Annotated in this window: 104 protein-coding genes and 4 tRNA genes (1 of these 108 running past the window's edge); 57 read left to right on the top strand and 51 right to left on the bottom strand. The window is 59.7% G+C overall.

Annotated features, from left to right (window positions below; genetic code table 11):
- Together xthA and AACY02_RS11220 are read left to right on the top strand one after the other, a co-directional pair.
- Positions 1–325, top strand: the 3' end of a protein-coding gene (xthA, locus tag AACY02_RS11225; protein WP_339431994.1) for an exodeoxyribonuclease III. 488 nt of this gene lie to the left of the window's left edge; only the last 325 of its 813 coding nucleotides appear in the window; the start codon falls outside the window, past its left edge; its stop codon occupies positions 323–325.
- A 187-nt stretch (positions 326–512) separates the two neighbouring features.
- Positions 513–1,847 carry a phosphate ABC transporter substrate-binding/OmpA family protein gene (locus AACY02_RS11220; protein WP_339431993.1) on the top strand — a complete coding sequence of 445 codons (1,335 nt, stop codon included), beginning with the start codon at positions 513–515 and terminating at the stop codon, positions 1,845–1,847.
- A 68-nt stretch (positions 1,848–1,915) separates the two neighbouring features.
- On the opposite strand, the gene AACY02_RS11215 is transcribed toward AACY02_RS11220, so the two are convergent.
- On the bottom strand, positions 1,916–3,145 hold the full coding sequence (locus AACY02_RS11215; RefSeq protein WP_221730422.1) for an acyl-CoA dehydrogenase: 1,230 nt from the start codon (positions 3,143–3,145) through the stop codon (positions 1,916–1,918).
- A 171-nt stretch (positions 3,146–3,316) separates the two neighbouring features.
- Here AACY02_RS11215 and AACY02_RS11210 point away from each other — a divergent pair, with 171 nt between their 5' ends.
- The 3 genes from AACY02_RS11210 (at position 3,317) to AACY02_RS11200 (ending at position 5,687) form a co-directional block, all read left to right on the top strand.
- On the top strand, positions 3,317–4,246 hold the full coding sequence (locus tag AACY02_RS11210) for a LysR family transcriptional regulator (protein ID WP_339431992.1): 930 nt from the start codon (positions 3,317–3,319) through the stop codon (positions 4,244–4,246).
- A 73-nt stretch (positions 4,247–4,319) separates the two neighbouring features.
- The gene (locus AACY02_RS11205; protein WP_339431991.1) at positions 4,320–4,721 is read left to right on the top strand and encodes a MerR family transcriptional regulator; all 402 of its coding nucleotides are present in this window, start codon (positions 4,320–4,322) and stop codon (positions 4,719–4,721) included.
- A 66-nt stretch (positions 4,722–4,787) separates the two neighbouring features.
- A complete protein-coding gene (locus AACY02_RS11200) occupies positions 4,788–5,687 on the top strand; it encodes a hydroxymethylglutaryl-CoA lyase (RefSeq protein ID WP_339431990.1) in 900 nt (299 codons plus the stop codon).
- Between the two features lie 665 nt (positions 5,688–6,352).
- Here the strand turns inward: AACY02_RS11200 and AACY02_RS11195 are convergent.
- Positions 6,353–8,050, bottom strand: a complete 1,698-nt coding sequence (locus tag AACY02_RS11195; RefSeq protein ID WP_339431989.1) for an AMP-binding protein — start codon at positions 8,048–8,050, stop codon at positions 6,353–6,355.
- Between the two features lie 294 nt (positions 8,051–8,344).
- Between AACY02_RS11195 and AACY02_RS11190 the strand changes: the two genes are divergently transcribed.
- The 4 genes from AACY02_RS11190 (at position 8,345) to AACY02_RS11175 (ending at position 14,009) form a co-directional block, all read left to right on the top strand.
- Positions 8,345–9,508 carry an isovaleryl-CoA dehydrogenase gene (locus AACY02_RS11190; RefSeq protein WP_339431988.1) on the top strand — a complete coding sequence of 388 codons (1,164 nt, stop codon included), beginning with the start codon at positions 8,345–8,347 and terminating at the stop codon, positions 9,506–9,508.
- Positions 9,509–9,520: 12 nt separating this feature from the next.
- Entirely contained in the window at positions 9,521–11,128 is a 1,608-nt protein-coding gene (locus AACY02_RS11185; protein ID WP_221730427.1) for a carboxyl transferase domain-containing protein, read from the top strand.
- A 116-nt stretch (positions 11,129–11,244) separates the two neighbouring features.
- The gene (locus AACY02_RS11180) at positions 11,245–12,060 is read left to right on the top strand and encodes a gamma-carboxygeranoyl-CoA hydratase (RefSeq protein WP_339431987.1); all 816 of its coding nucleotides are present in this window, start codon (positions 11,245–11,247) and stop codon (positions 12,058–12,060) included.
- Positions 12,060–14,009 carry an acetyl/propionyl/methylcrotonyl-CoA carboxylase subunit alpha gene (locus AACY02_RS11175; RefSeq protein WP_339431986.1) on the top strand — a complete coding sequence of 650 codons (1,950 nt, stop codon included), beginning with the start codon at positions 12,060–12,062 and terminating at the stop codon, positions 14,007–14,009. The genes AACY02_RS11180 and AACY02_RS11175 overlap by 1 nt, the downstream gene beginning before the upstream one ends.
- 39 nt (positions 14,010–14,048) lie before the next feature.
- On the opposite strand, the gene AACY02_RS11170 is transcribed toward AACY02_RS11175, so the two are convergent.
- Positions 14,049–14,705, bottom strand: coding sequence for a LexA family protein (locus tag AACY02_RS11170; protein WP_339431985.1), 657 nt, complete (start codon positions 14,703–14,705; stop codon positions 14,049–14,051).
- 130 nt (positions 14,706–14,835) lie between these two features.
- Between AACY02_RS11170 and AACY02_RS11165 the strand changes: the two genes are divergently transcribed.
- Positions 14,836–15,174, top strand: coding sequence for a DUF6124 family protein (locus tag AACY02_RS11165; protein WP_339431984.1), 339 nt, complete (start codon positions 14,836–14,838; stop codon positions 15,172–15,174).
- Positions 15,175–15,391: 217 nt separating this feature from the next.
- Here AACY02_RS11165 and AACY02_RS11160 read toward each other — a convergent pair whose 3' ends face one another.
- Positions 15,392–15,556, bottom strand: a complete 165-nt coding sequence (locus AACY02_RS11160) for a hypothetical protein (protein ID WP_339431983.1) — start codon at positions 15,554–15,556, stop codon at positions 15,392–15,394.
- A 97-nt stretch (positions 15,557–15,653) separates the two neighbouring features.
- Here AACY02_RS11160 and AACY02_RS11155 point away from each other — a divergent pair, with 97 nt between their 5' ends.
- The gene (locus tag AACY02_RS11155; protein ID WP_339431982.1) at positions 15,654–16,805 is read left to right on the top strand and encodes a M14 family metallopeptidase; all 1,152 of its coding nucleotides are present in this window, start codon (positions 15,654–15,656) and stop codon (positions 16,803–16,805) included.
- 78 nt (positions 16,806–16,883) lie between these two features.
- Here the strand turns inward: AACY02_RS11155 and AACY02_RS11150 are convergent, their stop codons facing one another.
- Together AACY02_RS11150 and AACY02_RS11145 are read right to left on the bottom strand one after the other, a co-directional pair.
- Entirely contained in the window at positions 16,884–17,429 is a 546-nt protein-coding gene (locus tag AACY02_RS11150; protein ID WP_339431981.1) for a cytochrome b, read from the bottom strand.
- Positions 17,426–18,520 carry a catalase family peroxidase gene (locus AACY02_RS11145; protein WP_339431980.1) on the bottom strand — a complete coding sequence of 365 codons (1,095 nt, stop codon included), beginning with the start codon at positions 18,518–18,520 and terminating at the stop codon, positions 17,426–17,428. Before AACY02_RS11145 ends, AACY02_RS11150 begins: the two co-directional genes overlap by 4 nt.
- 157 nt (positions 18,521–18,677) lie before the next feature.
- On the opposite strand from AACY02_RS11145, the gene AACY02_RS11140 reads away from it, so the two are divergent.
- The 4 genes from AACY02_RS11140 (at position 18,678) to AACY02_RS11125 (ending at position 22,670) form a co-directional block, all read left to right on the top strand.
- Positions 18,678–19,184 (top strand): sigma-70 family RNA polymerase sigma factor, encoded by a 507-nt coding sequence (locus AACY02_RS11140; RefSeq protein ID WP_339431979.1) that lies wholly within the window; start codon positions 18,678–18,680, stop codon positions 19,182–19,184.
- On the top strand, positions 19,181–19,936 hold the full coding sequence (locus AACY02_RS11135; RefSeq protein ID WP_339431978.1) for an anti-sigma factor family protein: 756 nt from the start codon (positions 19,181–19,183) through the stop codon (positions 19,934–19,936). The genes AACY02_RS11140 and AACY02_RS11135 overlap by 4 nt, the downstream gene beginning before the upstream one ends.
- Positions 19,937–20,110: 174 nt before the next feature.
- Positions 20,111–21,241 carry a cell division protein ZapE gene (gene zapE, locus AACY02_RS11130; RefSeq protein ID WP_339431977.1) on the top strand — a complete coding sequence of 377 codons (1,131 nt, stop codon included), beginning with the start codon at positions 20,111–20,113 and terminating at the stop codon, positions 21,239–21,241.
- A 115-nt stretch (positions 21,242–21,356) separates the two neighbouring features.
- Entirely contained in the window at positions 21,357–22,670 is a 1,314-nt protein-coding gene (locus tag AACY02_RS11125) for a protein kinase (RefSeq protein WP_339431976.1), read from the top strand.
- Between the two features lie 58 nt (positions 22,671–22,728).
- Here the strand turns inward: AACY02_RS11125 and AACY02_RS11120 are convergent, their stop codons facing one another.
- Positions 22,729–23,433, bottom strand: coding sequence for a YebC/PmpR family DNA-binding transcriptional regulator (locus tag AACY02_RS11120; RefSeq protein WP_123529345.1), 705 nt, complete (start codon positions 23,431–23,433; stop codon positions 22,729–22,731).
- Between the two features lie 221 nt (positions 23,434–23,654).
- On the opposite strand from AACY02_RS11120, the gene AACY02_RS11115 reads away from it, so the two are divergent.
- Positions 23,655–25,055 carry a type VI secretion system Vgr family protein gene (locus tag AACY02_RS11115; protein WP_339431975.1) on the top strand — a complete coding sequence of 467 codons (1,401 nt, stop codon included), beginning with the start codon at positions 23,655–23,657 and terminating at the stop codon, positions 25,053–25,055.
- Positions 25,056–25,120: 65 nt separating this feature from the next.
- Here AACY02_RS11115 and AACY02_RS11110 read toward each other — a convergent pair whose 3' ends face one another.
- Positions 25,121–25,981, bottom strand: a complete 861-nt coding sequence (locus AACY02_RS11110) for a LysR substrate-binding domain-containing protein (protein ID WP_339431974.1) — start codon at positions 25,979–25,981, stop codon at positions 25,121–25,123.
- 112 nt (positions 25,982–26,093) lie between these two features.
- Between AACY02_RS11110 and AACY02_RS11105 the strand changes: the two genes are divergently transcribed.
- The 3 genes from AACY02_RS11105 to AACY02_RS11095 all read left to right on the top strand — a co-directional run bounded on the left by AACY02_RS11105 (position 26,094) and on the right by AACY02_RS11095 (position 28,848).
- On the top strand, positions 26,094–27,203 hold the full coding sequence (locus AACY02_RS11105; RefSeq protein ID WP_339431973.1) for a 2-aminoethylphosphonate--pyruvate transaminase: 1,110 nt from the start codon (positions 26,094–26,096) through the stop codon (positions 27,201–27,203).
- A 79-nt stretch (positions 27,204–27,282) separates the two neighbouring features.
- The gene (gene phnX, locus AACY02_RS11100; RefSeq protein WP_339431972.1) at positions 27,283–28,110 is read left to right on the top strand and encodes a phosphonoacetaldehyde hydrolase; all 828 of its coding nucleotides are present in this window, start codon (positions 27,283–27,285) and stop codon (positions 28,108–28,110) included.
- Positions 28,111–28,299: 189 nt separating this feature from the next.
- On the top strand, positions 28,300–28,848 hold the full coding sequence (locus AACY02_RS11095) for a cytochrome b (RefSeq protein ID WP_339431971.1): 549 nt from the start codon (positions 28,300–28,302) through the stop codon (positions 28,846–28,848).
- Positions 28,849–28,851: 3 nt separating this feature from the next.
- On the opposite strand, the gene AACY02_RS11090 is transcribed toward AACY02_RS11095, so the two are convergent.
- Both AACY02_RS11090 and AACY02_RS11085 read right to left on the bottom strand, forming a co-directional pair.
- Positions 28,852–29,778, bottom strand: coding sequence for a 1-aminocyclopropane-1-carboxylate deaminase/D-cysteine desulfhydrase (locus AACY02_RS11090; RefSeq protein ID WP_339431970.1), 927 nt, complete (start codon positions 29,776–29,778; stop codon positions 28,852–28,854).
- A gap of 80 nt (positions 29,779–29,858) precedes the next feature.
- Positions 29,859–31,898 carry an NADPH-dependent 2,4-dienoyl-CoA reductase gene (locus tag AACY02_RS11085; RefSeq protein ID WP_339431969.1) on the bottom strand — a complete coding sequence of 680 codons (2,040 nt, stop codon included), beginning with the start codon at positions 31,896–31,898 and terminating at the stop codon, positions 29,859–29,861.
- A 208-nt stretch (positions 31,899–32,106) separates the two neighbouring features.
- On the opposite strand from AACY02_RS11085, the gene AACY02_RS11080 reads away from it, so the two are divergent.
- Entirely contained in the window at positions 32,107–33,234 is a 1,128-nt protein-coding gene (locus AACY02_RS11080; protein WP_339431968.1) for a carbon-nitrogen hydrolase family protein, read from the top strand.
- 3 nt (positions 33,235–33,237) lie between these two features.
- Entirely contained in the window at positions 33,238–34,278 is a 1,041-nt protein-coding gene (locus AACY02_RS11075; RefSeq protein WP_339431967.1) for an AraC family transcriptional regulator, read from the top strand.
- A 337-nt stretch (positions 34,279–34,615) separates the two neighbouring features.
- On the opposite strand, the gene AACY02_RS11070 is transcribed toward AACY02_RS11075, so the two are convergent.
- From AACY02_RS11070 to AACY02_RS11020, 11 genes are all read right to left on the bottom strand, one after another.
- Positions 34,616–35,476 (bottom strand): DUF2242 domain-containing protein, encoded by an 861-nt coding sequence (locus tag AACY02_RS11070; RefSeq protein WP_339431966.1) that lies wholly within the window; start codon positions 35,474–35,476, stop codon positions 34,616–34,618.
- Positions 35,477–35,777: 301 nt separating this feature from the next.
- The gene (locus AACY02_RS11065) at positions 35,778–37,634 is read right to left on the bottom strand and encodes a SurA N-terminal domain-containing protein (protein WP_339431965.1); all 1,857 of its coding nucleotides are present in this window, start codon (positions 37,632–37,634) and stop codon (positions 35,778–35,780) included.
- Positions 37,635–37,862: 228 nt separating this feature from the next.
- Positions 37,863–38,135, bottom strand: coding sequence for an HU family DNA-binding protein (locus tag AACY02_RS11060; protein ID WP_008077714.1), 273 nt, complete (start codon positions 38,133–38,135; stop codon positions 37,863–37,865).
- A 148-nt stretch (positions 38,136–38,283) separates the two neighbouring features.
- On the bottom strand, positions 38,284–40,680 hold the full coding sequence (gene lon, locus AACY02_RS11055) for an endopeptidase La (protein WP_339431964.1): 2,397 nt from the start codon (positions 40,678–40,680) through the stop codon (positions 38,284–38,286).
- Positions 40,681–40,842: 162 nt separating this feature from the next.
- On the bottom strand, positions 40,843–42,126 hold the full coding sequence (gene clpX, locus AACY02_RS11050; RefSeq protein WP_016775335.1) for an ATP-dependent Clp protease ATP-binding subunit ClpX: 1,284 nt from the start codon (positions 42,124–42,126) through the stop codon (positions 40,843–40,845).
- Between the two features lie 112 nt (positions 42,127–42,238).
- On the bottom strand, positions 42,239–42,874 hold the full coding sequence (gene clpP / locus AACY02_RS11045) for an ATP-dependent Clp endopeptidase proteolytic subunit ClpP (RefSeq protein WP_007951559.1): 636 nt from the start codon (positions 42,872–42,874) through the stop codon (positions 42,239–42,241).
- Between the two features lie 93 nt (positions 42,875–42,967).
- Positions 42,968–44,278 (bottom strand): trigger factor, encoded by a 1,311-nt coding sequence (gene tig / locus AACY02_RS11040; RefSeq protein WP_221730452.1) that lies wholly within the window; start codon positions 44,276–44,278, stop codon positions 42,968–42,970.
- Between the two features lie 402 nt (positions 44,279–44,680).
- Positions 44,681–44,756: transfer RNA gene (locus AACY02_RS11035), tRNA-His, on the bottom strand.
- 76 nt (positions 44,757–44,832) lie between these two features.
- A tRNA-Leu gene (locus tag AACY02_RS11030) sits at positions 44,833–44,917 on the bottom strand.
- Between the two features lie 56 nt (positions 44,918–44,973).
- Positions 44,974–45,049, bottom strand: a tRNA-His gene (locus AACY02_RS11025).
- Between the two features lie 32 nt (positions 45,050–45,081).
- Positions 45,082–45,158: transfer RNA gene (locus tag AACY02_RS11020), tRNA-Arg, on the bottom strand.
- Positions 45,159–45,433: 275 nt separating this feature from the next.
- Here AACY02_RS11020 and folD point away from each other — a divergent pair.
- Positions 45,434–46,288 (top strand): bifunctional methylenetetrahydrofolate dehydrogenase/methenyltetrahydrofolate cyclohydrolase FolD, encoded by an 855-nt coding sequence (gene folD, locus AACY02_RS11015; protein ID WP_339431963.1) that lies wholly within the window; start codon positions 45,434–45,436, stop codon positions 46,286–46,288.
- A 242-nt stretch (positions 46,289–46,530) separates the two neighbouring features.
- Entirely contained in the window at positions 46,531–47,469 is a 939-nt protein-coding gene (gene pbpG / locus AACY02_RS11010; protein ID WP_339431962.1) for a D-alanyl-D-alanine endopeptidase, read from the top strand.
- Positions 47,470–47,522: 53 nt separating this feature from the next.
- Here pbpG and AACY02_RS11005 read toward each other — a convergent pair whose 3' ends face one another.
- The 3 genes from AACY02_RS11005 to AACY02_RS10995 form a co-directional block, all read right to left on the bottom strand.
- On the bottom strand, positions 47,523–47,729 hold the full coding sequence (locus AACY02_RS11005) for a hypothetical protein (RefSeq protein ID WP_339431961.1): 207 nt from the start codon (positions 47,727–47,729) through the stop codon (positions 47,523–47,525).
- A gap of 12 nt (positions 47,730–47,741) precedes the next feature.
- Positions 47,742–47,948 (bottom strand): DUF6021 family protein, encoded by a 207-nt coding sequence (locus tag AACY02_RS11000; protein WP_339431960.1) that lies wholly within the window; start codon positions 47,946–47,948, stop codon positions 47,742–47,744.
- Positions 47,949–48,035: 87 nt separating this feature from the next.
- Complete coding sequence (locus AACY02_RS10995; protein ID WP_221730496.1) at positions 48,036–48,707, bottom strand: peptidase C39 family protein; 672 nt, start codon at positions 48,705–48,707, stop codon at positions 48,036–48,038.
- Between the two features lie 248 nt (positions 48,708–48,955).
- On the opposite strand from AACY02_RS10995, the gene AACY02_RS10990 reads away from it, so the two are divergent.
- The gene (locus AACY02_RS10990) at positions 48,956–49,114 is read left to right on the top strand and encodes a hypothetical protein (protein WP_339432017.1); all 159 of its coding nucleotides are present in this window, start codon (positions 48,956–48,958) and stop codon (positions 49,112–49,114) included.
- A 74-nt stretch (positions 49,115–49,188) separates the two neighbouring features.
- Here AACY02_RS10990 and AACY02_RS10985 read toward each other — a convergent pair whose 3' ends face one another.
- On the bottom strand, positions 49,189–49,938 hold the full coding sequence (locus tag AACY02_RS10985) for a TerC family protein (protein WP_339431959.1): 750 nt from the start codon (positions 49,936–49,938) through the stop codon (positions 49,189–49,191).
- 29 nt (positions 49,939–49,967) lie between these two features.
- Positions 49,968–50,210, bottom strand: a complete 243-nt coding sequence (locus AACY02_RS10980) for a hypothetical protein (RefSeq protein ID WP_221730458.1) — start codon at positions 50,208–50,210, stop codon at positions 49,968–49,970.
- A 133-nt stretch (positions 50,211–50,343) separates the two neighbouring features.
- Between AACY02_RS10980 and nhaR the strand changes: the two genes are divergently transcribed.
- On the top strand, positions 50,344–51,243 hold the full coding sequence (nhaR, locus tag AACY02_RS10975; protein WP_339431958.1) for a transcriptional activator NhaR: 900 nt from the start codon (positions 50,344–50,346) through the stop codon (positions 51,241–51,243).
- Here the strand turns inward: nhaR and AACY02_RS10970 are convergent.
- The gene (locus tag AACY02_RS10970) at positions 51,238–52,401 is read right to left on the bottom strand and encodes an MFS transporter (protein ID WP_339431957.1); all 1,164 of its coding nucleotides are present in this window, start codon (positions 52,399–52,401) and stop codon (positions 51,238–51,240) included. The two genes, nhaR and AACY02_RS10970, sit on opposite strands and share 6 nt — an antisense overlap.
- A 336-nt stretch (positions 52,402–52,737) precedes the next feature.
- Here AACY02_RS10970 and sstT point away from each other — a divergent pair, with 336 nt between their 5' ends.
- Positions 52,738–53,970 (top strand): serine/threonine transporter SstT, encoded by a 1,233-nt coding sequence (sstT, locus tag AACY02_RS10965; RefSeq protein WP_339431956.1) that lies wholly within the window; start codon positions 52,738–52,740, stop codon positions 53,968–53,970.
- A gap of 70 nt (positions 53,971–54,040) precedes the next feature.
- Here sstT and AACY02_RS10960 read toward each other — a convergent pair whose 3' ends face one another.
- On the bottom strand, positions 54,041–54,550 hold the full coding sequence (locus AACY02_RS10960) for a DUF1993 domain-containing protein (protein WP_221730462.1): 510 nt from the start codon (positions 54,548–54,550) through the stop codon (positions 54,041–54,043).
- A 125-nt stretch (positions 54,551–54,675) separates the two neighbouring features.
- On the opposite strand from AACY02_RS10960, the gene AACY02_RS10955 reads away from it, so the two are divergent.
- A complete protein-coding gene (locus AACY02_RS10955; protein WP_339431955.1) occupies positions 54,676–55,320 on the top strand; it encodes a YceH family protein in 645 nt (214 codons plus the stop codon).
- Positions 55,321–55,387: 67 nt separating this feature from the next.
- Here the strand turns inward: AACY02_RS10955 and AACY02_RS10950 are convergent, their stop codons facing one another.
- Positions 55,388–56,206 carry a shikimate 5-dehydrogenase gene (locus AACY02_RS10950; protein ID WP_339431954.1) on the bottom strand — a complete coding sequence of 273 codons (819 nt, stop codon included), beginning with the start codon at positions 56,204–56,206 and terminating at the stop codon, positions 55,388–55,390.
- A gap of 245 nt (positions 56,207–56,451) precedes the next feature.
- Here AACY02_RS10950 and AACY02_RS10945 point away from each other — a divergent pair, with 245 nt between their 5' ends.
- The 3 genes from AACY02_RS10945 (at position 56,452) to AACY02_RS10935 (ending at position 57,521) form a co-directional block, all read left to right on the top strand.
- The gene (locus AACY02_RS10945; RefSeq protein WP_339431953.1) at positions 56,452–56,811 is read left to right on the top strand and encodes a hypothetical protein; all 360 of its coding nucleotides are present in this window, start codon (positions 56,452–56,454) and stop codon (positions 56,809–56,811) included.
- A 230-nt stretch (positions 56,812–57,041) separates the two neighbouring features.
- Positions 57,042–57,236 (top strand): hypothetical protein, encoded by a 195-nt coding sequence (locus tag AACY02_RS10940; protein WP_221730466.1) that lies wholly within the window; start codon positions 57,042–57,044, stop codon positions 57,234–57,236.
- 102 nt (positions 57,237–57,338) lie between these two features.
- Entirely contained in the window at positions 57,339–57,521 is a 183-nt protein-coding gene (locus tag AACY02_RS10935; protein WP_339431952.1) for a hypothetical protein, read from the top strand.
- On the opposite strand, the gene AACY02_RS10930 is transcribed toward AACY02_RS10935, so the two are convergent.
- Positions 57,518–58,579, bottom strand: coding sequence for an AI-2E family transporter (locus AACY02_RS10930; RefSeq protein ID WP_339431951.1), 1,062 nt, complete (start codon positions 58,577–58,579; stop codon positions 57,518–57,520). The genes AACY02_RS10935 and AACY02_RS10930 overlap by 4 nt on opposite strands.
- A 201-nt stretch (positions 58,580–58,780) precedes the next feature.
- On the opposite strand from AACY02_RS10930, the gene trhP reads away from it, so the two are divergent.
- On the top strand, positions 58,781–60,103 hold the full coding sequence (trhP, locus tag AACY02_RS10925) for a prephenate-dependent tRNA uridine(34) hydroxylase TrhP (protein ID WP_339432016.1): 1,323 nt from the start codon (positions 58,781–58,783) through the stop codon (positions 60,101–60,103).
- Positions 60,104–60,122: 19 nt separating this feature from the next.
- Here the strand turns inward: trhP and AACY02_RS10920 are convergent, their stop codons facing one another.
- Positions 60,123–60,836 (bottom strand): FadR/GntR family transcriptional regulator, encoded by a 714-nt coding sequence (locus tag AACY02_RS10920; protein WP_339431950.1) that lies wholly within the window; start codon positions 60,834–60,836, stop codon positions 60,123–60,125.
- A 353-nt stretch (positions 60,837–61,189) separates the two neighbouring features.
- On the opposite strand from AACY02_RS10920, the gene AACY02_RS10915 reads away from it, so the two are divergent.
- Together AACY02_RS10915 and gudD are read left to right on the top strand one after the other, a co-directional pair.
- Positions 61,190–62,536 (top strand): MFS transporter, encoded by a 1,347-nt coding sequence (locus AACY02_RS10915; protein WP_339431949.1) that lies wholly within the window; start codon positions 61,190–61,192, stop codon positions 62,534–62,536.
- A 24-nt stretch (positions 62,537–62,560) separates the two neighbouring features.
- Positions 62,561–63,904, top strand: coding sequence for a glucarate dehydratase (gene gudD, locus AACY02_RS10910; protein WP_339431948.1), 1,344 nt, complete (start codon positions 62,561–62,563; stop codon positions 63,902–63,904).
- 51 nt (positions 63,905–63,955) lie between these two features.
- On the opposite strand, the gene AACY02_RS10905 is transcribed toward gudD, so the two are convergent.
- Entirely contained in the window at positions 63,956–64,834 is an 879-nt protein-coding gene (locus tag AACY02_RS10905; protein ID WP_339431947.1) for a LysR family transcriptional regulator, read from the bottom strand.
- A 159-nt stretch (positions 64,835–64,993) separates the two neighbouring features.
- Between AACY02_RS10905 and ampC the strand changes: the two genes are divergently transcribed.
- A complete protein-coding gene (ampC, locus tag AACY02_RS10900) occupies positions 64,994–66,160 on the top strand; it encodes a class C beta-lactamase (RefSeq protein ID WP_339431946.1) in 1,167 nt (388 codons plus the stop codon).
- Between the two features lie 115 nt (positions 66,161–66,275).
- Here ampC and AACY02_RS10895 read toward each other — a convergent pair whose 3' ends face one another.
- The 5 genes from AACY02_RS10895 to AACY02_RS10875 all read right to left on the bottom strand — a co-directional run bounded on the left by AACY02_RS10895 (position 66,276) and on the right by AACY02_RS10875 (position 70,387).
- Positions 66,276–66,842 (bottom strand): DUF4174 domain-containing protein, encoded by a 567-nt coding sequence (locus tag AACY02_RS10895; protein ID WP_339431945.1) that lies wholly within the window; start codon positions 66,840–66,842, stop codon positions 66,276–66,278.
- Positions 66,843–67,086: 244 nt separating this feature from the next.
- Positions 67,087–67,413: a hypothetical protein gene (locus AACY02_RS10890; RefSeq protein WP_339431944.1), complete on the bottom strand. Its 327-nt coding sequence runs from the start codon at positions 67,411–67,413 to the stop codon at positions 67,087–67,089.
- Positions 67,414–67,421: 8 nt separating this feature from the next.
- A complete protein-coding gene (locus AACY02_RS10885) occupies positions 67,422–68,207 on the bottom strand; it encodes a sulfite exporter TauE/SafE family protein (protein WP_339431943.1) in 786 nt (261 codons plus the stop codon).
- A gap of 135 nt (positions 68,208–68,342) precedes the next feature.
- Complete coding sequence (locus tag AACY02_RS10880) at positions 68,343–69,557, bottom strand: MFS transporter (RefSeq protein WP_339431942.1); 1,215 nt, start codon at positions 69,555–69,557, stop codon at positions 68,343–68,345.
- An 80-nt stretch (positions 69,558–69,637) separates the two neighbouring features.
- Entirely contained in the window at positions 69,638–70,387 is a 750-nt protein-coding gene (locus AACY02_RS10875) for a hypothetical protein (RefSeq protein ID WP_339431941.1), read from the bottom strand.
- A gap of 244 nt (positions 70,388–70,631) precedes the next feature.
- Between AACY02_RS10875 and AACY02_RS10870 the strand changes: the two genes are divergently transcribed.
- The 3 genes from AACY02_RS10870 to AACY02_RS10860 all read left to right on the top strand — a co-directional run bounded on the left by AACY02_RS10870 (position 70,632) and on the right by AACY02_RS10860 (position 73,191).
- The gene (locus tag AACY02_RS10870) at positions 70,632–71,780 is read left to right on the top strand and encodes an aldose epimerase family protein (protein ID WP_339431940.1); all 1,149 of its coding nucleotides are present in this window, start codon (positions 70,632–70,634) and stop codon (positions 71,778–71,780) included.
- Positions 71,781–71,870: 90 nt separating this feature from the next.
- Entirely contained in the window at positions 71,871–72,692 is an 822-nt protein-coding gene (locus AACY02_RS10865; protein WP_339431939.1) for an aldo/keto reductase, read from the top strand.
- 28 nt (positions 72,693–72,720) lie between these two features.
- Entirely contained in the window at positions 72,721–73,191 is a 471-nt protein-coding gene (locus AACY02_RS10860) for a DUF1810 domain-containing protein (RefSeq protein WP_339431938.1), read from the top strand.
- Here AACY02_RS10860 and AACY02_RS10855 read toward each other — a convergent pair.
- Complete coding sequence (locus AACY02_RS10855) at positions 73,156–75,516, bottom strand: DNA polymerase II (RefSeq protein WP_339431937.1); 2,361 nt, start codon at positions 75,514–75,516, stop codon at positions 73,156–73,158. The genes AACY02_RS10860 and AACY02_RS10855 overlap by 36 nt on opposite strands.
- A 198-nt stretch (positions 75,517–75,714) precedes the next feature.
- Between AACY02_RS10855 and AACY02_RS10850 the strand changes: the two genes are divergently transcribed.
- Entirely contained in the window at positions 75,715–76,155 is a 441-nt protein-coding gene (locus tag AACY02_RS10850) for a CBS domain-containing protein (RefSeq protein WP_339431936.1), read from the top strand.
- Between the two features lie 46 nt (positions 76,156–76,201).
- Here the strand turns inward: AACY02_RS10850 and AACY02_RS10845 are convergent, their stop codons facing one another.
- Positions 76,202–76,825, bottom strand: coding sequence for a glutathione S-transferase N-terminal domain-containing protein (locus tag AACY02_RS10845; RefSeq protein WP_339431935.1), 624 nt, complete (start codon positions 76,823–76,825; stop codon positions 76,202–76,204).
- Positions 76,826–77,936: 1,111 nt separating this feature from the next.
- On the opposite strand from AACY02_RS10845, the gene AACY02_RS10840 reads away from it, so the two are divergent.
- The 12 genes from AACY02_RS10840 (at position 77,937) to AACY02_RS10785 (ending at position 91,160) form a co-directional block, all read left to right on the top strand.
- Positions 77,937–78,758 carry an energy transducer TonB gene (locus AACY02_RS10840; protein ID WP_339431934.1) on the top strand — a complete coding sequence of 274 codons (822 nt, stop codon included), beginning with the start codon at positions 77,937–77,939 and terminating at the stop codon, positions 78,756–78,758.
- A 67-nt stretch (positions 78,759–78,825) separates the two neighbouring features.
- Entirely contained in the window at positions 78,826–79,512 is a 687-nt protein-coding gene (locus AACY02_RS10835; RefSeq protein WP_401159065.1) for a MotA/TolQ/ExbB proton channel family protein, read from the top strand.
- Positions 79,512–79,913, top strand: a complete 402-nt coding sequence (locus tag AACY02_RS10830) for an ExbD/TolR family protein (RefSeq protein ID WP_339431932.1) — start codon at positions 79,512–79,514, stop codon at positions 79,911–79,913. Before AACY02_RS10835 ends, AACY02_RS10830 begins: the two co-directional genes overlap by 1 nt.
- 208 nt (positions 79,914–80,121) lie before the next feature.
- The gene (locus AACY02_RS10825; protein WP_339431931.1) at positions 80,122–82,833 is read left to right on the top strand and encodes a TonB-dependent receptor; all 2,712 of its coding nucleotides are present in this window, start codon (positions 80,122–80,124) and stop codon (positions 82,831–82,833) included.
- A 150-nt stretch (positions 82,834–82,983) separates the two neighbouring features.
- Positions 82,984–84,849: an extracellular solute-binding protein gene (locus AACY02_RS10820; RefSeq protein ID WP_339431930.1), complete on the top strand. Its 1,866-nt coding sequence runs from the start codon at positions 82,984–82,986 to the stop codon at positions 84,847–84,849.
- Between the two features lies 1 nt (position 84,850).
- Entirely contained in the window at positions 84,851–85,915 is a 1,065-nt protein-coding gene (locus AACY02_RS10815; protein ID WP_339431929.1) for a microcin C ABC transporter permease YejB, read from the top strand.
- A complete protein-coding gene (locus AACY02_RS10810) occupies positions 85,915–86,937 on the top strand; it encodes an ABC transporter permease (RefSeq protein ID WP_339431928.1) in 1,023 nt (340 codons plus the stop codon). Before AACY02_RS10815 ends, AACY02_RS10810 begins: the two co-directional genes overlap by 1 nt.
- Positions 86,938–86,951: 14 nt before the next feature.
- On the top strand, positions 86,952–88,586 hold the full coding sequence (locus AACY02_RS10805) for an ABC transporter ATP-binding protein (RefSeq protein WP_339431927.1): 1,635 nt from the start codon (positions 86,952–86,954) through the stop codon (positions 88,584–88,586).
- Between the two features lie 167 nt (positions 88,587–88,753).
- On the top strand, positions 88,754–89,275 hold the full coding sequence (locus tag AACY02_RS10800; RefSeq protein ID WP_339431926.1) for a DUF3455 domain-containing protein: 522 nt from the start codon (positions 88,754–88,756) through the stop codon (positions 89,273–89,275).
- Between the two features lie 155 nt (positions 89,276–89,430).
- A complete protein-coding gene (locus AACY02_RS10795) occupies positions 89,431–89,967 on the top strand; it encodes a sigma-70 family RNA polymerase sigma factor (RefSeq protein WP_339431925.1) in 537 nt (178 codons plus the stop codon).
- Positions 89,964–90,665, top strand: coding sequence for an anti-sigma factor (locus tag AACY02_RS10790; protein WP_339431924.1), 702 nt, complete (start codon positions 89,964–89,966; stop codon positions 90,663–90,665). Before AACY02_RS10795 ends, AACY02_RS10790 begins: the two co-directional genes overlap by 4 nt.
- Positions 90,666–90,797: 132 nt before the next feature.
- On the top strand, positions 90,798–91,160 hold the full coding sequence (locus AACY02_RS10785) for a hypothetical protein (RefSeq protein WP_339431923.1): 363 nt from the start codon (positions 90,798–90,800) through the stop codon (positions 91,158–91,160).
- A 71-nt stretch (positions 91,161–91,231) separates the two neighbouring features.
- Here AACY02_RS10785 and AACY02_RS10780 read toward each other — a convergent pair whose 3' ends face one another.
- On the bottom strand, positions 91,232–92,323 hold the full coding sequence (locus tag AACY02_RS10780; protein ID WP_339431922.1) for a DUF1615 domain-containing protein: 1,092 nt from the start codon (positions 92,321–92,323) through the stop codon (positions 91,232–91,234).
- Positions 92,324–92,513: 190 nt separating this feature from the next.
- Here AACY02_RS10780 and AACY02_RS10775 point away from each other — a divergent pair, with 190 nt between their 5' ends.
- Both AACY02_RS10775 and AACY02_RS10770 read left to right on the top strand, forming a co-directional pair.
- Entirely contained in the window at positions 92,514–94,718 is a 2,205-nt protein-coding gene (locus AACY02_RS10775; RefSeq protein WP_339431921.1) for a TonB-dependent receptor, read from the top strand.
- Between the two features lie 127 nt (positions 94,719–94,845).
- The gene (locus AACY02_RS10770) at positions 94,846–96,381 is read left to right on the top strand and encodes an FAD-dependent oxidoreductase (RefSeq protein WP_339431920.1); all 1,536 of its coding nucleotides are present in this window, start codon (positions 94,846–94,848) and stop codon (positions 96,379–96,381) included.
- A 114-nt stretch (positions 96,382–96,495) separates the two neighbouring features.
- On the opposite strand, the gene hemB is transcribed toward AACY02_RS10770, so the two are convergent.
- From hemB to AACY02_RS10755, 3 genes are all read right to left on the bottom strand, one after another.
- A complete protein-coding gene (gene hemB / locus AACY02_RS10765; protein ID WP_221734359.1) occupies positions 96,496–97,470 on the bottom strand; it encodes a porphobilinogen synthase in 975 nt (324 codons plus the stop codon).
- Between the two features lie 148 nt (positions 97,471–97,618).
- Positions 97,619–98,461, bottom strand: a complete 843-nt coding sequence (locus tag AACY02_RS10760) for a PhzF family phenazine biosynthesis protein (protein WP_339431919.1) — start codon at positions 98,459–98,461, stop codon at positions 97,619–97,621.
- Between the two features lie 9 nt (positions 98,462–98,470).
- The gene (locus tag AACY02_RS10755; RefSeq protein WP_339431918.1) at positions 98,471–99,169 is read right to left on the bottom strand and encodes a glutathione binding-like protein; all 699 of its coding nucleotides are present in this window, start codon (positions 99,167–99,169) and stop codon (positions 98,471–98,473) included.
- A 226-nt stretch (positions 99,170–99,395) separates the two neighbouring features.
- Here AACY02_RS10755 and AACY02_RS10750 point away from each other — a divergent pair, with 226 nt between their 5' ends.
- Entirely contained in the window at positions 99,396–100,070 is a 675-nt protein-coding gene (locus tag AACY02_RS10750; protein ID WP_339431917.1) for a histidine phosphatase family protein, read from the top strand.
- A gap of 54 nt (positions 100,071–100,124) precedes the next feature.
- Here AACY02_RS10750 and mnmH read toward each other — a convergent pair whose 3' ends face one another.
- Both mnmH and selD read right to left on the bottom strand, forming a co-directional pair.
- Positions 100,125–101,228 carry a tRNA 2-selenouridine(34) synthase MnmH gene (mnmH, locus tag AACY02_RS10745; RefSeq protein WP_339431916.1) on the bottom strand — a complete coding sequence of 368 codons (1,104 nt, stop codon included), beginning with the start codon at positions 101,226–101,228 and terminating at the stop codon, positions 100,125–100,127.
- Entirely contained in the window at positions 101,228–102,262 is a 1,035-nt protein-coding gene (selD, locus tag AACY02_RS10740; RefSeq protein ID WP_339431915.1) for a selenide, water dikinase SelD, read from the bottom strand. Before selD ends, mnmH begins: the two co-directional genes overlap by 1 nt.
- A 295-nt stretch (positions 102,263–102,557) precedes the next feature.
- Here selD and AACY02_RS10735 point away from each other — a divergent pair, with 295 nt between their 5' ends.
- Together AACY02_RS10735 and AACY02_RS10730 are read left to right on the top strand one after the other, a co-directional pair.
- Complete coding sequence (locus AACY02_RS10735) at positions 102,558–103,517, top strand: nucleoside-specific channel-forming protein Tsx (RefSeq protein WP_339431914.1); 960 nt, start codon at positions 102,558–102,560, stop codon at positions 103,515–103,517.
- Between the two features lie 15 nt (positions 103,518–103,532).
- Positions 103,533–104,555 carry a purine-nucleoside phosphorylase gene (locus AACY02_RS10730; RefSeq protein WP_339431913.1) on the top strand — a complete coding sequence of 341 codons (1,023 nt, stop codon included), beginning with the start codon at positions 103,533–103,535 and terminating at the stop codon, positions 104,553–104,555.
- A gap of 124 nt (positions 104,556–104,679) precedes the next feature.
- Here AACY02_RS10730 and AACY02_RS10725 read toward each other — a convergent pair whose 3' ends face one another.
- The 3 genes from AACY02_RS10725 to AACY02_RS10715 form a co-directional block, all read right to left on the bottom strand.
- Positions 104,680–105,636: a quinone oxidoreductase family protein gene (locus tag AACY02_RS10725; RefSeq protein ID WP_339431912.1), complete on the bottom strand. Its 957-nt coding sequence runs from the start codon at positions 105,634–105,636 to the stop codon at positions 104,680–104,682.
- 31 nt (positions 105,637–105,667) lie between these two features.
- Positions 105,668–105,841: a DUF1427 family protein gene (locus tag AACY02_RS10720; RefSeq protein WP_095138741.1), complete on the bottom strand. Its 174-nt coding sequence runs from the start codon at positions 105,839–105,841 to the stop codon at positions 105,668–105,670.
- Between the two features lie 149 nt (positions 105,842–105,990).
- Positions 105,991–106,767 carry an AraC family transcriptional regulator gene (locus AACY02_RS10715; RefSeq protein ID WP_339431911.1) on the bottom strand — a complete coding sequence of 259 codons (777 nt, stop codon included), beginning with the start codon at positions 106,765–106,767 and terminating at the stop codon, positions 105,991–105,993.
- A 136-nt stretch (positions 106,768–106,903) separates the two neighbouring features.
- Here AACY02_RS10715 and AACY02_RS10710 point away from each other — a divergent pair, with 136 nt between their 5' ends.
- Both AACY02_RS10710 and AACY02_RS10705 read left to right on the top strand, forming a co-directional pair.
- Positions 106,904–107,131 carry a DUF6555 family protein gene (locus AACY02_RS10710; RefSeq protein ID WP_221734424.1) on the top strand — a complete coding sequence of 76 codons (228 nt, stop codon included), beginning with the start codon at positions 106,904–106,906 and terminating at the stop codon, positions 107,129–107,131.
- Between the two features lie 41 nt (positions 107,132–107,172).
- Entirely contained in the window at positions 107,173–107,445 is a 273-nt protein-coding gene (locus tag AACY02_RS10705) for a hypothetical protein (RefSeq protein WP_339431910.1), read from the top strand.
- 23 nt (positions 107,446–107,468) lie between these two features.
- Here the strand turns inward: AACY02_RS10705 and AACY02_RS10700 are convergent, their stop codons facing one another.
- From AACY02_RS10700 to AACY02_RS10690, 3 genes are all read right to left on the bottom strand, one after another.
- Entirely contained in the window at positions 107,469–107,636 is a 168-nt protein-coding gene (locus tag AACY02_RS10700) for a metallothionein (RefSeq protein ID WP_339431909.1), read from the bottom strand.
- Positions 107,637–107,830: 194 nt separating this feature from the next.
- Positions 107,831–108,790, bottom strand: a complete 960-nt coding sequence (locus AACY02_RS10695; protein ID WP_339431908.1) for an alpha/beta hydrolase — start codon at positions 108,788–108,790, stop codon at positions 107,831–107,833.
- A gap of 68 nt (positions 108,791–108,858) precedes the next feature.
- A partial coding sequence (locus AACY02_RS10690; RefSeq protein ID WP_445261999.1) for an amino acid adenylation domain-containing protein occupies positions 108,859–113,558 on the bottom strand: 4,700 nt, incomplete at its 5' end.

Genomic DNA, 113,558 nt, shown 5'->3' with positions numbered 1-113,558 from the left:
CATCGGCCCGGACAACATGAAGCGCTGGCTAAAAACCGGCAAATGCAGCTTCCTGCCGGAAGAACGCGAATGGATGGCACGCCTGAAAAACTGGGGCCTGACCGACAGCTATCGCCACCTGAACCCGGACGTGACCGACATGTTCAGCTGGTTCGACTACCGCAGCCGTGGTTTTGAAGACGAACCCAAGCGTGGCCTGCGCATTGACGTGATCCTGGCCTCCAACGGCCTGCTGCCACGGGTGAAAGCGGCGGGCGTGGACTATGAATTGCGCGGCATGGAAAAACCGTCGGATCATGCGCCGATCTGGCTTGAATTGAGCTGATCCCGGACATCACACATTCCCCTGTGTGCGGGCATGCTCGCGAATTCGGTGTATCCGTTGACGACAATCCAGCTGATACGCCGCCATCCGCGAGCACGCCCGCGCCCGGGCTGAGGCGCTGTAATCTTTTGGTCATGCGACTGACTTAATCTCCCCGGCAATCCCCTTGGCTTGATTCGGTGCCGGCATGATCCTGCGTGTTCTGTTCGTTTTTCTATTGAGTGCAGGGCTGACGGTCTCTGCCGCTGCCCTGCCGATACCCGAAAACGGCCCGGCGTTGCGCATTCAAGGCTCCAACACCATCGGCGCTGAACTCGGCCCGGCGCTGGTCGAAGGTCTCTTGCAGGAACAAGGCCTGCTGAAAATCCACCGCGAGCCCCCGGATACCGCCAACGAACAACGCATCGTCGGCCTGACCGCCCAAGGTAAACGCGTCGTGGTGGAAGTCGCCGCCCACGGTTCCAGTACCGGTTTCGCCGCGTTGAAGAACGCCAGCGCCGATCTGGCGGCCTCCTCCCGCGAGATCAAGGACAGCGAGTTGCTCAGCCTGCAATCGCTGGGCGACCTGAAAAATCCCGCTGCCGAGCAAGTCATTGCCATCGATGGTGTGGCGATCATCCTTCACCCCGACAACCCGCTGCAGCAACTGGACACCGAACAACTGGCGCGCATCTTCAGTGGCGAGGTGAAAACCTGGAAAGACCTCGGCGGTCGTGACGGCCCGATTCATTTATATGCGCGGGATGATCAGTCCGGCACGTACGACACGTTTAAGGAACTGGTCCTCAGCCCTCGTGGGAAAAATCTGAGCATTGAGGCGAAAAGGTTCGAATCCAGCGAGCAGTTATCCGACGCCGTGAGCAGTGACCCGCAAGGCATTGGCTTCATTGGCCTGCCTTATGTGCGTCAGGCAAAAGCCGTGGCAATCGCTGATGGCGCTTCGCAATCGATGCTGGCGCTTAACAATCTGATTGCCACCGAAGACTATCCGCTGTCCCGACGGCTGTTCTTCTATCTGCCGCCAGACAGCAAAAACCTGTGGGCGAGAGCGTTGGTGGCATTTGCGCAAAGCCCTCAGGGCCAGACGATTGTCGCCGCCAACGGCTTTATCAGTCAGACCGTGCGGGCGATGAGCGTCACTCCCAACTCGCTGATGCCCGAGGGCTATCAATCCCTGAGCCGCCACGCCCAACGTCTGACCGTGAACTTCCGTTTTGAAGAAGGTAGCGCCAGCCTGGATAACAAGGCGCGGCAAGATCTGGCACGGGTGCTCGACTATATAAAGGGTCACGACAAGACCGATCGCGCGGTAACACTGGTGGGGTTTGGTGATGCCAAGGATGACCCGGCGCGCGCGGATCTGCTGTCCAAATTGCGGGCGATGGCGGTGCGGCGCGAATTGGTCAAGAACGGCGTGGTATTGCGTGAGGTTCGTGGCTTTGGGGCGCTGATGCCGGTGGCGACCAACAGTGCCGATGAAGGCCGGATCAAGAATCGGCGAGTGGAGGTTTGGGTGTATTGAGTGCTCATTGGCACCTGCATTGACGTCTTCGCGAGCAAGCTCGCGAAGAACGATAACGCGGCGCGGGATCAGCGCTCGCTGCGCAGCATTTCCTTCGGCACATATTTGCCGATCTCGAACTTGCCGATCGCCGCACGGTGCACTTCGTCCGGGCCATCGGCCAGCCGCAGGGTGCGTTGCATGGCATACATGTAGGCCAGCGGGAAATCGTTCGACACCCCGGCCCCGCCGTGGATCTGAATCGCTCGGTCAATCACGCGCAATGCCACGTTCGGCGCGACGACTTTGATCTGCGCGATCTCGCTCTTGGCGACTTTGTTACCCACGGTGTCCATCATGTACGCCGCTTTCAACGTCAGCAAACGGGCCATGTCGATTTCCATTCGCGAGTCGGCGATTTTGTCGATGTTACCGCCCAGGCGTGCCAGCGGTTTGCCAAATGCCGTGCGGTTCACCGAGCGTTTGCACATCAACTCCAGCGCCCGTTCAGCCATGCCGATCGACCGCATGCAGTGGTGAATCCGGCCGGGGCCAAGTCGGCCCTGAGCAATTTCGAAGCCGCGTCCCTCACCGAGCAGGACGTTTTCGTACGGCACGCGCACGTTGTCGAACAACACTTCGGCGTGACCGTGCGGTGCATCGTCGTAGCCAAACACCGGCAGCGGACGGACGATTTTCACTCCGGGGGTATCGACCGGCACGAGGATCATCGAGTGCTGGGCGTGGCGCGGCGCATCAGGGTTGCTCAGGCCCATGAAGATCAGGATTTTGCAACGCGGGTCGCAGGCGCCGGAGGTCCACCATTTCTTGCCGTTGATCACCCACTCGTCACCATCACGCACAGCGCGGGCGGCCATGTTGGTGGCGTCGGACGAGGCAACGTCCGGCTCGGTCATGGCGAACGCCGAGCGGATCTCGCCGCGCAGCAGCGGTTCGAGCCAGCGCTGTTTCTGTTCTTCGTTGGCGTAGCGCACCAGCACTTCCATGTTGCCGGTGTCCGGCGCCGAGCAGTTGAACGGCTCTGGCCCCAGCAAGGAGCGGCCCATGATTTCCGCCAGCGGTGCGTATTCGAGGTTGGTCAGGCCGGCGCCGAGTTCCGACTCGGGCAGAAACAGGTTCCACAATCCTTCAGACTTGGCCTTGGCTTTGAGCTCTTCCATGATCGCGGTCGGCTGCCAGCGGTCGCCTTCGGCAACCTGGCGTTCAAACACGGCTTCGGCCGGGTAAACGTAAGTGTCCATGAACGCGGTCACGCGCTCACGCAGTTCTTGCACCTTGGGCGAATAAGCGAAATCCATGGGCAGTACCTTCTTTTTCGAGAGGTTGTTCAGGTCATGCAATCGATGCTAGAACAGCGTTGATAATTTACCTAGCCTATTCTCGGCGTGTATAAACATTCATCACCGATATATGATCCAGTGATCGTCAGCCCCTAAAACACCTGCCCTTAAAACAAGAGAAGCCGCGTTATGAATCTGAGCAAGGTCGACCTCAACCTTTTCATCGTCTTTGACGCGATCTACACCGAAGCCAACCTGACCCGCGCCGGGCAGATTGTCGGCATCACTCAGCCGGCGGTGTCCAACGCATTGGCGCGGTTGCGCGAGACCTTCAACGACCCGCTCTTCGTGCGTACGGCCCAGGGCATGGTGCCGACGCCGATGGCGCAGAACATCATCGGCCCGGTGCGCAACGCGCTGTCGCTGTTGCGAGTGTCGGTTCAGGAAAGCCGTATTTTCAACCCGGCGCAAGCGGCCAAGACCTATCGCATCAGCATGACCGACCTCACTGAAGCGGTGATTCTGCCGCCGCTGTTCCAGCGTTTGCGCCGACTGGCCCCGACAGTGATCATCGAAAGTTTTCTGTCCAAACGCCGGGAAACCACCAAGGAACTGGCGGCCGGGCGACTGGATTTTGCCGTCGATGCGCCACTCAACACCGACCCGCAGGTGCGCCACGTCAAGCTGATGGAAGACCGCTACGTCTGCGCGATGCGCAAGGGGCACCCGATGGCTGGCAAGGAAAAACTCAGCCTCGATGACTATCTGTCGCTGACGCATATCCACATTTCCAGCCGTCGCAGCGGCTTGGGTTATGTCGATCTGGCCCTGGGCAAAATGGGCATTCAGCGCAAGATCGCCCTGCGCTCCCAGCACTACCTGATGGCATCCCAAGTGATGCAGCAGACCGACATGGTCATGACCGTGCCGGAGCGTTTTGCCCGTCGGCATGAACTGCATGCGTTTAATTTGCCGGTCAACGATGTGCCGCCGGTGGAGACTCACCTGTATTGGCATGAAAGCACCGATCAGGACCCGGCCAACCGCTGGATGCGCGAACAGATGATCGAGTTGTGCCAGCAGGTGACGGCGCATGAGAAAAAACTGGATAAGGTGTAAGGCATTGCGTCGCTTGACGTAAACGTAAAGCAGCCATTAGCTTAGCGCCAAGCCCCTATTTCCGAGCGCTTTCATGAGCAGCCAGACCTACAGCATTTCCGACCTCGCCCGTGAACTGGACATCACCACACGGGCGATCCGCTTTTATGAAGAGCAAGGCCTGCTCAGCCCCGAGCGCCGAGGCCAGGAACGCATCTATTCGCCACGCGACAAAGTCAGCCTGAAGCTGATCCTGCGCGGCAAGCGCATCGGTTTCTCGCTGGCCGAATGTCGCGAATTGATCGAGCTCTACGACCCGTCCAGCGGTAACACCAAACAGCTCAACAGCATGTTGGCGAAAATCAGCGAACGCCGCGAACAGCTAGAGCAGCAGTTGCTCGACATCGAACAGATGAAGCTGGAACTCGATACCGCCGAAGAACGCTGCGTACAGGCACTGGAGCTGACACTCAAGAGCCAGCAGATAGCGCAGTAATTGAACACAACATCTCCCCGCTCCCACGAGGGGGTCATCTCGAATTCAAAAGAACAGGTCCGCCCAATGTCCCTCCCCTCCGAAGTACGCCTGATCGAAGTCGGCCCTCGCGATGGCCTGCAGAACGAAGCCCAGCCCATCAGCGTCGCTGACAAGGTGCAACTGGTCGATGCCCTGAGCGCCGCAGGTCTGGGCTATATAGAAGTCGGCAGTTTCGTCTCGCCCAAATGGGTCCCGCAGATGGCCGGTTCTGCCGAAGTCTTCGCGCAGATCCAGCGCAAACCCGGCGTGACCTACGGCGCACTGGCGCCGAACCAGCGCGGCTTCGAAGACGCTATCGCGGCCGGGGTCAAGGAAGTCGCGGTGTTCGCCGCCGCGTCCGAAGCGTTCTCGCAGCGCAACATCAATTGCTCGATCAGTGAAAGCCTGGCGCGGTTTGCCCCCATCATGGATGCGGCGAAACAACACGGCGTTACCGTGCGCGGTTACGTTTCCTGCGTGCTTGGCTGCCCTTATGAAGGCACGGTCGCGCCAGAGCAAGTGGCCATGGTTGCCCGGGAGTTGTACGCCATGGGCTGCTATGAAGTATCGCTGGGCGACACCATCGGCACTGGCACGGCTGGCGCGACCCGGCGTCTGTTCGACGTGGTGTCGGCACAAGTGCCACGGGACAAACTCGCCGGGCACTTCCACGACACTTACGGCCAGGCCATGGCCAACATCTACGCCAGTCTGCTCGAAGGCATTGCGGTGTTCGACAGCTCTATCGCCGGACTCGGCGGCTGCCCTTACGCCAAAGGCGCGAGCGGTAACGTGGCGACCGAAGACGTGGTGTACCTGCTCAACGGCCTGGGGATCAAAACCGGTATCGACCTGGACGCCTTGATTGACGCAGGCCAGCAGATCAGCGCGGTGCTCGGTCGCCCGAGCGGTTCGCGTGTGGCCAAGGCACGTAGCGCACAGTAATGAGGGACGGTGTTACCGCGGTGTCGCCAATGTGGGCTTAAACGAGTAACACGGAAACAAATTGTCTGGCTTTGACAGAACGAAAAAAACAAGAGAAACGCCAAGCTATTGATTTATATAGCTTTTTTAAAGTTGGCACGCGTTCTGCTATCTCTATGGCATAACAAGAATAAAAAGCAGCAAACCAATAAAAATAAGACGTACCGACTCTGACATAACAAGAACAACACGGCAGAGACGCAGCTAACAGATTTTTTTGGAGAAGGTGTGCTTTTCAGGGTGCTCTCAGGAGTGACCCGCAACCGGGCAGAGAACAATAAAACTACCTTCAGGTAGCTCCCGAATCGGTTGGATCGTTTAACGAGAAAGCAAATCAGCGCTCAAAAAAATACGTTTGCTCTTGACCCCGGATGGGGGTCGCCAAAAAAGCGGTAGAAGGCCACGGTTGCTAAAAACAACAACAGACCGAGCCTCAATAATAAAAAGAGCACGCGACGACAAAATTAAAGGGGAGCCTCGGCTCCCCTTTGTGCTTTCTGCCATTCTTGTTTCACAACCGACCTTTTGTGGAAGCGGGCTTGCTCGCGAAGGCGCAGGTTCCGTCGACACCTATGTTTCTGACACTGCACTATCGCGTGCAATCCTGCCCCCACCGTTGAATGTTTTCAGGCCTGCTTTTCTCTCAACTCCTCGATACTGATCTCGCGCATCCTGAATTTCTGGACCTTGCCGGTCACCGTCATTGGAAACTCCTCCACGAACTTGAAGTGCCGCGGCGTCTTGAAGTGCGCGATGCGCTCCTTGCACCAGGTTTGCAGTTCCAGCTGCGAAGCGCTGTGACCGGGATGGAATTTGATCCAGGCGACGATCTCTTCCCCGTAACGCGAACAGGGAATGCCGATTACCTGCACGTCCGCCACTGCTGGATGGGTGAAGAAAAATTCTTCCAGCTCGCGCGGATAAACGTTTTCGCCACCCCGGATGATCATGTCCTTGTTACGCCCGGCGATGTTCACGTAACCCTCGTCATTCATGCTCGCCAGATCGCCAGTGTGCATCCAGCCCGCGTCATCGATGGCCTCGGCCGTGGCTTGCGGGTTGCCCCAGTAACCGAGCATTACGCTGTAACCGCGAGTGCAGAGTTCGCCGATGGTGCCTCGGGGTACGAGGTTGCCAGCCTCATCGATGATCTTGCTTTCCAGTTGCGGCTGGGTGCGGCCGACGGTGGTCACGCGCAGTTCCAGTTCGTCATCTGGACCGGTTTGCAGCGATACCGGGCTGGTTTCGGTCATGCCATAAGCGATTTGCACTTCGCTCATGTGCATTTCGTTGATCACCCGACGCATGATTTCAATCGGACACGTGGCGCCAGCCATGATCCCGGTGCGCAGGCTCGACAGGTCGAACCCGGCGCGCTGCGGTTGATCGAGCATGGCAATAAACATGGTTGGCACGCCGTACAGCCCGGTGGCTTTCTCTTCGGCGACGGTTTGCAGGGTCAATAGCGGATCAAAGGCGTCACTGGGGTAAATCATCGTACTGGCGTGGGTGATGCAGCCCAGGTTGCCCATGACCATGCCGAAACAGTGGTACAGCGGCACCGGAATCACCAGCCGATCAAGGGGCGTCAGGCCAATACTTTCGCCGACCATGTAACCGTTATTGAGGATGTTGTAGTGACTGAGGGTCGCGCCCTTGGGAAAACCGGTGGTGCCGGAGGTGTACTGGATGTTGATGGGTTGATCCAAGTGCAGGCTGTTGCTGCGGTCGCGTAATTGCTCCAGGGGGACACTGGCTGCCAGATCGGCCAGTTGCGACCACGGCAGAAAACCTGAGGGCGGCTGCGCATCGAGACTGATCACTCCGCGCAAATCCGGCAGGCGCTCGCTGCGCAACTGGCCGATGGATTGCTCGGCCAGTTCCGGCGCCAGCCCCTGCACCATGGCGTGGTAGTTGGAGGACTTGAACGACCCGGCGCAGACCAGCCATTGGCAGCCGGATTGCTTCAATACGTATTCAAGTTCGGAGCTGCGGTAGGCCGGGTTTATGTTGACCAGGATCACACCGATTTTTGCCGTGGCGATTTGCGTGATGCACCACTGCGCGCCATTCGGCGCCCAGATACCGAGGCGGTCACCCGTCTGCAATCCCAATGCGAGCAAGGCCCGGGCATGCAGATCCACGGCCTCCCCCAGTTGCCGCCAGGAATAGCGCGACTGCTCATGACGCACCACCAGCGCCTCGCCGTCCGGGTATTGCGCCACAGTCTGGTCGAACTGCTGACCGATGGTCATCGCCAGCAAAGCTTGCTCCTGGGAGCCGCGAGTGTAGCTGCGCTGCGGGTTTGCACTGGGTTGATCCATGATGACCCCTATTGTCTTTATTAGTGGGTTTACCGGAGTTCTATTTTTGATGGGAGCGGGCTTGCTCGCGAAGGCAGTGTGTCATTCAACCAATATGGCGACTGAACCACCGCCTTCGCGAGCAAGCTCGCCCCACAAAAGACAATCCGTTTTCGATCTTGAACGACTCCTACTCTCGCTCAAGTTGACGTTAACGTAAAGGGTGATTGACAGTCATTCATCGCAGGCTTACGTTAACGTAAAGGTGAGAGCCGACCGCCCTCCCCACCCTACAAAAAAGCCAAAAGGTGACCCATGAGCTACCCATCCCTGAACTTCGCCCTCGGTGAAACCATCGACATGCTGCGCGATCAGGTTCAGTCCTTTGTCGCCGATCAGATCGCCCCGCGTGCTGCGCAGATTGATCACGACAACCTGTTCCCGGCCGACATGTGGCGCAAGTTCGGTGACATGGGCCTGCTCGGCATCACCGTGCCGGAAGAATACGGCGGTGCAGGCCTGGGTTATCTGGCGCATGTGGTCGCGATGGAAGAAATCAGCCGCGGCTCGGCCTCGGTGGCGCTGTCCTACGGTGCGCATTCCAACCTCTGCGTCAACCAGATCAACCGCAACGGCAACCACGAACAGAAAATCAAATACCTGCCCAAGCTGATCAGCGGCGAGCACGTCGGTGCTTTGGCGATGAGCGAGCCGAATGCCGGCTCCGACGTGGTTTCGATGAAGCTGCGCGCCGACAAACGCGGCGACCGCTTCGTCCTCAACGGCAGCAAAACCTGGATCACCAACGGCCCCGACGCCAACACCTACGTGATCTACGCCAAGACCGATCTGGAAAAAGGCCCGCACGGCATCACCGCGTTCATCGTCGAGCGTGACTGGAAAGGCTTCAGCCGCAGCAACAAGTTCGACAAGCTCGGCATGCGCGGCTCCAACACTTGCGAACTGTTTTTCGATGACGTCGAAGTGCCGGAAGACAATATCCTCGGCGCCCTCAACGGCGGCGTGAAAGTCCTGATGAGCGGCCTCGATTACGAACGTGTCGTGCTGTCCGGCGGCCCGACCGGGATCATGCAATCGTGCATGGACCTGATCGTGCCGTACATCCACGACCGCAAGCAGTTCGGCCAGAGCATCGGCGAATTCCAGCTGATCCAGGGCAAAGTCGCCGACATGTACACCCAACTGAACGCCAGCCGTGCCTACCTCTATGCAGTGGCTCAGGCTTGCGAACGCGGTGAAACCACGCGCAAGGACGCCGCTGGGGTGATCCTCTACACCGCCGAGCGCGCCACGCAAATGGCCCTCGACGCGATCCAGATTCTTGGCGGCAACGGTTACATCAACGAATTCCCGGCTGGCCGCCTGCTGCGTGACGCCAAGCTGTACGAAATCGGCGCAGGCACCAGTGAGATCCGTCGCATGCTGATCGGTCGCGAACTGTTCAACGAAACCCGCTAAACGGAGCTGACCATGGCTACCCTGCACACTCAGCTCAATCCTCGTTCAGCGGAATTCGCCGCCAACAGCGCAGCGATGCTCAAACAAGTCGACGCCCTGCACACCCTGCTCGCCCAAGTGGCCCAGGGCGGCGGCGCGAAAGCTCAGGAGCGTCACACCTCACGCGGCAAACTGCTGCCGCGTGAGCGGATCAACCGCTTGCTCGATCCGGGCTCGCCGTTTCTGGAAATCAGCCCACTCGCGGCTTACGCCGTTTATGGTGAGGACGTGCCAGCCGCCGGGGTGATTGCCGGGATCGGCCGCGTGGAAGGCGTCGAATGCATGATCGTCGCCAACGATGCGACCGTAAAAGGAGGCTCGTACTACCCGCTGACGGTGAAGAAACACCTGCGGGCCCAGACCATCGCCCAGCAGAACCGGCTGCCGTGCATTTACCTGGTGGACTCGGGCGGCGCCAACCTGCCGCGTCAGGACGAGGTGTTCCCGGACCGCGAGCACTTCGGGAGGATTTTCTTCAACCAGGCCAACATGAGCGCGATGGGCATTGCGCAGATTGCCGTGGTGATGGGGTCGTGCACGGCGGGCGGCGCGTATGTGCCGGCGATGGCCGATGAAGCGATCATGGTGCGCAATCAGGCGACGATTTTCCTCGCCGGCCCGCCGCTGGTGAAAGCCGCGACCGGTGAAGTGGTCAGCGCCGAAGAGCTGGGCGGAGCCGATGTGCACTGCAAGATTTCCGGGGTCGCCGACCATTACGCCGAGAGCGACGAACACGCCCTCGCCCTTGCCCGCCGCAGCGTCGCCAACCTCAACTGGCGCAAACTCGGCGAAGTGCAGCAGCGCACGCCGATTGCTCCGCTGTACGCCAGCGACGAGTTGTATGGCGTGGTTTCGGCGGACGCCAAGCAACCGTTCGATGTGCGCGAAGTGATTGCGCGGTTGGTCGACGGTTCGGTGTTCGATGAATTCAAGGCGCTGTTCGGCACCACGCTGGTGTGCGGTTTCGCACATCTGCACGGGTATCCGATCGCGATTCTCGCCAACAACGGCATCCTCTTCGCCGAAGCCGCGCAAAAAGGCGCGCACTTCATCGAACTGGCCTGCCAGCGCGGTATTCCACTGCTGTTTTTACAAAACATCACGGGCTTCATGGTCGGTCAGAAATACGAGGCGGGCGGCATCGCCAAGCACGGCGCAAAACTGGTCACCGCCGTGGCGTGTGCAAAGGTGCCGAAATTCACCGTGATCATCGGCGGCAGCTTCGGCGCCGGTAACTACGGCATGTGCGGCCGGGCCTACGATCCGCGCTTCCTGTGGATGTGGCCGAATGCGCGGATTGGCGTGATGGGCGCCGAACAGGCAGCAGGCGTGCTGGTGCAGGTCAAGCGTGAACAGGCCGAACGCAGCGGCCAGGCCTTCAGTGCGGAACAGGAAGCCGAGATCAAGCAGCCGATCCTCGACCAGTACGAAGAGCAGGGTCACCCGTACTACTCCAGTGCACGCCTGTGGGACGACGGCGTCATCGACCCGGCGCAGACCCGCGATGTGCTGGCCCTGGCCTTGTCCGCGTCACTGAACGCGCCTATCGAACCGAGCCGCTTTGGCGTGTTCCGGATGTGATGTTTTGTGGGCGCAGGTTTGCTCGCGAAGACGGCGGCACATCCACTATGGATGTGACTCAATAGACGCTTTCGCAAGCACGCCCGCTCCCACAAGGACCGTGGAGATGGACGAATATGAGCGATTTCAACACCCTCGAACTGCACAGTGACCCACGGGGTTTCGCGACGCTGTGGCTCAACCGTGCAGAAAAGAACAACGCCTTCAATGCCCAGATGATCCGCGAACTGATCCTGGCCCTCGACAAGGTTGCCAGCGATACCAGCCTGCGCTTCCTGCTGCTGCGCGGCCGTGGCCGGCACTTCAGCGCCGGCGCCGATCTGGCCTGGATGCAGCAATCGGCCGAACTCGACTACCACACCAACCTGGACGACGCGCGCGAGCTGGCTGAGCTGATGTACAACCTCGCCAAACTGAAAATCCCGACGCTAGCCGTGGTGCAAGGCGCAGCGTTCGGTGGCGCATTGGGCCTGATCAGTTGCTGCGACATGGCCATCGGCGCCGATGATGCGCAGTTCTGCCTGTCGGAAGTACGCATCGGTCTGGCGCCGGCGGTGATCAGTCCGTTCGTGGTGCAAGCCATCGGTCAACGCGCAGCACGTCGTTATGCCCTGACCGCCGAGCGTTTTGGCGGCCAGCGAGCGCGAGAACTCGGTTTATTGTCCGAGAGCTATGCGGCCGTTGAGCTGGAGCAACAGGTTGAGCAATGGATCGACAAGCTGCTGCTCAACAGCCCCGCTGCGCTGCGCGCCAGTAAAGATCTGCTGCGCGAAGTCGGCAACGGCTCACTGACCCCGGCCCTGCGCCGCTACACCGAAAACGCCATCGCGCGTATCCGCGTCAGCCCCGAAGGCCAGGAAGGCTTGCGTGCCTTTCTGCAAAAACGTCCGCCGAACTGGCAAGCCGCAACCACCACCAAGGAGCCGCGTTGATGAGCGCACCTGTTCTCACCACCCTGCTGGTGGCCAACCGTGGCGAAATCGCTTGCCGGGTCATGCGCACCGCCAAAGCCTTGGGCCTGACCACTGTCGCGGTGCACAGCGCTACCGACCGTGAAGCGCGGCACAGCCGAGAAGCGGATATCCGTGTTGATCTCGGTGGCAGCAAAGCGGCTGACAGTTATCTGCAAATCGACAAACTGATCGCGGCGGCCAAGGCCTGCGGCGCTCAAGCGATTCATCCGGGTTATGGTTTTCTTTCCGAAAACGCCGGGTTCGCCCGCGCTATCGAGGCGGCGGGCCTGATATTTCTTGGCCCACCCGCGTCCGCCATCGACGCCATGGGCAGCAAATCAGCCGCCAAAGCGCTGATGGAAACCGCTGGTGTACCGCTGGTGCCGGGTTATCACGGCGAAGCACAGGATATCGACACCTTCCGTGACGCCTGCGAACGCATCGGTTACCCGGTGTTGCTCAAGGCCACGGCCGGTGGTGGCGGCAAAGGCATGAAAGTGGTTGAGGACGTCAGTCAACTGGCTGAAGCCCTCGCCTCCGCTCAGCGTGAGGCGCAGTCGTCATTCGGCGACTCGCGGATGCTGGTAGAGAAATACCTGCTCAAACCCCGTCATGTGGAAATCCAGGTGTTTGCCGATCAGCACGGCCATTGCCTGTACCTCAATGAGCGTGACTGCTCGATTCAACGCCGCCATCAGAAAGTGGTCGAAGAGGCCCCGGCACCGGGCCTGTCGCCGCAACTGCGCAAGGCCATGGGTGAAGCGGCGGTGCGTTCGGCACAGGCCATCGGTTACGTCGGCGCGGGGACGGTGGAGTTTTTGCTCGACGCACGCGGCGAATTCTTCTTCATGGAGATGAACACCCGGCTGCAGGTTGAGCACCCGGTGACCGAGGCGATTACCGGTCTTGATCTGGTGGCCTGGCAGATCCGCGTGGCCCGTGGTGAAACGCTGCCGATCACGCAGGATCAAGTGCCGCTTGACGGCCATGCGATTGAGGTCAGGTTGTACGCCGAAGACCCTGCAAATGATTTTCTGCCGGCGACTGGCCGCTTGCAGCTGTATCGCGAATCGGCTGAGGGGCCGGGGCGCAGAGTCGACAGTGGCGTTGAAGAAGGTGATGAAATTTCGCCGTTCTATGACCCGATGCTCGGCAAGTTGATCGCCTGGGGAGAGGATCGTGAACAGGCGCGCCTGCGTTTGTTGTGCATGCTCGACGAATTCGCCATTGGCGGGTTGAAAACCAACATCAACTTCCTGCGACGCATCATCGCTCACCCGGCGTTTGCGGCAGCAGAACTGGATACCGGGTTTATTCCGCGTTATCAGGAGCAGCTACTGCCGCCGCCGGGCGAGTTGAGCGAGGCATTCTGGGATGCAGCGGCGCAGGCGTTCGCGCAGAGTCTGCCGGGCGTTATGCGGGCGGACGATCCTTCTTCGCCGTGGTCGCTTAACAGCGGATTGCGCACCGGCCTGCCGAAGGAATTCACCCTGCACTTGAGCTGTGAGGGCCAGGATCGAGCGCTGACGCTGAGTTCAGGTGGCAACGCCACACTAACGGGCGAGACGCTGGTGGTTGAGCAAGAGAACGTACGTCGCGCGTTGCGCGCTACTCGTCAGGGAGATTCGCTGTATCTGCGCTGGGATGGCGAGTTGCGGCGTATCGAGGCGTACGATCCGATCAGTGCGGCCGAAGCCAGCCACACTCATCAGGGCGGTCTGACTGCGCCAATGAACGGCAGCATCGTACGGGTATTGGTCGAGCCCGGGCAGAAGGTCGAGGCCGGTGCGCAACTGGTGGTGCTGGAAGCCATGAAGATGGAACACAGCATCCGCGCACCACATGCCGGGGTGATCAAAGCGCTGTATTGCCAGGAAGGCGAAATGGTCGGCGAAGGCAGCGCTTTGGTTGAACTGGAAGAAGCGTGAGTGAAGGATCGATCCTGCGCCTGGCGAGGATCGATCTGACTAGAAACGCGCCGTAGCCTGTACCACGACGCCGATGATTCGACATTCATCGGTAAACAGGGCCTTGGGCCAGGTCGGATTGAGCGGCACCAGATAACGCTGGCCGCCCTCTTCGTCGAGCTTGCGAAAAATCGCTTCATCGCTGCCCGCCCACTGGGCAATCACCAGCTTACCGGGCACGGCCTCGACCTCTGGATCCACCAGAATCAGCATGCCTTCGGCAATACTCTGACCGCTGGGAGCGGTCATCGAATTCCCTGCCACCGTCAGCCAGAACGCCGCACCACGGGCATGATAATCCGTGAGTGCGAACCGCTGCCTGGCTGACGTCGGGGCATAGGCGGATCCGTTCTCGCGCACCTCGCAGGGTGTCTGCCAGTCGCTGACCGGGTAACGAAAGTACGGGTTGTACTTCTGCGCCAGCGGCATCTCGTCATCCGGCGTCACCTGCGGCTCACGAATCACCAGCACCACTTCAAGGAAATCCATGCCGAGCGCTTGCAGCACGCGGTTCATCTGCGTGATACCGGGTTCGCGACGTTTGTTCAGCCAATGACCGATGCCCCCCTGGGACATGCCGACGCGCTCTCCGAGCTCTGTTTGAGTGATTTTGAGCTCACTCATCTTGGCCTTGACCAACTCAATCCATTTATCCATGTGCGGCACCTTACTCGGACACCTCCGGCCAACAAAACACATATTGTAGTATTAAAAATGTGGTCACAACTACGCATCGTACTATTCTGAAGGCACGGATTTTCAATCGAACAAGGAGCGGCCTTTCATCATGAATATCAGCAGCAAAGACTTGCCCGATCTGCAGATGGACACCACGTTTACTTCACCACAAGGCAACGCCGCGGCGCAGCGAGCCTTGGATTATTACTTGAAACCAGCTGTGTCAGAACCCGAGGTCGATGAGCGTTTTTTCGATGTCAAACAGCATCTCAGTGGCGAAGAAGCCTTGGTGCACGCCTCCGATCTGTTGCGCTGCGCGGCCGCCACTGCTTTCAAGGCTGCGGAAAACCTGCAAGGCGCGAATCGCGACCTGGCGTTTTCAGTGGTTCATATGGTGGATATGGCGCGGGCGATGGTTGACCACTCGCTCGATGGCGATGAAGTCTGAGGAACGGGGGACGATCGTGCGGGAAAGAGTTTTCCAATCGCACAGATAAAAACATTTGACTTGCAAATGATAATGATTATTATTGCAAGCAACTGGTCGCGAGATCAGTCGGTGGACCAGAGACCTTAGGTCGGTCTTCTGGACTATCTCCTCATCAGGCTAATCACGGTTTTTGACCCGGCTTTTTGCCGGGTCTTTTTTTACCCGTTTTTCGGGCTTATGGCTTCAAGCTAATGAAGTCTTTAAGTGCTGCAAATTCAATGACGCCGATAGTATCAAAAGAATATCGCTTGGCAAGCGAAGCCCAGCCACATTGGGGAAAACTAATAGCAATTAGCGCTTGAGAATCAATCGCATAGTCTCTAAGCTGCATGAGCGTCATGGAGGACGCCCCCGCCACGACCCCGCATTTCCCCTCGGTTTCATCTCTGTCTTGCGTGTAAAGTAGCCACCATAAAAATCATATTCAGGAACCGATTATGACCGTGGCCAAATCTTCGTTCGACATCAGTGCCAACTTCGATAGCGGCAATATTCAAGTCATCGACATCAGCAATCCGCTCAATCCGGTTCTGGCCATCCGCCCGGACACCCGAAGCGCCCACTTTCAGTGGTTCCACTTCAAGGCCAGCGGTCTTCACGTCGGTCAGGAACACTGGTTTCGCCTCAACAACGCCAGCCAATCTTCGTACAACAAAGCCTGGGATGGTTATCAGGCCGTAGCCTCCTACGATCACGTCAACTGGTTCCGCGTACCCACCATTTTCGAAGGCGACTGCCTGCGTTTCTGCCTGGAAGCCACCCAGACTCACGCCTGGTTCGCCTATTTCGAACCCTATAGCCGCGGCCGTCACGACTGGCTGATCGAACAAGCGCTGACCAAGGCCGGCGCCGAGTTGCTGGCGACAGGTAAAAGTGTCGAGGGCCGCGATATTCAGTTACTGCGCAAAGGCAGCGGCGCGCAAGGTCAGCGCAAAATCTGGATCATCGCCCAGCAACACCCGGGCGAGCACATGGCTGAGTGGTTCATGGAAGGGGTGATCGAACGCCTGGAAAGACACGACGATCCGGTGCTGAATAAACTGCTCGCCAGTGCCGATCTGTACCTGGTTCCCAACATGAACCCGGACGGCGCCTTCCATGGGCATCTGCGCACCAACGCCATGGGGCAAGACTTGAACCGTGCCTGGCAAAGCGCCAGCCAGGAAATCAGCCCTGAAGTCCTTTTCGTGCAGCAGCAGATGGAAAAATACGGCGTCGATCTGTTTCTCGACGTACACGGCGATGAGGAAATCCCTCATGTCTTCACCGCTGGCTGCGAAGGTAATCCGGGGTATACGCCGCGGCTGGAGAAACTCGAAGAACATTTTCGCAGCCATCTGAAACACACCACCAAAGACTTCCAGACCAAATACGGCTACACCCGTGACGAACCGGGCCAAGCCAACATGACCCTGGCGTGCAACAGCGTTGGCCAGAAGTACGATTGCCTGTCACTGACCCTGGAAATGCCGTTCAAGGATCACGACGACGCGCCGAACGCGCAAACCGGCTGGTCGGGCAAACGCTCCAGTCAATTAGGCAAAGACGTGCTGACGACCATTGCCGACATGGTCGACACACTGCGCTGATCCCTTCCCTTGCCTGGTCAAAGGAACGGAGGCTGTCCCGGAAAATGGCGCATCGTCACAATGCGCCATTGCGGTCAGCTAACCGCGATTGCGACCGCGCAACATGCTGTCCAGCACGTCGTCACGGCGCACCCAGCCATGGAACAGCGCCGCCGCCAAGTGCACCAGCACCGTCAGAAACAGCAGATAAGCCAGATAACCATGAGCGCTGCGCAGCAACGCAAACAACTGCGCATCGGCCGGGACAATCGACGGCAACTGCAGCGATGCACTGAGCATCACCGGCTCGCCCGAGGCGCTGATCATCGCCCAACCGAGCAGCGGCAGCACCAGCATCAACGCATAAAGCAACAGATGCGAGGCCTTCGCAGCCATCACCTGCCAGCCCGGCAGATCCACCGGCAGCGGCGGCTGGCGTGTGGAGAAACGTACCAGCAGACGCACGATCACCAGCAGCAGAATCGCAATGCCCAAGGGCTTGTGCAGGTGGATCAGCCATTCATGCCGTTCGGAGACCGAGGTGACCATGCCGGCGCCAATAAACAGCATCACGATGATCATCAGCGCCATCAGCCAATGCAGCAGTCGCGCCAACAGCGCGAAATGAGTCGGTTGAGCGCTCATGGACGAGCCTCCTGTTTGGCGGCGGGCAACTGGCTGACTTCGCGGGTGCGACGCCGATAGGAATTGGCGTAACCGGCGGAACGGGCCGCGAGCAACGGGTCGTCGGAGCCTTGAATCCCGGCCGGCAACACCAACGGGTCGTAATTGATGTCGCGGCACTCACCGCTCAGTTGCGGCTGAGTCTTTTCCAGCACCAGGGTGCCGGCGTTCACAACCTTGCGCCCTTCGGGCCAGGCCTTGCTGGCGTCGTTCACCGGGTCACCGGCGTTAGCCAACGTGATATTCAACTGAAAACGCAGCGGCGCAGCGGCAAGCCGTTGCACCAGATCCTTTTCCAGAAAGTCAGCGCCCTCAGGTGCGCTGTCACCCGCCGCGTCTTTAGCCAATGGCGTCATGCTCCAGCGCACGGCTTGCCGCTTCCCGCTGGCGTCCACCAGATAGAACGCATTGACACTGTTATAGGTTTCGGTGGCGTAACTGGCCGATGGCTTGGCGGTCTTCACCCAGGTCAGAAACGGCACAGTTTCCGGGTGCGCGGCGAAGAACGCCGGCACCTTGCCTGGGTCAGGTTTGCCTGTGGCCGGATCCGGCGACTGCGCCTGCAGCAACTGATAGAACGCCTCAGGCGTGCCCACCGGGAACACCGGCATGCTGTTCATCCCGGTGCGCCACTGCTGACCATTGGCCTGGGTGAAGCGCAGCGCCAGACTGCGAATCGGCACGCTGCTGTCCGGGGCATAGGGATTACCCGCCGGCAACGCAAAACGCCCCACCACCGGGGTGCGCGGTTCGTTGAACACTTGCGCAGCCGAGAACACCCGTGCCTCGCCACTGCTCTCGAAATGCCCGATCACGCACACACCTTTGGCATGATTGCGGCGGAATCCGGGATGCACGCCGTTGTTTTTCTCCAGCACATCGACCAGCGCCTTGGGCGTCAGACGTTGTGGGTCAAAGGTGCCGTGAACATAGGCAAACGCCCCGGCCACTGCAGCGACTACCGCGGCAATGCCGCCCAGACGCAGTACCACGCTCGCGGCACTCAGTGGCGGGCGCTGCGGCCCGCCTGAGGGTGAAGTGCGATCAACCATGAATAACTCCGGGACCATCGGCCACAAGTAGGAAGAGTCAGCAAGACGCACCCCGTCGGGATTTATTCCACAGTCCGGTATTTATTTTTCCGAACGTGGAATAACCTTCGACGGTGGACGTCTCCCTAGTCCACAGCGTAGTGACCAGCAGAATTTCATGAGCGAATTCGACGAGCAATTGAGAGAAATCATTCCCGGATTGCGGCGTTTTGCCGTGTCGTTGACGCGCAATAGCAGCAGCGCCGACGATCTGGTGCAGGCAAGCCTGGAGCGGGCCTTGTCGAGTTGGGGCGGCAAACGCGTCGACGGTGATCTGCGCGCCTGGCTGTTTGCGATCCTCTACCGACAATTTCTCGATGCTCATCGCCGTTCCCGACGCTATGCGCGGATGCTCGAATTTTTCACCGGGCGCGACGATGCCGAACCTTCGGCGGAGCGCACCGTCATCGCCCGGTCGACACTGCAAGCCTTTGATAGATTGCCCACCGAACAGCGCGCGCTACTGCTGATGGTCTCGGTTGAAGGCCTTTCCTATAAGGAGGTCGCCGAGATCCTTGGCGCCCCGATCGGCACCGTGATGTCGCGCCTTTCCCGCGCCCGCCAAGCCTTGCGCCAACTCAGCGACGGCGAAATCAGCAGCCCTTCTTTGCGGATACTCAAATGATCAGCCTGCCTCCCAGCGAGCATGACCTGCACGCCTACGTCGACCACCAACTCAGCGACGCCGACCGCCGGGTGCTTGACACCTGGCTGGCGAATCACCCAGACCAAGCCGCGCAGGTTCGCGCCTGGCAACGTGACGCCCAGCAATTACGTGCAGCACTGGGGGGCGCGTTGCAGCGGCCGGCCAATCCGGCGCTTGACCCGGCAACGATTCGCCAGCGCCGCATACGTCAGTCACGTCGACACCTGGCCAGCGCCGCCGTGTTGCTGATCGCCGTCAGTGTGGGTGGTTTCAGTGGTTGGCAAGCGCGGGAAATGACCCTCGTGCGCACCTCGGTATTACCGATGACCGACGCCTTGCAGGCCTATCGCTTGATTGCCCAGCAGGGAATGCTCCCGGCCGATTACAAGGTCGACAGTAACGGCGACATGCAGCGCTGGCTCGACCGTTATTTCACGCAGGCGAGTCGCTTGCCGGATCTCAAGGCTGCCGGGTTCGAACCGGTCAGCGGACGGTTGCTCAGCACCGACGAAGGCCCGGCGGCGATGGTGATGTATGAGGATGGGGGTGGGCACAAAGTCAGCTTTTATGTGCGACCGCCGGGACCGAAAAATACCTTTCTGCCGCGTGGCAGCCGCAGCGACGGGGATCTGCAGGCCGAATACTGGTCCGGGCACGGGTATAACTATGCGATGGTCAGCCCGGTTGATACGCCGGTCGCCCCACTGCTCAAGCAGTCCCTGCCATTGTGAAACGCGACATAACCCTGTGGGTGCGGACACGCCCCATACAGCGGGCCCAGGCACATTTGTGTTCAATGAACGCCTACTCTCGACCGGCTGCAGTAGAAGGCGTGCTCTGCGTGTGGTTACACTACGCCGCCGCGCTCCGGGGAGCCGGTTTGACGAACACGGAGTCACCACAAAGTGCCCGCCCGACCGCCAAAACGAACGCGATTGATCCAGCGCTGGCCAGCGTTACGCCGCTGGTTCGGCAAACGCCTGCCTGCCAGTGCTGGCCATGACGCCAGCGCCCAGTCGATCCGCGACTACTTCCGGCACAAGGCCCACAGCCAGGGTTACACCCTCAGCCACAGCCAGCAGCGCGTGATCGATTGTCTGGCGCAGCAGGCCAGTCTGCTGTTCGGCGCAAAAGCGCCTACCCCGCCGAGTCTGTATCTGTACGGCGCCGTTGGACGCGGCAAGAGCTGGCTGCTGGATGGCTTTTTCCAGGCGCTGCCGATCAAGCAAAAACGACGCCTGCATTTCCATGAGTTCTTTGCGCAATTGCATCAAGGCATGTTCCGTCATCGTGAACAGGACGATGCCCTCGCCCTCACGCTCGATGATCTGCTGCAAGACTGCCGGGTGCTGTGTTTCGACGAGTTTCATGTGCATGACATCGGTGACGCGATGCTGATCAACCGGTTGTTCAAGGCGTTGTTCCAGCGCGCGATCGTGCTCCTGGTGACCTCGAACTATCCGCCTGAGGGCTTGCTGCCCAACCCGCTCTATCACGCTCGCTTCAAACCCGTCATCGAACTGATCAACTCACGCATGCAGGTCATGGAAGTCGGCGGGCCGCACGATTACCGAAGCCAGGCGCGCAACCAGGCGCATCAATTGTTCACGCAAGGTCACTACGTATGGCCGGCCACGCCTGCTCAGCGCCACGTCCTGAACCTGCCACCACACGATGCTCCAGCGCTTGCCCTAGCGGTCGGCACGCGGCAAATTCAGGCACGGTTGTGTGAAGGTCGGCGGGTCGGTTTTACCTTCAAGGACCTGTGCGAACAGCCGACGGCGGTGATGGATTATCTGGAGCTTTGCCGGCGTTTCGACCACTGGGTCATTGATGATTTACCGGCACTGGCTGAATGCTCGATCGCCGCGCAACAGCGTTTCATCAATCTGATCGACGTGCTCTACGATCAGGACAAATGCTTGACCCTGCTCGGTCAACTGCCGCTGTTTGAGCGTCTGGGCGGCAATGCCATTGACCTGGCCCGCACGCGGAGCCGGTTGGGGCAGTTACAGGAAGTGCGCCTCCTTACCTGACAGACAAAGATCGCGCCCCACAGAGGATCGCAGTGCAGAGGAAGAATTCGACAGTGTTGAATCTGCCGTTATCATGTCGCCCATTCCTTGCGACTCCTCTATGGCGAAGACCTTTATGCATACCCTTGCTCAATTGCGCGCCGGCGAATTGTCAGGCATCACGCGGCTGGATCTGTCCTGCGGGCTGACCGAGTTCCCGCGGCAGATCTTTGATCTGGCCGATACCCTCGAGGTGCTCAACCTCAGCGGCAACGCCTTGAGCAGTCTGCCGGATGATTTGCATCGGCTGACTCGAATGCGCGTACTGTTCTGCTCCGACAATCAGTTCACCGAGTTGCCCGCCTGCCTCGGCCAATGCGCCGCGTTGACGATGATCGGTTTTAAAGCCAACCGCATCGTCGATGTGCCGGGTGCCGCCCTGCCAACGCGGCTGCGCTGGCTGATCCTGACCGACAACTGCATCGAAACCCTGCCGAGCGAACTGGGCGAACGTCCTGACCTGCAAAAACTCATGCTGGCGGGCAATCGCCTGCAATCGCTACCCGCTTCTCTGGGTAACTGCCATCGGCTGGAGCTGATCCGCATCGCCGCCAACCGCCTGAGCCAATTGCCACCCTTTCTGCTGGCGTTGCCGAGCCTGACGTGGCTGGCCTATGCCGGTAATCCACTGGAAACCGAAGCCGACGCCGCCGCCCTTCAAGCCACACCGCAAATTGACTGGTCAACGCTGCGCCTGGAGCAGCAACTGGGCGAAGGCGCTTCGGGGGTGATTTGCCGGGCGACTTGGCAGCACGCCGAGGGCTCGCTGAAACCGGTCGCCGTGAAGTTGTACAAAGGTGAAATGACCAGCGATGGCTCGCCGCTGCATGAAATGAACGCCTGCATCACGGCCGGGCTGCACCCGAATCTGATCCGGGTTGAAGGTCGTATCGATGGCCATCCCGAAGGCCAGCAAGGGCTGGTGATGCAATTGATTGATCCGAGCTTTCGCAATCTGGCGGCATTGCCGAGCCTGGCGTCCTGCTCACGGGACGTTTACGCCGAAGATTGCCGCTTCACGGCCGACGTTGCGCTAAGAATTGCCAAGGGCATCGCGTCGGCGGCCGAACATCTGCATCAACAGGGCATCACCCACGGCGACCTCTACGGGCACAACATTCTGTTGAACGACGAGGGCGATTGTCTGCTGGGAGATTTCGGCGCGGCGTCCTTCCATGCCACCACGGACAACGTCGAGACACGATCACTGCAACGCATCGAAGTGCGAGCGTTCGGGGTTTTGCTCGGGGAGTTGCTGGCGCGGATCGACTCGGGGTTGAGTGATGAGCGGCGTGGGGTGCTGGAGGATTTGCAGCGGCGCTGCTGTCAGGCCGATGTGCTGGGGCGGCCGGGGTTCAGTGAAGTGAGTGCGGTACTGGACAAGCAGTGACCGCAACGCGGTCAATCGCGGGCTTGCCCGCCATTGACGGCGTTACCGGTAAAACCAATCAGCCCGCCAGACCGACAAACATGTCCTGTACGTCGTCATGGTTGTCGAGGCCTTCCAGGAACGCTTCAACCTCAGCCATTTGCTCATCGCTCAAACCGCTGACGGGGTTCTTCGGCTGGTAGCCAAGCTTGGCCGACAGCACGGTAAAGCCTTGCTCCGGCAGGGCTTTCTGCACGGAGTCGAGGTCGGTCGGATCGGTCAGGAACAGGGTTGCGCCGTCTTCACCCGGTTCAAAATCCTGGGCACCGGCTTCGATGGCGGCCATTTCCGGATCGGCGTCCGGGGTGTCCGGCGAGGCTTCGATCATGCCCACATGGTTGAAATCCCAGGCAACGGAGCCGGAAGCACCCAGTTGACCCTTGCGGAACGCCACACGGATTTCCGCGACGGTGCGGTTGATGTTGTCGGTCACGCACTCGACGATCAGCGGTACCTGGTGCGGCGCGAAGCCTTCGTAGGTCACGCGATGGTATTGCACGGTTTCGCCTAGCAGGCCCGCGCCTTTCTTGATTGCGCGATCCAGGGTTTCTTTCGGCATCGAGGCTTTCTTGGCCTGTTCGACCACCAGACGCAGGTGTGCGTTGGTGGCGGTATCGGCACCGTTGCGGGCAGCGATGGTGATTTCTTTCACCAGTTTGCCGAAGATTTTGCCCTTGGCGTTGGCTGCCGCTTCTTTGTGTTTAACCTTCCACTGTGCGCCCATTACTCACTCTCTTGATCTGTGGCGCCGAGACATCTATTGGCCGACGCGTGGCGCCAAGTTTATACGGCCTAAACTCGGCAATCGACCAAAAAAATCCAATGTGGAATCGACTTATTCACCAGACCTTGTAGGGCGATTCTGAAAAACCCCTTTGACATAACCATTCAACGCTGTGGTTTCGTACCCTCTGAGGCCCGTATTGCCTGACAGAGCCTGTTCGAATGCTCAATGACAAGGAAAGTCCGTTCACCCTCACCCTGACCGACAGCGGCTTATGCCTGCCAGTGTTGCGCTTTCAAGGCGAGGAAGCGCTCAACCAGCCCTACCGTTTCGACATTGACCTGATCGGTCTGGCACCCGCCGTGCCCCCGGGTACGCTGCTGCAGCAACCGGCATTTCTGCGCCTGAACGACCATCACGGGATCCACGGCATGATCCACAGTGCCACTTGCGAACACCGTGGCACGCATCGGATTGGCTATCGACTTGTCTTGGTGCCACACCTGCAAAGACTGTCGCGAACGATTAAACGGCGTGTGTTTATACAACTGAGCGTGCCGCAGATTCTTCAGCAATTACTCGTTGAAAATGCCCTGCCGAGCAATAGTTACCGAATTGAAATGACCGTGGGCCAGTACCCGACGCGGCCGTTCTGCATCCAGTTCGAGGAAAGCGATCTGGCGCTGCTGCACAGGCTTTGCGAAGAGGAAGGCATTCACTATCACTTCGAACACCGGGTGGACGGTCACGTTGTCGTGTTCGCCGATGACAGCCTGAGCCTACCGCAAGCCCCCGTTCTGGTGCCGTTCAATGTCGACGAACAAACAGCCTCACCCTGCGTCAGTGCGCTGTACCAGCATCATCACGCCGCGCCCATTGCGACGCTCCACGCCTTGCGCAATCGTGGGCAACAGGCTGTCAGCGAGGCTGCCGCCAATCAGACTTCGCCTATCGCACCGCAGCCCACGTTGTCGCTTGAACAACGTCATGCCGAGCAACGCAGTCGCCGCCATCTGGAGCGACAACGTTGCCAGCATCGCTCGATCAATGGCCGCAGCGACTGCGTCGGTTTGCTCAGTGGGCACTTGTTGCAAGTGACCGAGCACCCGATCAGCACCTTCAACGACCAATGGCGGATCACTGCCATACGCCATCACGGGCAACATCCATCGATTCTTGACCCCACCCCGACCCAGCACCGTTATTACAACGACTTCACCGCCCAGCCCTGGTCAACCGACTATCGCCCGCCCCTCAAAGAACCGCGTCCCAGCGTCGCAGGCTTTCATCTGGCGCAGATACTTGGCGCGTCGGGGCAACCCGCGCAACTTGATGAGCAGGGGCGCGTCGCCGTTATTCTCTGGCCTGCGCAACACCCGAACACCACTGAAACCGACGCGCTGTGGCTGCCCATCGCCATGACCCGGGCCAACAGACGACTGGCAGCGAATGAACTCCCGTCTGCAGGCAGTGAAGTCTGGGTGAGCTTCCTCGACAGCGATCCGGACCGACCGATCCTGTGCCTCGACAGCAGACGCAGTCCACCGCCACGCGAGACAGTGCCGATGCCTGACAGCAGCAGCCTTCTACTGGATTGGCTGCTCAACAGCACCGCGCCATGACAGTCCTCCCTGCTGGCGTTGTCGCAGCCTGCGACAGTTCCTGCTGGGGGCCTGAAGCGAAACTGTCAGGCCGGCGCCAATGCAAAAAACGCCTGAATCAAACGCAACTCCCGTCGCCGCTCCATGCAGCCGATCATGTGCCGGTTTCCCAGCCCTTCGCCGGCAATCGGAATCGCCACCACCCGAGGGTCGTGGCTGACCTCCACCGAAGACACCACGCCAACCCCCAGTTCTGCGGCAACCGCTTCGGTCACCGCTTCGCGGCTGTCCAGTTCCAGCAAGACCCGTGGCTGAATCGATGCCTGCGCGCAAGCCTGATCAAACGTGCGCCGGGTAATCGAACTCGGCTCACGCAAGACCATGATTACCTGATCCAGTTCTTTGAGCTTCACCTCCCCGGCCCGCGTCCCCCAAGGATGGCCCACTGGCACCAAAGCGCAGATCCGCGACTCGCTCAACGCTTGCAGATGCAAGCCTTTGCGCGGTTCGACTTCGGTCAACACGGCGACATCTGCGTGTTCCGATAACAGCGCTGCCAGCGCTTCCTGCGCATTGCCCAAGCGTAAATTCACCGTAATCCCCGGATACCGCGCCCGCAGACTCGCCAACATCGGCATGACCATGTGCGGCCCATCCGCCGCCACCTCCAGGCGCCCGGTCAGCAGTTGCCGATTGGCCTCCAGCATCGCCTGCGCTTCTTCGGCGAGACCAAACATCGCCCGGGTGATCGCCGCCAGTTTGGTGCCCTCCTCGGTCAATTCCACCCGTCGCGCCGTACGTCGCAGGAGGGTGATCTGGTAATGCTCCTCCAACGCCTTGATGTGCCCGGTGACCGCTGGCTGGCTGATGAACAAACGCAAGGCGGCGCGGGTGAAGCTGCCCTCCCGGGCTACGGCGTCGAAGGCGCGTAGCTGAAACAGATTCATGAATAACCCTCGCTGATGGCTGGCATAACAACAAACAATTTGATTGATGCAACGGCGAATTGCAACGTATGCCCCCTAGCTTCACCCCACAGCGCTATCCAAGGACATACGAATGAGTATCGCCGAACCCATCCTGCTGACTCCCGGCCCGTTGACCACTTCGGCCCGCACCCGCCAGGCGATGATGATCGACTGGGGGTCATGGGATGACCGTTTCAATCAACTGACCGCCAGCCTTTGCAAACAACTGCTGGCGATCCTCAACGGCGCAGCCACCCATCACTGCGTGCCGTTGCAAGGCAGCGGGACATTCGCCGTCGAAGCGGCCATCGGTACGCTGGTACCGCGTGATGGCAAAGTGCTGGCACTGATCAACGGTGCCTATGGCCAGCGTCTGGCGAAGATCTGCGAGGTGCTCGGCCGCTCGTTCAGTACCTTCGAAACCGCTGAAGACAAACCGACCACGGCCGCCGACGTTGACCGCCTGCTGCGTGCCGACAGCGCCATCACCCACGTCGCGCTGATCCACTGCGAGACCAGCACCGGGATCCTCAATCCGCTGCCAGAGATTGCCGAGGTTATCGCCCAACACGGAAAACGCCTGATCATCGACGCCATGAGCTCTTTCGGCGCGCTGGCGGTGGATGCACAACAAGTGCCGTTCGACGCGCTGATCGCCGCGTCCGGCAAATGCCTGGAAGGCGTACCGGGGATGGGTTTTGTCTTCGCTCGCAAAGAGTCGCTGGCCGCTTGCGCCGGTCAGTCGCATTCGCTGGCGATGGACCTGTACGACCAGCACACCTATATGCAGAAGACCGGCCAGTGGCGCTTCACCCCGCCCACCCATGTGGTCGCGGCGCTGCACGAAGCCCTGCTGCAATACAACGAAGAAGGTGGCTTGCCGGCACGGCATGCGCGCTACGCGGCCAACTGCCAGGCGCTGATGGAAGAGATGGGCGAGCTGGGTTTACGCAGTTTTCTGCCGGCAGCGATTCAGGCACCGATCATCGCCACGTTCCATGCGCCGACCAATCCGCGTTATCAGTTCAAGGACTTCTACGAGCGCGTCAAGGCCAAGGGCTACATCCTCTACCCCGGCAAACTGACCCAGGTTGAAACCTTCCGCGTCGGCTGCATCGGCCACGTCAGCCCGGACGACATGCGCCAGGCCGTCGCAGCAGTCGGTGAAGTGTTGCGCGAGATGGAAGTCCTCGACATCTGATTCACCCCCAAATCCCTGTGGGAGGGGTCTTGCTCCCCTCCCACAAAGAACCGCATTGCCAACTCAGGAATTGACTGCCATGAACTATGTAAATCCAGACAAGCTGCAAGCCGCCATCCTCGACTGGGCCGGCACCGTGGTCGACTTCGGTTCTTTTGCGCCGACCCAGATCTTCGTCGAAGCCTTCGCCGAGTTCGACGTTCAGGTCTCCATCGAAGAAGCCCGTGGCCCGATGGGCATGGGCAAGTGGGATCACATCCGCGCTCTGTGCGATCAGCCGCAGGTCGCCGAGCGCTATCGCCAAGTGTTCGGTCGCACGCCGACCGACGACGATGTCACCGCGATCTATAACCGTTTCATGCCGCTGCAGATCGAGAAGATCGCCGAACACTCGGCACTGATCCCGGGCGCTCTGGATACCATTGCCAATCTGCGCGAACAAGGGATCAAGATCGGCTCCTGCTCCGGTTACCCGAAGCAGGTGATGGACAAAGTCGTCGAACTGGCCGCCACCAACGGCTACGTCGCCGACCACGTCGTCGCCACCGACGAAGTGCCGAATGGCCGCCCATGGCCGGCCCAGGCACTGGCCAACGTGATCGCGCTGGGCATCGACGACGTCGGCGCTTGTGTGAAGATCGATGACACTGTGCCGGGCATTCTCGAAGGTCGGCGTGCCGGGATGTGGACGGTGGCGCTGATCTGCTCCGGTAATGCACTGGGCCTGGACTACGAGGGGTTCCGCGCACTGGGCAGCGATGAACTGGCCAGCGAGCGAAAGCGCATCCACGCACTGTTCGAAGGTTCGCGCCCGCACTACATGATCGACACCATTACAGACCTGCCCGAGGTGATTGCCGACATCAACAAGCGTCTGGCCCAGGGTGAAATGCCGCAGTCGAGCTGATCCATCGCCTGCTGTAAACGAAAACGCCAGTGTCTGTCGCGACACTGGCGTGTTTTTTTGGACACTTCCTGACCCAGCGCATTGAAACGCCGATCAGCAACAGGCAAATCCGCCAAAGCGGATTACAGTTAAGACATGCCGTCATACAAGAACGGTGCGTTTGCCCCCTGATCTGTGAGGAAACACCGTATGCCGTGGACCAGTTCCGAATCTCGTTACAGCACCGTCTCAGTCTTGCTGCACTGGCTGATGCTGGTGTTGTTGGTACTGGTATACGCCAGCATGGAATTTCGCGGCATCTTTCCCAAAGGCAGCGGCGGTCGCACGCTGATCAAAGAGGCCCACTACATGCTCGGCCTGACGGTGTTCGTGCTGGTGTGGTTTCGCCTGCTCGCCCGCAGCGTCGGCCCGGCACCGAAAATCTTCCCGGCCTCGCCGGCATGGCAAACCGTGCTGGCGCGGCTGATGCACTGGGCGTTGTACCTGTTCATGATCAGCATGCCGATTCTCGGTTGGTTGATCACCAGCGCCGAGGGGCATCAAGTGATGTTCTATGGTTTTGATCTGCCGATGCTGGTGAATGAGGACAAGGCACTCGCCAAGCAGGTGGAATATTGGCACGTACTCATCGCCACGATTGGCTACTGGTTGATCGGGCTGCATGCGCTGGCGGGGATCTATCACCACTACGTAGTGCGCGACAACACACTGGTGCGGATGATGCCCAAACGCGATTGAACCTCACGGCGCGGCCGCAAATCCGCGCTGCCCCTGCAAACCTCCGGTATGCACGAAAATCAGTCGCGTGCCGCTGGCGAACCTGCCCGCTTCGACCTGCTGCCTGAGCGCCAGCAACGCCTTGCCGGTGTACACGGGTTCCAACGGCACACCGCTGACCTGTTCGGTCTGTTCAATGAACCCCAGCAAGGGCGGATCAACCTTGGCAAAACCACCACGGCTGGCGTCCAGCAGTTCATAGTGCGCCATGCACAACCCGGCCTCGCGAATGATCGCTTCGACGTGTGGTGCCACGCCGTGGTCGCCGGGCACGGCCAATGCGCCGTATACCGGACGTTCGCCCGCCTCTGCCAGCACCAGTCCCGCCAACGTCGTTCCTGTACCGCAAGCCAACCACCAGCCGTGGAAATCACTCCAGCCCAAATGGCTCAGTTGTGCATTGGCCTGCGCTTTGAGCGCGACGCAACCGAGGGCGCCGCTTAATCCACCGCCACCCTCCGGCACCGCATGCAGCGTGGGATATTGCGCCTGCCACGGCAGCCAGAATCCCGGTTCGTGCCGCGCCCGATAACCGCCGTAACCCAGCCAGTGCAAGTGCATGCCGAACGCTTGCAGATCTTTCACAGTGGGCGTTTCCCGGGCATGGCCACGCAACAGCCCGACCGTTTTGAAGCCCAGACGCTTGCCCGCCGCCGCCAACGCGTGCAGATGATTGGAATGTGCCCCACCGAGGCTGATGATGCCTTGCGCACCAGCACGGTCAGCAGCGTTCAGGTGTTCGACGAGTTTGAACCACTTGTTGCCGCTGATCAGCGGATCGATCTGATCGAGACGCAGGATCGCCACTTCAACGTTGGCGGCACTGAGCCAGTCCAGTTGGAGGCGTTCGAGGGGGGCTTGAGCAAGCCATTCGTTGGAAGGCAAAAGCATTAATGGCGGTTCCAGAACAAGAACCGCCATCTTAGCAGCCAGAGACACTTCCCCCAGTGGGGGCGGGGAATTTGCCCTGCTTAGAGTTCGGCGGCGAGGCGCGACCCCTGATTGATCGCGCGTTTGGCATCCAGTTCCGCCGCCACATCAGCGCCACCGATCAGGTGCACATTCTGGCCTGCTGCCACCAAGCCATCGTGCAACTCACGCAGCGGGTCCTGTCCCGCGCAGATGACAATGTTGTCCACTGCCAGCACTTGCGGCTCGCCGGTTTCGCCGATGCGGATGTGCAGACCTTCGTCATCGATGCTCAGGTAGTCGACGCTGTTGAGCATCTGCACCTGCTTGTTCTTCAAACCGGTGCGGTGAATCCAGCCAGTGGTCTTGCCCAGACCATCGCCCACCTTGGTTTTCTTGCGTTGCAGCATGAACACTTCGCGGGCCGGCGCGTGCGGAGCCGCCTTGATGCCGGCCACCCCACCTCGGGCTTCAAGGTGCGTGTCGATGCCCCATTCTTTCCAGAACGCGGCTCGATCGAGGCTGGTGGCCACGCCTTCATGCACAAGGAATTCCGAGACGTCGAACCCGATCCCGCCCGCGCCGATCACCGCCACACGCTTGCCGACCGGTTTGCGCTCAAGGATCACATCCAGATAACTCAGCACCTTGGCGTTATCCACCCCCGGAATCGCCGGCACGCGCGGCGCAATACCGGTGGCGAGGATGATTTCGTCGTAACCGCCGTCCACCAGTTTTGCCACATCGACGCGGGTGTTCAGGCACACCTCGACATGGGTGGTCTGCAACTTGCGTTTGAAGTAACGCAAGGTCTCGAAAAACTCTTCCTTGCCCGGCACGCGTTTGGCGATGTTGAACTGGCCACCGATCTCGCTGGCCGAATCGAACAGGGTCACCTGATGGCCGCGCTCAGCCGCCACGGTGGCGGCGGACAACCCGGCAGGCCCGGCGCCGACCACGGCGATTTTCTTGATCTGCTGCACCGGCAGGTAATTAAGTTCGGTTTCGTGGCAGGCACGCGGGTTGACCAGACAACTGGTGAGCTTGCCGCCAAACGTATGATCCAGACAGGCCTGGTTGCAACCGATGCAGGTGTTGATCTCATCGGCGCGACCTTCGGCCGCTTTGTTGACGAAGTCCGGATCGGCGAGGAATGGACGCGCCATCGAGACCATGTCGGCATCGCCTTCGGCGAGAATCTGCTCGGCGATTTCCGGGGTGTTGATGCGGTTGGTGGTGATCAGCGGAATGCTTACCGCCCCACGCAGCTTGGCCGTGACCTTGCTGAATGCGGCACGCGGCACTTTAGTGGCAATGGTCGGGATCCGCGCTTCGTGCCAACCGATGCCGGTGTTGATGATGGTCGCACCCGCCTGCTCGATGGCTTTGGCCAGGGTCACGATTTCATCCCAGGTACTGCCGCCCTCGACCAGGTCGAGCATCGACAGACGGAAGATGATGATGAAGTTCGGGCCGACCGCCTCACGCACGCGGCGAACGATTTCCACCGGCAGGCGCATACGGTTTTCGTAGCTGCCACCCCAGCGGTCGGTGCGGTGGTTGGTGTGTGCGGCGAGGAACTGGTTAATGAAATAACCTTCCGATCCCATGATCTCAACGCCGTCATACTCAGCCGACTGCGCCAGTACCGAACAGGTGACGAAATCGCTAATCTGCTTCTCGATACCTTCCTCGTCCAGTTCTTTGGGCTTGAACGGGTTGATCGGTGCCTGAATCGCACTCGGTGCCACCTGTTTCGGGCTGTAGGCATAACGACCGGCGTGAAGGATCTGCATGCAGATCTTGCCGCCCGCCTCGTGCACTGCGCGGGTCACGATGCGGTGCTTGAGCGCTTCTTCTTCGGTGGTCAGCTTGGCTGCGCCGGAGTAAACGCCGCCCTCGTCGTTCGGGCCGATACCGCCGGTGACCATCAGGCCGACGCCACCACGGGCACGTTCCGCGAAATACGCTGCCATGCGCTCGAAACCACCCGGTTTCTCTTCAAGGCCCGTGTGCATCGAACCCATCAGGGTGCGATTGCGCAGCGTGGTGAATCCCAGGTCCAGCGGGGCCAACAGGTGCGGGTAATGAGCGGCGGTCATCGGTAACTCCACAACGAGCAATCACGGAAAAGTTGCGGAAGTTCTTTGTCCCCCGTCAGTCATACTCGACAGACTAAGAGTCGCATCGCTGTCACTCAATGACCGTAACTGACAACTTATTGATCCAAATGCACAGCGCCCCTTGGCAAGTACGCCCATGGGCCCTACCCTAGTCGCCACACCCTGTACCCGGCTGCTGTTGGTTTTCATGCGCAAACTTTTGTACCTGTTTTTTTCCATGGCCATCGTGGCCGTTCTCACCACCTATGCCATGTGGGCGGCAGACCGGCCTGCGGGGCATTACCTGTCGGACTTGCGCATCAAACTGGCGGTCGATCAGGGCACGCCTGCCGACCGTGGCAATTTGCTGGGTATCCAGCCAGAGCTGTTTCCTACCGACTATCAGAACCCCGAGCGTCTGCACCGCAAGCTCGCGGCTTATTTGCAGCAAGCGCAGGATCAGGGCTTGTTGAATGACAAGACCGTGGTGGTGCTGCCCGAACATGTCGGCACCTGGCTGATGATCAGCGGCGAGAAAGACGAGTTGTATCAGGCACCGACTCTTGCAGAAGCGATGAACTGGCTGGCAGCGAGCAATCCGCTGCTGTTCGCCCGGGCCTGGCTCAGCGCCAAGGGTAGCGACCGTCTCGACGACGCCCACCTGCGCATGAAATCACGCGCCATGGCCAAGGATTACCAGACGCTGTTCGGGGGGCTGGCCAAAGAGTTTCATGTGACCCTGGTGGCTGGTTCCATCGTGCTGCCTGAGCCAACCATCCGCGACGGCCAACTCAAACCCGGCAGCGGCGCGCTCTACAACAGCAGCGTGGTCTTTGGCCGCGACGGTGTGCCCCTCGGCCAGCCGCAACGCCAGATGCATCCGGTCTTTGACCAGCATGACGTCATCCAGGCCAGTGAACGGACGATCAACGTCGTCGACACCCCGGCCGGACGTCTCGGCGTGCTGATCGGCCGCGACAGTTGGTATCCGGACAACTACCGCCAACTCGATGAACAAAGCGCGCAACTGGTGGCGGTGCCGGCGCAGGTGCTCGGACAGGGTGCCTGGGATCAGCCGTGGCGCGGCTATAAGGGTTCGAGTACACCGAGTTCAGTCAGCCTCAAACCCGGTGACGTCAGCGAAGGCCAAGCCTGGCATCGCCTGACCCTGACCACGCAGCCGCCCGGCAGCCGGGCGATTGCCGGGATGAGCGTATTCCTGCGCGGGCAATTCTGGGACAAAGCGAGTTCGGGTCAGAGCTTCCTCAGCAGCAACGGTCAGCAGTTTGCCGCAGGCGATGCCCGCGGTGCATGTCTGCTCAATATCTGGTTGTAAGCCATGAAGCCGCTGCCGATGCGCCTCGGGGATCTGTCGGTAGGCTTTGTCCATAGCCTCGCCGACGCCGTGCGCAGTCATGGCGCCGACCCACTGCCGATATTGGAGCAGTACGGTCTGGATGCAGCGCGATTGGCCGAGGCCGGCGCACGGCTTTCGATCCCGCGTTATATGCGTTTGGGTTACAGCGCGATTCAATTGACGCAAGATCCGGCGCTGGGCTTGCGCATGGGCCAGCTCAGTCGCCTGAGCCAGGCAGGACTGGCCGGTGTCACCGCGTCGCAGGCCCCCACGGTGCGCGAAGCAGCTCGATGTCTGATCCGTTTTGAACCGTTGTACGGCTCCAATTACCGCGGCCAATCGAGTTTCCACGAAGACGCCAACGGCGCGTGGCTGCGTTTCTATTCGATCAGCCCGTACAACGCCTATAACCGCTTTGTGGTGGATTCAATCATCGCCGGCTGGTTGCATCAGCTATCCAGTGTCGGCGGCGAAGTGCTCAAGGCCGAGCGCATCGAAATCGAATTCGACACGCCGGATTACCACGACGCCTACCGCGTGCTGGGCGATTGCCCAATCCAGTTCGGCGCCGAGCGCAATCAATTGCGCCTGAACCTGAGCAGCCTCGCCCTGCGCAACCCTCAGCACTGCCCGAGCACCTGGCGGCACCTGCTGCAACTGTGTGAACGAGAACTGGAACAACTGACCCGCACTCGCAGCCTGCGCGAACGCATCACGCAATTGCTCGGGCCTTTGCTCAGTGGAGGCCGGGAACCGGACCTGGAAGAAGTGGCGGCACGCCTGAAGCTGCCTACCTGGACATTGCGGCGCAAACTGGCCGAAGAAGGCACGCAGTTTCGCGCGATCCTCAATGACACTCGCCGTGATCTGGCGATGACCTACATCCGCGACACCGAACTGGCGTTCGGCGAAATCGCCTACTTGCTGGGCTTTGCCTCAGCCGAAGCATTCCAGCGAGCGTTCAAACGCTTGAGCGGACAAACCCCGGGCGAATTTCGCCGCAGTCATCGCAAAACAGCTTGAAACCTTACAGCTCGGTGGCGTCTTCGGCCGGCTCGGGCTGATCCAGTTCATAGGCCTGGAACTCGAGCAGTTCTTCTTGATAGTCATCCATTGTGTCATCCCCCTACTGCTCTATTCGATGGTGTCCCGAGCATAGCGCGCCCGTGTGAAGGAAAAATGAAACAGCGCCTTCATGAATAAAACGTAGCAGGTGGTCAGGAATTTATCGCAGTTTTTTTGACAGCCCATAAAACAAAAGCGGGCCTGCTCGCGAAGAGGCTGTGTCAGTCGATGCAAATGTCGACTGACACACCGCATTCGCGAGCGCCCCCGCTCCCACAGAGATTCGGTAGGCGAATTATTGGCCGGAGGCTGGCATCGCCGGAATTGGCTCGGACGGCGGCGGGATGTCCGTCGGGTTGGCAGGTGGCGTGATGGTTTGCGTGGCTGGCGCCGCCGGTTCAGCACTCGGCGCGGGGGCAATCGGGGTTGACTCGGCGGGTGGTACAACCGGCTCTGAACTCAGCGGTGTGGTTTCAAGTGGCGCCGGCGCGGCAGCCGCTGGGGCGGGTGTTGGTGCTGGAACGGGCTCAGCGGCAGGCGCAGGAGCAGGTTCTGCGGCAGGAACTGCTTTAGGCTCAGGCATGCCCAGATCCGTCTTTGGCTTTTCTTCGATATGCGCGGCTTTCTTCGTTTCTGCCGGCAGGAACTGTTCTACCAGGGTAAAGAAACGCTCGTAGAACTTTTGAGCGGTCACCGTCTCGCTGGCAACCTTGACCATCGAATCGTCCGAAGAGCCGATCGGCATGGACACCGAGCCCAGCACACCAACACCCAGACTGGCGGAGTTGTTGGTCTTCTTCAGTGCGTAGCGATCTTGCAGGGCGTTGGCGAACACCGTCGCATGATGCTTGCCACTGCCATCTTCGGCGCAGACCACGTTGAAACTGATCTCCAGGTGAGTTTCACCGGTCTGCTGGAAGCTCTTGTGGCCGCTGACCAGTTTCGGGTCACTGCTGGTAATGATGTAGCCCTGACTGAGCAACGCACGGCGAGCCGCTTCGCAACTGCCGATGTCGCTTACCGGATAGTTACGCGAAAACGTGCCGGAATCGTCGAAGCTCTCATGCTCATAAATCGGCTTGTCCTTCGAACAGCCAGCAACCGCGGTCAACAACAGCGCCAATCCGACAACACGCAGGGAAGTGGAAATCAACATTGAACATCCTGAGGGAAAACAGTCCGGGGCGTATTGTGCAACAGATCGCAGCCGGACGGCGTATGGATTAGTGTCTTAAAACAGTTACAACGCTATCGACCTTCAGCTGCGGGAAAAAGTCGCAGCGATAAATCATCGATAAACATCCGCGACCTCGCGGTGGCGGTGAGGAAAATTGCACGGAGAAGGTCAATAAATGAGCCTCTGAAACGGCTATGTCGCCTGAACTGCCAACAAAAGCGCACCCACAAAAAACCCCGGCTGTCAGGCCGGGGCTCTTGTCTTGCCGCTCAGTCAGACATCAATAACGCTTGATCTCTGCCTGGGCTTCCAACTGCTTGCGATACGCCGCGAAGTCCTGCTGACCTTCACGAGACGCGAGGAAGCGACGGTATTGAGCCTTCTCTTCATCAGTCGGTGCAGCCGCTTCGTTGACGCCGTTCAGCCGAACGATCATCAGGCTACCGTCCGGCAGGGTCACGCTGCTGTACGTAGGCTTGTCCTTGGCAACCGGCTTCGGCATGCGGAACAACGCTTGCAGCACAGCAGGATCAATACCTTCCTGAGCACGGGTGGCCGCTTCGGTGGTTTTCCAGCTCTGTCCATCAACCGCCTTGCCATCGCGCAGATCAGCAATCAGCTTCTCGGCCTTGGTTTTGGCAGCTGCACTGGCGTGCTCTTTGGTCAGTTGTGTGCGAATGGCCGCGCTCACGCTTTCCAAAGGCAGTTGCGCAGGCTTGAGGTGCTCCTTGGCGCGCAGCACGACCACGGTTTCAGGATCCAGCTCGATGGCAGTGCTGTTGGCGCCTTCATCGATCACTTCAGTGCTGAACGCGGCGGTGACCACGGCACGGTTGGCCGTAATACCTTCACCACCCTCACGGCCAAACGGCTTGGAGGTGTGCACAGTCAGCTTCAGATCCGCCGCCGGCTGAGCCAGGTCAGATGCCTCGAACGCGGTGTCTTCCAGTTGCTTGGTCGCCTCGACAAAACGCTGCTCGACTTGCGCCTCTTTCAACTGGCGGGTCAGCTTGTCCTTCAGGCTTGCAAAGGTCGGCACTTGAGGTGCTTCCACGCCCAGCAACTTGATCAGGTGGAAACCGAAGTCGGTGCGAACCGGCCCGGAAACCTGATCCTTGGACAAGGCGTACAGGGCCTTCTCGAAAGCCGGATCGTAAACGCCGGGACCGGCATAACCCAGGTCACCGCCATTGTTGGCCGAACCCGGATCCTGCGAGAACTCTTTGGCCAGCGCTTCGAACTTCTCGCCCTTGGCCAGACGCGCCTGGATGTCTTCGATCTTCGCCTTGGCCTGCGCTTCGGTGGTCTTGTCGTTCACTTCGATCAGAATGTGCGCCGCACGACGTTGTTCCGACAGGTTGGCGATGTCTTTTTGATACGCCGCTTGCAGGTCTTCGTCCTTGACGGCGACCTGATCGAAGAAGGAAGACTTCTTCAACTCAAGGTAATCGATGACCACCTGATCCGGGGTCATGAATTCCTTGGCGTGTTCGTCGTAGTAAGCCTTGACCTCATCGTCGGTCAGCTTGATCGCAGCCGGATCGGTCTTGACGTTCAGGGTGGCGAAATCGCGAGTCTGTTTCTCCAGACGGGCGAATGCCAGCACTTCAGCGTCGGTGACGAAACCGCTGCCAGCGACACCGGCCCGCAGTTGGCCGATCAGCATTTCCTGAGCCAGCATCTGGCGGAACTGCATACGGCTGTAACCCAGAGAACGGATCACCTGGTCGAAACGATCAGAGCTGAACTTGCCGTCCACCTGAAATTCAGGCGTTTGCAGGATCACTTGGTCCAGAGCAGCTTCGGAGAAAGCGAATTTCGATTGTTCGGCACCTTGCAGCAGCAGCTTGCGATCAATCAGGCCCTTGAGAGCCGACTCGCGCAGCATTTTTTCGTCGAGCAAGGAAGCATCGAAATCCTTGCCCAACTGTTGCATCAGCTGACGGCGTTGCATGTCAACGGCCTGGCTCAGCTCGTTCTGGCTGATTTCCTCACCATTGACCTTGGCCGCCTCGTTAGAGTGCGTCGTGGCCTTGAAAATGGCGTCGAAACCGGTCAGAGCCATCAGTGCAACGATGACTCCGATAATGGTCTTGGCAATCCAGCCTTGTGAATTGTCCCTGATATTCTGCAGCATGCGTCCCCCAGAAACGGTTGAACTTCAAAATTAGGCAACCGTGGAGCGTGGGTAGAATCCGGATAGAAGAAAGGCGCATCCGAGGATGCGCCTTCTCGTAACTGGCGGAGCGGACAGGGCTCGAACCCTCGATCCCGGCGTTACAGGCATCTGTTTCAGCGACCTGCTCTACCGCTCCGCTGCCAGGTCAGGCATGACCCCGACCCGGATAGGTAAAAACCTGAAAACTTAGTTAACAGCTTCTTTCAGTGCTTTACCGGCTTTGAAACCTGGTTTTTTGGCCGCTGCGATCTGCAGCGTCTTGCCGGTCTGTGGGTTACGACCAACGCGAGCCGGACGATCAGTCACGGAGAACGTACCGAAACCAACCAGAACAACGGAGTCGCCAGCCTTGAGAGCGCCAGTGACGGATTCGATTACTGCGTCCAGCGCACGGCCAGCAGCAGCTTTCGGGATATCAGCGGATGCAGCGATAGCATCAATCAGTTCCGACTTGTTCACTCTAAGTCCCCTTATATCTATTTTGAGATGATTCTAAGTTTTTTGGTGAAAGCAAAAACGTGTGCTGAATGGCCTACAGACACTTAAGAGCCGCTTTATAACAAGGGCTCTAAAAAGCTGTCAAGGAAGCCACCCAGGCAAAAACGTATTAATGCGTGCTAATTCTTTCCTTAGAGTCAGACTCACGTTTTTCGTCCTTGGCAACTATCTCCGGAGCCACATCCGGCAAGGGCTCCGGCGCGTATTGCAGCGCAATTTGCAGGACCTCGTCAATCCATTTAACCGGTTTAATCTGCAGATCCTGCTTGATATTGTCAGGAATCTCCTTCAGATCGCGCACATTCTCTTCCGGAATAATCACAATCTTGATTCCGCCACGGTGCGCCGCCAGCAGTTTTTCCTTCAGACCACCAATGGCCAGCACTTGACCACGCAAAGTGATTTCACCGGTCATGGCGACATCAGCGCGCACCGGAATGCCGGTCAAGGCCGAAACCAATGCCGTGCACATGCCTACACCCGCGCTCGGTCCATCTTTCGGGGTCGCCCCTTCCGGCATGTGGATGTGTGTGTCTCGCTTTTCGTGGAAGTCCAGAGGAATGCCCAGACTCTTCGCACGGCTGCGCACCACGGTCAGGGCAGCAGTGATCGATTCGACCATTACATCGCCCAGCGAACCAGTCTTGATCAACTGGCCTTTACCTGGCACAACTGCGGCTTCGATGGTTAGCAATTCGCCCCCCACCTGAGTCCAGGCAAGGCCGGTAACCTGACCGATCTGATCCTGCTGCTCGGCCAGACCGTAGCGGAACTTGCGCACACCGAGGAAATGTTCCAGCAAGTCTGCTGTCACTTTCACCGAGAAGCGTTTTTCCATCGCGTGCTCTTTAACGGCCTTGCGGCAGACCTTGGCGATCTGACGTTCAAGGCCACGCACACCGGCTTCACGTGTGTAGTAACGGATGATGTCGCGGATCGCCTCTTCGTCAAATTCCAGCTCGCCTTTCTTCAGACCATTGGCAGCGATCTGCTTTGGCGACAGGTATTTGACCGCAATGTTGATCTTCTCGTCTTCGGTGTAGCCCGGCAGACGGATGACTTCCATCCGGTCCAGCAGCGCCGGCGGGATGTTCATCGAGTTGGAGGTGCACAGGAACATCACATCCGAGAGATCGTAATCGACTTCCAGATAGTGGTCGTTGAAGTTGTGGTTCTGCTCGGGGTCGAGCACTTCCAGCAACGCCGACGCTGGATCGCCACGCATGTCGCTGCCCATTTTGTCGATTTCATCGAGCAGGAAAAGCGGGTTACGGACGCCCACCTTTGTCATCTTTTGAATCAATCTTCCGGGCATCGAACCGATGTAAGTCCGGCGGTGACCTCGAATTTCCGCTTCATCACGCACGCCACCCAAGGCCATGCGGACGAATTTACGGTTTGTGGCGTGGGCAATCGACTCCGCCAGCGAAGTTTTACCCACGCCTGGAGGACCGACCAGGCACAACACCGGGCCACGGATTTTCTTCACGCGTTTTTGTACGGCGAGGTATTCAAGGATGCGCTCCTTGACCTCTTCGAGACCGTAGTGATCCGCATCGAGAATGTCTTCTGCGCGAGCCAGGTCCAGGCGCACTTTGCTCTGGGCCTTCCACGGCACCTGTACCAACCAGTCGATGTACGAGCGCACCACAGTGGCCTCTGCGGACATCGGCGACATTTGCTTGAGCTTGTTCAACTCGGCAGTGGCTTTGGCCAATGCGTCTTTCGGCAGACCGGCAGCGTCGATGCGCTTTTTCAGGTCTTCGATTTCGTTGTGACCTTCGTCGCTATCGCCGAGCTCCTTCTGAATGGCCTTCATCTGCTCATTCAGGTAGTACTCACGCTGACTGCGCTCCATCTGCTTTTTAACGCGACCGCGAATGCGTTTTTCGACTTGCAGCAGGTCAATCTCGGCGTCCAGCAACGCCAGGACGTGCTCGACCCGGGCCGACAAATCGATGATTTCCAGGATTTCCTGCTTCTGCTCGATTTTCAGCGCCATGTGGGCGGCCATGGTATCGACCAGACGGCCCGGTTCTTCGATGCTGTTGAGCGACGACAGGACTTCTGCGGGGACTTTTTTGCCCAACTGCACATATTGTTCGAACTGAGACAGCAGTGTACGCACGAACACTTCGGACTCGCGCTCGGCAGCGTCGAGTTCTTCAATCAAGGAGACTTCGGCACGACAGTGGCCGTCGACTTCGCTGAAGCGCTCAACGGTACCGCGCTGCTCACCCTCGACCAGAACCTTGACGGTGCCGTCAGGCAGCTTGAGCAGTTGTAGAACGGTGGCAATGGTACCTACGCGATAGAGAGCGTCTTCACCGGGATCATCATCAGCCGGGTTTCTCTGGGCCAGCAGCAAAATCTGCTTGTCGCCCGTCATCGCTGCCTCGAGGGCTTCGATGGATTTCTCACGCCCCACGAACAGCGGGATAACCATGTGCGGATACACGACGACATCACGCAATGGCAGGAGAGGCAATTCGATGGTTGTCTTCATGATTTCGCCTCTACGGCGGCCATATGGCCGTAATCAGATGGAATTAAGCTTGAAACCAAGATGGGGGCTGCCTTGAAAAAAAACAAGCGCAAAGCGGATGTAAAAAACGACATAAAAAAAAGAGGCCCGAAGGCCCCTTCTTTGTTCCGGCAGCGTAGACGCTTAAGCGTCCGGTGCTGCCTTGGCAGTCGGCTCACTGTTCTCGTAGATATACAGTGGCTTGGACTTGCCTTCGATCACACTCTCATCGATGACGACTTTGCTCACCTCGGACTGCGAGGGGATTTCGTACATCGTATCGAGCAGCACACCTTCGAGAATCGAACGCAGGCCACGGGCACCGGTTTTACGTTCCAGGGCACGTTTGGCGACCGATTTCAGCGCGTCGGAGCGGAACTCCAGATCCACGCCTTCCATCTCGAACAGCTTCGCATACTGCTTGGTCAGAGCGTTTTTCGGCTCCGTGAGGATCTGCATCAGCGCAGCCTCGTCCAGCTCGTCCAGTGTCGCAAGGACTGGCAGACGACCGACGAATTCCGGGATCAGACCGAACTTGACCAGATCGTCAGGCTCGACTTCTCGCAGGGACTCACCGACTTTCTTGCCTTCTTCCTTGCTGCGAACTTCTGCGTTGAAACCGATGCCGCCTTTGGTGGAACGGTTCTGGATGACCTTCTCGAGGCCCGAGAACGCACCACCGCAGATGAACAGAATGTTACGGGTGTCGACCTGCAGGAATTCCTGCTGCGGATGCTTGCGGCCACCTTGCGGCGGTACGGAAGCGACCGTGCCTTCGATCAACTTGAGCAAGGCCTGCTGCACGCCTTCACCGGAAACGTCCCGGGTGATCGACGGGTTGTCGGACTTGCGGGATATCTTGTCGATTTCGTCGATGTAGACAATACCCATCTGGGCCTTCTCTACGTCGTAATCACACTTCTGCAGCAGCTTCTGAATGATGTTCTCGACATCTTCACCGACATAACCAGCCTCGGTGAGGGTGGTTGCGTCAGCGATGGTGAACGGAACGTTCAGCAAGCGGGCCAGTGTTTCGGCCAGCAGGGTTTTACCAGAGCCTGTCGGGCCGATCAGCAGGATGTTGCTCTTGCCGAGTTCGACGTCGTCAGCCTTTTTGTCACGCTGGTTCAGACGCTTGTAGTGGTTGTACACCGCTACGGCCAGAACCTTCTTCGCACGCTCTTGACCAATGACGTATTGATCAAGGATGCCGCTGATTTCTTTAGGCGAAGGCAATTTATGCGCGCTGCTTTCGGCCTGGGCTTCCTGCACCTCCTCGCGGATGATGTCATTGCACAGGTCGACGCACTCGTCGCAGATAAAGACCGAGGGGCCGGCAATCAATTTGCGTACTTCATGCTGGCTTTTGCCACAGAAGGAGCAATAGAGCAGCTTGCCGTTGTCCTCGCCGTTGCGGGTGTCAGTCATTCGTTCGATCCAAATCCGATAGGCTTGCAACACAAGATGAAGGCTATTGCGGGCTTTTTCAAGCCCGCCGCTGATCAGACGCGCCGACCAAGCCTATTTTGAGCTGCTTATTTTAAGCTGGGCGCTGGTTGATCACTTCATCGATCAAGCCGTATTCCTTCGCAGCTTCTGCACTCATGAAGTTATCGCGATTGGTATCGCGCTCGATTTCTTCAAGGGTACGACCGCTGTGCTTGGCCATCAGCGTGTTCAGGCGCTCGCGAATAAAGAGGATTTCCTTGGCATGGATTTCGATATCCGATGCCTGACCCTGGAAACCACCCAGTGGCTGGTGAATCATCACGCGCGAGTTCGGCAGGCAGAAACGCTTGCCTGGAGCACCGGCGGTCAACAAGAACGCGCCCATGCTGCACGCCTGACCGATGCAAGTGGTCGATACGTTGGGTTTGATGAACTGCATGGTGTCGTAAATCGACATGCCCGCTGTCACCGAACCGCCCGGGGAGTTGATATAGAGATGGATGTCCTTGTCCGGGTTTTCCGCTTCAAGGAACAGCAGTTGCGCACAGATCAGATTGGCCATGTAGTCCTCTACCGGACCAACCAGAAAGATCACTCGCTCCTTGAGCAGGCGCGAGTAGATGTCATAGGCGCGTTCGCCACGAGCAGATTGCTCGACAACCATCGGGACCAGGCCGCCTGCGGCCTGGATATCAGAGTTCTGCTGAATATACGAATTACGGAACATGCTCTGCAGTCACTCCCAAATAGTTATGTCTTGAATACGCATAAGCCAGCTCGAGAGCTGGCTTATGGTGTGCACTTCTTAACGCAAAAACAATCAGTCGGCTGTTGGAGCTTCTACCGGCTTGACCGCTTCTTCGTAAGAGACCGATTTGTCGGTCACGCTAGCTTTCTGCAGAACAGTATCCACAACTTGTTCTTCCAGCACAACCGAACGAACCTCGTTCAGTTGTTGGTCGTTCTTGTAGTACCACGACACGACCTGCTCAGGCTCCTGGTACGCCGAAGCCATTTCCTGAATCATTTCACGAACACGGGCATCGTCAGGCTTGAGGTCGAACTGCTTGACCACTTCAGCCACGATCAGACCCAGCACTACGCGGCGCTTGGCTTGCTCTTCGAACAGCTCGGCCGGCAGTTGGTCAGGCTTGATGTTGCCACCGAACTGCTGAACAGCCTGCACGCGCAGACGGTCAACTTCGTTGGACAGCAGAGCCTTAGGCACTTCGATCGGGTTGGTGGCCAGCAGGCCGTCCATTACCTGATTTTTCACCTTGGATTTGATCGCCTGACGCAGTTCACGCTCCATGTTCTTGCGAACTTCGGTGCGGAAGCCGTCGATGCCGCTTTCCTTGATACCGAATTGAGCGAAGAACTCTTCGTTCAACTCAGGCAGCTTTGGCTCGGAAACAGTGTTGACCGTCACGGTGAACTCAGCGGTTTTACCCGCCAGATCCAGGTTCTGATAGTCCTCAGGGAAGGTCAGGTTCAGAACGCGCTCTTCGCCCGCCTTAGCGCCCACCAGGCCTTCTTCGAAGCCCGGGATCATACGGCCGGAACCCAGAACCAGCTGAGTACCTTTGGCGGAGCCACCTGCAAACACTTCGCCATCGACCTTGCCAACGAAATCGATGTTCAGTTGGTCTTCGTTCTGGGCAGCACGATCAGCCACTTCAAAACGGGTGTTCTGCTTGCGCAGGATGTCGAGCATTTTGTCCAGGTCAGCGTCAGCCACGTCAGCGCTCAGGCGCTCAACGGTGATGCCTTCGAAACCGGCAACGGTGAACTCAGGGAACACTTCGAATACAGCAACGTATTCCAGATCCTTGCCCGCTTCGAGCGATTTAGGCTCGATCGAAGGCGAACCAGCCGGGTTCAGCTTCTGCTCAACCACAGCTTCATAGAAGGAGGACTGGATGACATCACCAACAGCTTCCTGGCGAGCGTCAGCACCGAAACGGCGCTTGATTTCGCTCATTGGCACTTTGCCTGGACGGAAGCCAGCAATCTTGGCCTTTTGGGCAGTCTGCTGCAGACGCTTGTTGACCTGGCTCTCAATGCGCTCAGCCGGCACGGTGACGCTCATGCGGCGCTCAAGAGCAGTAGTATTTTCAACAGAAACTTGCATGGATATTCCTCGTTGCACAGACGTTAGCCGGCCGTTTCCGACCCCAGAATCAAGGGCATGCATTCTAGTGGGTCAAACTCAAGAAGTCACCCTACTGAAAACGGGTAAAAAAACAGCAGGCAATTTATAGGGACCGTTGCACGAATGCGTGGCGCCCCACAGGCGAATACAACCAATCACGCCAGGGCTCTGCGCCGATCTTTTCTATATATAGAAGAGACCGCCAATCACGCCCTGACGGCCGACCCTGCAAGCAAGCCCGGCGAGCAGCACAGAATCATCGAGCAACATAAACACGACGAAACGCCCCACTCCTGCGAATCGAAGCCGGCAATCGCCAAGTCTTCAAATCGCTAAAACAAAAAAGGCGCCAGACTGTTAAATCTGGCGCCTTTCGAAATATGGGGTGGACGATGGGGATCGAACCCACGACAACGGGAGTCACAATCCCGTGCTCTACCAACTGAGCTACGCCCACCATATTGCGTAACAAAAAAGCCAAACAACTTCTTTGTTGAACCTCACCTGCCCGAAGACATGAATGAAGCTTTAATTGGTGCGGATGAAGAGACTCGAACTCTTACGCCTCGCGGCGCTGGAACCTAAATCCAGTGTGTCTACCAATTCCACCACATCCGCGGATCAAGCTTTAAAGCAAAGGCGCCAGACTGTTACATCTGGCGCCTTTCGAAATATGGGGTGGACGATGGGGATCGAACCCACGACAACGGGAGTCACAATCCCGTGCTCTACCAACTGAGCTACGCCCACCATATCGCGTTACTTGTGCCAAAGCTGCCTAATGGCGCACCCGGCAGGACTCGAACCTGCGACCATCCGCTTAGAAGGCGGATGCTCTATCCAGCTGAGCTACGGGCGCCTTATTAATCTGTACTCTTAAAGGACTACAAACTAAGTGCTTTCCAGTGTCACAGAACCTTGATTCCGCTTCACCTTCTTAACCAGTGCTAGGCTGTGCCCGACAAGTGCGACGAATAGTATAGAGCGCCCGAAAGGTCGTCAAATCCTTTTTAAAAAAAATTCATTTAATTAAAGGAGTTAGAGGAATTTGCTGACCAAGCGCCTTTGCCCTCACCGCTCGACATGCGAGAATGCGTTCTCATTTTTTCCCCTCTCGATGGTTAATCACGCGCAATGACTGCACAACTAATCGACGGCAAATCGATCGCCGCCAGCCTGCGCCAGCAGATCGCCCAACGAGTTGCCGAGCGTCGCCAGCAAGGCCTGCGCACTCCCGGCCTCGCGGTGATCCTGGTCGGCAGCGATCCTGCCTCTCAGGTTTATGTCTCGCACAAGCGTAAAGACTGTGAAGAGGTCGGCTTCCTCTCTCAAGCCTACGACCTGCCCTCTGAAACCACGCAAGAAGCGTTGACCGATCTGATTGATCGCCTCAACGACGACCCGGCAATCGACGGCATTCTGTTGCAACTGCCGCTGCCCGAGCATCTGGATGCCTCCAAACTGCTGGAGCGCATTCGCCCGGACAAAGACGTCGATGGCTTCCATCCTTATAACGTCGGGCGTCTGGCCCAACGCATCCCTCTGCTGCGTCCGTGCACCCCTAAAGGCATCATCACTTTGCTGGAAAGCACAGGCGTTGATCTTTACGGACTGGACGCAGTTGTGGTCGGCGCCTCAAACATCGTCGGTCGTCCGATGGCGATGGAGCTGTTACTGGCTGGCTGCACCGTGACCGTGACCCATCGCTTCACCAAGGATCTGGCCGAGCACGTCGGTCGTGCCGATCTGGTCGTTGTGGCTGCCGGCAAGCCGGGCCTGGTCAAAGGCGAGTGGATCAAGGAAGGCGCGATCGTGATCGATGTCGGGATCAACCGTCAGGACGACGGCAAACTGGTCGGTGACGTTGTCTACGAAACCGCCCTGCCCCGCGCCGGCTGGATCACGCCGGTACCGGGCGGCGTCGGCCCGATGACCCGTGCCTGCCTGCTGGAAAACACCCTATACGCAGCGGAAACCCTGCACGCCTGAGTGGTTTTTTTCACGCGCTGGCAATACCCCCGAGAACCCCGCCGCGTGCGGGGTTTTTCGTGCCTGAGAAAAAGCTGTAACCGTTCGCCGGAAAACCCTATTTCTACAGGCCTTTTCACAAGATTTTCAGGCCACTCAAACAACCATCGACAGTTATTCAGCCATACTCCTAAAATGCGACGCTTTTAAGAAATAACCCGTTACAAACTAACGGAATATCCAACCTTTATGAGTTCGCCCGCGTGAAAATTCGTCTTTCGATTCTGAGCCTGTTTTTTGCTTTTACAGGCACATTCATCACGCCATCGATCAATGCCGCGCAAACCATCGCTGCCCCCCGTGACGCTTCGCAATTGAAAATCGCCTCCGGTAGCGCCCTGCTCATGGATATGCAGACCAAAAAAGTCATTTATTCCAGCAACCCTGACGTGATTGTGCCGATCGCTTCCGTCAGCAAGCTGATGACTGGCCTGGTGGTGGTTGAAGCCCGACAGAACATGGACGAATGGATCAATGTCGATATCAGCAATACGCCGGAAATGAAGGGCGTGTTCTCCCGAGTCAAACTCAAGAGTGAACTGCCGCGCCGCGAGATGCTGTTGATTGCTCTGATGTCTTCGGAAAACCGTGCGGCCGCCAGCCTCGCGCATCACTACCCGGGCGGTTACGCAGCCTTTATCGCGGCGATGAACGCCAAGGCCAAGGCGCTGGGCATGACCAACACGCACTTCGTCGAGCCGACCGGCTTGTCTGAGCGCAACGTGTCGACTGCCCGTGACTTGAGCAAGTTGCTGGTAGCCGCCAGCAAGTACCCGGTCCTCAGCGAACTCACCACCACCAAGGAAAAGACCGTCTCTTTCCGTAAACCCAATTACACACTGGGCTTTCGCAATACCGATCACTTGGTCAATAAGGCCGACTGGGACATCAAGATCACCAAAACCGGCTTCACCAATCCTGCCGGTCATTGCCTGGTACTGGTAACGAAAATGGGCAACCGCCCGGTCGCGCTGGTGATTCTCGACGCGTTTGGTAAATACACCCATTTTGCCGATGCCAGCCGCATCCGCAGTTGGGTGGAAACCGGCAGGAGCGCCAGCGTTCCAGCAGCGGCTCAACAGTACAAAGCCGACAAAAACCTCAAGGCGCGCCAGAGCGGCGTGGTCGAAGCCTCCAAGTAATTCGCGCCATAAGGAAAAGCCCCGAAATTTCGGGGCTTTTTCTCATCTGCACATCAGTCGTTAGGCAGCGGCATCTCGTCGTCATCAGGAATCCCGTCACCGGCACTCGGATCCCGCGCAGGCTGCGGCGTAAGTACATTGGGTCGCGCCAACGGGTCACGCAGCGGGCTCTCAGAATCCAGCACCGGGTCCACTTCCTGCTCAGGCGTGGTCGGCACACTGTCGGGCTTTTGGTCATCGAAGCTTGAATCGGTACTCATACGCACCTCGCATCAAGGTTTGAGATCGGCTAACGGATCGTAGGGCTTGGCCGGTTTGGTGTCGTCTTCGCCAGGCTTCACATCTTTGGGCGCCTTTGCAGGGCCAATGGGGTCGACTTGCGGATCTTCGAGATCCGGCGAGTCCGGATCGAACCCCAGATCGTTACCTGAAGAATGCTCAGAAGAATGCGGGCCTTTCGGGGATGGGGAATCTGTCATGTTGCCTCCTGATTCACCCGTAAAACCGGGCTATAACCGTAAGAGGCTGGCCGGGCGCAGTCGTGCCCGGCAGATGACGAACGGAACTCAGTGCGCCGCCAATGCCTTGCGCGCCTGCGCGGCTTCCGGCTCCTGACCGGCCTGTGACAACTCATCGGCGGCCTTGAGCCAGCGCTGACGATCCACCGCCACCGGAATCTGCGAAGGCTTTTGAATCAAGATGGCCCAGCCACCGGACTTTTCGAATGCCGATTCAAAAGCGCTGAAGCTCATGATTTCGCGACGGTTCATGCCCGCGCGCAGCAGCACTTTCTGTTTATTGCGGTCGTAGCCGGAAAGAATGGCATAGCGCGGTTGCGCCCAAAACGCTGAACCTTCGCTGAAGCGCACCATCACCGGATAGCCCGCAGCAACCTGCGTCAGCAGTGCTGGCAGATTGCGGTCCAGCGGATAGACGACCAAGCCATATTCCCGTGCAAGCTTCTGCATGTTCTGCTGCAATTTATCTTCGGCGCCCGGCAGGTGCAGCGGTTTTGCCAACAGACCCGGGGTGATCACGATGCCTTGCTGTGACAACAGGCTGGCCAACACTTGCGGCCCGGACTGATTGGCGTCGCCGCGATAGAACGTACCACTGAGCTCAACCCGTTCGGGCAGACGCTTCACCTCGGGTGCCACACTACCTGCGCACCCGGCCAGTACGGCTGCGCAACCAGCCACCAGCAGCGCCGCGCGAATTCGAGAAAATACCTGCACCATCATCACTCTCTGTTCAAGACGCCGGTCATCGTGTTCCGGCAGTGCCTGCGATCATAGGGCGGCACAAAGCTGCGGTATAGCCTTAAACTGCAGACTCAACGATTGCATAGAGCAAACTGATTGGTCGCCACCGACCTTTGGTCAATAGCTTGAAACACCCCATTGACTAGACTGTCACTGACATAGAGCGATTTGAGAGAAGCGTGTGCCCGAGCCAGGGCAAAGAGGAGGCACTCATGAGCCTGACCATGACTATCGTAATGTTGATTGCCGGCTGGCTGGCCGTTGCTACCGCCATGCTGTGGGGCGTGTTGCGTGTTTCCCGACGCCACCATCATCACCCCACCCAACCCGCACCGATCGAGAAACCGGGCAAGCACCGCGCGCAACCTGCGACTGCACACTGACTGTCGGTAGAACTGCGAACAAAAAAAGCCGCCTGGACTCTGGGAGTTCAGACGGCTTTTTTACAACTTGACGATTACACCTGCTCAGCCAACTTCTTCTGCCGTGCTCGACGGGACATCATGTTCAGCACCTCAATCGCCGCCGAGAACGCCATGGCCGCATACACATAGCCTTTCGGTACGTGGGCGCCGAAGCCTTCGGCGATCAGCGTCATGCCGATCATGATCAGGAAGCCCAGGGCCAGCATCACCACCGTTGGGTTGTCGTTGATGAACCTGGCCAGCGGCTCAGCCGCAAACAGCATCACCAGCACCGAGACCACGACCGCGATGATCATGATTGGCAAGTGTTCGGTCATGCCGACCGCCGTAATGATGCTGTCGATCGAGAACACCATGTCGAGCATCAGGATCTGCCCGATTGCCGCTGCAAAGCCCAGGGTCACCGTCGAGGAGGCCGATTTCGGGTCTTCCGGCGCCGGATCCATGCTGTGGTGAATCTCGGTCGTAGCCTTCCAGACCAGGAACAGACCGCCGGCGATCAGGATCATGTCCTTCCAGGAGAACGCCTGGCCGAGGATTTCGATCACAGGTTCGGTCAACTGCACGATGAAGGCGATGGTGCTCAACAGCGCCAGGCGCAGAATCAACGCCATGCCGATGCCGATGCGGCGCGCCTTCTGGCGGTGCTGCTCGGGCAACTTGTTGGTCAGAATCGAGATAAAGATCAGGTTATCGATGCCGAGCACGATCTCCATGACCACCAGTGTGGCCAAAGCAACCCAGGCAGCGGGGCTGGCGGCGAGTTCCAACAGATATTCCATGGGTCAGTCCTGACTCGTTGTAAGACGGTTTAGATAGTCTTTGAGGAAGATTCAGATGTTTGCGTATCTTTTTCCGGTGCTTCTTTTTTCTCGATCAACCCGCCCGTGGCTTCGCTGAGCGCTTGTTCGGCGGCTTTGTGGGTATCGTCGATCGCCTGCTTGGCGCTTTCGGCGGCTTTACCCATTAACTGTTGGGCGCTTTTCTCGGCCTGATCGCAACCAGCCAGCACCAGTAAAGACGTAAACATCAGCACAGGAAATGCGTATTTCATGAGGTTTCCTCCCAATCAACAGACAGGGCCACACACCGGCCCTCAATGGCTGGGCATTCTAGGGAGGGAGACACTTCAGGAAAATTCGTATTTTTAGCGGCTATACTTCGATTTTCACGAACTGTAGACCCTCATGCTCAACTATCGACAACTGCATTACTTCTGGGTCGTGGCCAAGACCGGCAGCATTGTGCGTGCCTGCGAGCAACTGAACCTGACCCCACAGACCATCAGTGGGCAGATTTCCCTGCTCGAACACACCTACGGCGTCGATTTGTTCAAGCGCGTGGGGCGGCAACTTGAACTCACCGAAGCCGGGCGCCAAGCCCTGCCCTACGCCGAGCAGATGTTTCAGCTCGGCGGGGAACTGGAGCTGATGCTGCGCGCGCAACCCAACGAGCAGCAGATTCTGTTCCGCGTCGGCGTGGCCGACGTGGTGCCCAAATCCATCGTCTATCGTCTGATCGCGCCAACCATGGAGTTGAGCGAGCCGCTACGCATCACCTGTCGCGAGGACAAACTCGAACGCCTGCTGGCAGATCTGGCCATCCAGCGTCTGGATCTGGTGATCTCCGACAGCCCGATGCCACCACACCTCGATATCAAGGGCTACAGCCAGAAACTCGGCGAATGCGGGATCAGTTTCTTCGCCACCGCCGAACTGGTGGCACGCTATGGGCAGGATTTCCCGCGCAGCCTGCATGGCGCACCGCTGCTGATTCCCGGCGCAGAAACCGTGGTGCGCAGCCGTTTGCAGCGCTGGTTTGCCGAGCAGCAGATCCAGCCGAAAATCGTCGGCGAGTTCGATGACAGTGCCTTGATGCAGGCATTCGGCCAATCCGGCAGCGGGATTTTTATCGGCCCGAGCGTGATTGCCGAAGAAGTGAAGCGCCAGTATGGCGTTGAGTTGATCGGCCAAACCGACGCGGTGACCGAGTCGTTCTATGCCATATCAGTGGAGCGCAAGGTCAAGCACCCCGGCATCGTTGCGATTGCCGAAGGTGCCCGACGCGAGTTGTTTACCGCGTTATGAGAGTTCAGCGCAGACTTCGCGCGGCTTGAGCGTCATCAATACCATGGCGAGCAATACCGACAGCAGAATGAACCCGGCAGCGGCGAAGCCAAGGAAGCCCAGCCCCGCGCTGTCGATCACCCGCCCACCGATCATGGCGCCAAGGCCGATGCCAAGGTTAGCCCCGGCAATATTCAGCGAAGCGGCAAAGGCCGGTGCTTGTGGTGCGGCTTTCATCAGGCGCACATGGCTGACCAGAAACAACGCCGCTTGGGTCACGCCCCAAATCCCCATCGCCACTGCCAACCCCAGCGGCGAATGAATGTTTGGCACCAGCGACACCATGCCGGCAATCATGAACGCACAGAACAACACCGACGCCCCCAGCGGATGCCGATCCACCGCACGTCCGCCCAGCGAGTTGCCGATCAGACCGACCGCGCCGAAGCCCATCAGGCACCAGCCGACCACCGTGCCGTTGAAACCGGCCAGGCGCTCAAGGATGTCTGCCAGATAGGTGTAAGCGGTAAACATGCCGCTAAACACCAGAATCGACAGCACAATGTGGCCGATCATCAAAGGGCTGCGCAGGATTTTGAACTGCGAGCGGAAGCTGACCTGATGCTGGTGCAGACTGGTTTTCGGCAGATATACAAACAGCAGCAACGCCTTGGCAAACGCGATCACCGCGAGAATACCGAAGGCACTGCGCCAGCCGAAAGCATCGGAAATCAATGTGCCGACAGGAATGCCAAACACCGTGGCGCAGACGATGCCGAAGCCGATCTTGGCGATGGCGCGGCCGGCGTAGTCCGGACCGACGATGTCCACTGCGGTTTCACTGGCCAACGCCCAGAACACTGGCAAACCCAGCGCCGGGATCAGCCGCGCAACCGCCATCACCCAGATATTCGGCGCCAATGCAGCAACGGTATTGGCCAGGCCAAACATGATCAGGATGGTGATGAACAGCTTGCGTCGCTCGAAGCGGGCGAAATACGCGGTCAAGAATGGGCCGAACATTGCCACGGTAAAAGCGAATAGCGTCACCAGCAGACCGGCCTGCGGGATGGTGACCGCAAGGTCTCGGGCAATCGCCGGCAACAGGCCAACGATGACGAACTCTGTGGTCAGCACCGTGAAGCCAGCGGCGGACAACAGAAGGATGGGCAACAGCATGGGAAACTCCAACGAAACGACGACACCAGCGATGACCAAAAGGCCCGCTGGCAGAACTTGAAAAAGAGGAAGGAGAATCTTAACAGAGTGTTTCCAGACTGACTTGCACAAACCTGTCGATCTTGCCGGCGAATCGGGTGGCAGATCGTCACATGCCTGAAGGATAAGGCCTACGCTGTGGTAAAGTCCGCGCCCTGCAAAACGTACACCCTGTTCAGCGAACAGTTTAATGGCGTTGAAATCGCGTCAACACTTTCGGTTCGTGACGCTGGCCTGCCCTGTTTCGCCAGCGCATTCACGCAACCCTGCACCCTATAAAAAATCAGAGATGCCGCTATGAATGCTTCATCCCCTTCTTTCTTGCAACGCTTAAGCAAACTGAGCCTGGTCACACAAATTGTCATCGGCCTGATCGCGGGTATCGCCTTGGCGCTCGTCGCGCCCGAAGCCGCGAAATCTACGGCCTTCATCGGCAAGGTCTTTGTTTCGGCGCTGAAGGCCGTGGCACCGATTCTGGTGTTCGTGCTGGTAATGGCCTCGATTGCCAACCACAAGCACGGTCAGGAAACCCACATCCGTCCAATTCTGTTCATGTATCTGCTGGGTACGTTCAGTGCGGCAGCGGTCGCCGTGGTTGCCAGCATGATGTTCCCATCGAACCTGGTGCTGTCCACGGACAACGTCGCAGTGACCGCACCGGGCGGCATCACCGAAGTGTTGCAAAGTCTGTTGCTGAGCGCGGTCGACAACCCGATTCATGCACTGATGAACGCTAACTTCATCGGCATTCTGGCCTGGGCCATCGGTATGGGCGTTGCCATTCGCCATGCCGGCGAGACCACCCGCCAAGTGCTGGGCGATCTGTCCAACGGTGTGACCGTGATCGTGCGCGTGGTGATTCGCTTCGCCCCGCTGGGCATTTTTGGCCTGGTCGCGTCGACACTCGCCACGTCGGGTTTTGATGCACTGGTCGGTTATGCGCACCTGCTGGCGGTATTGCTCGGCTGCATGCTGTTCGTGGCGCTGGTGATGAACCCGCTGATCGTGTTCTGGAAGTTGCGCCGCAACCCTTATCCGTTGACCCTCAAGTGCCTGCGCGAAAGCGGTATCACGGCGTTCTTCACCCGCAGCTCGGCGGCGAACATTCCGGTCAACCTGGAATTGAGCAAGCGTCTGGGTCTGCATGAAGACACTTACTCGGTGTCGATCCCGCTGGGGGCCACCATCAACATGGCGGGGGCGGCGACCACTATTACCGTGCTGGCGCTTGCTGCCGTGCACACGCTGGGTATCGCGGTGGACATTCCAACCGCCATCCTGCTCAGTTTGGTCGCGGCGGTCTGCGCGTGCGGCGCGTCGGGCGTTGCCGGTGGCTCGCTGCTGCTGATTCCGCTGGCGTGCAGCCTGTTCGGCATCCCGAGCGAGATCGCCATGCAAGTGGTTGCGGTCGGTTTCATCATTGGTGTGTTGCAGGATTCGGCCGAGACCGCGCTGAACTCCTCCACCGATGTGCTGTTTACCGCAGCGGCCTGCTTGGGCGAAGAAGAGAGAGCCCAACGCACCGCATAACCGCTCCCATAAGAGAAATGAAAAGCCCGCCAAGGCGTAAACCTTGGCGGGCTTTTTGTTGCCGGGTGGTTTAGAACGCGCCCATGTAATCGCGTTTACCCACTTCAACACCGTTGTGACGCAGCAGGGCGTAGGTGGTGGTGACATGGAAGAAGAACTGCGGCAGACCGTAGGTCAGCAGATAAGCCTGGCCGCTGAAGCGCTTCTCTTTCGGTGTGCCCGGACGGGTGACGATTTCAATGCCTTCCTGGCCATTGATCTGCTCAGGCTTGATCTCGCCGATAAAGGCCAGAACCTTGGCGATCAAGGCTTGCAGCTCAGCGAAGGTGGTTTCGCTGTCGTCGTATTTCGGAATCTCGACTTCGGCCAGACGCGACGAAACGCCTTTGGCGAAATCAACCGCGATCTGCACCTGACGCACCAGCGGGAACATGTCCGGGTACAGACGAGCCTGCAGAAAGGCGTTCGGGTCGATGTTTTTCTCGGTGGCGTGGGCTTCAGCCTTTTTCAGGACATCGCTCAGGGCGTTGAGCATTTGTTGAAAAACCGGGACGGATGCGGCGTACAGGGAAATGGTCATGGCAATCTCATGTGGTGGCTGGGTGGAACGTGGAGGCGATTATAGCCATGCTTGATGACCACACGGCTTGCCTTTTGTTTGGCAAGGATTAGGCTAGGCGCCTTCGACTGCAGAGGGAACGCGCGATGTCCACAGAACCAGAATCCAGCTTCGACGAACCACGGCTCACTGCCACGGAAATCCGCATCCTGGGATCATTGATCGAAAAACAGGCCACCAGTCCGGAAACCTATCCGCTGACCCTCAATGCGCTGGTGACCGCGTGTAATCAGAAAACCAGTCGCGAACCGGTGATGAACCTGACCCAGGGCCAGGTGGGCCAGAGCCTGCGCACACTGGAAGGTCGCGGCTTCGCCAAACTGGTCATGGGCAGCCGCGCCGACCGCTGGGAGCACAAGGTCGACAAAGCGCTGGAGTTGGTGCCGGCGCAGGTGGCGCTGACCGGGCTGATGTTTCTGCGCGGCCCGCAGACCGTTAACGAACTGCTGACCCGCAGCGGGCGCATGCATGATTTCGAAGATGCCGAGCAAGTGGTGCATCAGCTTGAGCGCTTGATCGCTCGCGGGCTGGCGGTGTTGATTGCGCGCCAGGCTGGGCAGCGCGAAGACCGCTATAGCCATGCGCTGGGCGATCCGGCGGATATCGAGGCGATTCTGGCGGCGCGGCAAAATCCCGGGGAGCGCGCCAGCGGCGGGGTTTCGATCGAACGGATCGAAGAGCTTGAGGCGCGGATTGCGGCACTGGAAGAGCGCCTGGCCCGCCTCGAATAAACACCATCCCCCTTTGGGAGCGGGCTTGCTCGTGAAGAAGCCCGCTGAACCAACACAGACTTCAGGATCAGCTACGGGCGAATGCCGCCGCCGCCTGAAACTGCTCTTCGGTCGGCCGCACCCCGGTGTACAACACAAACTGCTCCAGCGCCTGGATCGCTATCACTTCCAGCCCGGTAATGACCCGCTTCCCTTGCGCGCGGCCGCGCATGATCAGCGGCGTTTGCGAAGGAATGGCCACCACATCAAACACCGTGTCGGCCGCCTTGATCACCTCAGGCTCAAACGCCAGTTGCCCCGCCTCAGGGCCGCCGTCCATGCCGACCGGCGTCACGTTGATCAGCATCTGCGCACGCTCATCCCCCAGTTCAGCCTGCCAGCGATAACCCAGCGAGTCTGCCAGCGCACGTCCGGCACGCTCATTGCGCGCCACGATCAAGCCGTTTTTATAACCACCGTCGCGCAAGGCACTGGCCACTGCCTTGGCCATACCGCCGCTGCCGCGCAGGGCGAAAGTCGAATCCTTGGGCACCGCGTGGGTTTCCAGCAACTGCGCGATGGCGATGTAATCGGTGTTGTAGGCCTTGAGATGGCCATTAGTGTTGACGACAGTATTGATCGACTGAATCGCTTGCGCCGAGGCATCCAGCTCATCGACCAACTCGATGCAGGCTTCCTTGAACGGCATTGATACGCCACAGCCACGAATGCCCAAGGCGCGAATCCCGCCGACAGCGCCGGCCAGGTCCTGGCTGCTGAACGCCTTGTAGTAGAAGTTCAGGCCCAGTTGCTCATACAAATGATTATGAAACCGCAGACCGAAATTGCCTGGGCGTCCGGACAGGGACATGCACAGCTGGGTGTCTTTGTTCGGGTTCATCTGCATGAAACTTCTCCTTCAAACGCACTTTCGGATGGACGGGATTAGCCATTCCATCGGGTTCTGAATGATCATATCGCTTGCCTGCACCGGGCCTGGATGAGCCGGTAAAGAAATCGGTACAGACCTTACACAAAATTTACCCAGCGGCTGTGCTGATTTTAAGAATTTCGCTGTCTTAGATGTATCCCCGCGACATCCATGGACCTATTGCAGGCCAGGGAGCCGGGTTGAAGAACCGAGGAATTATCATGATTCGTAAACTCTCCATTGTGGCCTTACTGATCGGTGCACTCGCTGTAACAGGCCAGGCAGAAGCCGGTCATGGCCATGGCTGGCAAGGCCCGGCGGTGTTTGGCGCGATCGTCGGCTCGGCCATCATCGGTTCGGCGCTGATCAACCAGGACCGGCCGGTGTACGTGCAGCAACAGCCGGTTTACGTTCAACCCCAACCGGTCTATGTGCAACAGCCGCCTCCACCGGTCTACTACCAGCCAGCGCCGGTTTATGTGCAGCAACCGGTTTACGTCCAGCCGGCCCCCGTTTATTACGGCCCGCCACGCGGCTACTACGGTCGGCCCCATGGCTACTACGGCGGCCCACGCTGGTAATCGATACACAGAGCCCTGCTTTTATAGCGGGGCTTTTTTATGACCGTCGGTCGCCCGCGTCTGAAAAAATCTCGCCAAGGTCGCTGTGAGGACAGCTTCAACAGCTAAAGTCGGCATGATTGACTTGACCGTCATCGGCGCCCCCATAAAACGGTCATCTTTTTGTCATGACGGAACCGCAATCTGAATCCGTCCGTAAACAACAGGTTGATAACAACAAGGACGATTGTATGCCTACACAAAACCCGCACCGCGTCGTCGGCCTGTGCACCTCAAGCAAGGTGTACAGCGCGCTGACCGAACTCAAGCACCTGGAAGGCCACCGCTGCGCCAAGTTTCTTTCGCTGCTGGCCGAGAACCTTGTGCACAAGGGGCTGCTCAATGAGCGCGAAGTGGTGCACATGCTCGACCAGGTTGTCGACTGAAGCAGCCCTCACTGTTATCAATGTCCACTATCAAAAGCGTTGATTGTCCCTGAGAACCACGAATGCCTAAGGTGGCCCCATCGTTTGATGGAGGTTTCAGTCATGGCTCAGGTTCAAATCATGTCGGTCATCGGCAGCGCCGTTCCCGCACCACTCAGAGAGTCGGGCTTGCTCGCCTGTTGGTATCTGGTGCGCGACGGCGAGCCGATCAGCGGCCCACTGACATCCTTGCCAGCGGCGCAGGCCTTGTCGCAACAGATCGCCAGCAACCCGTTTCAAGCCTAGGGTAGCTGCACCTTGGGCTTGGTCTCGACGAACAGCGCCCAGCTCGACATGAACAGCGCTGCAATCAACGGCCCGATCACAAACCCGTTCAGACCGAAAACTGCCAGACCGCCCAGCGTCGAAATCAGGATCAAGTAGTCCGGCATGCGAGTGTCCTTGCCCACCAGGACCGGCCGCAGCACGTTGTCGACCAGACCGATCACAAACACCCCGAATAACCCCAGCACCACGCCCTGCCAGATCATCCCGCTGAGCAAGAAATAAACCGCCACCGGCGCCCAGACAATCCCCGCTCCCACCGCCGGCAACAGCGATAGAAACGCCATCAACACCGCCCACAGCAACGCGCTGGGTATGTCGAGAAACCAGAAAATCGCTCCGCCCAACGCGCCTTGCGTGATCGCGACGACCAGATTGCCCTTTACCGTGGCCCGCACGACCCGGTTGAACTTCAGTTGCAAACGACGCTTTTGATGCTCTTCCAGCGGAATCGCAATGCGTACCTTGCGCACCAGCTCCGCACCGTCACGCAGAAAGAAAAACAGCAAGTACAGCATGACGAAGAAACTCACCACGAACTCGAACGTGCCCTGGCCAAAACTGAAGGCCTGGGTCGCCAGTACCTGACTGCCCTGCATCGCCGCTTTGACGATTTTTTCGCGCAGGGCATTGAGTTCACCCATGCCAAAGCGGTCGAGCAGATGCTGGAAGTATTGCGGCAGGCTGTGTTTGAACTGCGCCAGATAGGCCGCGATGTCCAGCTCGCCGCTTTCGATATTCTTGTAAAGCGTCGCGCCTTCCTGCACCAGCAACACACTGAGGATGATCACCGGCAGAATCGCGATCACCAGACAGATGCTCAACGTACACAGCGAGGTGACATTGCGCTGCCAGCCGAATTTCCCCTGCAACTTGCGTTGCATCGGCGCAAACAGAATGCCCAGGATCACCGCCCAGAACACCGCGCCATAAAACGGCAGCAGAATCCAGATAAAGGCCACCGTGACCAGCACCAACAGCACCGTCAGGGATTTGAATTGAAGACTTTTTACGTTCATGTCCGGTCCATGTCAGTCAGGCGTCATGCACGCCCCAAACCTTAGTCAGCCGGGGCGTGCGCGAGTGCCATCTTTATTCATGGCGCCTCGCTGCGGTGCCTGCGCAGCCTCACAGCCCCAAACGTAGATCCAGATCAATAAACCCCGATTTCATCCGCATTACCCTGCCGCGCTTTTGCGACCGATGCCGCCATGCCCCTGATGCCAGACCTCACCACCCCGGAACTGCTCGCTCCCGCCGGCACCCTGAAAAACATGCGTTACGCCTTCGCCTACGGCGCCGATGCGGTGTATGCCGGCCAACCGCGCTACAGCCTGCGCGTGCGCAACAACGAGTTCGACCACGCCAATCTGGCGCTGGGCATTCGTGAGGCTCAGGCACAGGGCAAGCGCTTCTACGTGGTGGTCAACATCGCGCCGCACAACGCCAAGCTCAAGACCTTTCTCAAGGACCTGGCGCCGGTGATTGAAATGGCACCGGACGCACTGATCATGTCCGACCCCGGGCTGATCATGCTGGTGCGTCGGCATTTCCCGCAGATGCCGATTCACTTGTCGGTACAGGCCAACACCGTGAACTGGGCGAGCGTTGAGTTCTGGCAACAGCAGGGGCTGAGCCGGATCATCCTCTCGCGGGAATTGTCGCTGGAGGAAATTGGCGAGATTCGCGAGCAAGTGCCCGGCATGGAGCTGGAAGTTTTCGTTCACGGCGCGCTGTGCATGGCTTATTCCGGCCGTTGCCTGCTGTCGGGTTACATGAACAAACGCGACGCCAATCAGGGCACTTGCACCAACGCTTGCCGCTGGAAATATTCGGCGCAAGAGGCCTCCGAGAATCAGCTCGGCGAGATCGTGCAGACCTTCCAGCCCGAACCGACGCTGGGCATTGGCACCCCGACCGATCAAGTGTTCCTGTTGCAGGAAGCCAACCGTCCGGATGAGTTGATGCCCGCTTTCGAAGACGAGCACGGCACTTACATCATGAATGCCAAGGACCTGCGCGCGGTGCAGCACGTCGAGCGCCTGACACGCATGGGCGTGCATTCATTGAAGATCGAAGGCCGAACCAAATCGCACTTCTATTGCGCCCGCACCACCCAGGTATATCGCCGGGCAATTGACGATGCAGTGGCCGGCCGTGAGTTTGATCGCAGCCTGATGACCGATCTGGAGTCACTGGCCCAGCGCGGCTACACCGAAGGTTTCCTGCGCCGGCATGTGCATGACGAATACCAGAATTATCAGAACGGCAGTTCGGTGTCGCAGCGTCAGCAGTTTGTTGGGGAGTTGACCGGCGAGCGGCGTGATCGTCTGGCGCAGGTCAAGGTGAAGAACCGTTTCGCTCTGGGTGATCATCTGGAACTGATGACGCCCAAGGGCAATTTTCATTTTGATCTGCATGAACTGCAAAACCTCAAAGGGCAGGCGATCGAGGTCGCACCGGGGGATGGGCACACGGTGTATGTGCCGATTCCGGATACGGTGGACTTGCGCTTTGGGTTGTTGATGCGCGATGTGAATTGAGGCCCGCAGCCTGCGCCAATCAACCCTGCGCGCAAAACCGATCCCGACTATTGGTCAGGTGCAGCCACATCGCGGCACGCGCAGCGTCCGCATCCTGACGCTTGATCGCGCTCAGAATTGCCTCGTGCTCCAGATTCGCCAACTGCCCGAGTTTGCTCAGATCCGCCGCCCCACGCTCGGCCGCATTCAGTCGATGACGCGGAATCATCGCGCTGCCCAAGTGCTGCATGATCTCACTGAAGCAGACATTGCCAGTGGCCTCGGCGATCAGCAGGTGAAAGCGCCGGTCGGCCTCGACACAACTGTCGTTATTGGCAAGTTGGCGCTGATAGTCATCCAGCGCTTTGCGCATCTGCAGCAACTGCTGCTCGGTACGCCGTTGCGCCGCCAATGCCGCCGCTTGCGATTCCAGCCCCATGCGCAACTCAAGCATGCTGCGCACACCGAGTGCCGTGTCGACATTGAGCCGCAATCCCTGCTCCGGCGCACGCTCGATCACGAACGTACCAATGCCGTGGCGCGTTTCGACCCATCCCGAGGCCTGCAATCTGGAGATCGCCTCGCGCACCACCGTGCGACTCACACCATGTTCCTGAACGATGGCGTTCTCCGATGGCAGCTTGTCGCCGGGCGACATTTGTCCGTGCAGGATGCTCTGGGTGAGCTTCTCCACCAGATCATGGGCCAGGTTGTGCGCACGTTTGCGGGCAGGGGCGTCGAGGTCTTCTTGCATGGTCGGTTCCAGTGAGCGGACGGGCGGATCGTAGCACTGCACAGGCCTATGACGGGATTGATTCTAGCGCTGAAAAACCCACCTACTTGTATGACAACACTCAATATCTATTAATAATCTGCGGGGTTCGCTATCGACTTCACGCAATTTTGATCGCGTCCCCATGAAATCGCCACTGTAAAAAAAGTAACAAAAACAGGGTTAAAATCCATAAAAGCATAAAAACCCCGTCATCCAGAGCAATAAAATCATCCCTGCCACTTGTAGGACAAAAAATCGCAGTTGTATGATGTCTATCAACAACGCCGTACCCAGCCCTACCCGCATAAAAATAATCAGTGGGAGCAAACCAAGTGAAAACCTCCGTCTCGGGGATGAGCGAAAGCGTCGACTCAACGCTTTCGTCCGCCATCTCGAAAGTCAAACGCCACGTCCTGCCGCTCTTCGTGATCATGTTCATCGTCAATTACATTGACCGGGTGAACATCGGATTTGTCCGCACCCACATGGAGCACGACCTGGGCATTGGTGCCGCCGCTTACGGCTTCGGCGCCGGCCTGTTTTTCATCGGCTATGCGCTGTTCGAAGTCCCCTCCAACATGCTGCTGCAGAAAGTCGGCGCGCGAATCTGGCTGACCCGGATCATGCTCACCTGGGGCCTGGTCGCCGCCGGCATGGCATTCATCCAGACCGAAACCCATTTCTACATTTTGCGTTTTTTGCTCGGCGTGGCTGAGGCCGGGTTCTTTCCCGGGGTGATCTACTACTTCACCCGCTGGCTACCGGGTGTCGAACGCGGCAAAGCGATTGCGATCTTCCTCAGCGGTTCGGCGCTCGCCTCGCTGATCTCCGGCCCGCTGTCCGGTCTGCTCCTGCAAATCAACGGGCTGGGTATGCACGGCTGGCAATGGATGTACTTCATTGAGGGGATGTTTTCGGTGTGCCTGTGCGTGTTCGTCTGGTTCTGGCTCGACGCCAAGCCCCATGACGCCAAATGGCTGACCCGCGCCGAGCAGGACGCATTGGTCACCGCCATTGACGACGAACAGAAGGCCCGCGAAGCGGCCACGCCCCTGCGTCCATCGATGGGCACACTGCTCAAGGACCGGCAGATCATTCTGTTCTGCCTGATCTACTTCTTCATTCAACTGACGATCTACGCCGCGACTTTCTGGTTGCCGAGCATCATCAAGAAAATGGGCGAGATGAGCGACCTCCAGGTCGGGCTGTTCAACTCGATTCCGTGGCTGCTGTCGATTGTCGGCATGTATGCCTTCGCGTCCCTCTGCGCCAAGTGGAAGCACCAGCAGGCATGGGTCGCCACGGCACTGTTGATCGCTGCGGCGGGGATGTTCATGTCCACCACCGGCGGGCCGGTCTTCGCCTTCGTCGCGATCTGTTTTGCAGCGCTGGGTTTCAAATCCGCCTCGTCCCTCTTCTGGCCGATTCCCCAGGCCTATCTGGATGCGCGGATTGCCGCGCCGGTGATTGCGCTGATCAATTCAGTGGGCAACCTCGGCGGCTTCGTCGCGCCGACCACGTTCGGCCTGCTGGAACAACACACCGGCTCGATTCAGGGCGGCCTCTATGGGTTGGCCGCGACCTCGATCATCGCCGCGATCATCGTGTTCTTCGCCCGCACCTCAGCGAAACCCGCCAGTGTTGCCGCCGTGGCCGATACCACGCCGAAGCACGCCTGACTTTCTGTTTTCAAGGATAAAACAATGAACGTAAACGACACCGCCAAAGCCCCGGTCATCACTGATATGCAAGTCATCCCGGTGGCCGGCCACGACGGCATGCTGCTCAACCTGAGCGGCGCCCATGGGCCGTTTTTCACCCGCAACATCGTCATTCTCAAAGACAACGCCGGCCACACCGGCGTGGGCGAAGTACCCGGTGGCGAACGCATTCGCCAGACACTGGAAGACGCGCGCAGCCTGGTGATCGGCAGCCCTATCGGTACGTATCAGAAGATCCTCAATCAGGTGCGCCAGACCTTTGCCGACCGCGATGCCGGCGGCCGGGGCCTGCAAACTTTCGACCTGCGCATCACCATCCACGCGGTCACCGGCCTGGAAGCCGCCCTGCTCGACCTGCTCGGCCAACACCTCGACGTACCGGTCGCAGCGCTGCTCGGCGAAGGTCAGCAACGTGAAGAAGTGAAGATGCTCGGCTACCTGTTCTACGTCGGCGATCAGCACGAAACCGACCTTGCCTATCGCAGCGAACCGGACGCCGATAACGACTGGTTCCGTGTGCGTCACGAGAAAGCCATGACCGCTGAATCGGTGGTGCGCCTGGCCGAAGCGGCCCATGCCAGATACGGCTTCAAGGACTTCAAACTCAAGGGCGGTGTGCTCAGCGGTGACGCGGAAATAGAAGCGGTGACAGCGCTGGCCGAGCGCTTCCCCGAGGCACGGATCACCCTTGACCCGAACGGCGCGTGGTCGCTTAAGGAAGCGATCCGTTTGTGCCGCGATCAGCATCACGTTCTGGCCTATGCCGAAGACCCGTGCGGAGCGGAAAATGGCTATTCGGGCCGGGAAGTGATGGCCGAGTTTCGCCGCGCCACCGGGCTTAAAACCGCCACCAACATGATTGCCACCGACTGGCGCGAGATGGGCCATGCGATCCAGTTGCAATCGGTCGACATCCCGTTGGCTGACCCGCATTTCTGGACCATGCAAGGCTCGGTACGCGTGGCGCAGATGTGCCATGAGTGGGGCCTGACCTGGGGCTCGCACTCCAACAATCACTTTGATATTTCGCTGGCCATGTTCACCCATGTGGCGGCGGCAGCACCGGGTGAAATCACCGCCATCGACACCCACTGGATCTGGCAGGACGGCCAGCGCCTGACCAAGGCACCGCTACAGATTGTCGACGGCTGCGTGCAGGTGCCGAAGAAACCCGGGCTGGGTGTGGAACTGGACATGGATCAAGTGGCCAAGGCTCACGAACGCTATAGAGGCATGGGCCTGGGTGCGCGGGATGACAGCGTGGCCATGCAATTCCTGATTCCGGGATGGAAATTCGATAACAAGCGGCCGTGTCTGCTGCGCTGATTTTCAAGCCCGCCACACGCCAAAGGTGGGAGCGAGCAAGCCCTCAAGGGTTCAGGGCTGACCTGAGAGTTGTAGCAACCAGTCCTTGAACGCCAGCATCGCCGCGGTCTCTGGTCGTGATTGCAATCGCGTCAGCCAATAACTCCCCGTGGTGATCTCGATCGCAAACGGCTGACAAATCGCCTCTGCCGCCAATTGCCGGGCGAACATCAGGGGCGGCGCCAACGCCACCCCACAGCCCTGCAACGCCGCTTCCATCATCGCCAGGGACGAATCGAACACAATGCTCTGCGGCGGCGCCGCCTGAGTCGCCAGACCCGCCGTTTGAAACCATTCCGACCATTCATCCGTTCGGTAGGAACGCAGTAACGTCTGCTGCAAGAGATCCCCCGGCGCATGCAATTGTCGGGCGATTTCCGGCACACACAACACCGACAGCGGCGCATCGAGCAAGCGGGCCGCCTCAATACCGTGCCACGCCCCGGCGCCAAACCGGACTGCGTAATCCAGCCCTTCGGCAGCGACGTCCACGCGATTGTTGTTTGTCGACAGCCGTAAATCTATGAGCGGATGTTTCGCCCGAAAGTCCGTCAGCCTCGGCAACAGCCAGCCCACAGCGAACGTCCCCACCGCGCCGACGGTCAACACTTCGCGATACTGCCCCCCGGCGAGGCGTTCGAGAATCTGCGCGATGTGATCGAATGAGGTGCTCAACACCGGCAACAAGGTTTCGCCTTCACTGGTCAGCATCAGCCCACGAGGCAGGCGTTTGAACAGGGTTACATTAAGCTGCGCCTCAAGGCTTTTGACCTGATGACTGACGGCCGCTTGGGTCACGCACAGTTCCACAGCCGCGCGGGTGAAGCTCAAATGACGTGCTGAAGCCTCGAAAGCGCGTAACGCGTTGAGCGGCAATTGCGGTCGAATCATGCCCTGCCCCAAATTTTTCTAATGGCTCATGCGAAATTTCGTCGTTTGTCGATTGCCTTCGGTGTGCCTAAATTGGCGGCGCTTATCAGTAGCCCGACGGGAAATCGCCCGCAGTGTAGCGGGATACAACAATCAACACTCACGGAGAGTGGATCATTTATGCGTTCAATCAACTCGACCAAACTCTTTTCCTACAGTACTTTCGGCCTTTTCTTTGGCGCCACGGCCTGCCTGGCCGCGCCGCAAACCGACGAACAACTGCAAGCACTGGTCAAAGGTGCCGTCACGCCCGTCATGCAGCAGCAGAACATCCCCGGTCTGGCCGTTGCCCTCACCATCAACGGCAAAGCGCATTACTTTAACTACGGCGTCGCCGCCAAAGACACCGGGCAGAAGGTCAGCGAAAACACCCTGTTCGAAGTCGGATCGGTGAGCAAAACCTTCACTGCGACACTCGCCGGTTACGCGCAGGCCACGGGCAAACTGGATCTGTCGACCAAGGCCAGCAAGCTTTGGCCGGAGTTGAAAGGCAGCGCTTTCGACAACATCAACGTGTTGCAACTGGGCACTTACAGCGGTGGCGGGTTGCCGCTGCAATTCCCCAACGATTCGGACTCGGCTGACAAGATGCTCGGCTACTACCAACAGTGGAAACCGGATTATCCGGCGGGCAGCCATCGCCTGTATTCCAATCCAAGCCTTGGGTTGTTCGGTTATCTGACGGCGAAAAGTCTGGGCCAGCCGTTTGATCAAGCCATGAGTGAAACCCTGCTACCGCAACTGGGCCTCAAGCACACCTACACCAAAGTGCCGGCATCCGAAGCCAAGCTCTACGCTCAGGGTTACGACAAGAAAGACCAACCGGTTCGGGTCAGTCCGGGCGCACTGGATTCCGAAGCCTACGGCATCAAAACCAGTGCAGCAGATCTGCTGCGTTACGTAGAGGCCAACCTGAAACCGGCCAGCCTTGAAGCGCCGCTGCAAAAAGCCATCGCCGCGACCCATACCGGTTACTACACCGTTGGCGACATGACCCAAGGCCTGGGCTGGGAGCGTTATGCCTACCCGATCAGCCTGGCTCAATTGCAGAACGGCAACTCGACGCCGATGGCGATGGAGGCGCACAAGGTCAAATGGCTGACCCCGCCACAGCCTGAACCGGCCAATGTGCTCTACAACAAAACCGGCGCGACCGGTGGTTTTGGCGCGTATGTGGCGTTTGTGCCGTCGAAGGATCTTGGCATCGTGATTCTGGCGAACAAGAATTACCCGAATGCGGAACGGGTGAAGATTGCGCATGAGATTTTCAGTGCTCTGACTGACTGATGCAAAATCTGTGGAGAGGGGATTTATCCCTCTCCACAACGTTTTGTGTAAACGCCATGCAATAAAAATGGGCGACCTGCAGCGGTCGCCCATTTTTTTGAATCAGGCCATGCCATCAATCATCCGGCATTTGCGGCGGCTTGCTCGGTTTGACTGGCTTGCTTGGCTTGGCACCTTTCGCACCTTTGGCCGGTTCAGGCTCGCTGGCGGCCGGCACTTGGGTGGCTGCGGCGGCCGCTTCCTTCTCAGCCATTGGCATGGCGTCGATAGTCTCGAAGATCTTCTTCAGGTCCACCGATTTCGCCTCATCCCCCGACGCCGAAAGCTTGGTTTCGCCGTCCTTGCCCACCAGGAACACTTTCGGATAGGCCCCGGCACCCAGCTTCAGCGAGCGCAGCAGCGCCATGGTGTCTTGCTGGCCCATGTCCTTGCCGTCAAGTTGGCCTGACATGTTGAGGATGGTGTAAACCTTGATGTTGCGGTCGGCGACGCCTTTTTTGTTGGCAGGGTCCTCAAGCGACTTTTTCAGGCTCACCCACACCGGGTCGACGGTGCTTTTTGCGATCACGATCAGCGGCCGGGCGCGCCCCATGTCTGCGGCAATCGGCGAATCGTTGTCAGCGGCGAACAAGGGGCCGGCAATCGCCAGCAAGAGTGTCAGGGTCAGTGACCTGATGAGCATGCGCATCTCCTTTTGATATCCACGCTCTACTGATTGCGCATCGTGGCGATTGTTCCGGGTGTGTCTGGCAAATATGTTTCGCCTTGTCAGAAGCTTAGGTCAGGACCGGCATTGCGCAACCGCACGGGCGCAATCGTGACGACGATTTGATTACCGTTCAGGCGCGCGTCAGGGTGGCGGTACTGCCCACGAAATGGAGGTCAACCGCATGCAAACCGTCTCCAGGCGGGGCCTTGAACTCCGTTCAGCAGAGCGCTGTGTCGAGAGCGGCCAGCAGTTGCGTCGCATCGACCGGGCAATCGGCAAGTTTGAGCACGCCACGGTCGATATCAATACTCAACGTCACGGAGGGCTGATCACCGGGATATTTGCGCAGGAGCAAGTCGATGCCACTGGCTGTCTCGTCCGCCGTGCCGATCAGATCCCATAAGCTGTCGCTCAGATCCAGCAACACCTGCTGACGCTGCTGATCAACCACAAGCGGCGCATACAGCCAATGGCTCATGCGCATTTCGCGGGGTTCGACAGTAATGGCGATGCGGCCATCGCAATGCAGGCTGGTTTCGCTCATATCAAGGATCAAAATGCCAGTTTGTAACCGATCAGCAACAGCATCGTCGCCAGGCACGGGCGCAAGACTTCATCGGAGATGCGTCCGGTCAGGTGGCTGCCAAGCCAGATGCCCGGCAGCGAACCCACCAGCAAAAAGCCCAGCACGCCCCAATCCATGTTGCCCATGCTCGCGTGGCCTAGGCCTGCGACGAGGGTCAGCGGCACGGCGTGGGCGATTTCGGTGCCGACCAGACGGCGGGTCGGCAGCAGTGGGTAGAGGATAAACAGCGCGACAGTGCCCAGGGCGCCGGCGCCGATCGAGGTCAGGGCGACCATGGTGCCGAGGATCAAACCGGTGATCACGGTCATCACATTCAGCCGCGAGCCGCTCGGGTTGTAGTTGCCGCCGGCACGTTTATGGGCGAAATCCAGCAAGCGCTTCTTGAAGAAAATCGCCAGTGCCGTGGCGAACAACACAAAACCCAAGGCTTGTTTGATGATGGCGTTCATCGCATCCGGCGCGGTGTGCAAGGTGCTGAGGAACCACAAGGTCAACACCACCGCCGGCACGCTGCCCAGGGTCAGCCAACCGGTGATGGCCCAGTCGATGTTCTTGTTCTTTTTGTGAACGAGCACGCCGCTGGATTTGGTGATGGCCGCGTACAGCAGGTCCGTGCCCACCGCCGTCGCCGGGTTGATGCCGAACCACAGCAGAATCGGGGTCATCAAGGAACCGCCGCCGACACCGGTCATGCCGACGATAAAACCCACCACCAACCCGGCGATCACCAGGCCGAAACTTGCCAATTCCATGAAGACGTCCAGAAAAACGACAGGAAAATATGGCCGCAGCATAGCGATTTTTCTTATAACCACCTATATCGATGCGGTCTATCGTTATGCCTTTCAGCTACACCGCCTCCACAGGGTGATGGGGTGATTAAAAGATCAATGCACCCGCCGACCCTGTTTGAAACTGTGATGGCTGTTGATCCACACCGTGGCCAATGCGATCAGCGAAAGGATCAGCAATGCCCATGGGAACGACATCGCCCCTGCCCGATCCAGCAGCAATCCGCCAAACAATCCGCCACCGGCAATCGCTATGTTCCATGAGGTGGTGAGCATCGCTTGCACCACGTCAACATGATCGCCGGCCGAATCCGCCGCTGCCGTCAGCAACAACGTCGCCGAGCCACCAAACGACAGGCCCCACACGGCCATGCAGGCGTAAATCAGCCACTGCGACGGGGATGCGATGGCCAACACCAGCGCCGTCACGGCAAACACCGCCAGGCTGATCAGCGTCAGCCAGCGCAGCCAGCGATCCACCAGCAGGCCGATGATCCAGATCCCACCCAGCGAACACAGGCCAAACACCAGCAGCACCAGATCAACCCGCTCGGCCAGGCCGGCCTGCATCAGAAACGGCGAGATGTAGGTGTAGAGAATGTTGTGCCCCAGCATCCACGTCAGCACCACGAACAGCACAGGACGAACGCCCGGCAGACGCAGGGATTGGAGCAAAGGCAGGCGTTCGGCACTGACCTGCCCCGGACGGTCCGGCACGGCGATGACGATCCACGCCGCCAGCACCAGTGCCAGCGCCGACATGATCCCGAACGAGGCGCGCCAGCCAATCAGATTTCCCAGCCAGGTGCCCGCCGGCGTGCCCAGCGACAAGGCCACCGGCGTGCCGAGCATGGCAATCGCCAGCGCCCGCCCCTGTTGCTGCACCGGCACGATCCCGCGCGCGTAACCGGCCATGATCCCCCACGACAGCCCCGCCGCCATTCCGGCGAGAAAGCGCGAAGCCAGGGTCAGCCCGTAATGGCTGGAGAAGGTGGTGATGGTGTTGAACACCAAAAACCCACCCACCGTCATCAACAGCACCCGCCGTCGTGGCCAGCCGCGCGTGGCGACGGTGAGCGGAATCGCCGCGACAATCGAGCCCAGCGCATACAGCGTCACCAGTTGCCCGGCGAGCACTTCACTGACGTTCAGCCCGGCGCCGATTTGCGGCAATAACCCAGCCGGCAGGGTTTCGGTGAGGATGGCAATGAAGCCGGTCATGGCGAATGCCAGCAACGCGGCATAAGGCAATTTGTCGGCACGGGCGGTGCGGTCGACGCAGGTGAAGTCGGCGCTTGCGGGGTCGGTCATGACAGGTGCAGCTCCTTTTGAGGCAAACATGGCGAAGGATTGTATACAAATAGCCCGACCTTCACGCGACCCGACACGACTTATTGCACCGGCAAAAAATTCAGGAACAGCAGACTCTGGGCGTAATTCAGGCCGATACGCCGATAGCGCTCGTCGAGCATCTGTGTGAGCAAATCGAGGCGCGCCACGATTTTGCCGAACTCGGTGGCAAAGCTCAGGTTGCTGCCCTCCTCCGAAATTTCGTTGGAGAACAGCAGTGGCTGGCCTTCCTTGTTCTGGCGCTGGGACAGAATCCACGTGGCCTTTTCGATGTTGCGCGCCGCGTTGTGGACGAAGGTCGGGTTGATCGCATCGGTCATGTAGAACTCGACCCGATTGTTGTGCGCGGTGACCAGCATGCTGCCAATGGCATAGATGAACGCGCCGACGCGGTCGCCGAGAAACTCAGGGCTCATCGCATAACTGAGCGCTGCCAGATCTTTTCGGCCACCCAGCACCGGCAACGGTTGTTGCTGCTCAATGGCCAGGCGTACCTGTTTCACGGCGATGTTGATGTTGAGGAAACCGGATTTGCGCAGCTCGTCCGGGTTGCGCAGGTACAGCTTGCCCATCAGGCGATAAAGGCTGTTGAGGTTGTCGCGCATCGCCAAAGTGGCCATGCGGTCGACGCTGGTCTGCAGAAACTCCTGCGGTTGACCGTTGCGAATCTGAGCGATGAAGCCATTGCCGTCCTGATGCGTGCAACCGCTGACTAACAGCGACGACAGACAGGCCAGCAACAGGCACGGGCGACGAAAAAAATGGACGATGGGGTGAAAAGCTCTCGGCATGAGTTCTCGAACAGGCACATTCCTGTGCGGCGGGAGTCACCGCATCCTGGCCATGGATAGAGCCGCTGATTGCGAAAAAGTGCAATACCGGCAGCGTTTCCTGACCTTCGGCGCGACATGGATAACAATTTAGTCCGACTTTATTTTTGCAATAACCGTTTAATCCGCTATAAATTCCCATTCGCAGCATAAATAGCATGACTATTACCACATTCTGAAAACAACAACAAAAGGAAGGTCAACCATGCTTCAATCCCGTCACCTGCTCTCCGGCCTCGGACTGTCCCTGATGATCGCCACCCTCTCAGCCAACGCGGCGGGCCTCAGCGCCGAACATAAAGCCTTCGGCAAAACCAACGACGGTACACCCGTCGAGCAATACATCCTGCGCAACAGCCATGGCATGCAAGCCACCGTCATCACTTACGGCGCGACCCTGCAATCGCTGTTGGTGGCCGACAAACACGGCAAATTCGACGATGTCGTGCTGGGCTTCGACGATGTGCAGGGCTACCAAAAAGGCACCGCCTACTTCGGCGCGACCATCGGCCGCTTCGGCAATCGCCTGGCCGACGGCGCGTTTGAACTCGACGGCAAGCGCTTTCAAGTGCCGCAAAACGACAAGTCCAATGCCTTGCATGGCGGCCCTCAGGGTTTCGACAAGAAGGTCTGGAAAGCGCAGGAAACCAAAGACAAGGATTCGGTCGGCGTGACCCTCACCTATCTGTCGGCGGACGGTGAAATGGGCTTCCCCGGCAACCTCACCACCGAAGTGACCTATCGCCTGACCGACAGCAACGAACTGCGCATCGACTACAAGGCCAGCACCGACAAACCGACCGTACTCAACCTGACCAACCACAGCTACTTCAATCTCGCGGGCGCCGGCAATGGCGACATCCTCAAGCAGGTCGCGACGCTGCATGCCAGCCATTACACCCCGGTCACCGCCAAGCTGATCCCGACAGGCGAACTGGCGCCAGTGGCCGGCACGCCGATGGACTTCACCCAGCCCACGGCAATCGGAGCGCACATCAAGGCTGATCACCCGCAACTCAAATTCGCGGAACCCAAACAGGGCGGCTTCGATTTCAACTGGGCGCTGGATACCCAGGGCGACGTGAGCAAAGTCGCTGCTGAGGTCAGTGATGCGCAGTCCGGTCGGCACTTGCAGTTGTTCACCAGCGAACCGGGCGTGCAGTTCTACACCAGCAACTTCCTCGACGGCACGGTCAAAGGCAAAGGTGGCAAGGTCTATCCGCATTGGGGCGCGTTTACCCTGGAGACGCAGCACTACCCGGATTCGCCGAACCAAGCGAACTTCCCGAGTACGCGACTGGATCCCGGGCAGGCCTACACGCAGAGCGTGGTATTGAAGTTTTCCGCGAAGTAATCCCCCCTTCTCCTTTCTGGAACCGGACGCAACCGCTGGGCTATTCTGCTGCCCACTACAGGTATCGACCCTTTCAGAAAGGAGATTTGAATGCGTACCCTCGAATTGGCTGGCGTGCAGGTTCCGGTGATTGGCCAGGGCACCTGGCGCATGGGCGAAGACCGCTCGGCACACAAGCATGAAGTGGCGGCTCTGCGCAGTGGCGTTGAACTGGGCATGACCTTGATCGACACTGCCGAAATGTATGCCGAGGGCGGTGCCGAAAGTGTTGTAGGTGAAGCCATTGCCGGTATTCGCGATCAGGTGTTTCTGGTGAGCAAGGTCTACCCGCACAACGCCAGCCGCCAGGGCATTCCGCATGCCTGCGAGCGCAGTCTGCGCCGGCTCGACACTGATTACATCGACCTCTATCTGTTGCATTGGCGCGGCCAGTATCCACTGGAAGAAACCGTCGAAGCCTTCGAGCGCCTGCGCGAAGACGGCAAGATCGGCCGTTGGGGCGTGTCGAATTTTGACGTCGATGACCTCCAAGAGTTAGCCAATCCGGCGTGCGCCACCAATCAGGTGCTCTACAACCTGCAAGCGCGTGGCGTCGAATTCGACCTGTTGCCCCGGTGCCAACAGCAACACATGCCGCTGATGGCCTACTGTCCGATCGGTCAGGGCGGCGCGATGCTGGCAGAACCGGTACTGAAGCAGATTGCCGCTCGTCACAACGTGACCCCGGCGCAGGTTTCGCTGGCGTGGATTGTGCGTCAGGATGGCGTGGTAGCGATCCCTAAAGCGGTGCGGCCGGAACATGTGCAACTCAATGCACAAGCGGCGCAACTGCAACTCGATGCCGGGGATCTGGCAGCGCTGGACCAGGCGTTTCACGCGCCTAAGCGCAAGCAGCGGCTGGCCATGGTCTGAGCCACCGCCGACCGGCGAGAGCTTTGCGATGAGAAGCACAGATCAGAACGACCCGTTCAACCTGCAACGTTTCGTCCAGGCCCAGGACCCGGTGTTTGATCGGGTCCAGCGCGAACTCGTTGAGGGCCGCAAGCGCAGCCACTGGATGTGGTTTGTCTTCCCGCAGTTCGCAGGCTTGGGCGGCAGTGAGATGTCCCGGCGCTTCGCCATCGATACCGCCGAAGAAGCGCGAGCTTATCTCGAGCACCCGATGCTCGGCGCGCGGCTGCGTACTTGTACGCAGCTCGTGCTGAATGTGCGCCAGCGTTCGATTGCGGAGATTTTCGGCCATCCCGATGACTTGAAATTTCACTCCTCGATGACGCTGTTTGCCCAGTTCGCCGCTGAAGACAGCCTGTTCAACCAGGCGCTGGAACGCTACTTCCACGGCATCCTCGATGACTGGACGCTGCAACTGCTGGACTCAAAACAGGCCCAGTTGCCCCCCGATCAGGGTTGAAAAATCGTCGTCGACAAACGGCAGAATCGCATCCGCCACCGGTTGCAGTTGCCGGCTGATGTAGTGGTCGTAGTCGATGGCGGCGCGGCGCACTTCCAGCGGTTCGGGCCCGGCCAGGGTGATCACGTAACTGATCCAGCCACCGTTCTGGTATTGCCGTGGCCGACCGTGCCGGGCGTTGTAATCATCGGCCAGCCGCGCGGCGCGCACATGGGGCGGTACGTTGCGCTCGTAATCGTCGAGGGTGCGGCGCAGGCGCTTGCGGTAGACCAGTCGATCATCGAATTCGCCGGCCAGGGTTTTACGCACGTAGTCGCGCACATAATCCTGATACGGCTTGCGCTGGAAGATGCGCTCGTAGAGTTCCTGCTGAAATTGCCGGGCCAGCGGCGACCAGTCGGTGCGCACGGTTTCAAGGCCTTTGTAGACCATTTCTTCGCTGCCGTCGGCACGGCTCACCAGGCCGGCGTAGCGCTTCTTGCTGCCCTCCTCCGCGCCACGAATGGTCGGCATCAGGAAGCGTTTGTAGTGAACCTCGAACTGCAATTCGAGGGCGCTTTGCAGCCCGTATTCGTCACGCACGTGCTCGCGCCACCAGTCGTTGACATGCTTGACCAGCGCTTGCCCGATGCTTGCCGCCTCTTCCTGCCCGTGGGGGCGACGCAGCCAGACAAACGTGGAGTCGGTGTCGCCATAGATCACCGCGTGGCCCTGGTCTTCGATCAGCTTGCGTGTACGCAGCATGATTTCATGGCCGCGCAGGGTGATCGACGACGCCAGCCGCGTATCGAAGAACCGGCAACCGCTGGAGCCGAGCACGCCGTAGAAGGCGTTCATGATGATCTTCAGTGCCTGCGACAACGGCGCGTTGTGCTCGCGTTTGGCAGTCTCACGCCCCTCAGCCACACGCGAGACGATGGCCGGCAGGCAATGCCGGGTGCGCGAGAAACGGGCGCCACGAAAACCCGGCACCGAGTCGGCGTCGTCAGGATGTTGCAAGCCTTCGATCAGCCCCACCGGGTCAATCAGAAACGTGCGGATGATCGAGGGATAAAGGCTTTTGTAGTCGAGCACCAGCACCGACTCATACAGCCCCGGCTGCGACTCCATGACAAAACCGCCAGGGCTGGCTTGCGGCGCATTGGTGCCCAGGTTCGGCGCCACAAACCCTTGGCGGTGCATCAACGGCATGTACAAATGCGTGAACGCCGCCACCGAGCCGCCGCTGCGATCCGCCGGCAGGCCGGTCACGCTGGCGCGCTCCAGCAAGAAGGTCAGCAGTTGGGTCTTGGCGAAAATCCGCGTGACCAGTTCGCAGTCTTTAAGGTTGTATTTGGCCAGCGCCGGTTTGTCCTCGGCGAACATGCGGTTGATTTCGTCCATGCGTTGGTACGGGTTGTCGATGGACTTGCCTTCGCCGAGCAATGTCTGAGCGACGTTTTCCAGGCTGAACGAAGGAAAACTCCAGGTCGCCGAGCGCAGGGATTCGATGCCATCAATGATCAGCCGCCCCGCTGCCGAGGCGAAATAATGATGGCGGCTGCCGTGCTCGCGCCACTGCATTTCCTCGCCGCCCCGGCCGAGCTTCAGCGGTACGCCGAGGCGTCGCGCGTGTTCGTGAAGGATGCGCAGGTCGAACTGCACCACGTTCCAGCCGATGATTGCGTCGGGGTCGTGGCGGGCGAACCAGTCATTGAGTTCTTTCAAGATGACCGTACGCGAGTCGCAGTACTGGAGGTCGAAGTCGACGATGCTGGCGTCACCGTTCGCCGTGCCGAGCATGTACACCTGACGCTCGCCGCAGCCTTCCAGGGCGATGGAATACAGCTCGCCGGTTTCGGTGGTTTCGATGTCCAGCGAGACCAGGCGCAGTTTCGGCCGGTATTCGGGGGCGGGTTTGAGGTGGGCGTTGAGCAGCGTGCCGTCAGCATCGGGCGTGCCGTTGAACCACACCGGGGCGGTGATGAAGCGTTCCATGAGAAAGCGTTCCGGTGGGCGCACATCGGCCTCGAAGACATCGACGCCGGCGCGGTTGAGCGCCGTTTCCAGGCGCATCAACTGGCCGTGCTGCTGGCAATACAGACCCAGTACCGGACGATGTTCGAAATCCTGCAGGGCCAGCGGGCGCAGTTCCACATTCTTTTCGTCATGCAGCAAACGTTCGGCGGCTTCGCGCTGCTCGGCGGGGATAAACGCGACTGACGGCTGATGAGGAAGGCGCACACGGCGCGGCCCGGCATCGGTCGCCAGCCAGAACTCGACTTCGGTGCCGGCCGGGGTATCGCGCCAATGCCGGGTCAGGACGAAGCCCTGCTGTAAATCCACCACTGCAACCTCAGAAATTGAAACACTGGGGCATTCTACGCGGCATTGCACGGCATGGCCCTTGTGATAAATGTCCGACAACCGCTGAAAAAACCGTCAAATGACGTTTTTTGCGTGCTATCTGCCGCTTTGCCACCTTGCCCTGAGCGCCAGTGTCTACGATGCTTGGATAACAACGACAACACCTGAGTAACTGCCATGAAGACCGTCGCCCAACTGCTCAAGCTCAAAGATCAGAAAAATCAGGAAGTACACCAGATCAAACCTGATCACATGGTGCTCGAAGCGCTGATGAAGATGGCCGAGAAAAACGTCGGCGCCTTGCTGGTGGTGGAGAACGATGAGGTGCTGGGCATCATCAGTGAACGCGATTACGCGCGCAAACTGGTGCTGCATGGCCGCTCATCGGTGGGCACGCCCGTGCGCGACATCATGGTCTCGCCGGTGATCACGGTGGACACTCACCAGACTGTCGACACGTGCCTGAGCATCATGTCCGACAAACGCCTGCGTCACTTGCCGGTGGTGCAAGACGGCAAACTGATCGGGCTGCTGTCGATTGGTGACCTGGTGAAAGAGGCGATTGCCGAACAGGCCGAGCTGATCAAACAGCTGGAGCAGTACATTCGCGGGGAGTGATCTCCAATGCAACACAATGCCCGCTCCCACTTTGGACCCTCGCTGTTCAGGAAGGCCAATGCCGGGCAAACACCGGTGCCAGCACCGGATGCCGATCAATGCGCTGTAGCCAGGCATAAAACCCCGGGCGCGTCTGGCGCAAATGCTCGCGGCTGCCCGCCCAGCGCGTCACCACTGCCGCCAACACATCCAGCGCTCCCGGTATTTCGTCGTCCAGGTACAACTCGGCGGAGAACTGGTCGGCGAACACTTCCCAACTCCAGTGCAAGCGCTCGCGGGCGCCAGCCATCAGATTCTGCCGCGCCGCTTCGTCAGGCATCACCAGCCAGCGCTCGGGGTAGTCAACGACTCCGACCGCCGCGTAGCAATTGCTGACGATATACACCAGGCCGCGAATGGCCTGATCGCGAGCGTCAGCCTTGGCGGGCAGCAATCCAGACTTGGGAAAGGTCAGGCCCAGATGAATCAGAATCGCCGCGCTCTCGGTGATCGCACGGCCATCGGGCAGTTGCAGGGTCGGGATCTGTTTCAGTGGATTGAGTTGCGCCAACGCCTCGGCGGCTTCGGCGCTGGCTTCGATATCAATGAAGCGATAAGCAATCTGGCACAGTTCCAGCGCCGCTTCGATGGCGGCTGCGCCAGAGTTGCGGTGTCCGTAGAGTTGATACATACACTCTCCTGCTCAAGGCCAACCCAACACATCAGACTCAAGGGTAGATGCCCACGGCCCTGATGTAGAAATATTCTTGCCTTTGTGTCCTGATTGGCACGCTTTTCCCATGCACTCGCCACTTGCGAATTCAAGCCTCGCAAAACAGCGCTGACGGTGCCCATCCCGCACCAAGAGCAATCATCGAACGCTATCCGCGTTCTTGTAAGGTGCGATACCGAACCAAAAGTTCGTGTATCCGAGCTGGCAACAAGGAGTTCACCGCGTGAATCTTCAATCGCTCTGCCGCGTCACTGCCCGTTTACCGCGATCGGCCCAAAGACGTGTTCACCTGAACACTCCAGACGGGCACAACATTTACTTTATTACCTGACCCAAGCGACCACGCATTGTGTTCGGCGCGGAGTTACGCGCCGACGGCGGCGTGTTATTTATTATTTAAATACAACGCATGAAGTGACTGTACCTGCGATGCTTAAATGCTGCAGCAGCCGATTGTCGAACAATAACTTCCAGCACTTCAAATGCACCAAAAACGCTCTTCCAACCTTAACTAAGCAACACTTTAAACATCGACTTCATTTAAACAAAAACAAGGAACATGGCCTGTGACCCGCTAAAACATTGACCCGCACCAAATCAGTCCGCCTCGCACCATCAAGTGCCCCGACTGACCAGAACGCGACCGCTCTATCTCGCCAACCGGTGCGATACAGCGCACGGTCTGACTCGCCTGCAAAAAAGCCCCGGAATACGGAGTTGTGGAGATTCATGCGCCGGAGAAAAACCCGGCCGCCCATAAAACTTATATAAATGCGACATGGGTAACAGCGATGAAATACTCACGCTACATTTCAGCAACATCTGGCACAACGGTTGCAAATACGAAGATGCACAACAGCTCAAACCGACAAAGAAGAACACCGGGGAATGGATGATGAACATGCGAACTCGATAGCGCCACGCCGGTAACTGTACGCAAGCTTTGTTCAATAGATAGTTCAACTATCGGCTTACGCACACCCAAAAGAAAGTTACACCCACCCACTCGAACATGACGCCAATGTTCGGACGGCACCTTATTGCCCTTCATCCACCCGAGGGAGCTTTAATGAACGATGCGGTAAAGCACAGAACCCTGCCGGGACCGTTACGGGAAACGCCGATCCCGCCGGCTTCGGGCAGGCCGGCCTTCAAAGCCAACACGTCGCAACCCGGCGGTTTGAACAAACAGCAGATGGTGTTGCTGGTTGCCGTGTCGGCATTGATACACGGCGGCGCCTGGTGGTTTCTTCAACAGAGCCGACCCGAGCCACTGCCGACGCCACCGCAGATCCCGGAAATGACCGTCGAGCTGACCAGCCCGACGCCACCGGCACCGCCTACGCCCGAGCCGCCCCCACCGCCGCCACCACCGCCACCCGAACCCGAGCAACCGGTGGAAGACGAAGACGCGGTCAAGCCGCCCCCCAAACCGGTGGAGAAGCCCAAGCCCATCGAAAAACCGAAACCGGTGCAAAAACCCAAACCGGTGAAGAAAGTCGAGCCGCCAAAAGCTCCGCCCGCCCCGGCGCAACCAGCCGCCCCGGCCGCCCCTGCCACCCCGAGTGCGCCACCGGCTCCGGCCGCCGCGCCGGGCCCGGTCAAGGAATCGGCCGCCATTTCCGGCCTTGCCAGCCTCGGCAACCCACCGCCGCAATACCCGTCCCTGGCGCTGCGGCGTAACTGGGAGGGCCGCGTGGTGCTGCGCATTCAGGTGCTGGCCAGCGGTCGCGCCGGCTCGGTGACGGTGACCAAGTCCAGTGGCAAGCCGCAATTGGATGACGCCGCCGTCGCCGCGGTGAAGAACTGGAAATTCATTCCAGCCAAGCGCGGTGACACGCCGATAGACGGCTTCGCCACACAGACCATCGATTTCAAATTGCCGCAATAACCGAACGCTCAATCAACGCACAACCGAATAACGCAAGCGAGGTGTAACCATGAACGATTTGTCTTCGATGATTGTCCCCGGTGTGCTCTGGGGCCTGGTGCTGTTTTCCGTGGTCAGTTGGGCGATCCTGCTGGTCAAGTCGGCGCAATACCTGCGCCAGAAAACGCAGAACAAACAGTTCAGCAAAGCCTTCTGGGGCGCGCCGGACCTGCTCACCGCCGCCGAACATGCCAGCCAATACCCCGGCGCCCTGGCGCGCATCGCCAGCAGCGGGTTCGAAGCGTTGTTGGTCGAAGAATCGCCGCGTACCACTCAGCAACTGGCGCACACCATCAACCGGTCGGATCGCCTGGAACGCAACCTGCGCCAGCAGATCCAGAAAGAACGCCGCTCGCTGGAAAACGGTCAGGCGATCCTCGCCAGTATCGGTAGCACGGCGCCCTTCATTGGCCTGTTCGGCACCGTATGGGGAATCATGGAAGCGCTGAAAAGCATCGGCGAGACCGGTTCGGCCAGCCTTGAAGCCGTCGCCGGCCCTATCGGCCATGCATTGATCGCCACGGGCGTGGGGATCGCCGTCGCCGTGCCGGCAGTGCTGATTTACAACTTCTTCCTGCGTCGACTCAAACTCGCCTCGGCCGACATGGACGACTTCGCCCATGACTTCGACGCCCTCGCCTCGCGCAGTGCGTTTTCCGTCAACCGTCAGGCCATTGCCAGCAAAACCACAGCCGCCGTGCGGGAGGCCAGCTGATGTCCTTCTCCACTCAAGACAGCGATGAAGTGCTCAGCGAAATGAACGTCACGCCGCTGGTGGACGTGATGCTCGTGTTGCTGGTGGTGTTCATCGTCACCGCGCCGCTGATGACCAACGCGATCAAGGTCAACCTGCCAAAAACCGACGCCGTCGCCCCCGCTGAGAAAAAAGACCCAGTGGTGGTCAGCGTCGATCAGGACGGCAAGTTTTATCTGGCCAAGACCGAACTGGCCCCGGAATCCCTGGAGGCCAGCCTCAAGGAGGTCAAGGCCAAGGATGCCGATGTGCGCGTTCAGCTTCAGGCCGACTCCGCGGTCAACTATGGGCAGGTGGCCAAGGCCATGGCGTCCATCGAACGCTCGGGCATCAGCAAAATATCGGTGATGACCACCCACTGAGTGCGGTGCCGGGCGCGCCTTGAGAAACGCGCCCGACACCGCTGATCGAATCCCGTCGCAACCCGCCGACCGAAAAACGCAACGCGCCTTTCGGAGGGGATCGGCTTGCTTGAAGAAAGTGGTTTTCCGCACGAGGTATCACCGAAAGCGGAGCAATGAGGGGCTCACAAGGCCAATTCGATAACGTCTGATAAAGTCGGAAACAACCATGCTGATGAACACTCCACGCTTCACGCTCAAACCATTGGTGGCCACGATTTCTCGCCACCGTTTTGTTCCGCTGTATCTGGTGGCCATGGGGATGGGCGCCGGGACCGTGCAAGCGGCCGAGGACGAGAATGCGGCTGTTCCGGCAGCCGCCGCGGTCGTTGCGCCGACCACGCAACTGCAACGGGTCGAAGTGACCGGTTCGGCGATTCGCCGGGTCGATGCCGAAACGGCGGTACCGATCACTATTCTCAAGGCCGATGAGCTGCGCAAACAGGGCGTGACCACCACCGCCGAACTGGTGCAGCGCATCACCGGCAGCCAGTCGATCAACAACAGTGCCGGCTCGGTTGGCGCCGCCACCGGTGGCGCTTCGTTCGCCGACATGCGTGGCATCGGCGCCAACAAAACCCTGGTGCTGCTCAACGGTCGACGCCTGGCCAACAACGCGTTGTCAGGCACCAACTCCGCCGGCGGCGCGGTGGACCTGAACATGATCCCGTTTGCCGCGATCGAGCGCGTGGAAGTGCTGCGCGACGGCGCCTCGGCGCTCTACGGCACCGACGCCATCGGCGGCGTGATCAACTTCATCACCAAAAAATCCCTGACTGACGGCCAACTCACCCTCGGCGGCGAAACCCCGACCCACAGTGGCGGCGGTGCGACCAAGGACATGAGCGCCAGTTGGGGCTTCGGTGACCTGGAAGAAGACCGCTTCAACGTGCTCGGTGTGTTCAATTACAACAAGCAGCAGAACCTCGACGCCAATGACCGCTCCTTCGCCCGCGACTACGTGCCCGGGCGCGGCCTGGATCAGACCTCCGGCACCGCGTTCCCCGGCAACTACAGCCAGAACGGCAACGCAACCAACCCGTTGGCCAGCAGCAATTGCAACGGGCCTAACCTGGTGGCGCGCGATGGCGTGTGCCGCTTCAGCACCCGTGAATACATCGACCTGGTGCCACAAACCGAGAAGACATCTTTCTTCGGCAAGACCACCGGCAAACTGGCGGACGACCACAACGTCAACCTCGAGTACTTCTGGTCGCGCAACAACAACGCCACGGCGGTCGGTCCCGCGCCACTGACCGGCCTGAGCCTGGATGCCTCATCGCCCTACTACCCCGGCAACGGCATCACGCCAGGCCCCACCGGGTTCGCCCTCGACCCCACCCAACCCGTGGATGTGAACTGGCGCGAAACCGCCGCCGGCCCGCGTGAGTCGAAAGACCAGAACACCAGCCAGCGCTTCTTGCTGAGCTTCGACGGTCTGGTCGGCGGCTGGGATTACAACGTCGGCGCCTCGTACAACCAGAACAAAATCGTTTCCAGCGTCACCAGCGGTTATGTCAGCGATCAAGCCATGATCGATGGTCTGGCCAGCGGCCTGCTCAATCCGTTCGGCCCGCAATCGGCTGCCGGTCAGCAGTACATCGACAACGCTGCCTACCACGGTGCCTACTCCACCGCTGTTGGCCGGGTCGCCGGTTTCGACGGTCGGATCAGCCGCGAAATCGGTGACTGGTTCGGTGCCGGTCCATCCGGTCTGGCGTTGGGCGGCGAGTACCGCAAAGAGAAATTCCATCAGGACTTCGAGCAGTTTGCCGGCGACATTCAGAGCCTGGGTATCGACCCGGCCGGCAGCGTCGAAGGCGACCGCAGCGTGAAAGCCGCCTACGCGGAAATCAACGTACCGGTGCTCGACAGCCTCGAACTGTCCGCCGCCGTACGCCACGACAAATACAGCGACTTCGGCAGCACCACCAACCCGAAATACTCGTTCCGCTACCAGCCGCTCAAAGAACTGGTGGTGCGTGGCGCGTACAGCGAAGGCTTCCGTGCGCCGTCGCTTTACGAGCTGTATTCACCGCGCAGCATCACGTACACCCAGGGCTACTACAACGATCCGGTGCTGTGTACCGGCGGCGTGGTGCAACCGGGCGGCAACGGCGGGCGCGATTGCGGTCAGCAGTTCCTCAACCAGATCGGCGGCAACGAGGATCTGGCCCCGGAGAAGGCACGCAACGTGACACTGGGCTTCGTTTATCAGCCAATGAGCAACCTTTCCGTGGGCCTGGATTTCTGGTGGATTCACATCTCCAATCAGATCCAGCCATTCCCGGAGTCCACCGTGTTTGATCAGGCCGGCAGCTACTCCGACCGCTTCGTGCGCAACGCCGACGGCACGCTCAACTACATCGTCACCGGCAACGCCAACCTGGGCATCGTCGAAACCAACGGCATCGATGTGTCGCTCGATTATCGTTTCCCGAATACCCCGTACGGCCAGTTCGGTCTCGGGCTGCAGGGCACCTACGTCGACGAATACGACTTCCAGAGCACCATCAAAGGTCCGTTCACCGACAAGGTCGGCGACTTCCAGGGTGACGGCGTGGTTGCGCGCTGGAAGCACAACCTGACCGGCAGCTGGACCTTCGGCGCGGCACGGGCGTCGCTGACCAACCGCTTCACCACCGGCTACAACGACTACGACCGCGATACCCACGCGCGGGTCGCGTCGTATTCGGTGTGGGATCTGTCGGCCGGCTACACCTTCGACAAGGTGCTGGACGTGGACGCGGGGATGAAAAACATGTTCGACCGCAACCCACCGTTCTCCAACCAGGCTTACAACTTCCAGAGCGGCTATGACCCCCGCTACACCGACCCGCTGGGCCGCACGCTGTTCGCGCGCATGACTTACCACTTCTAACCGCAAACACCAGATGTCTCCCCTGTGGGAGGGGGCTTGCTCCCGAAGGCGATGTGTCAGTCAACACCCCCTTCACTGATCCATCGCCTTCGGGAGCAGCCCCTTCCCACAGATTGATCTGTGTGCATTCAGGAATTAAGGAGTGACTTCATGACTTTCATGCGCAACATGGCCGCTCTGCTGCTCGGCAGCACGCTGCTGTGCAACGCGGCACCTGCGCTGGCCGTCGGCAGCTATGCGATGACGGTGTACGGCGAAGCGCCGAAATACCCGGCGGGTTTTCAGCATTTCGATTTCGTCGATCCCCACGCGCCCAAGGGTGGCTCACTCAGCCGCGCGTCGATGGAGATTGGCCAATACAACTACATCACCCCGTATGCCGATCAGGGCATTTCCGTGGTGCAGGTCAACGATTGGGTGTATTCGCCGCTGGCGTTCCGTTCGCTGGACGAGCCCTACACCGTCTACGGCCTGGTCGCGCAGCAGATGGAGCGCGATCGCGCAGGACTCTGGGTGCGTTTCACCCTGAACCCCAAGGCACGCTTCGCCGACGGCACGCCGATCACCGCCGAAGACGTGCGCTACACCTTCAACCTGCTGATGACCAAGGGCAGCCTGAGTTATCGCCAGCAATACGCCGACGTGCAGGACGTGTTGATCGAAGGCCCAAAGCAGGTGCGTTTCACCTTCAAGAACAATCTGAATCGCACGCTGGCGCTGGATCTGGCGACGATGCGCGTGGTGCCCGAACACTGGTGGAAAACCCGCGACTTCGCCAATGGCGGCGGTTTCGAGCCCCCGCTGGGCAGCGGCCCGTACCGGGTCAGCAAGGTCGACGCCGGGCGCAGCATCAGTTTCGAGCGCGACCCGAACTGGTGGGGCAAAGACCTGCCGGTCAGTCGCGGGATGTACAACTTCGACACCCTTACGGTGAATTTCTACGGCGACACCGACGTCGCCCGCCAACTGCTGCAGGCCGGCGCATTCGACTACAACCGCGAGTTTTCATCCTCCGGTTATGTGGTCGGCTACGACAGCCCGGCGCTGCGCGATGGGCGCCTGCAACAGTCAATCCTCGCCCCGGAAAAACCGACGGCGGCGCAGGGCTTCGTGTTCAACCTGCAAAACCCGATTTTCCAGGATCGCCGGGTGCGTCAGGCGATCAGCCTGTTGTGGGATTTCGAGTGGACCAACAAGCAGATGATGCGCGGCTTCTACGTGCGTCAGAACAGCTACTGGCCCAAAAGCGAAATGGCCGCCACCGCGCTGCCTGACGCCGAGGAACTGAAAATCCTCGAACCGCTGCGCGGGCAGATCCCCGACGAAGTATTTACCGAGGTCTACAAGGCGCCGGAAACCGATGGCAGCGGCTATATCCGTGACAAGCAATTGCAGGCGCTGAAGCTGCTGGCCGAGGCCGGCTGGACGGCGAAAAACAATCGGTTGGTCAACGCCAACGGTGAGCCGCTGGCGTTCACCTTTCTCGACGGTCAGGGCGGTTTCGACCGCATGTTGCTGCCGTTCAAACGCACCCTCGCGCAGATCGGCATCACCCTCAATCTGCGCCGGATCGATTCGGCGCAGTACGTCAATCGGCTTAATGCCCGGGACTACGACATGATCGTCACCAGTTTCCCGCGCAGCGGCGATCCGATCGTCTCTCCCGGCCGCGAGTTGTACAGCCTCTACGCCTCGCAAAGTGCCACGCAAGTCGGCAGTTCCAACTCGATGGTGTTGGCCAACCCGGCGGTTGATCAGTTGATCGACGGCCTGGTGCAGGCCAACACCCGCGACGCCATGGTGCATTACGCCCGCGCCCTCGACCGGGTGCTGCAATGGGGTTACTACATGATTCCCAACTACTACTCCAAGGGCACGCCGACGGTGTACCAGAACCGTTTCGGCATGCCGCCGGTGCAACCGGCGTACGACGAAGGCCTCAACACCTGGTGGGAAGTCTCGGCCAAGCCGTTGACCACGCAACAGATGCACGCACAACGTGCGGGGGGCCAGTGACATGCTGCGCTATCTGAGTCGACGCCTGCTGCTGATCATCCCGACGTTGCTGTGCATTCTGGTGGTCAACTTCCTCATCGTGCAGGCCGCGCCGGGTGGCCCCGTGGAGCAAGCCATCGCCCGCCTGCAAGGCTTTGGCGGGCACAGCATGGGCGGTGGTGGCGAGGTCGCGGCAATTGGCGGCGCCGGGCGCAGCAGTCGCGGTCTGGACCCGGCGCTGATCGAAGAAATCAAGCACCACTACGGCTTCGACAAACCGCTGCATGAACGCCTGTGGCTGATGCTGAAAAACTACGCGCAACTGGATCTGGGCAGCAGTTTTTTTCGTGGCGCCAAGGTTACCGACCTGATCATTCAGAAACTGCCGGTGTCGCTGTCCCTCGGCTTGTGGGCGACGCTGATCACCTATCTGATCTCGATCCCGCTGGGTATCGGCAAAGCGGTCAAGAACGGCAGCGCCTTCGATGTCTGGAGCAGCACGGCGATCATCATCGGCTATGCGATGCCGGCGTTTCTGTTCGCGATTCTGCTGATCGTGGTGTTTGCCGGCGGCAGCTACGTCAACTGGTTCCCGGTGCAAGGGCTGTTCTCGGATGACTTCGACAGCCTCAGCACGCTGGGCAAGGTCGGCGACTACCTCTGGCACCTGGTGTTGCCGGTGACCGCATTGGTGATCGGCGGCTTCGCCACACTGACGATCCTGACCAAGAACAGCTTCCTCAACGAGATCAGCCGCCAGTACGTCATCACGGCGCGGGCCAAGGGTTTGACCGAACGGCGCGTGCTTTACGGCCATGTGTTTCGCAACGCCATGCTGCTGGTGGTCGCCGGGGTGCCGTCGGCACTGATCGAGGTGTTCTTCGCCGGTTCCTTGCTGATCGAAACCCTCTTCAACCTCGACGGCCTCGGGCGCATGAGTTACGAGGCGGCGGTGTCGCGGGACTATCCGGTGGTGTTCGGCGCGCTGTTTCTGTTCACCCTGTTCGGCCTGCTGATCAAGTTGATCGGCGACCTCTGCTACACCCTGCTCGACCCGCGCATCGACTTCTCGGCGAGGACTGCCTGATGTTCGCTCTCTCTCCTCTGGGCCAGCGCCGTGTCGCTCAATTCAAGGCCAACCGGCGCGGGTGCTGGTCACTGTGGCTGTTCATCGGTCTGTGCCTGATCTGCCTGGGTGGCGAGTTGATCGCCAACGACAAACCGTTGGTGATCCGCTACCACGACGCCTATTACTTCCCCATCTTCAGTGATTACCTGGAAACCGATTTCGGCGGCGAGCTGCCGTTCCAGCCGGACTATGCCAGCGCCTACGTACACAAACTGATCGAGGATCAGGGCGGCTGGATGCTGTTCCCGCCGATCCCGTTCAGTGACGACACGGTCAATTACGACCTCACCGAACCGGCACCGAGCCCGCCTTCGACGAGCAATTGGCTGGGCACCGACGATCAGGCGCGGGACGTGTTGGCGCGGGTGATTTTCGGCACGCGGATCTCGATCCTGTTTGCGTTGATCCTCACCGGCATCAGCGCATTGATCGGCATCGTGGCCGGGGCGTTGCAGGGTTACTACGGCGGCTGGGTCGACTTGCTTGGGCAACGGATTCTGGAAATCTGGTCAGGGTTGCCGGTGCTGTACCTGCTGATCATTTTGTCTGGCTTCGTTTCGCCAAGCTTCTGGTGGCTGCTGGGGATCATGGCGCTGTTCTCGTGGCTGGCGCTGGTCGACGTGGTGCGCGCCGAGTTTCTCCGTGGGCGCAATCTGGAATACGTCAAAGCAGCGCGAGCCTTGGGCCTGACCGACAGCGAACTGATGCGCCGGCACATCCTTCCCAATGCGATGACCTCTACCCTCACTTACCTGCCGTTCATTCTGACCGGCGCTATCGCCACCCTCACGGCGCTGGATTTTCTCGGTTTCGGCATGCCGCCGGGCACCGCGTCGCTAGGCGAGTTGATCGGCCAGGCCAAGCGCAATCTGCAAGCGCCATGGCTGGGGCTGACGGCGTTTTTCGCGTTGGCGCTGATTCTGTCGTTGCTGGTGTTTATTGGTGAGGCTTGCCGTGATGCATTCGACCCACAATCCTGATCAGCGGAGCTGACATGAACGACCATTTGATCGAGATCCGCGACCTGCGTGTCGCCTTCGCCGGGCAGGCAGTGGTGCACGGTTTGAACCTGGACATTCGCCGTGGCGAGTGTTTGGCCCTGGTCGGCGAATCGGGCTCGGGCAAGTCGGTGACGGCGCATTCGATCCTGCGCTTGCTGCCGGGTAAAACCGTCAGCAGCACGGGCAGCATCCGCTACAACGGCGTGGACTTGCTGCACGCCAGCGAGCAACAGATGCGCGGCTTGCGCGGCAACCGGATTGCGATGATTTTCCAGGAGCCGATGACTTCCCTGAACCCGTTGCACACCGTGCAAAAACAGGTCAGCGAAGTGCTGGAAATCCACAAGGGGCTGAAGGGCCGCGCCGCCCGCGCTCGCACCTTGGAATTACTGGAACTGGTCGGCATTCGCCAACCTTTGCAGCGTTTGAAAGCCTATCCGCACCAACTCTCCGGCGGCCAGCGGCAGCGGGTGATGATCGCCATGGCGCTGGCCAACGAGCCAGAACTGTTAATCGCCGACGAACCGACCACCGCGCTCGACGTCACCGTGCAGCAGAAGATTCTTGAGCTGCTGATCGAGTTGCAACAGCGACTCGGGATGTCGCTGCTGGTGATCAGTCACGACCTCAATCTGGTCCGGCGCATCGCTCAGCGGGTGTGCGTGATGCGTCACGGCGAGATCGTCGAACAGGCCGATTGCGAAACCCTGTTTCGCGCCCCACAGCATCCTTACAGCCGCTTGTTGATCGAGGCGGAACCGAGCGGCGCACCCGTGCCGAGTCAATACGATCACAACTTGCTGGAGGTGGATGACCTGAAAGTCTGGTTCCCACTGCCCAAAGCGCTGTTCAGCCGTCAGCAGGACTACATCAAAGCGGTCGATGGCGTCAGTTTCAGCCTGCAACGGGGCAAGACCCTGGGGATTGTCGGCGAGTCCGGCTCGGGCAAATCGACGCTGGGTCAGGCGATCCTGCGGTTGGTGGAATCGCAGGGCAATATCCGTTTCGGCAACAAGCAATTGAGCCTGCTCAATCAGCGTTTGATGCGCCCGTTGCGCCGGCAGATTCAGGTGGTGTTCCAAGACCCGTTCGGCAGCCTAAGCCCGCGCATGTCGGTGCAGCAGATCATTGCCGAGGGCTTGCTGACCCATGGCATCGGCACCGAGGCTGAGCGAGAGACAGCGGTGATTCGCGTACTGGAGGAAGTCGGGCTTGATCCGCAAAGTCGTCATCGCTATCCCCACGAGTTTTCCGGCGGCCAGCGCCAACGCATTTCCATCGCCCGGGCATTGGTGCTGGAACCGGCGCTGATTCTGCTCGATGAACCGACCTCGGCGCTCGATCGCACGGTGCAGAAGCAGGTGGTGGAGTTACTGCGGCAATTGCAGATCAAGCACGGGCTGACGTATTTGTTCATCAGCCATGATCTGGCGGTGGTGCATGCCCTGGCCCATGACTTGATAGTGATCAAGGATGGCAAAGTCGTTGAACAAGGTGCTTCGCGAAAGATCTTTGCGGCGCCGCAGCACCCCTATACCCAGGAACTGCTGAAAGCCTCCGGCCTCAAGCCTGAAGAAGAACCCTGTGGGAGCGGGCTTGCTCGCGAAAGCGGTGTGCCTGTTATATGAGCTGTGATTGACCCATCGCCTTCGCGAGCAAGCCCGCTCCCACAAGGGAAATTGCGATGCCTTAAAAATATTTTCCAGGCACTGCATCCAATCGGCTCCGCCACGGGTAGTCCCTGTAACAGCCACTGTTGGCTGCCAGCGATCTACCCCTTTCGGAGAAAACACTGATGAACACCACACAGCTGATTTGCTTCACCGGTTTGCTTGCAGCCACCTCGACGGCCTTCGCCCAAAGCAGTTACCCCGACACCATCAAAGTGCCGGCCGGCCACAAGATCGCGATGGAAACCACCGGTGTCGGCGAGGTCACCTACGAGTGCCGCGACAAACCCAATATGGCCGGGCAGACCGAGTGGACCTTCGTCGGGCCGAAAGCGGTGCTCAATGATCGCAGCGGCAAGCAGGTGGGCACCTACTATGGCCCACCGGCTACCTGGCAGGCTAAAGACGGTTCGAAAATCACCGGCACGCAACTGGCGGTGGCGCCATCGGGCGCGGGCAACCTGCCCTATCAACTGGTCAAGGCCAACCCGGCCGAAGGCAAAGGCGCCATGAGCGGCGTGAGTTACATCCAGCGCGTTGCGCTCAAGGGTGGCGTGGCACCGAGCAGCGAGTGCACGGCAGCCAACAAGGGCCAGCAGGAAGTGGTGAAGTATCAGGCCGATTACATTTTCTGGGCGGCGAACTGAAGTCACAGGCTCAGCGCAAAACCTGTGGGAGCGGGCTTGCTCGCCAAAGCGGTGTAACCGTGACAGTGATGCCGACTGACACAACGCCATCGCGGGCAAGGCCGCTGCCAAAGGGCTCTGTGTGCTGAAGTTAAATGTGAGCTAGATTGCATTGCATGTCCTTACCCGAATCCGAATTCGATTACCAAGCCCGTCTCGCTGCCTGTGCCCGCGGCGAGCGAGCGGCCCTGCGCGATTTGTATGTGCAGGAGGGCCCGCGCCTGCTGGGTGTGGCCAAGCGGCTGGTGCGCGATACGGCGCTGGCGGAGGACATTGTCCATGAGGCGTTCATCAAAATCTGGAACGGTGCGGCGGGATTCGATCCGGCGCGCGGTTCGGCGCGTGGCTGGATGTTCACCGTGACCCGGCACCTGGCGCTGAATCTATTGCGCAATCAGGCCCGGGAAACGCCGTTCAGTGAAGATCATGAAATGGCCACGCACGACGATGACGGCTTCGATGCCCAGGCGCATTCGGCGCGCATTCACCGCTGCCTGGAACAGCTCGATCCACAACGCCGAAGCTGCATCCTTCACGCCTATGTCGACGGCTACAGCCATGCGCAGATTTCCACGCGTCTCGATACGCCGCTGGGCACCGTCAAAGCATGGATCAAACGCAGCCTCAACGCTTTGCGGGAGTGCATGGGATGACCACTGAATCGGCACAGGAACGCGATGAACTGGCCAGTGAATATGTGCTGGGCACGCTCCCGGCGGAAGATCGCGCCAAGGTTCAACGACGCCTGCCGACCGACCCCGAACTGCGTGCCGCGGTGGAGGCCTGGGAACGACGCCTGCTGGACCTGACCGAGCTCGCCGCGCCGCAACAGCCGTCACCACAACTCTGGCCACGGATTGAGCGCAGTGTTGAACGGCTCACACCCAAAATACATGCCTCGGTGAAAACCTCATGGTGGAATCTGCTGCCGCTGTGGCGTGGACTGACGGCTGCCGGAATGGCCGCGACATTGCTGCTCGGCTCGATCCTGCTGACCCAGACCACGCCGAAGCCGAGTTATCTGGTGGTACTGGTCGCACCGCAGGACAAGGCCCCGGGCTGGGTGATTCAGGCCAGTAATTCGCGGGAGATTCAGTTGATTCCGCTGGGCGTGGTGGAGGTGCCGGCGGACAAGGCCCTGGAATTCTGGACCAAGGCTGACGGCTGGCAAGGACCGGTGTCACTGGGCCTGGTCAAACCGGGACAGGCATTGAAAGTGCCGCTGGACAAGCTGCCCCCGCTGCAACCCAATCAGCTGTTCGAGCTGACGCTGGAAGGCGCCAACGGTTCGCCGATTGGCAAACCGACCGGGCCGATTCAGGCGATCGGGCGCGCAGTGAAGGTGTTGTGAAGCGCTAAGCTGCGGGTTCTGGCAATCATCATCGGCATCGATGTTCACAATCACGGCAATGAAGTTCTCATAAAAAATCTCCGGCGTAACATCTGCTCCACACCAACCAATAACACCCCGGAGCACACCATCATGAAACGCCAAACGCTTCTCAGCATCGCTTTCTCGGTTTTCGCAATTAACGCTTTTGCCGCAACTCCAGCGCACACGATGATCGCCGCTGATGGTTCGGATCGTCTGTACCAGAACGCCGTTGCCGCTGACGGCTCGGATCGCCTGCAAGGCAACACCGTCGCCGCTGACGGCTCGGATCGCTTGCAAGGCAACACCGTCGCCGCTGACGGCTCGGATCGCTTGCAAGGCAACACCGTCGCCGCTGACGGTTCGGATCGTCTGCAAGGCAACACCGTCGCCGCTGATGGCTCGGATCGCCTGCACGGCAACACCGTCGCTGAAGGTGGTGCTGATCGTCTGAACGAACTGCGCAACGCTTGAATGAATGGCGTCATCGCAACAAACCAGAAAAACCCGGCGCCCATCAGCCGGGTTTTTTATGTCTGCAACGATCAGCCAGCCTTGGCCATACAGCGTTTGTAGCGTTCGTCCACCCGCTTGGCAAACCAGGCGGTGGTCAGTTTGCGGGTGATTTTCGGGCTCTGCAGCACGATCCCCGGCAACACCGCACGCGGCAGTGCTTTACCCTCGGTTTTCTCGGCCAACTCGAATACACGCTGATAAAGCCTGGTCTCTTCGAATGCCAGGGTTTTGCCCTTTTCCAATTGATCGCGAATGGTCGGATTACGCATGCCCAACGACTTGCCCAGGGTGCGCACGGCCAGTTCGGTGCTGCCGGGCATGATCGAGTCATAGCGAATCAGGTCGCCATCCAGTGCCAACGGGATGCCCGAAGCGCGGCTGACGGCGTTCTGAAACGCGGCATTGCGGCTGGCGTACCAACCGGCGTTGAAGTCGGCGAAGCGGTACAGCGGTTCGCGATAACTGACGGGGTAGCCGAGCAAATGGGCGATACCGAAATACATACCGCCGCGACGACTGAACACTTCATGGCGGATCGTGCCGGCCACCGGGTACGGGTAATCCTTGGCATGCTGCTCGGCGAATTCGATGCTGACCTGCATCGGCCCGCCGGTGTGCACCGGGTTGAAGCCGCCAAACAGCGTGCTGCCCATGGGCACCATGCCGATGAAGTCGTCGAAAATCGCGCTCAACTCCTTCTCGCTACGCGCCGCATTCAAGCGCTCGCTGTAGCTTTTGCCATTGGGAGAGCGCACTTGCAGGGCGCCGCTGACCAACAAGCCGGGGATATGAATGTTGCCGGCACGACGGTCGATTTCGTCGCGGGCGATTTTGCCCAGGCCCGGCACAGTAGGGTCAGCCTGAAAGGTTGACTCCTGTTCGGCAACGGCCAGCACCGAGCACAGATGCTGCGTGGTCGGGCTGATGTGTTGCGCGGCGAACGCGGCGTAGATATCGGTGGCCCAGCCTTGGCGATCGGCGATTTTGACCGGCATCAGCCGCACGATCTCGGCCTTCACTTCGGCGGGAGGACGCGGGGCGGGCTCGCCGCTGCGCTGACTGGCGCAACCGCCAAGTACGAACAGGGCGGCGAGGGTGATCAGTAATCGAGGGGTGTGCATGCGGCTCCATCATCCAGTCCGTTGAGGCGGGTTAACCATACACAATCCCTTCGGCAGCTCAAGGTGATGACAAACTGATTGCAATACGTTACTGAGAAAACCTATCATTTGCACCTGGAGTCGCATTTGCGCAAGGAGTTGCGCGCAGCCCTTATTTTTCTCACTGGCCGTGCGCCTCCAGGTACGAAACATGCCCGCTTCAGCTCGACTCGCTGCTCCCTTTCGTCCGACGCTTCTCGCCCTGCTGTGCTCCCTGACTGTCACCGCTCACGCCGCCGAAGGCGATAACAAACAACTGGTGCTCGACAACGTCAACATCAACGCTCAGGCCCCAGCGCCAGATGCCCTGCCCCCCGCCTACGCCGGTGGTCAGGTCGCTCGCGGCGGCCAATTGGGCGTGTTGGGCAATCAGGACATGATGGACGTACCCTTCAGCGCCGCGTCCTACACCGAGCAACTGATCCAGGATCAGCAGGCCGAAAACGTCGCCGATGTGCTGCTCAACGATTCCTCCGTGCGCCAGGCCTCGGGCTACGGCAACCAGGCGCAGGTTTTCATGATCCGCGGCCTACCGCTCAACAGTGACGATATTTCCTATAACGGCCTGTACGGCGTGCTGCCACGGCAGATCATTTCCACCGATGCTCTGGAGCGCGTGGAAGTGTTCAAGGGCCCGAACGCCTTTATCAATGGCGTAACCCCGACCGGCTCGGGCATCGGCGGTGGTGTCAACCTGCAACCCAAGCGCGCCGGTGACGTGCCGTTGCGTCGCTACACCACCGACATCAATAGCGAAGGGCGCATCGGTCATCACTTCGATATTGGCCAGCGTTTTGGTGAAGACAACCGTTTCGGCGCGAGGATCAATCTGTCCCAGCGCGAAGGCGATACCGCTATCGATCACCAGAACCAGCGCTCCAAACTGTTCGCCATTGGCCTGGATTACCGTGGTGATGCCCTGCGGATTTCCGGTGATTTCGCTTACCAGAAAGAGCGCGTCAACGGTGGCCGCAGCTCGGTCAACCTCGGCACTGCCACGCACATTCCGGACGCACCCTCGGCCGACACCAACTACGCGCCGAAGTGGGGCTACACCGACATCGAAGACACCTTCGGCATGCTCCGCGCCGAGTACGACCTGAACGACAACTGGACCGCCTACGCGGCCGGCGGCGCCAAGCACACCCGTGAAGTCGGGCGCTACAACTCGACCACCCTGGTCGGCAACAGCGGCGCCTCGTTCACCACCGGCTCGTTCATTCCCCACGATGAAGACAACACCAGCGTCATGGCCGGCCTCAACGGTAAATTCAATACGGGTCCGGTCAGCCATAAGCTCAACTTCGGCCTGACCGGGATCTGGGCCGAGCAGCGCAGTGCCTATGATTTCGACCTGACCCGCTACAGCAACAATATCTATCACCCGGTGCAAACCCCATCGCCGGTGGGCAACTTTGCCGGTGGCGATGTGAACGACCCGGGCATCGTCGGCAAGACCTTCAACCGCAGCCTCGCGATCTCCGACACCCTCGGTTTCTTCGATGATCGCCTGTTGATCACCGCGGGCCTGCGTCGTCAGCAACTGGTCGTGCAGGGTTACGGTTACGCCAGCTATGGCAGCGGCCCGCGCTCGTCGAGCTACGACGAATCGATCACCACGCCGGTGTACGGCATCGTGTTCAAGCCGTGGGAGCATGTGTCGTTTTACGCCAACCACATCGAAGGTCTGGCCCAGGGCCCGACCTCACCGACCAGCTCCGGCGGCTTTCGCGTGACCAATGGCAACGAAGTCTACGCACCGGCCCGTTCCAAGCAGACCGAGGCCGGGGTGAAAGTCGACATGGGCACCTACGGCGCGAGCCTGGGTGTATACCGCATCGAGCAACCGAGCGACGGCTACTGTGAAATCGACAGCGCCAGCACCTGCACTTACGTGCGTGAAGGCGAGCAGATCAACAAAGGCATGGAAATCAACGTGTTCGGCGAGCCGATCAACGGCCTGCGCCTGATCAGCGGCCTGACCTTGATGGACACCGAACTGAAGAACACCCTCAACGGCGCCAACGACGGCAACCGTGCCATCGGCGTGCCGACCTTCCAGTTCAACGCGGGCGTGGACTGGGATGTACCCGGCCTGCAAGGCGTTGCGCTGAATGCGCGGATGCTGCGCACCGGCGGCCAATACGCCGACGCGGCGAACAACCTCAGCCTGCCGACCTGGAACCGCTTCGACGCCGGCGCGCGTTACGCCTTCAAGGTCTCGGAAAAAGACGTGACCTTGCGTCTGGGCGTGGAGAATCTGGCGAACAAGAAATACTGGGCATCAGCTCAGGGCGGTTATCTGACGCAAGGTGAACCGCGAGTGGCGAAGTTGTCGGGCACGATCGACTTCTAAGCAACGTCGTAGCCCGAAAGAGGCCTCGCAACGTCACGGTTGCGGGGCTTTTTTCCGTCTGGCTGATCAACTGGCCACCCTCTCCTTCTGATCCATACTTGCTCCACAGCAAACGGAGGACAGGCCCATGAACCGCAGCGACATCCTGATCATCGGCGCCGGCCCCACCGGCCTGGTGCTGGCCCTGTGGCTGAGCAAACTGGGCGTGCGCGTGCGCATCATCGACAAGACTTCAGCCCCGGGCACCACCTCCCGCGCACTGGCGGTACAGGCGCGAACCCTGGAGCTGTACCGGCAAATGGACCTGGCCGACACCCTCGTACGCAACGGCCACCGAGTGGCGGCGGCAAATTTCTGGGTCAATGGCAAACCCGTTGCGCAGCTACCGCTCAACCGCATCGGCGAAGGTCTGACGCCCTACGCCTTCGTCGAAATCTTCCCGCAGGACGAGCACGAACGGCTGTTGATCGAGCGTCTCGAAGACTACGGCGTCGTGGTCGAGCGTCATACCGAACTTGAGCGCTTCAAGGAAACCGGTGACGGCCTCACCGCGCATTTGCGCCTGCCCGATGGCGAGCAGGAAATCTGCCAGGCCTGTTATCTGGCGGGATGTGATGGCGCCCGTTCCGTGGTGCGCAACACCCTCGACACGGGCTTTCCCGGTGGCACCTATCAGCAGATTTTCTACGTCGCGGACGTCAAGGCCAGCGGCCCGGCGATGAATGGCGAGCTGCACCTGGATCTGGATGAAGCGGATTTTCTCGCGGTCTTCCCGTTGGCGGGCGAAGGGCGGGCGCGGTTGATCGGGACGGTGCGCGACGAACGTGCGCAGCGCGCCGAAACCCTGGCGTTTTCCGACGTCAGCCGCCGCGCCATCGAACATTTGAAAGTCCAAATCGAAGATGTCCACTGGTTCTCCACCTACCGCGTGCATCACCGCGTGGCGGAGCACTTTCGCAGCGGCCGCGCCTTTCTGCTCGGCGATGCCGCGCACGTCCACAGCCCGGCGGGCGGTCAGGGCATGAACACCGGTATTGGCGATGCGATCAATCTGGCGTGGAAACTCGCCGCCGTGCTCAGCGGCGCTGCCGAGGCCAGACTGCTCGATACTTACGAAACGGAACGCATCGCCTTCGCCCGGCGGTTGGTATCGACCACCGACAAAGTCTTCAGCTTCGTCACCGCCGAGGGGCGCATGGCCGACCTGCTGCGCACACGGCTGGCACCGTTTCTGATCCCGAAACTGGCCTCATTCGAAACGAGCCGCGAGTTCCTCTTTCGCACTGTGTCGCAAGTCACCCTCAACTACCGTGGCATGCCGCTCAGCCAAGGCGTGGCCGGCCACGTTCACGGCGGTGATCGCTTGCCGTGGGCCCATGACGGTGAGGGGGATAATTACGAGCCGCTGAGGCAGCCGTGCTGGCAGGTGCATGTGTACGGCGACACCAGCGACGAAATGATTGCCTGGTGCCACGAACATCATCTGCCGCTGCATGTGCTCGACTGGCGCCCGGCGTTTGAAACGGCGGGGTTGGCGCGTAACGGCTTCTATCTGCTGCGCCCGGACACCTACGTGGCGATTGCCGATAACAGCGCTGATCCGAAAGTGATCGAACGCTATTTCCACGATCACGGGATCAGACCATTTTTCGCCTGCACCTGACATCAATGTGGGAGCGGGCTTGCTCGCGAAAGCGGTGTATCAGCAACCAATAGTTGCCTGACACGACGCCTTCGCGAGCCAGCCCGCTCCCACCGTCTGGATTGATGGTGTTTGTCAGATGCCGGCCAGGGCCAGGTCCATCGCAAAGTAAGTGAAGATCAGATCCGCACCGGCACGTTTGATCGCGCCGAGGCTTTCGCGCACCACGCGATCTTCATCAATCGCACCCGCCTGAGCGCCGAACTTGATCATCGCGTACTCGCCGCTGACCTGATACGCCGACAGCGGCAGGTTGGAGGCTTCACGGATGTCGCGGATGATGTCCAGATACGCACCCGCCGGTTTGACCATCAGCGCATCGGCGCCTTCCTGTTCGTCCAGCAGCGACTCGCGCAGGGCTTCGCGGCGGTTCATCGGGTTCATCTGGTAACTTTTGCGGTCGCCCTTGAGCGCGCTGCCGCCGGCCTCGCGAAACGGGCCGTAAAGCGCCGAAGCGAACTTGGTCGAATAGGCCATGATCGGAATCTGCGTGAAACCGGCCGCGTCGAGCGCCTGACGAATCGCCCGCACCTGGCCGTCCATTGCCGCCGACGGCGCAATCACATCAGCGCCGGCACGGGCCGCCGCCACGGCCTGTTTGCCGAGGTTGACCAGGGTCTGGTCGTTATCCACTTCATGGTTGTGCATCACGCCGCAGTGGCCGTGATCGGTGTATTCGCAGAAGCAGGTGTCGGACATCACGATCATTTCCGGCACGGCATCCTTGGCGATGCGCGACATGCGCGAGACCAGACCGTTTTCGCGCCAGGTGTCGCTGCCGTTGCCATCCAGATGATGGGACACACCGAAGGTCATCACCGACTTGATGCCGGCGCGGGCATAACGCTCGATCTCGCCGGCCAGTTTGCGTTCGGGGATACGCATCACCCCCGGCATGCTCTTGATCGGCACGAAGTCGTCGATTTCTTCCTCGACGAAAATCGGCAGCACCAGATCGTTCAGGCTGAACTCGGTTTCCTGGAACAGACTGCGCAGGCTCGCATTGCGGCGCAGACGGCGGGGACGTGCTTCGGGGAACTGACTGGACATGGGGTTTTCCTGAAACCTGCAGATGAGACGAAAGTCGTAGGGGGCCAAGCTTATGCCTTGCGGGGGGCGCGGTACAAACCTGGATCAATCAAGAGTGCATTACCGCGTACGCAATAATCGCTGGCTTCCCCCCCGATGCATTTTGCGGTCAGAGCGTCAGCTGTCCTGCAATGCACGTCACCACAGACCCGCCAACCCAGATTTCATCGCCAAGTCGGCTGATCCGAATCCGCCCTGCCCGGCCCATGCTCAAGCCCTGACTGACCGTATAAGCGTCTGGCGCCATGCCCTCGCCCAGTAACCATTGGGCAATCCCGGCATTCAAGCTGCCGGTGGCCGGGTCCTCCGGCATCCCATCACCGCAAATAAACGCACGGACCTCGAACTGGGCCTCATCGCCGTCACGCTCAGGATTCCACGGTGCTATGACGCCAACGGCCAATCCCAGCATCTGTGAATGGTCCGGTTGCAGAGTCAGCACCTGCTGCCGGTCCTTGAGCATCACCGCCAACCACCCAGCGCCGTTGTCCACCCATTGCGCGCGGACAATGGCGTCGCCGCTAAGTCCCAGCCCCCGCTGCACCCGCGTCATGACTTCGGCTTCGACCGGTCCCGACCTTAGCAATGGCGGGGCGAGAAACGCGAGTTCTGCGCCCTCGCGGCGTATCCGTACCAGCCCGACGCCGCACTCCTGAATGATGTCATTGCCTTTGGGCACCCCACCTGCTTCCAGCCAGGCATGGCAGGTGCCGAGTGTCGGATGACCGGCAAACGGCAATTCGCTCAGGGTCGTGAAGATCCGCACCCGATAATCGGCGCGCGGATCTTGCGGTTCAAGAATGAAGGTGGTTTCACTCAAATTGGTCCAGGAGGCAAAGGCGGCCATGCACTGATCGCTCAGAGCGTCGGCGCCAAAAACCACCGCCAGCGGATTGCCTTTAAGCGCTCTCTGGCTGAAAACATCGACTTGCTTGAAATCGAATGAACGCATACACCGTCCTTATTGAGGAATGCTCAAGCCACGCACCACCGCCGGCCGCGCCACAAATCGCTCCAGCACACGGGTGACATTCGGGAAGTTCTCAATACCAACCAAATCACCCGCCTCGTAGAAACCCACCAAATTACGCACCCACGGGAACGTGGCGATGTCAGCGATGGTGTAGCGCTCGCCCATGATCCAGTCGCGGCCTTCCAGGCGCTTGTCGAGCACGTTGAGCAGGCGTTTGCTTTCATCCACGTAGCGATCACGCGGACGTTTGTCCTCGTAATCCCTGCCGGCGAATTTATTGAAGAAACCGAGCTGGCCAAACATCGGGCCAATGCCGCCCATCTGGAACATCAGCCACTGGATGGTTTCGTAGCGCAGGGCGCCTTCCTGGGCCAGGAGCTGACCGCTCTTGTCAGCCAGATAAATCAGGATCGCGCCGGACTCGAACAGCGGCAGCGGTTGGTCCTGCGGGCCGTGGGGATCGAGAATCGCCGGGATCTTGTTGTTCGGGTTCAGCGACAGGAACTCGGCGGACAACTGATCGTTGCTGTCGAAACCGACGCGGTGCGGCTCATACGGCAGGCCGATCTCTTCAAGCATGATCGAGACTTTGACGCCGTTGGGGCTAGGCAAGGAATAGAGCTGAATCCAGTCGGGGTACTGCGCCGGCCATTTCTGGGTGATCGGGAACGCGGACAGATCGGTCATGGGAAGCATCCAGTCACAAAAGAGACCCGATCATAATGCATCAATCGTCACATCCTGCGGCTAGCGTGCAAAAGCCAGGATCGAACCAAACCGGCCTCAGGGGACTCTGAGCTATGCCTTTATTGAAAGGGACGCCGTTCACGACATGGAAAACACCCGGTGCTGGGAGCCCGAGGTGCAGAGGTTTGTCAGCCTTAACCGAATATGCTGAAGAACCTTTTATTTCATGACGAACCTGCTGAGTTTCGCCAAGCGCTTCAAACAACGCGCTTATGTGGCCCTGCCCTCGCTGCTGGCAGTCAGTGCATTGATTCTGTCACTTGAGTCCAGTGAGAGCCGCGCACAACCGGTCGACGGTACCCAGACGCTGGTGTTTTTGCGCCACGCGGAAAAACCCGAGGGCGGTCTCGGTCAGCTCAACTGCCAGGGCCTCAATCGCGCCATCGATCTATCGACGCTGCTGCCGGAAAAGTTCGGCAAGGCCAATTATGTGTTCGCCGCCAATCCGACGCGCAATGTCGAGGAGGGTGAGCTGGACAACGCCTACAGCTACATTCGTCCGCTGATGACCATCAGCCCCGCTGCGATCAAACTCGGCCTGCCCGTGAACATCGAGTTTTCGGCCAATGACACCAGCGACCTGGCCCGCGAACTGCTCGAAGACAAGTATCACAACTCGACGATCTACACCGCCTGGTCCCATGGCTATCTGCCGGAGCTGATCAACAAGGTGGCCGGCAAAGCGCTGGGCGAGAAACAGACCATCACCGATGATTGGGCCTCCAGTGATTTCGATTCGCTGTACGTGCTGACACTGACCTGGCACAACGGCAAGGCCAGTTTGCAGAGCCACAGCTACAAGCAGGGGCTGGATCATGGCAAGCAAACCTGTCCCACCTGATGGCGATGTCGTCTGATCCGGCGCTTGCTCGCGAAGAGGCCATTCAAACCAACATCAATTTTTCTGACTCACCCGCTCACGCAGATACTCAAGAACCGCCGCCCGCTCCCCGGCAAACTCGATCCGCCCGCCCTTCTTCTCCCGCTGAAACACATACATCGGGTCGTAATACTCACGCAGCAGCCCCTCGATCCAGCCGCGATGCAGATCCACCGCACCACTGCGGGCCTGCTCGGCCAGCGCCTCTTCCATCAGCGTCAACATGCGTTGATGACGTTCGCCCCCCAAACGCTTCTGCACGTTGTTCAGGCTTTCCAGCAGCCGCTGCGAAAACAGCACGAATCCATCTTCGCCATGCACCGCCGAAAATTCAGCCGACAGGTCCACCACATAGTCACGCAGAATCCGCTCGACACGATCCTCAAAACTGTCTTCCAGCCAGACCATCGGGTACTGCTGCATGCCTTGATACAGCGGCAGCGGCAACGCACAACTGCCGACCACCCGGCTTTCGTCCTCCAGCACAAACTGCTCGATGCCAGTCTCACGCTTCTTGAGGATGTCGATTGACAGACGGTTTTCAAAATCGATATTCGACGGCTGCCCGGTGGCACGTTTACCAAAACTGGAGCCGCGATGGTTGGCGTATCCTTCCAGGTCCAGCCCATTGCGCAACTGCACCAGCACTTCGGTTTTACCCGTGCCGGTCATGCCGCCCAGCAAGACGAAATCACATTGCGCGATGGCTTGCTCAAGGGTGTTGATCAGAAAACCGCGCATCGCCTTGTAGCCACCACCGACGCGTGGATAGTCGATGCCGGCCTCGTCACGCAACCACTGCTGGGTGATCTGCGAACGCAAGCCTCCTCGAAAACAATAGAGATAACCATCAGAATGGGCCCGGGCGAAGTCGGCCCAGGCCTGAATGCGCTCGGCCTTCACCGCACCGGACACCAGTTGATGGCCCAGTTCGATGGCCGCTTGCTGACCCTGCTGTTTGTAGCAAGTGCCGATTCTCTGCCGCTCGATGTCGTTCATCAGCGGCAGATTGACCACACCGGGGAACGCGCCGTGGGCAAATTCAATCGGCGCGCGGGCGTCCATCAGCGGTCGGTCGTTGAGGAAAATGTCGCGGTAATCGGTGCAGTCGCGGAGCATCAAATCACCTCGACTGCGGTGGTCTGTCGCTCAACCAGTTCGCCGATTGGCGCAAGGTTCAGGCCCAGTTCGGCGGCGACGGCGAGGAACTCGTCATTGCCTTCAGGCGTTACGGCAATCAGCAGGCCCCCGCTGGTTTGCGGGTCGCACAGCACACGCTTGTGCAGTTCCTGCACGCGGCCGACCTTGCTCGAATAGCTGTCGAAGTTGCGCAACGTGCCGCCGGGTACACAACCCTGGTCAAGGTAATACTCGACGCTGTCCAGGCGTGGCACACGGTCATAGGCGATGCGCGCCGTGAGCTGGCTGCCATCGGCCATTTCCACCAGATGCCCGAGCAGGCCGAACCCCGTGACGTCGGTCATCGCGGTGACACCGGCGAGTTTGCCGAAACGGCTGCCGGGTTTGTTCAAAGTGCACATCCAGTCGCGGGCCACACCGACATCGGCGGCGCGCAACTTGCCCTTCTTTTCAGCGGTGGTGAGGATGCCGATGCCCAGCGGTTTGGTCAGGTACAGCAGGCAGCCGGCCGTGGCGGTGTCATTGCGTTTCATGTGGCGCTTTTCGACAAGACCGGTGACCGCCAGACCGAAGATCGGCTCCGGCGCATCGATCGAATGCCCGCCCGCCAGCGTAATCCCCGCCTCGTCGCACACTGCACGGCCGCCACGAATCACTTCCCGCGCCACTTCCGGCGCCAGCACATTGACCGGCCAGCCGAGGATCGCAATCGCCATCAGCGGATCACCGCCCATCGCATAGATGTCGCTGATCGCGTTGGTGGCGGCAATGCGGCCGAAGTCGAACGGGTCATCGACAATCGGCATGAAAAAGTCAGTGGTCGACACCACACCGCGCTCGGCATCGATCTCATACACCGCCGCGTCATCACGCGAGGCGTTGCCGACCCACAGTTTCGGGTCGAGGTTCTGCGCGCCGCTGCCGGCCAGGATCACCTCCAGCACCTGCGGGGAAATCTTGCAGCCGCAACCGGCGCCATGGCTGTATTGGGTCAAACGAATCGGCTCGCTCATGGGGAAGTCTCTGGCAGGGAATGGGGCGGATTCTAGCAGAGCGTGGGATGACGGATTTGTGCGGTGAATCGCAGGAGCCCATCGCGAGCGAGCCCGCCCCTATATTTGGAATGCGTGCGCCTGCGCAAGCCAGTCTGCAGGCAGAGCGAGCGCGCTCCCACTGGGGATTTTCAACGTTCAAGAAAGAATTGGTACGGCTTATGCAAACGTTTGCGAGCCGTCAATCCCGGCATTTTCGTCACAAAACCTTACAGGCCCGCAGACCCGGGCCTTGATCCGTAAAAAAGGACTTTGAATGCACAGCGCCTCGCTTCTTCGCGCCCCATTTTCGCGCACGTTTGCTGTTTCCTTGCTACTGGCCGGCGTTACCGGACTTCTCAGCCAAAGTGCTCTGGCACAATCGACGCCAGCCGAAGAGTCCGCCCAAGGCGAAACCCTCAGCCCCGAAGCCAGCCCGCCGAAAAAAGGGGCGTACCTGTCGGATTGGTATAACCAGGACCTGACCCTGATCGGCAGCAAGGACATCAGCTTCGGCCCTCAACCGGCCGACGATATCTACCTGGAATACGAGTATTTCGGACGCAAAGGCCCGTTCGAGCTGTACGGCTACATTGATGTGCCAAAGATTTTCAACATCGGCAACAGCCATGACAAAGGCGTGTGGGACCACGGTTCGCCGGTGTTCATGGAGCACGAACCGCGCATCTCCATCGACTACCTCGCCGGCCGCAGCCTGGCCATCGGCCCGTTCAAGGAATGGTACGTAGCGTTCGACTGGATATACGACCACGGCAGCCGCAAAGAGAACCGCGCCAACACCCTCTACAGCGGCTTCGGCACCGACATCGACACCCATTCGCGGGTCAATCTGTCGGCCAACCTGTATGGGCGTTACCAGTGGGAAAACTACGGTGCGAGCAATGAGTATTCCTGGGACGGCTACCGCGCCCAACTCAAGTACATCATCCCCATCGACAGCTACAGCAACGGCGCCTCGCTGACCTATATCGGCTTTACCAACTTCGACTTCGGCTCCGACATGCACAAGGACAATCCGGCACGCACTGCCAACGCCACGGTGGCGACCAATGTCTTGTTGTACTCGTTCACACATTTGCGCTTCACGCTGGTGGGGCGTTATTTCCACAACGGCGGCAACTGGGAGGACGGCAGTGAGTTGAACTTCGGCGACGGTAATTTCCGCGCCCGTTCCAACGGCTGGGGTTACTACGCCGGCATCGGTTATCAGTTCTGAATCCAGGAGATGTTCATGCAAGCAATGATGCGAGTTTCACTGGCCGCAGCCACCCTGCTCTCTTCCACGGCGTGGGCTGTCGAAGCGCCGATCCAGCCCAAGGTTGTCCTGATCACCATGTTCGCCCCCGAGGCACAGCACTGGATTGATCGCTTGGAGCTCAAGCAGCAAATCCGCGTGCCGGGCCTGTCCGCCGAATACCCGACCATCCGCTGCAACACGCAGCAGGTGTGCCTGTTGACCACCGGCATGGGCCAGACCAACGCTGCCGCGTCGACCCTGGCACTGGCCTTGTCGCCGAAATTCGACCTGCGCAAAAGCTATTTCCTGATCGCCGGCATTGCCGGGATCAGCCCCAAACACGGCACCCTCGGCACCGCCGCGTGGGCGCATTACCTGGTGGAGTTCGGCACGCAGTGGGAGCTGGATTCACGCGACGCACCGTCGAGCTGGCCGACCGGTTATCTGGGCATCAACACCCGGGGCCCGAACGAAAAACCGCCGCTGGACTACAAGACCGAAGTCTTCGAACTCAACCCGACATTGCAGGCCAAAGCCTTCGCGCTGAGCCACGACGTGGCACTGAGCGAGAGCAAGGAATCCGCCGCGTGGCGCCTGAAATACCCCACCGCCCCGGCCAATCAGCCGCCAGTCGTCACTCGCTGCGACACACTGGCAGGCAACACCTGGTTCTCCGGCACGCGCCTGAGCGAACGGGCCGAGGTCTGGACCAAACTGTTGACCGACAACAAAGGCGAATACTGCACGACGCAACAGGAAGACAACTCGACCTATGAAGCGCTGCTGCGTGCCAGCCGCGAAGGTCTGGTCGACGTGCAGCGCCTGGCCGTGGTGCGCGCCGGCTCCGACTTCGACCGCCCGGCCCCGGGCGGCAGTGAAGTGGACAATTTGCTCAAATACGCCGATCAGGGCGGTTTTGTCCCGGCACTCGAAAACCTCTACCGCGCCGGCAATCCGCTGGTGCAAGACATCCTCAAGCACTGGTCTGCCTGGGAAAACGGCGTCCCGCAATCCTGAACCCCACGCAATACAAACGGTGGGAGCGGGCTTGCTCGCGAAAGCGTCGTATCAGTCGATATTTCTATTGCCTGACACACCGTATTCGCGAGCAAGCCCGCCCACCGTTTTGCGTTGTGGTGTATCAGGGAATCAGGATGACCTTGTCACCACGGCCCTGATTGACCTCGGTATACCGCGCCAGGCCTTCGGCCAGCGGCGCTTCCACCAGCCCTTGGGGCAACGGCAGCAAGTCTTCATCGAAGAGGCGCCCGAATTGTTCCAACATGGCCGCGCACGCTTCAACGCCGTACAGCAGCGAGTTGATGCCGACCACCGAACCGCCCTTGCGATACAGCGCCAATGCTGGCAACTGCACATGGCCGTCGGTCGGCGCGGCGATGATGGCGATGCGGCCGAACGGCGCGAGTGCCGCAACGGAGGCCGGCAACCAGAAACCCGTGGTGTCAAAGATCACATCGGCACCGCCGGCATACACCGCGTTGACCTGCGCGCCGAGGTCTTCAGGTTTATCCAATTGCAGCGTCTGGTAGCCCTGCGCTTGCAAGTCCTTGACCTGCTCCGGCCGCCGCGCCGCTGCCAACAACTGCGCGCCGCGAACGTTGGCCAACGCCAACGCTGCCGTGGCCACCGCACCGCCGCCGATCACCAGCAAACGGGTTTCGGCGGTAACCAGACTGCGCTCCAGCGCATCCCACGCCGTGGTGTACGGCACGCCGAGGCTGGCAGCCTGGGCGAAACTCAGGTGCGACGGTTTATGCGCAACGCCCTTGATCGGGAGTTTGACGAATTGCGCATGGGAGCCATCGGCGAAAAACCCCAGCTCACGCCCGGTGCCCCAGACTTCCTGACCGATCAACGCCTGCGGGCCTTGGACCACAACCCCGGCAAAATCCCGCCCGGGAATGCGTGGCAGCGTGGTGTAGGGAAAACGCCCGAGGACGTTTTTCACGTCGCTGGGGTTCAGGCCGGCGGCCTTGATCTCGACCAATACTTCATCATCGCCGGGCACCGGGGTCGGCACTTCAACGTAGCGCAGGGAAGACAAGTCGCCGGTTTGATCGAATTGCAGTGCTTTCATGGACACATCCAGCGAATAAGAAAGAGGGATTTCAGGACAACCAACCGGCCACCAGTTGCCGGCCCATCGGCCACAACTGCTCACCCGCGAGCATGCCCAGCAAGCCAACCAGCGCAATGGCCGGTGGGGCTGGAGAACGGAAATCCAGCGCACCGTAGAGCAGGCCGACACCAAGGCCGATGCCCAGCGAAATCAGGTAGTTCATGGAGAAAACTCCGCCGCGTAAAGGGAATGGGCAGAGTCTAGGGAAAGGACTTGATCGCTACCGGCCAAGGACTTCTGATTATCGGCCAAATGCCTGAAGTACGCCGACAGTCCCTGTGGCGGGCTTGCCCGCTCCCACAGGATCTGCGTTCAGTCTGCCGTGAATTGTGAAGGGGGAACACCCAGCTCCCGGCGGAACATGTCGCTGAAACTGCTCGGCGAATAGCCCAGCTCACGGGCGATGGCGCTCACGGCAACGCCTTGGATCAACTGCGCCACCGCCGTCGCCAGTTGCACTTGCCGTCGCCATTCGGCGAAGCCCATGCCCAGGCTGTCCTTGAACAACCGCGCCAATGTCCGCACGCTGGCCCCGGCGTGTTCCGCGTGCTGTTCGAAAGAAATCTCCAGCGACGGTGCGGCCATCACCGCCTGACACACATTCATCAAGCGCCGGTCGGAATCGTCCGGCAAGGGGATCTTCAACGGCGAACGCCTGGCGCGTTTGAGCTCCAGCAAGGCCAGACCGGCCATCGCCTCGTAGTAGGCCGGCTCACCACTGTCGCCTTGCTCCACCAGCCCGACGATCAACTCACGCAGCAACCCGCCGACCTCGATCACCTGCACCGTCTCATCCAGTGTCGCCGCGAGCGCCGGACGCAAGTAGATATTGCGCATCTGCAAATCCGACACCACGCGAATCCCGTGCGGTACCCCGGGCGGCAACCACACCGCCCGCTGCGGCGGCACCACCAGCGCCTCGTGCGGGGTTTCAACCCACATCACCCCGCTCATCGCATACAACAACTGCCCCCAGACATGCTCATGCGGCTCGATATACAAACCACGCGGATATGTACGCGCCAGCGGCTGCACGGGGACATCGGTGTCACTGAGATCGGGGGGCGCGGCGAGGGCCATGGCGAGCATTCATTGGGGTTGGTGAAGCCGTCATGGTAACCAGTGCGCCACCGCGTCGCCATGGATAGATACCGTCCGACAATCCGAGTGAATTTTCCGCTCGCGCCGCGATCCTTCTATTACCACAGGGAGGATTACGGGCTTTATGAACAACGCAAAACTGTTTGTCATCGATTACACCCTTCACGGCACGCCCAAGTCGTTCATTATCCGCTCGGACAAAATGGACAACGCCGAGGCGTGGCACTGGGCGAGCTGCGACGCGGGAGTGGGTCGAATTCCGCGCTTCGGTCGCGAAAAGGTGCAGAAGACCAGCAAACCTATGGCGGAAAAATTCGGCGTGGAAAACGTCATGTGGCGACCGGCGAGCTAGGCTTTGCCTGGCGATTGGAAAAAATCGGGGGGGAATGCACCATGAGCACCATCAGCAGTCCGGCGCATCTGGATTACGGCCTGGACACACTGTTCGGTCGTATCACCAAAAGTGTCGATTGTCAGGTAGGGCTGGAAGCTGTCGAAGACGACCCGTTCAGCTTCGCCCTGCGCGTGTCAGCGCCGCTCCCCGACAGCCTTGACCAAGCGAAAACCGTGGTGGTCAGGGTTGAAGGCCGACGATTGCAAGGCACAGTGCGGCATACCGAACGGCAGGATGACGACAGCCTGAAACTGCAAGTGGAGCCTGATTAGGCTCCACTTTTTGTGAGCGGTCGTTAGCCGTGTGCGCATTTACAGCCCTTGCTTGAACACGCCTCACCATGTTCGTGGTGCTTGGCACAGCCTTCGCAGCAGTAGTGCTTGCCGTGGCAAGCAATCGGATGTTCACCGAGCTTGCAGTTGCATTTAGGACAGTCACAGGTGCTTTCAGAAGTAACAGGCATGGGACAGACTCCTTCAGTGGTGGTTGTCTGAGGCTTGAAGGGCAAGCCATAGCAATCAGTGTAGGAGCTGTCGAGGGCTGCGATCTTTTGATTTGGTTTTTCCGCGGATTTGAGCTTGAGGTTTGTGAGCATATCCGTTGCCGCGGCAACGGCTGCTCAGGGTTGCCCAAAGCAACGGATATTCACCCATCCCGTCATGCCACAGCAAACACCTCGACCAAACGCTCAGCAATATGCTGCTGCGCCTCTTGAGCCTCATCGATAATCGCGCCCATGCGCATGAAGTCGTGGGTCATGCCCTCATAAACCTTCAATTGCACCTCAACCCCCGCCGCCTGCAAATGACGCGCATACGCCACGCCCTCGTCGTGCAACGGATCACACTCGGCCAGCACCAACAGCACCGGCGCGACATTGGCGTTGACCTGCGCCAGCAACGGCGAAAACCGAGGATCGAGACGATCGCTGACATCACGCTGATAGTGCTCGTAGAACCAATGCAGCGAATCTTTCTCCAGCAAATGCCCTTCGCCAAAACGCTCGATCGACGGCGTGCTGCGACTGGCATCCGTGACCGGATAAATCAGCACCTGCAAGCGCGGCTGCACGGCGGCGCCCGCCAGTTGCGCGGCGAGTACCGTGGCCAGGCTGCCGCCGACACTGTCACCGGCTATCGCCAGGCGCGAGGCGTCGATGCCCATATCCTCGGCACTGACCACCAGCCAATCCCAGGCATCCCGGGCATCATCGGCCGCCGTTGGAAAGCGAAACTGCGGCGCCAACCGATAAGCCACCGACAGCACCACACAATCGGCCATCGACGCCAATGCCCGGCAAAGCGAATCATGGGAATCGAGGCTGCCGACCACATAACCCCCGCCGTGGAAATACAACAGCGCCGGACGTCCGGCACCTGCATACAAGGGCTGATTGCTGTAGATCCGTGCGTTCAGGCGCGTACCATCGCGCACGGGTAATTGCAGTTCATCCACCACTTGCAAGTCTTCGCCGCCGGCATCCATCAACAGTGACGACCGATCAAATTGCTCGCGGGCTTCTGCCGGGCTCAGCTCATGCATGCCAACACGTTTGCCACTGGCACGGCCGTTACCGACCAGTTGCAGGAATGCGGCGATATCAGGGTTCAAAGGCATTTAATTCTCCAAAAGCATTCGCACGCGATGAGCGCCCGAATGCTTTCTTTCCGGTTTCAGAGCAAATTTCAGGACATGGCTACTGGTTCAACGATCTCGCCGAGCATTTCTTCAGCCTCGGACAGGAAAGTTTCATCGCGCGGGATCTGGAAGTGCCCGCAATCGAGCCATTCGCCGCCCATGCCCGGCTGTCCGAGTTGCGCCGCCAGTTCCACGGCCTCCTCTTCGCGCCCCAGTGTCCACCAGCAGATGGGGTTGAGCGCCAACGGTGCACAGCGATCCAGTTGCAACGACAGTTGCTTGAGTCGACGCGCCACGCTGAACACATGGGCCAGTTCATCGGCGCCCAGTGCCACGTAGGTCGAAGCCCCACGGTCGGCACTCATGGCCCCGGCGAACAAAGCGCGCAGGTTCTGCGGCGTTTCTTCACCATCGATGCTCAAGCCCGGCGCAGCGCCCGGCAGGGTCACCCGCAGGAAGTCACGCAGATCAGCCTGCCAATCATCCACCGTGCCTTCGTTGACCTTGGCCGACGGTACGAAGCTGTCCACCAGACCAACGAACTTGACTGTCTGGCCGACCTGTTCGAGTTGCGCGGCCATCAACATCGCCAACGTCCCACCCAGCGACCAGCCCAACAGGTAATACGGCCCGTCTGGCTGTTTCTCACGGATCTGCGCCACATAATCGCTGGCCATGTCCTGCAACGACACATCGTTGAACGCCGGATCCAGCAGCATGCGCGACTGAATCGCCAACACCTGCCGGCGCCCGCTCAAGCGGCGCGCCAATGGTTCGTAGTCGAACACCGTACCGAAGCCGGCGTGAATGCAGAACAACGGCGCAACGCCCTTGACCTCAGCGTTCATCGCCAGCAACCCGGAGGCTTTTTCGGCGGATCCCTGCACACTGGCAACCAGTTCGGCGATGCTCGGTTTCTGCATCAGGTCGCGCAGTTTCAGGCTCAGCCCTTGAGCTTTCAGCACGCGACTGCGCGCCACCACTTGCAGGCTGAGAATCGAATCACCGCCCAGTTCGAAGAAGTTATCGGTGAGGCCGACGCGTTCGATTTTCAGCACCTCTTGCCAGATCTTCGCCATGGCCCGCTCAAGCTCGGTGCGCGGCGCCACGTAATCCTGACGTTGTTCGGCGTCGGGACTGGGCAGGGCTTTGCGGTCGAGTTTGCCATTTGGGGTCAGCGGCATGCGCTCTAGCAACATCAGGTGCGCAGGCACCATGTAGTCCGGCAGGCTGGCCTTGAGCTGCTCGCGCAAGCGTTCGCACAAGCCGTCCGTTGCCGTTTCGGCTGTGGCCAGTACAAAACCGAGCAACTGCTTGCCGCTGACACCCTCGCGGGCCACCACGGCGGCGTCACGCACCCCCGGTTGTTGCTTGAGGCGCGCTTCGACTTCGCCCAACTCGATGCGGAAACCACGGATCTTCACTTGATGGTCGATCCGACCCAGATAGTCGACAGTGCCGTCCTCACGCTGGCGAACCAGGTCGCCGGTACGGTACAGGCGACTGCCATCAGCGCTGAACGGGTTGGCCACGAAACGCTCCGCAGTGCCGCCGGCACGTCCCAGATACCCACGGGCCAACGCGCCGCCCAGGTACAGCTCACCGGCAAGGCCCACCGGCAGCGGATTGAGGTCGGCGTCGAGCACATGACCGCAGCGCTCACCGACCACATTGCCGATTGGCGCATAGGCCGCACCGCACTGATCGTCAGCGCCGGCCTTCCAGATCAGGGGCGTAACCACGGTTTCGGTCGGGCCATAGCCATTGATGATGTATTGCGGTTTCAGTGCCCGTTTCGCCAGCTCGAAACTCGCCACCGGCACCGCATCACCACCGAAGCAATAGATGCGCACCGCCGGCGGGTTGCCGTGCTGTTGAGCGTGCTCGGCCAGTTGTTGCAAGTACACCGGCGGGAACGCGGCCACGGTTACGCCATGCTCATGCAGGGCGTTGTAGGTTTGCTCGGCGGTCCACAGGCTGTCATCACGGATCAGCAGGCGCGCACCGTGGGTCAGTGTCGTCAACCAGCGCTCATGGGCACCGTCGAAGGCGAACGACATGAAGTGCAGTTCGCAATCGGCTTCGCTCATCTCATAACGCTGACCGATGGCCTGGCAGTGCATCGCCAATGGCCCGTGAGCGACACCGACGCCTTTCGGCTGGCCGGTAGAGCCGGAGGTATAAATCACGTAGGCCAGATTGTCCGCTTGCACCGCGACCTGCGGCGCCACCTCTGGCTGAGCGCTCAGGTCCAGGTGATCGAGTTCCAGCACATGCAGATTGTCCCCGGTCGGCATCACCTGACGCAGACTCGAATCGCTGAGCAACAAGGCGATGCCCGAATCGCGCATCAGATAACTCAGGCGTTCGCGTGGATACGTCGCGTCCAGCGGTACATAAGCGCCTCCGGCCTTGAGCACCGCCAACAGCGCGACAATCATGTTTTCGCTGCGCGGCAGGGCCACACCGACGCGGACTTCCGGGCCGACACCTTCGGCAATCAGTGCATGGGCCAGACGATTGGCCCGGGCGTCTATCTGCCCGTAGCTGAACGCTTCGTCGTTGAAGATCAGCGCCGTTTGTTCGCGGTGCCGGGCAGCCCATTGGCCAATACGCTGATGCACCCATGGCGCGTGCGTTGGCATCCGAACGACTGGCGCCAACAAACGCTGGCCGGTCGGCAGACCGATGCGGCCCAGCGGCTGCGCGGCGTCTTGCGCCAACGCGGCGAGCAGACCTTCCATGTTGCTGCGGATGCCTTCCACAGTCACCCGGTCGAAATGCTCACGCAGGAACATGTACTCAATCACCAGACCTTCTTCGAGCGTGACCATCAGGTCCATCGGGAAGTTGGTCAGGCCGGCGTTGCTGATTTCGCCGAATTTCAGCGAGTCATCGCGCCATTCGCGCAGCGCCTGATCGATCGGGTGGTTCTCGAAAACGATGATGCTGTCGAACAGCGATTGCCCGGCACGTCCGGCCCAGCGCTGCACATCGGTGAGCGGGGTGTACTCGCGCTCACGCATTTCCAGGTTGAAGGCCTGCAAATCACGCAGCCACTCGCCAACCGACTGCTCGGCCGGCACATCCTTGATCACCGGCAAGGTATTGATGAACAGGCCGAGGATCGATTCCGACGCCGGCAGGCTCGCCGGGCGCCCCGCCACTGTCGCGCCGAACGCCACACAACGCTGACCGCTGTAGCGGCTGAGCAGCATCAGCCAGGCGCCCTGCACCAAGGTATTGAGGGTCACTTGCTGAGCTTGCGCAAAGGCCTTGAGCTGTTCGGTGCGCGGCTCGCCCAAGCGGCTATACAGTGCCTCGTGACCACGACCGCTGCCAGTACGCGCCACGGTGTCGGCCAGGTAAGTCGGCTCCTCGAGCTGGCTCAGGTGCTGACGCCAGAACCCTTCGCTGGCATTGCCGTCCTGTTGTTGCAGCCAGTTGATGTAACGACGATACGGCACCGCGTCGGCCAGCGGCTTGCCGGAATACTGGCTCAGCACTTCGCCGATCAACTGCGAACTGCTCCAGCCGTCGATCAGGATGTGGTGATAGGTCCAGATCAACTGATAGCTGTCCTCGCCCACTTGCACCAGCGTCAGACGTTGCAGCGGCGGCTGATCGAGGTCGAAGCCCTTGGCCCGCTCGCCGTCCGCCAAGGCCTGCAAGGCTTGGGCCGAGTGATCCTGTTCGCGCCAGTCGAGCAGGCTGAGCGGCAACGGCGGATCGGCGAGGACGAATTGCAGCGGTTCGGCCATGTCCTGCCAGAGGAAACCGGTGCGCAGGATGTCGTGACGACGGCTGACGGTTTCCCAGGCGTCTTTCAAGCGCGAAGGCTCAAGGCCTTGCACCGGAATGCACAACTGGTTGATGTAGAGGTCCGACTCCGGCGAGTTCAGGCCGAGGAACAGCATGCCCTGCTGCATCGGCGACAAGCGATAAAGCCCCGCCAACTGATCCTGCGGCAGCGGCAACTGCGCGATTTGCGCGTCGGTCAGACCGTGCAGAGGCATGTCGACCAGCGCTGCCACCGGTACGTGCGAGGTGTTGGCGACGCGTGGCGCCAGTTGCTCGATGGTCGGGTGCTGAAACAGGTCTTTCGGGCTCAGTTCCAGGCCTTGCTGACGGGCGCGGCTGACCACTTGAATCGAGATGATCGAGTCGCCGCCCAAGGCGAAGAAGCTGTCGGTGGTGCTGACCTGCGCCAGACCCAGCACGTCTTTCCAGATGTCCACCAGCGTCTGCTCGGTAGCATTGGCCGGTTCGACATGTTGTTGCGCGGCCGTGAGCACCAGCGCCGGCAAGCACTTGCGATCGATCTTGCCGTTGGGGGTCAGCGGTAGCTGCGCCAGCCACAGACGGTGAGTCGGCACCATGTATTCCGGCAGGGTCGCGCCCAGCCAGGTGCTGATGTCGTCGTGCAGTTCACGTTGCAGCTCAGTGCTGGCATCCAGCGTTGTCGGATCGGTCGGCACCAGGTAGGCGATCAATTGTTGGCTGCCCAGTACTTCACTGGCCACGACCACCCCTTCGCGCACGGCGGCGTGGGCCATCAGACGCGCTTCGATTTCGCCGAGTTCGATCCGCAGGCCGCGAATCTTCACCTGATGGTCGATCCGGCCCATGTACTCCAGTTCGCCCGCTTCACGCTCGCGGATCAGGTCGCCGGTGCGGTACATCCGCTCGCCATTGTCGGCGAGCGGGTTGGGTACGAAGCGTTCAGCGGTCATCGCCGCGCGGCCCA

The organism is Pseudomonas sp. EA_65y_Pfl2_P78, assembly GCF_963970495.1.
In the GTDB taxonomy this organism is placed as follows: Bacteria; Pseudomonadota; Gammaproteobacteria; order Pseudomonadales; family Pseudomonadaceae; genus Aquipseudomonas; species Aquipseudomonas baetica_A.
This window is presented reverse-complemented; position numbering and strand designations above follow the sequence as displayed.

Excerpts from the sequence above, each read along its gene's own strand:
- AACY02_RS10945 (WP_339431953.1), top strand. The coding sequence starts at position 56,452 with ATGATTCGTAAACTCTCCATTGTGGCCTTACTGATCGGTGCACTCGCT.
- AACY02_RS11185 (WP_221730427.1), top strand. The coding sequence starts at position 9,521 with ATGGCTACCCTGCACACTCAGCTCAATCCTCGTTCAGCGGAATTCGCC.
- AACY02_RS11120 (WP_123529345.1), bottom strand. The coding sequence starts at position 23,433 with ATGGGCGCACAGTGGAAGGTTAAACACAAAGAAGCGGCAGCCAACGCC.
- trhP (WP_339432016.1), top strand. The coding sequence starts at position 58,781 with ATGCCAGACCTCACCACCCCGGAACTGCTCGCTCCCGCCGGCACCCTG.
- AACY02_RS10810 (WP_339431928.1), top strand. The coding sequence starts at position 85,915 with ATGTTCGCTCTCTCTCCTCTGGGCCAGCGCCGTGTCGCTCAATTCAAG.
- AACY02_RS11065 (WP_339431965.1), bottom strand. The coding sequence starts at position 37,634 with ATGCTGCAGAATATCAGGGACAATTCACAAGGCTGGATTGCCAAGACC.
- AACY02_RS11220 (WP_339431993.1), top strand. The coding sequence starts at position 513 with ATGATCCTGCGTGTTCTGTTCGTTTTTCTATTGAGTGCAGGGCTGACG.
- AACY02_RS10825 (WP_339431931.1), top strand. The coding sequence starts at position 80,122 with ATGCTGATGAACACTCCACGCTTCACGCTCAAACCATTGGTGGCCACG.
- AACY02_RS10990 (WP_339432017.1), top strand. The coding sequence starts at position 48,956 with ATGACTATCGTAATGTTGATTGCCGGCTGGCTGGCCGTTGCTACCGCC.
- AACY02_RS10770 (WP_339431920.1), top strand. The coding sequence starts at position 94,846 with ATGAACCGCAGCGACATCCTGATCATCGGCGCCGGCCCCACCGGCCTG.
- AACY02_RS10780 (WP_339431922.1), bottom strand. The coding sequence starts at position 92,323 with ATGCACACCCCTCGATTACTGATCACCCTCGCCGCCCTGTTCGTACTT.
- AACY02_RS11085 (WP_339431969.1), bottom strand. The coding sequence starts at position 31,898 with ATGACCGCCGCTCATTACCCGCACCTGTTGGCCCCGCTGGACCTGGGA.
- AACY02_RS10930 (WP_339431951.1), bottom strand. The coding sequence starts at position 58,579 with ATGAACGTAAAAAGTCTTCAATTCAAATCCCTGACGGTGCTGTTGGTG.
- AACY02_RS10960 (WP_221730462.1), bottom strand. The coding sequence starts at position 54,550 with ATGACCATTTCCCTGTACGCCGCATCCGTCCCGGTTTTTCAACAAATG.
- AACY02_RS10805 (WP_339431927.1), top strand. The coding sequence starts at position 86,952 with ATGAACGACCATTTGATCGAGATCCGCGACCTGCGTGTCGCCTTCGCC.
- AACY02_RS10840 (WP_339431934.1), top strand. The coding sequence starts at position 77,937 with ATGAACGATGCGGTAAAGCACAGAACCCTGCCGGGACCGTTACGGGAA.
- AACY02_RS11090 (WP_339431970.1), bottom strand. The coding sequence starts at position 29,778 with ATGCTTTTGCCTTCCAACGAATGGCTTGCTCAAGCCCCCCTCGAACGC.
- ampC (WP_339431946.1), top strand. The coding sequence starts at position 64,994 with ATGCGTTCAATCAACTCGACCAAACTCTTTTCCTACAGTACTTTCGGC.
- gudD (WP_339431948.1), top strand. The coding sequence starts at position 62,561 with ATGAACGTAAACGACACCGCCAAAGCCCCGGTCATCACTGATATGCAA.
- AACY02_RS10905 (WP_339431947.1), bottom strand. The coding sequence starts at position 64,834 with ATGATTCGACCGCAATTGCCGCTCAACGCGTTACGCGCTTTCGAGGCT.
- AACY02_RS10880 (WP_339431942.1), bottom strand. The coding sequence starts at position 69,557 with ATGACCGACCCCGCAAGCGCCGACTTCACCTGCGTCGACCGCACCGCC.
- AACY02_RS11095 (WP_339431971.1), top strand. The coding sequence starts at position 28,300 with ATGCCGTGGACCAGTTCCGAATCTCGTTACAGCACCGTCTCAGTCTTG.
- AACY02_RS11145 (WP_339431980.1), bottom strand. The coding sequence starts at position 18,520 with ATGGTTGATCGCACTTCACCCTCAGGCGGGCCGCAGCGCCCGCCACTG.
- tig (WP_221730452.1), bottom strand. The coding sequence starts at position 44,278 with ATGCAAGTTTCTGTTGAAAATACTACTGCTCTTGAGCGCCGCATGAGC.
- AACY02_RS10725 (WP_339431912.1), bottom strand. The coding sequence starts at position 105,636 with ATGAAAGCACTGCAATTCGATCAAACCGGCGACTTGTCTTCCCTGCGC.
- phnX (WP_339431972.1), top strand. The coding sequence starts at position 27,283 with ATGAACTATGTAAATCCAGACAAGCTGCAAGCCGCCATCCTCGACTGG.
- AACY02_RS10845 (WP_339431935.1), bottom strand. The coding sequence starts at position 76,825 with ATGTATCAACTCTACGGACACCGCAACTCTGGCGCAGCCGCCATCGAA.
- AACY02_RS11155 (WP_339431982.1), top strand. The coding sequence starts at position 15,654 with ATGACCGTGGCCAAATCTTCGTTCGACATCAGTGCCAACTTCGATAGC.
- AACY02_RS10865 (WP_339431939.1), top strand. The coding sequence starts at position 71,871 with ATGCGTACCCTCGAATTGGCTGGCGTGCAGGTTCCGGTGATTGGCCAG.
- AACY02_RS11175 (WP_339431986.1), top strand. The coding sequence starts at position 12,060 with ATGAGCGCACCTGTTCTCACCACCCTGCTGGTGGCCAACCGTGGCGAA.
- AACY02_RS10850 (WP_339431936.1), top strand. The coding sequence starts at position 75,715 with ATGAAGACCGTCGCCCAACTGCTCAAGCTCAAAGATCAGAAAAATCAG.
- AACY02_RS11160 (WP_339431983.1), bottom strand. The coding sequence starts at position 15,556 with ATGACGCTCATGCAGCTTAGAGACTATGCGATTGATTCTCAAGCGCTA.
- AACY02_RS10920 (WP_339431950.1), bottom strand. The coding sequence starts at position 60,836 with ATGCAAGAAGACCTCGACGCCCCTGCCCGCAAACGTGCGCACAACCTG.
- AACY02_RS10985 (WP_339431959.1), bottom strand. The coding sequence starts at position 49,938 with ATGGAATATCTGTTGGAACTCGCCGCCAGCCCCGCTGCCTGGGTTGCT.
- AACY02_RS10710 (WP_221734424.1), top strand. The coding sequence starts at position 106,904 with ATGAACAACGCAAAACTGTTTGTCATCGATTACACCCTTCACGGCACG.
- AACY02_RS10970 (WP_339431957.1), bottom strand. The coding sequence starts at position 52,401 with ATGCTGTTGCCCATCCTTCTGTTGTCCGCCGCTGGCTTCACGGTGCTG.
- AACY02_RS10935 (WP_339431952.1), top strand. The coding sequence starts at position 57,339 with ATGGCTCAGGTTCAAATCATGTCGGTCATCGGCAGCGCCGTTCCCGCA.
- AACY02_RS10940 (WP_221730466.1), top strand. The coding sequence starts at position 57,042 with ATGCCTACACAAAACCCGCACCGCGTCGTCGGCCTGTGCACCTCAAGC.
- mnmH (WP_339431916.1), bottom strand. The coding sequence starts at position 101,228 with ATGCTCCGCGACTGCACCGATTACCGCGACATTTTCCTCAACGACCGA.
- AACY02_RS11150 (WP_339431981.1), bottom strand. The coding sequence starts at position 17,429 with ATGAGCGCTCAACCGACTCATTTCGCGCTGTTGGCGCGACTGCTGCAT.
- AACY02_RS11005 (WP_339431961.1), bottom strand. The coding sequence starts at position 47,729 with ATGAGTACCGATTCAAGCTTCGATGACCAAAAGCCCGACAGTGTGCCG.
- AACY02_RS10995 (WP_221730496.1), bottom strand. The coding sequence starts at position 48,707 with ATGGTGCAGGTATTTTCTCGAATTCGCGCGGCGCTGCTGGTGGCTGGT.
- AACY02_RS11210 (WP_339431992.1), top strand. The coding sequence starts at position 3,317 with ATGAATCTGAGCAAGGTCGACCTCAACCTTTTCATCGTCTTTGACGCG.
- AACY02_RS11000 (WP_339431960.1), bottom strand. The coding sequence starts at position 47,948 with ATGACAGATTCCCCATCCCCGAAAGGCCCGCATTCTTCTGAGCATTCT.
- AACY02_RS10705 (WP_339431910.1), top strand. The coding sequence starts at position 107,173 with ATGAGCACCATCAGCAGTCCGGCGCATCTGGATTACGGCCTGGACACA.
- AACY02_RS10720 (WP_095138741.1), bottom strand. The coding sequence starts at position 105,841 with ATGAACTACCTGATTTCGCTGGGCATCGGCCTTGGTGTCGGCCTGCTC.
- AACY02_RS10890 (WP_339431944.1), bottom strand. The coding sequence starts at position 67,413 with ATGAGCGAAACCAGCCTGCATTGCGATGGCCGCATCGCCATTACTGTC.
- AACY02_RS11195 (WP_339431989.1), bottom strand. The coding sequence starts at position 8,050 with ATGGATCAACCCAGTGCAAACCCGCAGCGCAGCTACACTCGCGGCTCC.
- AACY02_RS10755 (WP_339431918.1), bottom strand. The coding sequence starts at position 99,169 with ATGACCGATCTGTCCGCGTTCCCGATCACCCAGAAATGGCCGGCGCAG.
- AACY02_RS11200 (WP_339431990.1), top strand. The coding sequence starts at position 4,788 with ATGTCCCTCCCCTCCGAAGTACGCCTGATCGAAGTCGGCCCTCGCGAT.
- AACY02_RS10700 (WP_339431909.1), bottom strand. The coding sequence starts at position 107,636 with ATGCCTGTTACTTCTGAAAGCACCTGTGACTGTCCTAAATGCAACTGC.
- AACY02_RS10830 (WP_339431932.1), top strand. The coding sequence starts at position 79,512 with ATGTCCTTCTCCACTCAAGACAGCGATGAAGTGCTCAGCGAAATGAAC.
- AACY02_RS10860 (WP_339431938.1), top strand. The coding sequence starts at position 72,721 with ATGAGAAGCACAGATCAGAACGACCCGTTCAACCTGCAACGTTTCGTC.
- AACY02_RS11135 (WP_339431978.1), top strand. The coding sequence starts at position 19,181 with ATGATCAGCCTGCCTCCCAGCGAGCATGACCTGCACGCCTACGTCGAC.
- AACY02_RS10835 (WP_401159065.1), top strand. The coding sequence starts at position 78,826 with ATGATTGTCCCCGGTGTGCTCTGGGGCCTGGTGCTGTTTTCCGTGGTC.
- AACY02_RS10785 (WP_339431923.1), top strand. The coding sequence starts at position 90,798 with ATGAAACGCCAAACGCTTCTCAGCATCGCTTTCTCGGTTTTCGCAATT.
- AACY02_RS11125 (WP_339431976.1), top strand. The coding sequence starts at position 21,357 with ATGCATACCCTTGCTCAATTGCGCGCCGGCGAATTGTCAGGCATCACG.
- nhaR (WP_339431958.1), top strand. The coding sequence starts at position 50,344 with ATGCTCAACTATCGACAACTGCATTACTTCTGGGTCGTGGCCAAGACC.
- AACY02_RS10715 (WP_339431911.1), bottom strand. The coding sequence starts at position 106,767 with ATGCTCGCCATGGCCCTCGCCGCGCCCCCCGATCTCAGTGACACCGAT.
- AACY02_RS11105 (WP_339431973.1), top strand. The coding sequence starts at position 26,094 with ATGAGTATCGCCGAACCCATCCTGCTGACTCCCGGCCCGTTGACCACT.
- AACY02_RS11170 (WP_339431985.1), bottom strand. The coding sequence starts at position 14,705 with ATGGATAAATGGATTGAGTTGGTCAAGGCCAAGATGAGTGAGCTCAAA.
- AACY02_RS10760 (WP_339431919.1), bottom strand. The coding sequence starts at position 98,461 with ATGCGTTCATTCGATTTCAAGCAAGTCGATGTTTTCAGCCAGAGAGCG.
- AACY02_RS11165 (WP_339431984.1), top strand. The coding sequence starts at position 14,836 with ATGAATATCAGCAGCAAAGACTTGCCCGATCTGCAGATGGACACCACG.
- AACY02_RS10820 (WP_339431930.1), top strand. The coding sequence starts at position 82,984 with ATGACTTTCATGCGCAACATGGCCGCTCTGCTGCTCGGCAGCACGCTG.
- AACY02_RS11190 (WP_339431988.1), top strand. The coding sequence starts at position 8,345 with ATGAGCTACCCATCCCTGAACTTCGCCCTCGGTGAAACCATCGACATG.
- AACY02_RS10735 (WP_339431914.1), top strand. The coding sequence starts at position 102,558 with ATGCACAGCGCCTCGCTTCTTCGCGCCCCATTTTCGCGCACGTTTGCT.
- AACY02_RS10750 (WP_339431917.1), top strand. The coding sequence starts at position 99,396 with ATGACGAACCTGCTGAGTTTCGCCAAGCGCTTCAAACAACGCGCTTAT.
- AACY02_RS10885 (WP_339431943.1), bottom strand. The coding sequence starts at position 68,207 with ATGGAATTGGCAAGTTTCGGCCTGGTGATCGCCGGGTTGGTGGTGGGT.
- sstT (WP_339431956.1), top strand. The coding sequence starts at position 52,738 with ATGAATGCTTCATCCCCTTCTTTCTTGCAACGCTTAAGCAAACTGAGC.
- folD (WP_339431963.1), top strand. The coding sequence starts at position 45,434 with ATGACTGCACAACTAATCGACGGCAAATCGATCGCCGCCAGCCTGCGC.
- hemB (WP_221734359.1), bottom strand. The coding sequence starts at position 97,470 with ATGTCCAGTCAGTTCCCCGAAGCACGTCCCCGCCGTCTGCGCCGCAAT.
- AACY02_RS11080 (WP_339431968.1), top strand. The coding sequence starts at position 32,107 with ATGCGCAAACTTTTGTACCTGTTTTTTTCCATGGCCATCGTGGCCGTT.
- AACY02_RS10870 (WP_339431940.1), top strand. The coding sequence starts at position 70,632 with ATGCTTCAATCCCGTCACCTGCTCTCCGGCCTCGGACTGTCCCTGATG.
- AACY02_RS11215 (WP_221730422.1), bottom strand. The coding sequence starts at position 3,145 with ATGGATTTCGCTTATTCGCCCAAGGTGCAAGAACTGCGTGAGCGCGTG.
- AACY02_RS11115 (WP_339431975.1), top strand. The coding sequence starts at position 23,655 with ATGCTCAATGACAAGGAAAGTCCGTTCACCCTCACCCTGACCGACAGC.
- AACY02_RS10950 (WP_339431954.1), bottom strand. The coding sequence starts at position 56,206 with ATGCAGATGAACCCGAACAAAGACACCCAGCTGTGCATGTCCCTGTCC.
- AACY02_RS11110 (WP_339431974.1), bottom strand. The coding sequence starts at position 25,981 with ATGAATCTGTTTCAGCTACGCGCCTTCGACGCCGTAGCCCGGGAGGGC.
- clpX (WP_016775335.1), bottom strand. The coding sequence starts at position 42,126 with ATGACTGACACCCGCAACGGCGAGGACAACGGCAAGCTGCTCTATTGC.
- AACY02_RS10955 (WP_339431955.1), top strand. The coding sequence starts at position 54,676 with ATGTCCACAGAACCAGAATCCAGCTTCGACGAACCACGGCTCACTGCC.
- AACY02_RS10895 (WP_339431945.1), bottom strand. The coding sequence starts at position 66,842 with ATGCTCATCAGGTCACTGACCCTGACACTCTTGCTGGCGATTGCCGGC.
- AACY02_RS10775 (WP_339431921.1), top strand. The coding sequence starts at position 92,514 with ATGCCCGCTTCAGCTCGACTCGCTGCTCCCTTTCGTCCGACGCTTCTC.
- AACY02_RS10815 (WP_339431929.1), top strand. The coding sequence starts at position 84,851 with ATGCTGCGCTATCTGAGTCGACGCCTGCTGCTGATCATCCCGACGTTG.
- AACY02_RS10730 (WP_339431913.1), top strand. The coding sequence starts at position 103,533 with ATGCAAGCAATGATGCGAGTTTCACTGGCCGCAGCCACCCTGCTCTCT.
- AACY02_RS10695 (WP_339431908.1), bottom strand. The coding sequence starts at position 108,790 with ATGCCTTTGAACCCTGATATCGCCGCATTCCTGCAACTGGTCGGTAAC.
- AACY02_RS10790 (WP_339431924.1), top strand. The coding sequence starts at position 89,964 with ATGACCACTGAATCGGCACAGGAACGCGATGAACTGGCCAGTGAATAT.
- lon (WP_339431964.1), bottom strand. The coding sequence starts at position 40,680 with ATGAAGACAACCATCGAATTGCCTCTCCTGCCATTGCGTGATGTCGTC.
- selD (WP_339431915.1), bottom strand. The coding sequence starts at position 102,262 with ATGAGCGAGCCGATTCGTTTGACCCAATACAGCCATGGCGCCGGTTGC.
- AACY02_RS10800 (WP_339431926.1), top strand. The coding sequence starts at position 88,754 with ATGAACACCACACAGCTGATTTGCTTCACCGGTTTGCTTGCAGCCACC.
- AACY02_RS11180 (WP_339431987.1), top strand. The coding sequence starts at position 11,245 with ATGAGCGATTTCAACACCCTCGAACTGCACAGTGACCCACGGGGTTTC.
- AACY02_RS11075 (WP_339431967.1), top strand. The coding sequence starts at position 33,238 with ATGAAGCCGCTGCCGATGCGCCTCGGGGATCTGTCGGTAGGCTTTGTC.
- AACY02_RS11140 (WP_339431979.1), top strand. The coding sequence starts at position 18,678 with ATGAGCGAATTCGACGAGCAATTGAGAGAAATCATTCCCGGATTGCGG.
- AACY02_RS10980 (WP_221730458.1), bottom strand. The coding sequence starts at position 50,210 with ATGAAATACGCATTTCCTGTGCTGATGTTTACGTCTTTACTGGTGCTG.
- AACY02_RS11070 (WP_339431966.1), bottom strand. The coding sequence starts at position 35,476 with ATGTTGATTTCCACTTCCCTGCGTGTTGTCGGATTGGCGCTGTTGTTG.
- AACY02_RS11205 (WP_339431991.1), top strand. The coding sequence starts at position 4,320 with ATGAGCAGCCAGACCTACAGCATTTCCGACCTCGCCCGTGAACTGGAC.
- AACY02_RS10875 (WP_339431941.1), bottom strand. The coding sequence starts at position 70,387 with ATGCCGAGAGCTTTTCACCCCATCGTCCATTTTTTTCGTCGCCCGTGC.
- clpP (WP_007951559.1), bottom strand. The coding sequence starts at position 42,874 with ATGTTCCGTAATTCGTATATTCAGCAGAACTCTGATATCCAGGCCGCA.
- AACY02_RS10795 (WP_339431925.1), top strand. The coding sequence starts at position 89,431 with ATGTCCTTACCCGAATCCGAATTCGATTACCAAGCCCGTCTCGCTGCC.